The sequence below is a fragment of the Streptomyces sp. NPDC002669 genome (assembly GCF_042889165.1).
Taxonomy (GTDB): Bacteria; Actinomycetota; Actinomycetes; order Streptomycetales; family Streptomycetaceae; genus Streptomyces.
In genome coordinates, this window is record NZ_JBIAQQ010000009.1 from 136,174 (window position 1) to 240,706 (window position 104,533).

General features: G+C 72.2%; 90 protein-coding genes, 1 tRNA gene, 2 pseudogenes and 1 riboswitch (1 of these 94 cut by a window edge). Of the genes and pseudogenes, 63 read left to right on the forward strand and 30 right to left on the reverse strand.

Features of this window, described 5'->3' with window-relative positions; all coding sequences use genetic code 11:
• The 3 genes from ACFYW1_RS16560 to ACFYW1_RS16570 form a co-directional block, all read left to right on the forward strand.
• On the forward strand, positions 1-1,003 hold the final stretch of the coding sequence (locus tag ACFYW1_RS16560; protein WP_388992515.1) for an N-6 DNA methylase. It extends 1,127 nt beyond the left edge of the window; 1,003 of the gene's 2,130 nt are visible here — the last part of the coding sequence; its start codon lies off the left edge, out of view; its stop codon occupies positions 1,001-1,003.
• 119 nt (positions 1,004-1,122) lie between these two features.
• On the forward strand, positions 1,123-1,791 hold the full coding sequence (locus ACFYW1_RS16565; RefSeq protein ID WP_388992518.1) for a hypothetical protein: 669 nt from the start codon (positions 1,123-1,125) through the stop codon (positions 1,789-1,791).
• Positions 1,788-3,371: a protein kinase gene (locus ACFYW1_RS16570; protein WP_388992521.1), complete on the forward strand. Its 1,584-nt coding sequence runs from the start codon at positions 1,788-1,790 to the stop codon at positions 3,369-3,371. Before ACFYW1_RS16565 ends, ACFYW1_RS16570 begins: the two co-directional genes overlap by 4 nt.
• Before the next feature lie 33 nt (positions 3,372-3,404).
• Here the strand turns inward: ACFYW1_RS16570 and ACFYW1_RS16575 are convergent, their stop codons facing one another.
• Positions 3,405-6,080 (reverse strand): YfhO family protein, encoded by a 2,676-nt coding sequence (locus tag ACFYW1_RS16575; RefSeq protein WP_388992524.1) that lies wholly within the window; start codon positions 6,078-6,080, stop codon positions 3,405-3,407.
• A gap of 123 nt (positions 6,081-6,203) precedes the next feature.
• On the opposite strand from ACFYW1_RS16575, the gene ACFYW1_RS16580 reads away from it, so the two are divergent.
• The 13 genes from ACFYW1_RS16580 to ACFYW1_RS16640 all read left to right on the forward strand — a co-directional run bounded on the left by ACFYW1_RS16580 (position 6,204) and on the right by ACFYW1_RS16640 (position 20,552).
• On the forward strand, positions 6,204-7,166 hold the full coding sequence (locus tag ACFYW1_RS16580) for a glycosyltransferase family 2 protein (protein ID WP_388992527.1): 963 nt from the start codon (positions 6,204-6,206) through the stop codon (positions 7,164-7,166).
• Positions 7,163-7,552 carry a GtrA family protein gene (locus tag ACFYW1_RS16585; RefSeq protein WP_388992530.1) on the forward strand — a complete coding sequence of 130 codons (390 nt, stop codon included), beginning with the start codon at positions 7,163-7,165 and terminating at the stop codon, positions 7,550-7,552. The genes ACFYW1_RS16580 and ACFYW1_RS16585 overlap by 4 nt, the downstream gene beginning before the upstream one ends.
• A 157-nt stretch (positions 7,553-7,709) precedes the next feature.
• On the forward strand, positions 7,710-8,360 hold the full coding sequence (locus tag ACFYW1_RS16590) for a SurA N-terminal domain-containing protein (RefSeq protein WP_388992533.1): 651 nt from the start codon (positions 7,710-7,712) through the stop codon (positions 8,358-8,360).
• Between the two features lie 45 nt (positions 8,361-8,405).
• Entirely contained in the window at positions 8,406-9,380 is a 975-nt protein-coding gene (locus tag ACFYW1_RS16595; RefSeq protein ID WP_388992536.1) for a nucleoside triphosphate pyrophosphohydrolase, read from the forward strand.
• Between the two features lie 9 nt (positions 9,381-9,389).
• Positions 9,390-10,778: a cytochrome P450 gene (locus ACFYW1_RS16600; RefSeq protein WP_388992539.1), complete on the forward strand. Its 1,389-nt coding sequence runs from the start codon at positions 9,390-9,392 to the stop codon at positions 10,776-10,778.
• Between the two features lie 106 nt (positions 10,779-10,884).
• The gene (locus ACFYW1_RS16605) at positions 10,885-11,877 is read left to right on the forward strand and encodes a transglycosylase family protein (protein WP_388992542.1); all 993 of its coding nucleotides are present in this window, start codon (positions 10,885-10,887) and stop codon (positions 11,875-11,877) included.
• Positions 11,878-12,188: 311 nt separating this feature from the next.
• A riboswitch (cyclic di-AMP (ydaO/yuaA leader) is annotated at positions 12,189-12,360 on the forward strand.
• A gap of 3 nt (positions 12,361-12,363) precedes the next feature.
• Positions 12,364-13,134 carry a transglycosylase family protein gene (locus ACFYW1_RS16610; protein WP_388992545.1) on the forward strand — a complete coding sequence of 257 codons (771 nt, stop codon included), beginning with the start codon at positions 12,364-12,366 and terminating at the stop codon, positions 13,132-13,134.
• 322 nt (positions 13,135-13,456) lie between these two features.
• Complete coding sequence (eno, locus tag ACFYW1_RS16615) at positions 13,457-14,743, forward strand: phosphopyruvate hydratase (RefSeq protein WP_388992548.1); 1,287 nt, start codon at positions 13,457-13,459, stop codon at positions 14,741-14,743.
• A 134-nt stretch (positions 14,744-14,877) separates the two neighbouring features.
• On the forward strand, positions 14,878-15,357 hold the full coding sequence (locus ACFYW1_RS16620) for a septum formation initiator family protein (protein WP_388992551.1): 480 nt from the start codon (positions 14,878-14,880) through the stop codon (positions 15,355-15,357).
• A 59-nt stretch (positions 15,358-15,416) separates the two neighbouring features.
• On the forward strand, positions 15,417-15,950 hold the full coding sequence (locus ACFYW1_RS16625; RefSeq protein WP_388992553.1) for a DUF501 domain-containing protein: 534 nt from the start codon (positions 15,417-15,419) through the stop codon (positions 15,948-15,950).
• 182 nt (positions 15,951-16,132) lie between these two features.
• Positions 16,133-17,074: an exopolyphosphatase gene (locus ACFYW1_RS16630; protein ID WP_388992556.1), complete on the forward strand. Its 942-nt coding sequence runs from the start codon at positions 16,133-16,135 to the stop codon at positions 17,072-17,074.
• Positions 17,075-17,540: 466 nt separating this feature from the next.
• On the forward strand, positions 17,541-18,926 hold the full coding sequence (locus ACFYW1_RS16635) for an NAD(P)/FAD-dependent oxidoreductase (RefSeq protein WP_388992559.1): 1,386 nt from the start codon (positions 17,541-17,543) through the stop codon (positions 18,924-18,926).
• Between the two features lie 321 nt (positions 18,927-19,247).
• Positions 19,248-20,552, forward strand: coding sequence for a class I SAM-dependent methyltransferase (locus ACFYW1_RS16640; RefSeq protein WP_388992562.1), 1,305 nt, complete (start codon positions 19,248-19,250; stop codon positions 20,550-20,552).
• Positions 20,553-20,665: 113 nt separating this feature from the next.
• On the opposite strand, the gene ACFYW1_RS16645 is transcribed toward ACFYW1_RS16640, so the two are convergent.
• Both ACFYW1_RS16645 and ACFYW1_RS16650 read right to left on the reverse strand, forming a co-directional pair.
• Positions 20,666-23,194, reverse strand: coding sequence for an ABC transporter permease (locus ACFYW1_RS16645; RefSeq protein WP_388992565.1), 2,529 nt, complete (start codon positions 23,192-23,194; stop codon positions 20,666-20,668).
• 58 nt (positions 23,195-23,252) lie between these two features.
• Positions 23,253-24,023 carry an ABC transporter ATP-binding protein gene (locus ACFYW1_RS16650; RefSeq protein ID WP_148838321.1) on the reverse strand — a complete coding sequence of 257 codons (771 nt, stop codon included), beginning with the start codon at positions 24,021-24,023 and terminating at the stop codon, positions 23,253-23,255.
• A 504-nt stretch (positions 24,024-24,527) separates the two neighbouring features.
• Between ACFYW1_RS16650 and ACFYW1_RS16655 the strand changes: the two genes are divergently transcribed.
• The 6 genes from ACFYW1_RS16655 (at position 24,528) to ACFYW1_RS16680 (ending at position 30,078) form a co-directional block, all read left to right on the forward strand.
• Positions 24,528-24,613: transfer RNA gene (locus ACFYW1_RS16655), tRNA-Leu, on the forward strand.
• A gap of 362 nt (positions 24,614-24,975) precedes the next feature.
• Positions 24,976-27,066, forward strand: a complete 2,091-nt coding sequence (locus ACFYW1_RS16660; protein ID WP_388992568.1) for a SpoIIE family protein phosphatase — start codon at positions 24,976-24,978, stop codon at positions 27,064-27,066.
• A gap of 283 nt (positions 27,067-27,349) precedes the next feature.
• Positions 27,350-27,721, forward strand: coding sequence for an ATP-binding protein (locus ACFYW1_RS16665; RefSeq protein WP_388992757.1), 372 nt, complete (start codon positions 27,350-27,352; stop codon positions 27,719-27,721).
• Positions 27,722-27,986: 265 nt separating this feature from the next.
• Positions 27,987-28,328, forward strand: a complete 342-nt coding sequence (locus ACFYW1_RS16670) for an ArsR/SmtB family transcription factor (RefSeq protein ID WP_388992760.1) — start codon at positions 27,987-27,989, stop codon at positions 28,326-28,328.
• 345 nt (positions 28,329-28,673) lie between these two features.
• On the forward strand, positions 28,674-29,561 hold the full coding sequence (locus ACFYW1_RS16675) for a Bax inhibitor-1/YccA family protein (RefSeq protein ID WP_388992571.1): 888 nt from the start codon (positions 28,674-28,676) through the stop codon (positions 29,559-29,561).
• A gap of 199 nt (positions 29,562-29,760) precedes the next feature.
• Entirely contained in the window at positions 29,761-30,078 is a 318-nt protein-coding gene (locus ACFYW1_RS16680; RefSeq protein WP_388992574.1) for a hypothetical protein, read from the forward strand.
• A gap of 99 nt (positions 30,079-30,177) precedes the next feature.
• On the opposite strand, the gene ACFYW1_RS16685 is transcribed toward ACFYW1_RS16680, so the two are convergent.
• From ACFYW1_RS16685 to ACFYW1_RS16695, 3 genes are all read right to left on the reverse strand, one after another.
• Positions 30,178-31,011 (reverse strand): hypothetical protein, encoded by an 834-nt coding sequence (locus tag ACFYW1_RS16685; protein WP_388992763.1) that lies wholly within the window; start codon positions 31,009-31,011, stop codon positions 30,178-30,180.
• A 366-nt stretch (positions 31,012-31,377) separates the two neighbouring features.
• Positions 31,378-32,598, reverse strand: coding sequence for an acetyl-CoA C-acetyltransferase (locus ACFYW1_RS16690; protein ID WP_388992577.1), 1,221 nt, complete (start codon positions 32,596-32,598; stop codon positions 31,378-31,380).
• Between the two features lie 130 nt (positions 32,599-32,728).
• The gene (locus ACFYW1_RS16695; RefSeq protein WP_388992766.1) at positions 32,729-33,901 is read right to left on the reverse strand and encodes an SGNH/GDSL hydrolase family protein; all 1,173 of its coding nucleotides are present in this window, start codon (positions 33,899-33,901) and stop codon (positions 32,729-32,731) included.
• Positions 33,902-34,056: 155 nt separating this feature from the next.
• Between ACFYW1_RS16695 and ACFYW1_RS16700 the strand changes: the two genes are divergently transcribed.
• A complete protein-coding gene (locus tag ACFYW1_RS16700; RefSeq protein ID WP_388992580.1) occupies positions 34,057-35,463 on the forward strand; it encodes a cystathionine beta-synthase in 1,407 nt (468 codons plus the stop codon).
• A gap of 324 nt (positions 35,464-35,787) precedes the next feature.
• Here ACFYW1_RS16700 and ACFYW1_RS16705 read toward each other — a convergent pair whose 3' ends face one another.
• The gene (locus ACFYW1_RS16705) at positions 35,788-36,618 is read right to left on the reverse strand and encodes a helix-turn-helix transcriptional regulator (protein ID WP_388992583.1); all 831 of its coding nucleotides are present in this window, start codon (positions 36,616-36,618) and stop codon (positions 35,788-35,790) included.
• Between the two features lie 148 nt (positions 36,619-36,766).
• Here ACFYW1_RS16705 and ACFYW1_RS16710 point away from each other — a divergent pair, with 148 nt between their 5' ends.
• Positions 36,767-37,528 (forward strand): SDR family oxidoreductase, encoded by a 762-nt coding sequence (locus ACFYW1_RS16710; protein ID WP_388992586.1) that lies wholly within the window; start codon positions 36,767-36,769, stop codon positions 37,526-37,528.
• Positions 37,529-37,538: 10 nt separating this feature from the next.
• Here ACFYW1_RS16710 and ACFYW1_RS16715 read toward each other — a convergent pair whose 3' ends face one another.
• Positions 37,539-37,958 (reverse strand): hypothetical protein, encoded by a 420-nt coding sequence (locus ACFYW1_RS16715; protein WP_388992589.1) that lies wholly within the window; start codon positions 37,956-37,958, stop codon positions 37,539-37,541.
• A gap of 214 nt (positions 37,959-38,172) precedes the next feature.
• Here ACFYW1_RS16715 and ACFYW1_RS16720 point away from each other — a divergent pair, with 214 nt between their 5' ends.
• The 9 genes from ACFYW1_RS16720 to hutI all read left to right on the forward strand — a co-directional run bounded on the left by ACFYW1_RS16720 (position 38,173) and on the right by hutI (position 47,499).
• The gene (locus ACFYW1_RS16720) at positions 38,173-38,691 is read left to right on the forward strand and encodes a SigE family RNA polymerase sigma factor (protein ID WP_385604884.1); all 519 of its coding nucleotides are present in this window, start codon (positions 38,173-38,175) and stop codon (positions 38,689-38,691) included.
• Complete coding sequence (locus ACFYW1_RS16725; RefSeq protein WP_388992594.1) at positions 38,684-39,406, forward strand: hypothetical protein; 723 nt, start codon at positions 38,684-38,686, stop codon at positions 39,404-39,406. Before ACFYW1_RS16720 ends, ACFYW1_RS16725 begins: the two co-directional genes overlap by 8 nt.
• 146 nt (positions 39,407-39,552) lie before the next feature.
• Positions 39,553-40,398 carry a MurR/RpiR family transcriptional regulator gene (locus ACFYW1_RS16730; RefSeq protein ID WP_388992769.1) on the forward strand — a complete coding sequence of 282 codons (846 nt, stop codon included), beginning with the start codon at positions 39,553-39,555 and terminating at the stop codon, positions 40,396-40,398.
• Between the two features lie 74 nt (positions 40,399-40,472).
• A complete protein-coding gene (locus ACFYW1_RS16735) occupies positions 40,473-41,084 on the forward strand; it encodes a hypothetical protein (RefSeq protein WP_388992597.1) in 612 nt (203 codons plus the stop codon).
• A 175-nt stretch (positions 41,085-41,259) separates the two neighbouring features.
• Complete coding sequence (locus ACFYW1_RS16740; RefSeq protein WP_388992600.1) at positions 41,260-41,826, forward strand: hypothetical protein; 567 nt, start codon at positions 41,260-41,262, stop codon at positions 41,824-41,826.
• 123 nt (positions 41,827-41,949) lie between these two features.
• Positions 41,950-43,611, forward strand: coding sequence for a urocanate hydratase (hutU, locus tag ACFYW1_RS16745; protein ID WP_388992603.1), 1,662 nt, complete (start codon positions 41,950-41,952; stop codon positions 43,609-43,611).
• A gap of 2 nt (positions 43,612-43,613) precedes the next feature.
• Positions 43,614-44,867 (forward strand): allantoate amidohydrolase, encoded by a 1,254-nt coding sequence (locus ACFYW1_RS16750; RefSeq protein ID WP_388992772.1) that lies wholly within the window; start codon positions 43,614-43,616, stop codon positions 44,865-44,867.
• Positions 44,858-46,243: a formimidoylglutamate deiminase gene (locus ACFYW1_RS16755; protein WP_388992606.1), complete on the forward strand. Its 1,386-nt coding sequence runs from the start codon at positions 44,858-44,860 to the stop codon at positions 46,241-46,243. Before ACFYW1_RS16750 ends, ACFYW1_RS16755 begins: the two co-directional genes overlap by 10 nt.
• 83 nt (positions 46,244-46,326) lie before the next feature.
• Complete coding sequence (hutI, locus tag ACFYW1_RS16760; RefSeq protein WP_388992609.1) at positions 46,327-47,499, forward strand: imidazolonepropionase; 1,173 nt, start codon at positions 46,327-46,329, stop codon at positions 47,497-47,499.
• A gap of 152 nt (positions 47,500-47,651) precedes the next feature.
• Here the strand turns inward: hutI and ACFYW1_RS16765 are convergent, their stop codons facing one another.
• A complete protein-coding gene (locus ACFYW1_RS16765) occupies positions 47,652-48,668 on the reverse strand; it encodes an RNA polymerase sigma factor SigF (protein WP_388992775.1) in 1,017 nt (338 codons plus the stop codon).
• A 285-nt stretch (positions 48,669-48,953) separates the two neighbouring features.
• On the opposite strand from ACFYW1_RS16765, the gene ACFYW1_RS16770 reads away from it, so the two are divergent.
• The 6 genes from ACFYW1_RS16770 to ACFYW1_RS16795 all read left to right on the forward strand — a co-directional run bounded on the left by ACFYW1_RS16770 (position 48,954) and on the right by ACFYW1_RS16795 (position 54,692).
• Positions 48,954-49,322, forward strand: a complete 369-nt coding sequence (locus tag ACFYW1_RS16770) for an STAS domain-containing protein (protein ID WP_148838307.1) — start codon at positions 48,954-48,956, stop codon at positions 49,320-49,322.
• A gap of 212 nt (positions 49,323-49,534) precedes the next feature.
• A complete protein-coding gene (locus tag ACFYW1_RS16775) occupies positions 49,535-50,059 on the forward strand; it encodes an ATP-binding protein (protein WP_388992612.1) in 525 nt (174 codons plus the stop codon).
• Positions 50,060-50,264: 205 nt separating this feature from the next.
• Positions 50,265-50,969 carry a peptidase gene (locus ACFYW1_RS16780; RefSeq protein ID WP_388992615.1) on the forward strand — a complete coding sequence of 235 codons (705 nt, stop codon included), beginning with the start codon at positions 50,265-50,267 and terminating at the stop codon, positions 50,967-50,969.
• 161 nt (positions 50,970-51,130) lie between these two features.
• Positions 51,131-52,099: a hypothetical protein gene (locus tag ACFYW1_RS16785; protein WP_388992618.1), complete on the forward strand. Its 969-nt coding sequence runs from the start codon at positions 51,131-51,133 to the stop codon at positions 52,097-52,099.
• Positions 52,096-53,280 carry a hypothetical protein gene (locus ACFYW1_RS16790; RefSeq protein WP_388992621.1) on the forward strand — a complete coding sequence of 395 codons (1,185 nt, stop codon included), beginning with the start codon at positions 52,096-52,098 and terminating at the stop codon, positions 53,278-53,280. The genes ACFYW1_RS16785 and ACFYW1_RS16790 overlap by 4 nt, the downstream gene beginning before the upstream one ends.
• A gap of 35 nt (positions 53,281-53,315) precedes the next feature.
• On the forward strand, positions 53,316-54,692 hold the full coding sequence (locus tag ACFYW1_RS16795; RefSeq protein WP_388992778.1) for a hypothetical protein: 1,377 nt from the start codon (positions 53,316-53,318) through the stop codon (positions 54,690-54,692).
• A gap of 128 nt (positions 54,693-54,820) precedes the next feature.
• Here ACFYW1_RS16795 and ACFYW1_RS16800 read toward each other — a convergent pair whose 3' ends face one another.
• Complete coding sequence (locus ACFYW1_RS16800) at positions 54,821-56,311, reverse strand: peptide MFS transporter (protein ID WP_388992624.1); 1,491 nt, start codon at positions 56,309-56,311, stop codon at positions 54,821-54,823.
• A 493-nt stretch (positions 56,312-56,804) separates the two neighbouring features.
• Here ACFYW1_RS16800 and ACFYW1_RS16805 point away from each other — a divergent pair, with 493 nt between their 5' ends.
• Together ACFYW1_RS16805 and ACFYW1_RS16810 are read left to right on the forward strand one after the other, a co-directional pair.
• On the forward strand, positions 56,805-57,482 hold the full coding sequence (locus tag ACFYW1_RS16805; protein WP_388992627.1) for a response regulator transcription factor: 678 nt from the start codon (positions 56,805-56,807) through the stop codon (positions 57,480-57,482).
• A 51-nt stretch (positions 57,483-57,533) separates the two neighbouring features.
• Positions 57,534-58,799, forward strand: a complete 1,266-nt coding sequence (locus ACFYW1_RS16810) for an ATP-binding protein (protein ID WP_388992630.1) — start codon at positions 57,534-57,536, stop codon at positions 58,797-58,799.
• 45 nt (positions 58,800-58,844) lie between these two features.
• Here the strand turns inward: ACFYW1_RS16810 and ACFYW1_RS16815 are convergent, their stop codons facing one another.
• Entirely contained in the window at positions 58,845-59,447 is a 603-nt protein-coding gene (locus ACFYW1_RS16815) for a GtrA family protein (RefSeq protein ID WP_388992633.1), read from the reverse strand.
• A 177-nt stretch (positions 59,448-59,624) separates the two neighbouring features.
• On the opposite strand from ACFYW1_RS16815, the gene ACFYW1_RS16820 reads away from it, so the two are divergent.
• The 3 genes from ACFYW1_RS16820 to ACFYW1_RS16830 are packed head-to-tail and all read left to right on the forward strand — an operon-like array spanning position 59,625 to position 62,499.
• The gene (locus tag ACFYW1_RS16820; protein WP_388992636.1) at positions 59,625-60,764 is read left to right on the forward strand and encodes a 5-(carboxyamino)imidazole ribonucleotide synthase; all 1,140 of its coding nucleotides are present in this window, start codon (positions 59,625-59,627) and stop codon (positions 60,762-60,764) included.
• Entirely contained in the window at positions 60,761-61,300 is a 540-nt protein-coding gene (gene purE, locus ACFYW1_RS16825) for a 5-(carboxyamino)imidazole ribonucleotide mutase (protein WP_388992639.1), read from the forward strand. The genes ACFYW1_RS16820 and purE overlap by 4 nt, the downstream gene beginning before the upstream one ends.
• Positions 61,301-61,305: 5 nt before the next feature.
• Complete coding sequence (locus ACFYW1_RS16830) at positions 61,306-62,499, forward strand: dipeptidase (protein ID WP_388992643.1); 1,194 nt, start codon at positions 61,306-61,308, stop codon at positions 62,497-62,499.
• A gap of 83 nt (positions 62,500-62,582) precedes the next feature.
• Here the strand turns inward: ACFYW1_RS16830 and ACFYW1_RS16835 are convergent, their stop codons facing one another.
• A complete protein-coding gene (locus ACFYW1_RS16835) occupies positions 62,583-62,945 on the reverse strand; it encodes a VOC family protein (protein ID WP_388992646.1) in 363 nt (120 codons plus the stop codon).
• A 95-nt stretch (positions 62,946-63,040) separates the two neighbouring features.
• On the opposite strand from ACFYW1_RS16835, the gene ACFYW1_RS16840 reads away from it, so the two are divergent.
• Positions 63,041-63,550 carry a CGNR zinc finger domain-containing protein gene (locus tag ACFYW1_RS16840; RefSeq protein WP_388992649.1) on the forward strand — a complete coding sequence of 170 codons (510 nt, stop codon included), beginning with the start codon at positions 63,041-63,043 and terminating at the stop codon, positions 63,548-63,550.
• Positions 63,551-63,593: 43 nt separating this feature from the next.
• Here ACFYW1_RS16840 and ACFYW1_RS16845 read toward each other — a convergent pair whose 3' ends face one another.
• Positions 63,594-64,937, reverse strand: coding sequence for a UDP-glucose dehydrogenase family protein (locus tag ACFYW1_RS16845; RefSeq protein WP_388992652.1), 1,344 nt, complete (start codon positions 64,935-64,937; stop codon positions 63,594-63,596).
• A 199-nt stretch (positions 64,938-65,136) separates the two neighbouring features.
• Here ACFYW1_RS16845 and ACFYW1_RS16850 point away from each other — a divergent pair, with 199 nt between their 5' ends.
• Positions 65,137-66,294, forward strand: coding sequence for an acyl-CoA dehydrogenase (locus tag ACFYW1_RS16850; protein ID WP_388992655.1), 1,158 nt, complete (start codon positions 65,137-65,139; stop codon positions 66,292-66,294).
• On the opposite strand, the gene ACFYW1_RS16855 is transcribed toward ACFYW1_RS16850, so the two are convergent.
• The 6 genes and pseudogenes from ACFYW1_RS16855 to ACFYW1_RS16880 all read right to left on the reverse strand — a co-directional run bounded on the left by ACFYW1_RS16855 (position 66,240) and on the right by ACFYW1_RS16880 (position 69,235).
• Positions 66,240-66,452: a hypothetical protein gene (locus ACFYW1_RS16855; RefSeq protein WP_388992658.1), complete on the reverse strand. Its 213-nt coding sequence runs from the start codon at positions 66,450-66,452 to the stop codon at positions 66,240-66,242. The genes ACFYW1_RS16850 and ACFYW1_RS16855 overlap by 55 nt on opposite strands.
• Before the next feature lie 41 nt (positions 66,453-66,493).
• The gene (locus ACFYW1_RS16860) at positions 66,494-66,616 is read right to left on the reverse strand and encodes a DUF6879 family protein (RefSeq protein WP_388992661.1); all 123 of its coding nucleotides are present in this window, start codon (positions 66,614-66,616) and stop codon (positions 66,494-66,496) included.
• Between the two features lie 37 nt (positions 66,617-66,653).
• Positions 66,654-67,178 (reverse strand): annotated as a pseudogene (locus ACFYW1_RS16865) (DUF6879 family protein).
• A gap of 44 nt (positions 67,179-67,222) precedes the next feature.
• Complete coding sequence (locus tag ACFYW1_RS16870; protein ID WP_388992664.1) at positions 67,223-67,450, reverse strand: hypothetical protein; 228 nt, start codon at positions 67,448-67,450, stop codon at positions 67,223-67,225.
• A gap of 181 nt (positions 67,451-67,631) precedes the next feature.
• Positions 67,632-68,538, reverse strand: a pseudogene (locus ACFYW1_RS16875) (helix-turn-helix domain-containing protein).
• Positions 68,539-68,743: 205 nt separating this feature from the next.
• Complete coding sequence (locus tag ACFYW1_RS16880) at positions 68,744-69,235, reverse strand: ATP-binding protein (protein ID WP_388992667.1); 492 nt, start codon at positions 69,233-69,235, stop codon at positions 68,744-68,746.
• Positions 69,236-69,400: 165 nt separating this feature from the next.
• Between ACFYW1_RS16880 and ACFYW1_RS16885 the strand changes: the two genes are divergently transcribed.
• The gene (locus ACFYW1_RS16885) at positions 69,401-70,279 is read left to right on the forward strand and encodes a helix-turn-helix domain-containing protein (protein WP_388992670.1); all 879 of its coding nucleotides are present in this window, start codon (positions 69,401-69,403) and stop codon (positions 70,277-70,279) included.
• On the forward strand, positions 70,276-70,485 hold the full coding sequence (locus ACFYW1_RS16890) for a DUF397 domain-containing protein (RefSeq protein WP_388992673.1): 210 nt from the start codon (positions 70,276-70,278) through the stop codon (positions 70,483-70,485). Before ACFYW1_RS16885 ends, ACFYW1_RS16890 begins: the two co-directional genes overlap by 4 nt.
• A gap of 61 nt (positions 70,486-70,546) precedes the next feature.
• Here ACFYW1_RS16890 and ACFYW1_RS16895 read toward each other — a convergent pair whose 3' ends face one another.
• Entirely contained in the window at positions 70,547-71,290 is a 744-nt protein-coding gene (locus ACFYW1_RS16895) for an SMI1/KNR4 family protein (RefSeq protein WP_388992676.1), read from the reverse strand.
• A 106-nt stretch (positions 71,291-71,396) separates the two neighbouring features.
• On the opposite strand from ACFYW1_RS16895, the gene ACFYW1_RS16900 reads away from it, so the two are divergent.
• Positions 71,397-72,407 carry a DUF5954 family protein gene (locus ACFYW1_RS16900; RefSeq protein WP_388992679.1) on the forward strand — a complete coding sequence of 337 codons (1,011 nt, stop codon included), beginning with the start codon at positions 71,397-71,399 and terminating at the stop codon, positions 72,405-72,407.
• Positions 72,408-72,470: 63 nt separating this feature from the next.
• On the opposite strand, the gene ACFYW1_RS16905 is transcribed toward ACFYW1_RS16900, so the two are convergent.
• Entirely contained in the window at positions 72,471-73,781 is a 1,311-nt protein-coding gene (locus ACFYW1_RS16905; protein WP_388992682.1) for an LCP family protein, read from the reverse strand.
• 119 nt (positions 73,782-73,900) lie between these two features.
• Between ACFYW1_RS16905 and ACFYW1_RS16910 the strand changes: the two genes are divergently transcribed.
• Entirely contained in the window at positions 73,901-74,449 is a 549-nt protein-coding gene (locus ACFYW1_RS16910; RefSeq protein WP_388992685.1) for an acyl-CoA thioesterase, read from the forward strand.
• A gap of 60 nt (positions 74,450-74,509) precedes the next feature.
• Here ACFYW1_RS16910 and ACFYW1_RS16915 read toward each other — a convergent pair whose 3' ends face one another.
• The 5 genes from ACFYW1_RS16915 to ACFYW1_RS16935 form a co-directional block, all read right to left on the reverse strand.
• The gene (locus ACFYW1_RS16915; protein WP_388992781.1) at positions 74,510-75,943 is read right to left on the reverse strand and encodes an LCP family protein; all 1,434 of its coding nucleotides are present in this window, start codon (positions 75,941-75,943) and stop codon (positions 74,510-74,512) included.
• A 340-nt stretch (positions 75,944-76,283) separates the two neighbouring features.
• A complete protein-coding gene (locus tag ACFYW1_RS16920; protein WP_388992688.1) occupies positions 76,284-77,753 on the reverse strand; it encodes an LCP family protein in 1,470 nt (489 codons plus the stop codon).
• 247 nt (positions 77,754-78,000) lie between these two features.
• The gene (locus ACFYW1_RS16925; RefSeq protein ID WP_388992691.1) at positions 78,001-79,821 is read right to left on the reverse strand and encodes an LCP family protein; all 1,821 of its coding nucleotides are present in this window, start codon (positions 79,819-79,821) and stop codon (positions 78,001-78,003) included.
• A 223-nt stretch (positions 79,822-80,044) separates the two neighbouring features.
• Positions 80,045-81,334: an LCP family protein gene (locus ACFYW1_RS16930; protein ID WP_388992694.1), complete on the reverse strand. Its 1,290-nt coding sequence runs from the start codon at positions 81,332-81,334 to the stop codon at positions 80,045-80,047.
• A 181-nt stretch (positions 81,335-81,515) separates the two neighbouring features.
• On the reverse strand, positions 81,516-82,268 hold the full coding sequence (locus tag ACFYW1_RS16935; RefSeq protein WP_388992697.1) for a TIGR03089 family protein: 753 nt from the start codon (positions 82,266-82,268) through the stop codon (positions 81,516-81,518).
• 137 nt (positions 82,269-82,405) lie between these two features.
• Between ACFYW1_RS16935 and ACFYW1_RS16940 the strand changes: the two genes are divergently transcribed.
• From ACFYW1_RS16940 to ACFYW1_RS16950, 3 genes are all read left to right on the forward strand, one after another.
• Positions 82,406-83,974: a peptidoglycan recognition protein gene (locus ACFYW1_RS16940; RefSeq protein ID WP_388992700.1), complete on the forward strand. Its 1,569-nt coding sequence runs from the start codon at positions 82,406-82,408 to the stop codon at positions 83,972-83,974.
• Between the two features lie 119 nt (positions 83,975-84,093).
• Entirely contained in the window at positions 84,094-85,185 is a 1,092-nt protein-coding gene (locus ACFYW1_RS16945) for a sugar phosphate nucleotidyltransferase (protein ID WP_388992703.1), read from the forward strand.
• A 104-nt stretch (positions 85,186-85,289) separates the two neighbouring features.
• The gene (locus ACFYW1_RS16950; protein ID WP_388992705.1) at positions 85,290-86,366 is read left to right on the forward strand and encodes a DNA-3-methyladenine glycosylase 2 family protein; all 1,077 of its coding nucleotides are present in this window, start codon (positions 85,290-85,292) and stop codon (positions 86,364-86,366) included.
• A 102-nt stretch (positions 86,367-86,468) separates the two neighbouring features.
• On the opposite strand, the gene ACFYW1_RS16955 is transcribed toward ACFYW1_RS16950, so the two are convergent.
• From ACFYW1_RS16955 to ACFYW1_RS16965, 3 genes are all read right to left on the reverse strand, one after another.
• A complete protein-coding gene (locus tag ACFYW1_RS16955; RefSeq protein ID WP_388992708.1) occupies positions 86,469-87,833 on the reverse strand; it encodes a coenzyme F420-0:L-glutamate ligase in 1,365 nt (454 codons plus the stop codon).
• Entirely contained in the window at positions 87,830-88,786 is a 957-nt protein-coding gene (cofD, locus tag ACFYW1_RS16960) for a 2-phospho-L-lactate transferase (protein ID WP_388992711.1), read from the reverse strand. Before cofD ends, ACFYW1_RS16955 begins: the two co-directional genes overlap by 4 nt.
• Positions 88,787-88,905: 119 nt before the next feature.
• Entirely contained in the window at positions 88,906-89,406 is a 501-nt protein-coding gene (locus ACFYW1_RS16965; RefSeq protein ID WP_388992714.1) for a cysteine dioxygenase, read from the reverse strand.
• Positions 89,407-90,131: 725 nt separating this feature from the next.
• Between ACFYW1_RS16965 and ACFYW1_RS16970 the strand changes: the two genes are divergently transcribed.
• From ACFYW1_RS16970 to ACFYW1_RS16980, 3 genes are all read left to right on the forward strand, one after another.
• On the forward strand, positions 90,132-90,395 hold the full coding sequence (locus ACFYW1_RS16970) for a WhiB family transcriptional regulator (protein WP_030927001.1): 264 nt from the start codon (positions 90,132-90,134) through the stop codon (positions 90,393-90,395).
• Positions 90,396-90,996: 601 nt separating this feature from the next.
• Positions 90,997-94,881: a glycosyltransferase gene (locus ACFYW1_RS16975; protein WP_388992717.1), complete on the forward strand. Its 3,885-nt coding sequence runs from the start codon at positions 90,997-90,999 to the stop codon at positions 94,879-94,881.
• Positions 94,878-96,428: a DUF5719 family protein gene (locus tag ACFYW1_RS16980; protein ID WP_388992720.1), complete on the forward strand. Its 1,551-nt coding sequence runs from the start codon at positions 94,878-94,880 to the stop codon at positions 96,426-96,428. The genes ACFYW1_RS16975 and ACFYW1_RS16980 overlap by 4 nt, the downstream gene beginning before the upstream one ends.
• Positions 96,429-96,549: 121 nt before the next feature.
• Here ACFYW1_RS16980 and ACFYW1_RS16985 read toward each other — a convergent pair whose 3' ends face one another.
• Positions 96,550-96,996 (reverse strand): metallopeptidase family protein, encoded by a 447-nt coding sequence (locus tag ACFYW1_RS16985; RefSeq protein ID WP_388992784.1) that lies wholly within the window; start codon positions 96,994-96,996, stop codon positions 96,550-96,552.
• A gap of 322 nt (positions 96,997-97,318) precedes the next feature.
• On the opposite strand from ACFYW1_RS16985, the gene ACFYW1_RS16990 reads away from it, so the two are divergent.
• The 7 genes from ACFYW1_RS16990 to ACFYW1_RS17020 form a co-directional block, all read left to right on the forward strand.
• Positions 97,319-97,696, forward strand: a complete 378-nt coding sequence (locus ACFYW1_RS16990; protein ID WP_388992723.1) for a DUF3499 domain-containing protein — start codon at positions 97,319-97,321, stop codon at positions 97,694-97,696.
• Positions 97,697-97,911: 215 nt separating this feature from the next.
• The gene (locus ACFYW1_RS16995) at positions 97,912-99,294 is read left to right on the forward strand and encodes a phosphomannomutase/phosphoglucomutase (RefSeq protein WP_388992726.1); all 1,383 of its coding nucleotides are present in this window, start codon (positions 97,912-97,914) and stop codon (positions 99,292-99,294) included.
• Positions 99,295-99,419: 125 nt separating this feature from the next.
• A complete protein-coding gene (locus ACFYW1_RS17000; RefSeq protein ID WP_189528917.1) occupies positions 99,420-99,602 on the forward strand; it encodes a Trm112 family protein in 183 nt (60 codons plus the stop codon).
• Between the two features lie 119 nt (positions 99,603-99,721).
• The gene (locus ACFYW1_RS17005; protein WP_388992729.1) at positions 99,722-100,858 is read left to right on the forward strand and encodes an SIS domain-containing protein; all 1,137 of its coding nucleotides are present in this window, start codon (positions 99,722-99,724) and stop codon (positions 100,856-100,858) included.
• Between the two features lie 108 nt (positions 100,859-100,966).
• Complete coding sequence (manA, locus tag ACFYW1_RS17010; RefSeq protein ID WP_388992732.1) at positions 100,967-102,148, forward strand: mannose-6-phosphate isomerase, class I; 1,182 nt, start codon at positions 100,967-100,969, stop codon at positions 102,146-102,148.
• A gap of 91 nt (positions 102,149-102,239) precedes the next feature.
• Positions 102,240-103,226 carry a cation diffusion facilitator family transporter gene (locus tag ACFYW1_RS17015; protein WP_388992735.1) on the forward strand — a complete coding sequence of 329 codons (987 nt, stop codon included), beginning with the start codon at positions 102,240-102,242 and terminating at the stop codon, positions 103,224-103,226.
• Positions 103,227-103,580: 354 nt separating this feature from the next.
• Positions 103,581-104,533, forward strand: a 953-nt coding sequence (locus ACFYW1_RS17020) for an adenosylhomocysteinase (protein WP_388992739.1), incomplete at its 3' end; no start/stop codon positions are given.

The following is a 104,533-nucleotide window of genomic DNA, read 5'->3' on the forward strand; positions in this document are numbered from 1 at the left end:
CTGGGTGCTCCGCAGGCCCGGCAACGGCCTGCACCCCTCGCCCGAACTGCTGCTGGTCGACACCGCCGAGCCCGCCGAACCGGCCCCCGCCGGCGCGGTGTCCGCCGCCCCGTCCGGCGGTCGCGACCGGCTCGACTGGCAGGCGGTGCACCGCACCGTCCTCGACGCCTGGCAGTCGTTCGAGGGCACAGGCGGCACCGGCGGCACCGGCGGCCCGGACAGCACGGGCGCCGGCGCAGGCAGGGGGGCCGGAGCAGGCCGGGCCGTCCCGGTCATCGAACTCCTCGACGACGACGTGGACCTGGCCCCCGCCCGCCACCTGCCGCCCCCGGCCGCCGCGGGCGGCCCCGCCGAACTGGCCGGCGTACGACAGCGGCTGACCGAGACGCTCGGCCTCACCGGCACCCTCACCCCGCCGGCCGTGACCCTCTCCGCCCCGGCTCACTGGCCGCTCACCACCGTCGGCGAACTCGCCCGCGCGGGCGCCCTCCAGCTCCGTACCGGCGGCTCCGGCACCGGCCCGGCGCCCGTCCTCACGGAGCACGACGTCCTCGGCGCCACCGCCCCCTCGGGAAGCCTGCCCGCCGACGGCCCCCCGGAGGAGCCGGTCCTCGTCGAGGCCGGTGACGTCGTCGTTCCCGTGCTCGGTGGCGGCTCCGTCGCGCGCGTCGTCGACGGGGCGACCGCGGGCGCGGCGCTCGGCCGCAACCTCCAGCTGCTGCGCCCCGACCCGGCCGCGCTCGACCCGTGGTTCCTCGCCGGTTTCCTGCGCGGCACCGCCAACAACCGCCAGGCCAGCAGCTACGCCTCCACCGCCACCAGACTGGACGCCCGCCGCCTCCAGCTGCCCCGGCTGCCGCTGGCGGAACAGCGGCGCTACGGGGACCGGTTCCGGGCCCTGGCCGAGTTCGAGGACGCGCTCCGGCTGGCCGGCCGGCTCGGCGGGCAGCTGATCCAGGGCATGTACGACGGGCTGACGGACGGTACGGTCCGCCCGGAGTGATCCGAAGCACAACGGTTCGGTACCACCCGGGGCGGACCGTCGTTGTCGCCCCTTACGCTCGGATCTGCGCGCGCGAGTGCGTGCGCGGATCTTCAACGACCAGGTCTCCAGGAGCAGCCATGTACGCCCCGGGTCATCCGCCGCCGACGCCGCCGCGCCGGGTTCCCAGCAGGGCCTGGATCGTCTCGATGCGCGTGCTGTTCACCGTGCTCCCGGTGTGCTCGCTCGGGCTGCTCCTGTGGAGCCCGCTGCTCCGCCTCGCGATCGTGCGCCGCCGGGCCCTCGACTGGTGGCTGACCGGGGCCGGGTTCGTGTTCGTGTGCGTGCTCCTGCCGATCCTCGGCCGGGAGGGCAACGACGAGCCCACCACTGCCGACGGCATCCTCATCGCGCTGCTCCTGATGGTGACGGCGGGCGCGATCGCGTACTACTTCGTGGGGGACATCCGGCACCACGACCGGCTGACGAAGCAGTACCCCGCGACCGGGTACGCGGCGCCGGGGTACGCCTACGCGACCACGGTGCCGGCGGGGGCGCCGGGCCCGGCCCCCGCCCCGCTCCCCGCGCAGTCGCCGCCCCCGCTCGCCGCGCGGCAGCCGCAGCCGTACGGCCCGCTGCGGCCGACCGGGCAGGACCCGAGGATCCATCAGACCCCGGTGGTCCAGCCGTCCCCGCAGCCGCAGCCGGCCCCGACCCCGGCCCCCGCCCCCCACCCCCAGCGCATCGACCAGGTCCGTGCCGAGCTGGACGAACTGAGCGACTACCTCCGTAAGGAGGAGGGGCGGTGAGCGGACGCCTCATCGGCGGGCGGTACCAACTGGCGACCATCCTCGGCCAGGGCGGCATGGGCCAGGTCTGGACGGCCTACGACCAGCGCCTGGACCGCCGCGTCGCGGTGAAGCTGCTCCGCCCCGACCGGGTCACCGGGCCCGTCGCCGACGAGGCCGCGGACGAGCTGCGCCGCCGCTTCGTCCGCGAGTGCCGGGTCACCGCCCAGGTCGACCACCCGGGCCTGGTCACCGTCCACGACGCGGGCAGCGACGGCGAGGACCTGTTCCTCGTCATGCAGTACGTCGAGGGCGCGGACCTCGCCGACCACCTCGCCGAGCACGACCCGTACCCCTGGCAGTGGTCCGTCTCGGTCGCCGCCCAGCTCTGCGCCGTCCTGGGCGCCGTGCACGCGGTGCCGATCGTCCACCGCGACCTCAAGCCCCGCAACGTGATGGTCCGTCCGGACGGCACCGTCACCGTCCTCGACCTCGGCGTCGCCTCGGTCCTGGACACCGACACCACCCGCCTCACCCACACCGGTTCACCGATCGGCTCCCCGGCCTACATGGCCCCCGAACAGGCGATGGGCGGCGCCGTCGGCCCGTACACCGACCTGTACGCGCTCGGCGTGCTCCTCCACGAACTCCTCAGCGGCGACGTGCCGTTCGCGGGTTCCACCGCCCTCGGCGTGCTGCACCGCCACCTCTACGAGCCGCCCGTCCCGGTCCGCCGGATCAGGCCGGACATCCCCGAGCCCCTCGAAACGCTGGTGCTGCGGCTGCTGGCCAAGGACCCGCAGCACCGCCCGTCCGGCGCCCAGGAGGTGTACGAGCACCTCGCCCCGATGCTCCCCTCCTGGAACTCCGGCTCCGGGAACCCCGGCTCCTGGAACACCGGTTCCCGGGGGAACGGAGTTCCCGTCGGGCCGCTCGACCCGACCCGGCCCTTCCTGCGCCCGCACGCCCCGTGGCCCGACCGGGCCGCCGTCCCGCCCCCGCCACCGGCTCCGCCCGCCCCGGGGGCCGGCCGGGCCGATGTGGCCGCCGCCGTCGACGACGTCAAGAAGCTGCTCGGCGAGGGCCGCATCACCCAGGCCGTGGACATCCTCGGCTCGATCCTCCCGGTCGCGGCCGAACAGCACGGCGAGGACTCCGCCGTGGTCCGCATCCTGCGCAAGCAGTACGCGGCCACGCTGATGGACGACGGGCAATACCGCCGCGCCCTGCCCGAGCTGCGCCGCCTCGCCGACGACCGCGCGGCCGAGGCGGGCCCGGCCGACGCGCAGACGCTCCAGTTCCGCCACGACGCCGCCCAGTGCCTGGAGCAGCTCGGCGAACCGGCTGCCGCGCTCGCGGAGTACCGTGCGGTCCTCCCGTACTACGAGAACCAGTACGCCACGGGCGGCGACCCGGCCCGCGCCTTCGAGATCCGCAACCGCATCGGCCATCTGCTGCTCGCGGTCGGCGACCACACGACGGCGCGCTCCCAGCTCCAGGCACTGCTGTACGACACCGAGCGGGTCTACGGCCCCCACCACCCGCTGCCGGTGGAGATCCGCCGCCGACTGGACCGTCAGATGGAGGTCGGAGGCGGCTGACCCGGGGCACCGGCGACGCTCCACCCGCAGGCGTCAGGAGGCGGGCACGGCCTCCGGCCGCCCGGCGCGCGCCCCGGCACCGGCCTCCGCCTCCGCTCCCGTACCCCCGCCCGTCCCCGTACCTGCTCCCGTCCGCCGCCGGTACGCGAGCACCGCCCCGGTGGCCACGAGCACGGCGAGCGAACCCGCCCCCGCCGCCAGACCGGCCCGCAGGCCGGGAGGCCGGAACGCGCAGCTGACGGTGGTGCCGTCGGCGGGCACCGGGACGGCGACCAGGCCCAGATAACTGCCGGCCGGCCGCCCCTGGCAGCGCCAGCCCGCGATCCGGGGCGCGGCGAGCACCACCGTCCCCGAGGAACCGGCCGGCAGCTCGGCCCGGACGCCGTCCGCGGTGACGCGCACGGCGCTCGCGCCGGTGCGCCGCAGGCCCGCGACGGCGGAGGCCAGCCGGGTCCGGTCCAGGCAGCCGATCGCCCCGTGCGGCACGGTCCCCGCCCGCGTGGAGGCCAGCGCCACCCGCACCGCCCCGTCCCCGTCCACCATGCCCAGGCGCTGCACCGGGGCGCGCTTGGCCGGCGGCTTCCCCTTGAACCAGACCTCCTCCGGACCGTCGCCGGGCCGCGCGGAGTCGTGCCCTGCCATGCCGAGCCGCGCCGACCCGAACAGGCCGGGCGCCCACAGATACGCCTCCGTGCCCGCCGGACAGGTGGCGGTCAGCGTGTACGCGCCGCGCTCCACCCCGTAGTCGTCCGCGCCCCGGTCCGCCACCGCACCGCCGCCCGCCGCGCGCAGCGCCGTCCCCGGCACCGTGTAGACCCGCGAACCGAGCAGCTTCTCCTGGTTCCGGAACGGCGACCGGCCGTACGGCACCGGCGCCCCCGGCGGACGCACCGTCACCAGCGGCGGCACCGGGGCCCGTTCCACCGTCACCGGCCGGTGGTCCGGCGCGTTCCACGCCTGGTACGGGTCGCGCGGCCGGTGCACCCGCGCGCCGACCGAGAAGACCGCGTCCGTGACCGGGTTGTCGAGGCTCTGCACGGCCCGGCCGTTGGACGTCCAGCCCGCGCCGAGCGCCCGCATGGTGTCGGTCAGCACGGCGGGCGTGTGGCTGCTGTAGTACGCGCCGCCCTGGCCGCCCAGCAGCAGCGGATCGTTGGTGGTGGTCTGCTCCCGGCCCGGGTCCGTGCGGGTGCGCGGCCAGTCGTCGGCGCCCGCGACCACGTCCGCCTGCGCCCGCTGACGCTCGCCCCAGGGCGCGTAGTGGTCCAGCCGGTTCAGCCGCGCCCGGTCGACGAACGCGGTGGTCGCGGCGGCCTGCCCGGCCTGCGCGCCGATCAGCAGCACGGCGGCCGCCACCGTCCACCGCCGGCCGCGCCCGGCCAGGAGGAGCGCCCCGAGCGACGCCACCAGACCGACCGCGAACAGCGGATACGTCCACCGCGTGATCAGGGCGCTGAAACCGGCCCCGGCCGCGATCAGCGCCAGTACCGCGCACCCGCCCGCCAGCGCCCGCCGGTCGGGCAGGCCGTGCGCGACCGAGACCCAGGCGGCGATCACCACCAGCCCGGCCAGTACGAACGTCTGCCGGTACGGGCTGCCGTTGGGCGTGGCGAAGGCGTGCCACAGCAGGTGCGTGGGCTCCCACTGCAACGACAGCGCGACGCCCGCCGCCAGCCCCGTCCACGTCCACCGCTCGCGCCCCGGCACCGCCCGCCGGAAGGCCAGGGCGCACGCCAGGAGCAGGGTGCCGGTGCCGAGGAAGAGCGCCGGGGTGAAGAAGGTGTACGTGGCGGGCAGCAGCCGGGCGAGCACGTCGGACCAGCCGGCGGCCGCGAACGGCCGGTCCCAGCCGGGGTACGCGTGCTTCGTCCCCAGGTAGACGGGGACCAGGACGGGCGCCGAGAGCCCGACGCCCAGCCCGACCGTGCGGACCGCGCGCCCCAGCGCCCGGACCGCCGTCCGCCGGTCGTCCCGCTCGGTGAACAGCCGCGCCGCCAGTACCAGCGCCGCCCCGAGCGTCGCCATGTAGGCGGTGTAGAAGTTGGCCACCCACATCACCGCGACGAGCAGCGGCGCGGCGACGGGCCTCCTCCCCGTGCGCGCCCACTCGGCGGCCAGACAGAGGACGGGCAGCGCGATCAGGCCGTCCAGCCACATCGGGTTGTACGACGCCTCGGCGAGGGACCAGCCGCACAGCGCGTACGAACCGCCGAGCATCCCCGCCGCCCACCACCGCCCGCCGCGCAGCGTCAGCAGCAGCAGGGCCATGAGCGCCGCGGCCGACGCCGTCTTCAGGACCGTCACCACATAGACCGCGAGATCGATCCGGTCGCGCGGGAAGACGCCCACGAGCAGGGCGAACGGACTGGTCAGATAGGTGCCGAGGTCCGGCAGGAAGCTCGTCCCGTACCCGGACGACCAGTTGAGCAGCACTCCGCCGTCCGCGTCGCCGTGCAGCAGGTCCCACAGCCGGGCGTGGAACGGCACGAACTGGTTGCCCAGGTCGTTGACGCTCCGCGTGTGGTGCCCGAACGGGAAGACGCGCGCCAGGGCGTCGCCCGCGCAGACGGCGACGACCGCGAGCAGCGCGGCGAGCGAGCCGGCGCGCGGACGGGGACGGCCCGCGCGAAGACGCCCCGCACACCTGCGAAGACGCCCCGCGCGCAGCGGGAGGAGACCCGCGCGCGGACGGGGACGGGAGATCGGCATACGCGGGAATATGCCAGCTTCGGACGAGCAAATCCGTTACGGAACAAGGCAGTTCACGCAATGGACGTCCGTCGGTCATGCGGAGCGACGGGTTCCGACACATGTACCGGCTGGTGTACTTCTGTGCTGATCTCGCTGGTGGTGCCCTGCTTCGACGAGGAGGAGATCCTCGAACGCTTCCATGAGCGCGTCACGGAGGAGATGACCCGGCTGGGGCACGAGTTCCAGCTGGTGTACATCGACGACGGCAGCGCGGACCGGACCCTGGCGATCCTCCGGGAACTGGCCTCCGACCCGCGGGTCCGCTACGTCTCCTTCAGCCGGAACTTCGGCAAGGAGGCCGCCATGCTGGCCGGTCTCCGGCACGCCGAGGGCGACGTCGTCGTCATCATGGACGCCGACCTCCAGCACCCGCCCGAGCTGGTGGGCCGGATGCTCGACGAGCACGAGCGGGGCCACGACCAGGTGATCGCCCGCCGCACCCGCACGGGCGACCGCGTCACCCGCACCGTCACCGCCCGCGCCTACTACTGGCTGATCAACCGCCTGGTGGACGTGGAGCTGGTCGACGGCGTCGGGGACTTCCGGCTGCTGTCGCGCCGCACCGTCGACGCGGTGCTGGAGCTCACCGAGTACAACCGCTTCTCCAAGGGCCTCTTCGCCTGGGTGGGGTTCCGCACGACGACCTTCGGCTACGAGAACGCCGTCCGGGAGCAGGGACGCTCCGCCTGGACCTTCGGGAAGCTGCTCAACTACGGGCTCGACGGGCTGCTCTCCTTCAACAACAAGCCGCTGCGCGCGGCGCTCTACCTGGGCATGCTGCTGCTGTCCGTGGCCCTCGCCTACGCGACGTGGATCGTCGGTGTCGCGCTGGTGAAGGGGGTGGAGACGCCCGGATATGTCACGCTTCTCGTCGTGGTCACCGCGCTCGCCGGAGTCCAGATGGTGATGCTCGGAGTGGTCGGCGAGTACGTCGGCCGCATCTACTACGAGGTGAAGAGGCGCCCGCACTTCCTGGTCAAGGCCACGAACACCACGGCGGCGCCGCGACGGACACGGGAACCCCAGGAGTTCGTGCACCGATGACGGTCCCGGCACAGATGGCCCGGTTCGCCCTCGTGGGAGTGGTGAACACCGGCACGTACTACGGCTGCTACCTGCTGCTGCTGAACGGCCTGCCGTACATCGCCGCCCATGTGGGGGCGTTCCTGCTGAGCATGACGGGCTCCTTCTTCATGAATTCCCGGTTCACCTACCGGACCCGTCCCACCTGGCGGAAGTTCCTGCTCTTCCCGCTCACCAACGTCGCCAACTTCGTCATCACGACCGGCGGCGTCTATCTGCTGGTGGACCTCGCCGGGTTCGACGACCGGTACGCGCCGCTGGTCGCGGCGGTGGCGGCCATCCCGATCACCTTCGTCGTCTCGCGCACGATCATGCTGCGACCGGACCCGGGGAGGCCCGTGCCCTGACCCGCGCCGCCGGGCGCGGACGGCGCCGCGCGGGCCCACATCCCCAACTCCTTGCGAATCGTTGGTCGAATCGGTGGCCCCAGCCACCTCCACTGCCTAACATCGATCACCGCAAGGTCTTGTGCACTGATGCACAAAGTCTCCCCGGGAGGTTCCTTTGCACCGCCGCCGCCGCACCGCGCTCACCGTCTCCGCCGCCCTCCTCGCCGGCGCCCCACTCCTGACCGCCTGCGGCGGCGGGACCCACCCGGGCGCCGCCGCCGTCGTCGGCGGGGACCGGATCGAGGTGGCCGCGCTGCAGGGCCAGGTGGCGGCCGTGCGCAAGGCCCAGCGCGGCGCGCAGGACGCCTCCCAGCTCATCGACAAGTCCGGCCAGCTCAGCCGGGCCAAGCTGCACGGCATCATCTTCGACAAGGTCCTGGACCGGGCCGCGCAGGACGCCGGCGTCACCGTCAACCGCAACGAGATCCAGCAGCTGCGCAAGGCGGCGGCGGCCCAGTCCGGGGGAGAGGCCCGGCTGCGCACCGTGATGCTCCGGCAGAACTGGGTCGCCCCCGGCCAGATCGACGCCGTCTTCCGCGAGCAGGTCCAGCTGACGAAGCTGGCCGCCGCGCTCGGCGTCGACATCCAGCAGCCCGCCGGACAGCAGGTCGTCGGCGAGGCGCTCAGCAAGGCGTCGAAGGCGCTGCGGGTCGACGTCAACCCGCGCTACGGCACCTGGGACGACAAGCAGACCCAGCTCGCCGGCTACAAGGCCCCGTGGATCAGCCAGGTCACCAAGCCCGAAGGCGTGACGGCCGGGGCCTGACGGCCGGGGACCGGCGACCGGCCCGGCCGGAGGTAGATTCGAACGGTGAACGCTGAAGATCCCGGCCGTATCGTCCTGCTCACCGCCAGCCACCGCGTCGCGCCCGGGCTCCTGTCCTGGCCCGCCTGGCAGGCGCTGCACGCCGCGGACCGGGTGCTCTGCGCGGACCGGGAGCATCCGCAGCTGCCGTACCTGCGCGAGGCGGGCGTCGTCGTCGAGCACGCCGAGCCCGCCGCGCAGGAGCTCGTCGACGCCTGTGCGGGCGGCCGGAGCGTCGTCGTCCTCGCGGGCGGCGAGGGCTCCGGACCGCTGACCGACGGGCTCGCCCGGCTCGCGGGTTCGGGCCGGGTGCGGATGCCGGACCTGGAGCTGCTGCCCGGTTCGTACGACCTGCCGGGGGCCCGGTTCCTCGACCTGGTCCAGATCATGGACCGGATCCGGACCGAGTGCCCCTGGACCTCGCGCAAGACCCACGAGGGCCTCGCCAAGTACGCCATCGAGGAGGCGTACGAGCTGGTGGAGGCGATCGAGGACGGCGACCGCGACGAACTGCGCGAGGAGCTGGGGGACGTCCTCCTCCAGGTGGTCTTCCACGCGCGGATCGCCGAGGAAGGCCGCCCGGAGGACGGAGCGGAGCCGTTCTCCGTGGACGACGTGGCCGCGACCCTCGTCGAGAAGCTGATCCACCGCCACCCGCACGTCTTCGGCGACGAGACGGCCGAGACCCCGGAGGACGTGCACGCGCACTGGCTGCGGACCAAGGCCGTCGAGAAGCAGCGCGCGTCGGTCACCGACGGGGTGCCGCTCGGCCAGCCGGGGCTGGCGCTCGCGGCGAAACTGGCGAGCCGGGTCCGTACCGCCGGGCTCGACGTGACCCCGCCCACCGGCGAGGGCATCGGCTACGAGCTCCTCGCCCTCGCCGTACGGGCCGAGCGGGACGGCATCGACCCCGAGGCCGCGCTGCGGGCCGCGGGCCGCGCCTACCGGGACGCCATCAGGGCGGCGGAGGGCAACGGATAACGTCGGGGCGTGAACCACAGCCCCGCCGACCGCCCCGCCGATCAGCCCACGGACCGCCCTGCCGAGCAGTTTGCGGACCGTCCCGCGGCCCCGTCCGCCGAGGGCTGTCCCGCCGGCCGGTCCGGTGCCCGCCCCGCCACCGCGCCCGAGCTCTTCACCTGGGAGTTCGCCACCGACCCGTACCCGGCCTACGCCTGGCTGCGCGAGCACAGCCCCGTGCACCGGACCGCGCTGCCCAGCGGCGTCGAGGCATGGCTCGTCACCCGGTACGCGGACGCCCGGCAGGCGCTCGCCGACACCCGGCTCTCCAAGAATCCCGCGCACCACGCCGAACCGGCGCACGCCAAGGGGAAGACGGGCATCCCCGGGGAGCGCAAGGCGGAGCTGATGACGCATCTGCTGAACATCGACCCGCCCGACCACACCCGGCTGCGCCGCCTCGTCTCCAAGGCGTTCACCCCGCGCCGGGTCGCCGAGTTCGCGCCGCGGGTGCAGGAGCTGACGGACCGCCTCATCGACCGCTTCGCCGAGGAGGGGAGGGCGGACCTCATCCACGACTTCGCCTTCCCGCTCCCCATCTACGCGATCTGCGACCTGCTGGGCGTGCCGCCCGAGGACCAGGACGACTTCCGGGACTGGGCGGGCATGATGATCCGCCACGGCGGCGGCCCGCGCGGCGGGGTGGCCAGGTCGGTGAAGAAGATGCGCGGCTACCTCGCCGAGCTGATCCACCGCAAGCGCGAGAACCCGGGGGAGGACCTGATCTCGGGGCTGATCCGGGCCAGCGACCACGGCGAGCACCTCACCGAGAACGAGGCCGCGGCCATGGCCTTCATCCTGCTCTTCGCCGGGTTCGAGACGACGGTCAACCTCATCGGCAACGGCGTCCACTCCCTGCTGCGCGACCCGGAGCAGCGCGCCCTGCTCCAGCACTCCATCGAGACGGAGGAGGGCGCGCTGCTGGAGACCGGGATCGAGGAGCTGCTGCGGTACGACGGTCCGGTCGAGCTGGCGACCTGGCGGTTCGCCACCGAGCCGCTGACACTCGGCGGACAGGACATCGCGGCCGGGGACCCCGTGCTCGTGGTGCTCGCCGCCGCCGACCGCGACCCGGAACGCTTCTCGGAACCCGACACCCTGGACCTCGCGCGGCGTGACAATCAGCACCTCGGATACGGGCACGGCATCCACTACTGCCTGGGCGCGCCGCTCGCCCGGCTGGAGGGCCGGACCGCGCTCGCCACGCTGCTGAGACGCCTCCCCGACCTGCGGCTCGCGGTGGAATCCGGCGATCTGCGGTGGCGCGGCGGGCTCATCATGCGCGGACTGCGCACCCTTCCCGTGGAGTTCACGCCGGAGTCCGGACGGGCCGGAAGTGACTCCTCGTCAACTCTGTGACTTTTACGTGATCCGCGCTGCATCGACTTGTGACTCCCGTTCGAGTCCAGCTAGGTTCACCGTTCGACCCACCAGACACACGTCAGCTACACGGAAGGCAAACCCCATGGGCTCCGCGAACGGCAAACACCGTCGCCCCCGTCAGGCACCCGCCATCGTCGTCGCCGCGGGCGTGACCGGGTCCGCCATCGCCATCCCGCTGCTCGGCGCGTCCGGTGCGCACGCGGCCGACGCCACGACCTGGGACCGGGTGGCCGAGTGCGAGAGCGGCGGCACATGGAGCGCCGACTTCGGCAACGGCTCCTACGGCGGGCTCCAGCTCTCGCCGGAGACCTGGAAGGCGTACGGCGGCGAGTCGTACGCCGAGCGCGCCGACCTCGCCAGCCGGGCGCAGCAGATCGCCGTGGCCCAGAAGGTCCTGGAGGACCAGGGGCCGCAGGCGTGGCCCAGCTGCGCGGTCATCTCCGGCCTCGCGACGGACGGGACGCTGCCCGGCGTCGACCCGGGGACCACGCCCTCCGCCGACCCGGAGCAGGGCGGGGAGCCCGCCGGGGAGACGTCGAAGACTCCGGCCGACCCGGCGAGCGGCGCCACGGAGGGCGCGGACGGCGCGGGTGCCGTGGACGGCACGGACGGTGCCGACGAGCCGTCAGGGACGGTCACGCCGTCTCCGGACCCCTCGTCCGGCACCCCCACCGCACCGCCCTCGGAGGGCTCCGCCGAGGGCTCCACGAAGGCCCCGTCCGACACGCCCGGGGAGTCCCTCCCGTCCGGTTCACCTGAATCGTCCAGCGGTCAGGGCGGCAAGCACCGCGGCACCCCGGCCGTCGAGGACGGCCGCGGGACCGGCGCCGGCGAGGGCCGCGAGCCGGGCCGTCACGCCTCCCGGGGCGGCGACGGCGCGCGCGACACGGAAGCCCCGGCCGCCGGCGACCCGTACACCGTCCGCCCCGGCGACAACCTCTGGGCCATCGCCGACGCGCAGAAGGTCCCTGGTGGGTGGGCTGCGCTGTACGAGGCGAACAGGGACGAGGTCGGCTCCGACCCGGACCTCATCCTTCCCGGCCAGCGGCTCGACCTCGGTGTGACGGCCGAGTGAGAGCCGCGTGAGAGCGGCCTGACGACCGGCTGAAAAAGACCCCGGAACCGGGGCAGTTCAGGGACCTATGTCCACTTATGCGTAAGTGAGACATGGGTCTCTTTGCGTCAACTGGCGTGTCGCGCGCCGGGAAACCCTTCGCATCGGCCCCGACCTGCGGAAACAATAGATCCTCAGATGCAAGTAAGGGCTTATTGTCCGATGTGTCCATCTTTGAATGTGGGGGTTGCGTATGTTTACGGTCGGAACCGCTCGCACCGCGGGCCCCGTCGACCGTCACGCCGAATCCTGCCGTCGGTCGGAGGGAACAGACGCGTAAAGCGCCGTAGGCAGGAGCGGGGGACCCAGGTAGGCGCCGGCCCCGATCGTCGAAGGACGCATCAGGACCGGCTTGGGGTGAAGTCGCGTGCTAGGACGTGCGACCGGGCAACTCACTTGGCCCGAACCCGACAGCTCACCTCGTAGGCGTCGGTGAGGAGAAGTTCCATGCTGTTTTCCAGCAAGGGCAAGCACCGCCGCCCGTCCAAGGCCGTCCGCATCGCCACGCTCGCCGGTGTCACCGGTGCCGCCGTCGCCGTCCCCCTGATGGGTGCGACCGGCGCCTCCGCCGCCTCCGTCGCCACCTGGGACGCCGTCGCCCAGTGCGAGTCCGGTGGCAACTGGTCGATCAACACCGGCAACGGCTACTACGGTGGCCTGCAGTTCTCCCAGTCCAGCTGGGCCGCCGCCGGTGGTCTGCAGTACGCCCCCCGCGCCGACCTGGCCACCAAGGCCCAGCAGATCGCCACCGCCGAGCGCCTCCTCGACATGCAGGGCCCGGGTGCCTGGGCCTGCGCCGGCGCCGGCGGCCTGCGCAACGACGGCGTCGACCCGGGCGTCGACACCGGCTCCTCCGGCTCCACCGAGAAGTCCGGCTCCACGCAGCAGCAGAGCGCCCCGGCCGCCCCGAAGCAGCAGTCGCAGCCGACCCGCCAGGCCCAGCCGAAGCAGGAGCGCACCGAGGCCCCCGCCGCCTCCCGCTCCGAGCGCTCCGCGGCCCCGCGGGCCGAGGCCAGGAAGACCGTCACCACCCCGACCGGCAAGAAGGTCAAGAAGGGCGACGGCGAGTACAAGGTCGTCACCGGCGACTCGCTGAGCAAGATCGCCGCCGACCGGGGCGTCGAGGGCGGCTGGCAGAAGCTGTTCGAGCTGAACAAGGACATCGTCGAGAACGCCGACCTGATCTACCCGGGTCAGCAGCTGCACCTGACGAAGTAGCCGGGATCCTCTCCTCCCCGGTGGCCCCGGCCCGCGCGACCCTCCGTACGCGCGGGCCGGGGTTTCCGCCTTCCCGCCGCGCGGGCGGCCACCGGCCCCCGCGGCCCCTTCCGTCGGAGCCCTCCGGGAGGGTTTGTTCAACTCCTGTAGTTACTGACCGGTAAAAATCTGGCCTTTCCTCCCGCATTGTCCGCCCTCGGGTCCTTTTTCGTCCCAGGGGACGGGCGGTCGTCGGGCTGATCGGGCCCGGCCGGTTAGGCTCTTGTCGCAAGGCCAAAGCGACCCTGCACAACCAGCGTCATATCCCAGAAGGAGATGCCTCGTGCCGTCCATCGACGTCGTCGTAGCCCGGGAAATCCTCGACTCCCGCGGAAACCCCACGGTCGAGGTCGAGGTCGGCCTCGACGACGGCAGCACGGGCCGTGCTGCCGTTCCGTCCGGCGCCTCCACCGGTGCGTTCGAGGCCATCGAGCTCCGTGACGGCGACCCCAACCGCTACCAGGGCAAGGGCGTCGAGAAGGCCGTCCTCGCCGTGATCGAGCAGATCGGCCCGGAGCTCGTCGGCTACGACGCCACCGAGCAGCGGCTGATCGACCAGGCGATGTTCGACCTGGACGCCACGGAGAACAAGGGCTCGCTCGGCGCCAACGCCATCCTCGGCGTCTCGCTGGCCGTCGCCCACGCCGCGTCCGAGGCATCGGACCTGCCGCTGTTCCGCTACCTGGGCGGCCCGAACGCGCACCTGCTGCCCGTTCCGATGATGAACATCCTCAACGGCGGCTCGCACGCCGACTCCAACGTGGACATCCAGGAGTTCATGATCGCCCCGATCGGGGCGGAGTCCTTCTCCGAGGCCCTGCGCTGGGGCACCGAGGTCTACCACACGCTGAAGAAGGTCCTGAAGGCCAAGGGCCTGTCGACCGGTCTCGGCGACGAGGGCGGCTTCGCGCCGAACCTGGACTCGAACCGCGCCGCCCTCGACCTCATCCTCGAAGCCATCAAGGAAGCCGGCTACGTCCCGGGCAAGGACGTCGCGCTCGCGCTCGACGTCGCCGCGTCCGAGTTCTACAAGGACGGCAAGTACGAGTTCGAGGGCAAGTCCCGCTCGGCCGCCGAGATGACCGAGTACTACGAGGAGCTCGTCTCCGCGTACCCGCTGGTCTCCATCGAGGACCCGCTGTACGAGGACGACTGGGCCGGCTGGAAGGTCATCACCGACAAGCTCGGCTCCAAGGTCCAGCTCGTCGGCGACGACCTGTTCGTCACCAACCCCGAGCGCCTGGCCCGCGGCATCGAGGAGGGCTCCGCCAACGCCCTGCTCGTCAAGGTCAACCAGATCGGTTCGCTGACCGAGACCCTGGACGCCGTGGAGCTGGCCCAGCGCAACGGCTTCAAGTGCATGATGTCGCACCGCTCCGGCGAGACCGAGGACGTCACCATCGCCGACCTCGCCGTCGCCACCAACTGCGGCCAGATCAAGACCGGCGCCCCGGCCCGTTCCGAGCGCGTCGCCAAGTACAACCAGCTGCTGCGCATCGAGGAGATCCTCGACGACGCCGCGGTGTACGCGGGCCGCTCGGCGTTCCCCCGGTTCCGTTCCGCCGACTAGGACGTGCGCCGGAAGTAGCGTTGGCCGCCCCGTCGTGAGGACGGGGCCATGGCGTCCGTCCGTCCCCGTACTCGGTCCCGTACCGTGTGCGGGGACGGACGTGCGTATCGGGTGCGTATTGGGGAGGCGGAGAAATGGCCGCGAAGGACCGGGACCGGTTCTCCACCGCGACCCGGCTGCGGCTGCTCGGCGAGCAGACCGCCGCCCGCGTCTACCGGTCCCAGAACCGCCGCCAGGCCCGCCGCTCACGGCTCACCGGCCGGGCGGCGTTCCTCGCCCTCGTCGTCTGCTCCCTGGTGGTCGCGCTCGCGTACCCGATGCGCAGCTACGTCTCGCAGCGGGACGAGATCGCCGAACAGGAGCGACTGGCGGAGGAGGCGCGGGTCCGTACCGAGGAGCTGCGCGACGAGAAGGCGCGCCTCCAGGACGACGCGTACATCAGGCAGCTGGCCCGTACGCATCTGCACTACCTTCTTCCCGGGGAGACCGGTTACACGGTGATCGACCCCGACGCGGCCGAGGAACGCAACGGCCGGGCGGGCGAGTCCGGCGGGCCGTGGCACTCCAACCTCTGGGACGGCATCGACAGCGCCGACGGCGCCGACCGCGACTGACCCTCTCCACCCATCTGCAGAACCGCAGTTCGAGCAGCCCGATCAGAACCTAGGCAGGCATGGAAACGCCCCCTCCCCAGACCGAGTCCACCGCCCCCACCGAGGCGGACATCGCCGCGTTCCAGCAGCAGCTGGGCCGGCCGCCGCGCGGCCTGCGCGCGATCGCGCACCGCTGCCCGTGCGGCAACCCCGACGTGGTCGAGACGCAGCCCCGGCTGGAGGACGGCACGCCGTTCCCGACGACGTACTACCTGACGTGCCCGCGCGCCGCGTCCGCGATCGGCACGCTGGAGGCGAACGGGGTCATGAAGGAGATGACCGAGCGCCTCGCCACCGACCCCGAGCTGGCCGCCGCCTACCGGGCCGCCCACGAGGACTACATCGCCCGGCGCGACGCCATCGAGGTGCTGGAGGGCTTCCCGAGCGCGGGCGGCATGCCGGACCGCGTGAAGTGCCTGCACGTCCTGGTCGGGCACTCGCTGGCCGCGGGGCCGGGAGTGAACCCGCTGGGCGACGAGGCGATCGCGATGCTGCCGGAGTGGTGGCGCAAGGGGCCGTGCGTCTCGCCGTGCGGCGGGCCGGACGAGGACTGACCGGACCCCCTCCGGGGGCTCGGCCCCGGACCCCCGCTCCTCGATCGCCGAGGGGCTCGGTTTCGGGGCGCTGCCCCGGACCCCGCTCCTCGATCGCCGGAGGGGCTTGATCTGCTCCTCGGGCGTCGGAGGGGCCCGAACTGCTCCTCGTTCCTCGGAGGGGCTCGATCTGGGAGTACTTCATGACCCGCGTGGCCGCCATCGACTGCGGTACCAACTCCATCCGCCTGCTCGTCGCCGACGCCGACCCGGCCACCGGTGAACTCGTCGAACTCGACCGCCGGATGGAGATCGTCCGCCTCGGCCAGGGCGTCGACCGCACCGGGCGGCTCGCCCCCGAGGCCCTGGAGCGGACGTTCGCCGCCTGCCGCCGGTACGCGGAGGTGATCGAGGAGCACGGGGCGCGGAAGATCCGCTTCGTGGCCACCTCCGCCTCCCGCGACGCGGAGAACCGGGACGAGTTCGTCCGCGGCGTTCGGGAGATCCTGGGCGTCGACCCCGAGGTGATCAGCGGCGACCAGGAGGCGGAGTTCTCCTTCACCGGCGCCACCCGGGAACTCGCGGACCACGACCACCTGGCGAAGCCGTACCTCGTGGTGGACATCGGCGGCGGCTCCACCGAGTTCGTCGTCGGCGACGACCACGTCCGGGCCGCGCGCTCCGTGGACATCGGCTGCGTCCGGATGACCGAACGTCACCTGGTGCGGGACGGCGTCGTGGCCGACCCGCCGTCCGCCGGCCGGATCGACGCGATCCGGGCCGACATCGAGGCCGCCCTCGACCTCGCCGAGAAGAGCGTCCCGCTCGCCGGGACCGCCACCCTCGTCGGCCTCGCCGGGACGGTCACCACGGTCGCCGCGATCGCCCAGGGGCTCGACGCGTACGACTCGGAGGCGATCCACCACTCCCGGATCTCCTTCGACCAGGTGCAGGAGATCACCTCCCGGCTCCTCGCCTCCACCCACGCCGAACGGGCCGCGATCGGCGCGATGCACCCGGGACGCGTCGACGTGATCGCCGCCGGGGCGCTGATCCTGCTCGCCGTGATGAAGCGGACCGGGGCCGAGGAGGTCGTCGTCAGCGAGCACGACATCCTCGACGGCATCGGCTGGTCGATCGCGTAGGGGGCGCCGACCGGTCCGAGGCCCCTCGTCGGGGCCTCGGACCGGCGGGGCGGCGGAGGTGCTCATGCGCACTTCCGCCTGCACTTCTGAGGCTCCGTCGGGTGACCCGGGAGGGGTTCCGAAGGCCCGGCGCGACGAAGTTCGTGAACTTCTTCACAAGGAATTCGGCCCTTCGAAGGGTGCTTCCGGTCCGTATGGGCGTCCGAAGCCCCGGAGGAGGGCATTCCGCGTCGTCGGGAGAGCGTTTCCGGGGCGTCGCCAAGAGGCGTTCCGGAGGGGCGATCCGCCCCTCGTTTGGGGCCAAGGGCCAGCTCACAAGCGGTGAACAACGTTCGTGACCGCCTCGTGGTTCCCCCGAGGCCCCATGACCTGGGTCACGCGGGCGGCGAAGTGTAGCAGAGGGTTGCCCCAACCTTGTGAAGGGGCTCACGAGGGCTCCCCCGGAGGGGGGTGGATACTCGATGGCATGAGCACCACGGAGCGTCCCAGGATCCTCGTAGTAGGCGGTGGGTACGTAGGCCTGTACGCAGCTCGTCGCATTCTGAAGAAGATGCGATACGGAGAGGCGACCGTCACGGTCGTCGACCCGCGGTCGTACATGACGTACCAGCCCTTCCTCCCCGAAGCTGCCGCCGGCAGCATCTCGCCTCGGCATGTCGTCGTCCCGCTGCGACGCGTGCTGCCCAAGGCTGAGGTACTCACCGGTCGTGTCACGACCATCGATCAGGACCGCAAGGTCGCCACGGTCGCGCCGCTCGTCGGCGAGGCCTACGAGCTGCCCTTCGACTACCTGGTCATCGCGATGGGCGCGGTCTCCCGCACCTTCCCGATCCCCGGCCTCGCCGAACAGGGCATCGGCATGAAGGGCATCGAGGAGGCCATCGGCCTGCGCAACCACGTTCTCGAGCAGCTGGACAAGGCCGACTCGACGACCGATGAGGACGTCCGCCGCAAGGCGCTGACGTTCGTCTTCGTGGGCGGCGGCTTCGCCGGTGCGGAGACCATCGGCGAGGTCGAGGACATGGCCCGCGACGCGGCGAAGTACTACACGAACGTGAAGCGCGAGGACATGCGCTTCATCCTCGTCGACGCCGCCGACAAGATCCTTCCCGAGGTCGGCCCGAAGCTGGGCACCTGGGGCCGGGAGCACCTGGAGTCCCGTGGCGTCGAGGTCTTCCTCTCGACCTCCATGGACTCCTGCGTCGACGGTCACGTCGTTCTGAAGAACGGCCTGGAGGTCGACTCCAACACCATCGTGTGGACCGCCGGCGTGAAGCCGAACCCGGCGCTGGCCCGCTTCGGTCTGCCGCTCGGCCCCCGCGGCCACGTGGACTGCAACGAGAAGCTCCAGGTCAACGGCATGGACTACGTCTGGGCCGCGGGCGACAACGCCCAGGTCCCGGACATGGTCGGACGCCGGGCGGGCAACCCCAACGCCTGGTGCCCGCCCAACGCCCAGCACGCGCTGCGTCAGGCCAAGGTCCTCGGCGACAACGTCATCTCCGGGATGCGCGGCTTCCCGCAGGGCGAGTACAGCCACGCCAACAAGGGTGCCGTCGCCGGTCTGGGGCTGCACAAGGGCGTCGCGATGATCGTCATGGGCAAGATGAAGATCAAGCTCAAGGGCCGTCTCGCCTGGTACATGCACCGTGGTTACCACGGCATGGCGATGCCGACCTGGAACCGCAAGATCCGGGTCTTCGCCGACTGGACGCTCGGCATGTTCCTCAAGCGCGAGGTCGTCTCGCTCGGCGCCATGGAGACGCCGCGCGAGGAGTTCTACGAGGCCGCCAAGCCGGCCCCGGCACCGGCCGCCGCCAAGGCCGAGGGCGAGAAGGCCAAGGCCTCCTAGTCCGATCGCGGGCCCACTCGCCCGCGAAGCACACGCACGATCCCGAAGGGGCCGTCCGCCATCCGTGGTGCGGACGGCCCCTTCGGCGTATCCGGCCCCGCGCGACGCGACGCGGTACGGGGACCCGGTGGTCGCCGCAGCGGCGGATGCGTGCAACGTGCAGCTATTTTGCCCTTCCAATGCGCGGTAGCGGGATGGGGCGTGCTTCGCCGACTGTTGACGGGTATGCGGCTCGCCGCGGCGCCCCCGGTGCCCGGCGCGGCCGCGGCATGCCCGGGTGTGCCCGGGCACATCGGGAACACCACCACGGAGGTGTGTGCCATGGCAGACGCCGCGCTGCGGCTGACCGCTCTCGTCGAGGAGTTGCTGGGAGAAAGGCTGCCGGTCCGGATCCGGGCCTGGGACGGCAGCGAATCAGGACCGCCCGGTGCACCCGTGCTCGTCGTCCGCAGCCGCCGCGCGCTGCGCAGGCTGCTCTGGAAGCCGGGCGAACTGGGCCTGGCCCGCGCCTGGGTGGCGGGCGAGATCGACATCGAGGGCGACCTCTACGAGACCCTGGACCTCCTGGCCTCGCTGATCTGGGAACGTCCCGACACCGGCGGGAAGCGGATCCACCCGGCCCGCGACCCCCGGGTGCGGACCTTCGCCAAGGGGCTGCTGCGCCTGGCCGGTCCCTGGCTCCCGCCGCCCCCGCCGCCCGAGGAGGTGCGCCGCCGCGCCGGCGCCCTGCACACCAGGCGCCGCGACAAGGAGGCCATCAGCCACCACTACGACGTGGGCAACGACTTCTACGAACTGGTCCTCGGCCCGTCCATGGTCTACTCCTGCGCCTACTGGGAGGACGGCGGCGACCTGGAGGGCGCCCAGCGCGCCAAGCTGGACCTGGTCTGCCGCAAGCTCGCGCTGAAGGAGGGCGACCGCCTCCTGGACGTCGGCTGCGGCTGGGGCTCGATGGCCATCCACGCGGCCCGCGAGTACGGCGCCCGGGTCACCGGGGTGACGCTCTCCGCCGAACAGGCCGCCTACGCCAGGAAACGCGTCGCGGAGGAGGGCCTGGCCGACCGGGTGGAGATCCGGGTCCAGGACTACCGGGACGTCGGGGACGGCCCGTACGACGCCGTCTCGTCCATCGGCATGGCCGAGCACGTCGGCGCGGTCCGCTTCCGCGAGTACGCCGACGACCTCTACGCGCTCCTCAAGCCCGGCGGCCGGCTCCTCAACCACCAGATCGCCCGCCGCCCGGAGCGGAACGAGTCCACGTACCACGTGGACGACTTCATCGACGCCTACGTCTTCCCGGACGGCGAACTGGCCCCGGTCGGACGGACCGTGACGACCCTTGAGGAGGCCGGCTTCGAGGCCCGCGACGTGGAGTCGATCCGCGAGCACTACGCCCTGACCCTGCGCCGGTGGGTCGCCAACCTGGAGAAGCAGTGGGACCGCGCGGTCCGGATGACCTCGTACGGGCGGGCCAGGGTCTGGCGCCTCTACATGGCCGCCTCCGCGCTCTCCTTCGAGCACAACAAGATCGGCGTCAACCAGATCCTCGTGGTGCGTCCGGCGGAGGGCGGGTCCTCCCGCATGCCGCTGCGGGCCCGTGACTGGACGGCGTCCGCGACCGGCTGACCGCCCACGCGCCCCGCGGGCAGGGGCCGGGGGCCCCACGACGGAACGGGGGCCGGTACGCGCAGCACCGTGCTGCGCGTACCGGCCCCCGTTCCGTCGTGGGGCCCCGACCGCTACTCGGTCTTGATCGCCGTCAGCATGTTCAGCTTCGCGGCGCTGCGGGCCGGCCAGAGCGAGGCCAGCACGCCCACGGCTCCCGCCAGCACCAGGAAGACCGCGATCCGGTCCCACGGGATGACCAGCGCGTAGTCCGGGATGTCCGACGCCAGGGTCTGCCCGATCGCCCAGCCGAGGAACATGCCGAGCGCGACACCGACCACCGCGCCGAAGACCGAGATGACCACGGCCTCCAGCCGGATCATGCGCTTCACCCGGCGCCGGTCCAGGCCGATGGCCCGCAGCATGCCGATCTCCTGCTGGCGCTCGAAGACCGACATCGCCAGGGTGTTGACGACCCCGAGCACCGCGATGATCAGGGCCATCGCCAGCAGCCCGTACATGATGTTCATCGCGAGGTTGACCGAGCCGCCGAACATGTCGCGGATGTCCTGACGGTCCATGATGCTCATGGCCGGGTTGTCGCCCAGCGCGTCCACCACGGCCTGCTCGTTGGCGTCGGTCGCACCGCCGTCCATCTTCAGCCAGACCTCCCGGATGTTGGCCAGGCTGCCGTGCCGGTCGGCGATGTCCTTCGGGAGCAGGACCGGGGAGAGGAAGTCGTTCCCCTTGTAGACGGCGCCGACCTTCAGCTCGCCGTTCTTCTCGTCCTCGAACTTCACCGGCAGGGTGTCGCCGGTCTTCCAGCCGTTGGACTTCGCGGTCTTCTCGTCGACGGCGATCTCGCCCCTGCCGAGCGCGTCGAGCGAACCGGAGACGGCCTCGATCGCGAAGACCTGCTGCACGTCACCGGGGGTGACGGCGGACGCGGAGTGGTACTCGCCCTTCACCTCGATCGAGGTGGCCTGCTGCGGCGAGACCGCCGAGGCGCCCTTGGCCTTCTCCAGGGCGGCGAGTGCCGACTCGTCGAGCGGCCCTCCGCTCGCCATCGTCACCATGTAGTCGGCCCGGACGTTGTCCGTGGTCATCCGGTCGACCGCCTGGCCGAGGGTGACGCCGAGCACCGAGATGCCGGTGACCAGGGTGAGGCCGATCGCCAGTGCGGAGGCGGTGGCGCCGGTACGGCGCGGGTTGCGGACCGCGTTCTGCGCGGCCAGCTTGCCGGAGACCCCGAACAGCCGCTTCAGCAGCGGGCGGACCAGCGCGATCACCGGCCGCGACAGCAGCGGGATCAGCACGATGACACCGATCAGCGCGAGGAAGGCACCCGCGGCGATGAGGGTCCGTCCGGCCGAACCGGACTTGGCGGCGCCCGCCACGATCCCCGCCGAGCCCAGCAGGGTGAGCACCGCGCCGATCGAGTTGCGCAGGACCAGGGACTTGACGGTGGCCGTCGCGTGCACGCTGCTCATCGCCGCGACCGGCGGGATCTTGGCGGCCCGGCGGGCGGGCAGCCAGGCGGCCAGCACGGTGATCAGGATGCCGACGGCGAAGGCGGAGCCGATCGCGGTGGGCGAGACCACCAGCGGACCGGCCGGGATCTTCCCGCCGAACATGCCCATCACGGAGCGCAGCGCGGTGGCCAGGCCGAGACCGAGGGCGAAGCCGATGACCGAGGCGATCGCGCCGACCACGGCGGCCTCGATGAGTACCGAGCGCTTGACCTGGCGGCGGGAGGCGCCGACGGCGCGCATCAGGGCCAGCTCCTTGGTGCGCTGGGCCACCAGCATCGTGAAGGTGTTGGCGATCAGGAAGATGCCGACGAACAGGGCGATGCCGGCGAAGGCGAGCAGCATGGTGTTGATGGTGCTCAGACCGCTCTCGATCTGCTTGGCCTGCTCGTCCGCGAGGTCCTGGCCGGTCTTGGCCTCGGCGTCCTTGGGCAGCAGCGGCTTCACCGCGGACAGCAGCTTCTCGGCGGAGGCGCCGGAGGCGGCGGAGACGGTGGCCTCCCGGAACACGCCGGGCCTCAGGTACAGCTTCTGGGCGACCTCGGTGTCGAAGAGCACCAGGCTGCCGCCGGCGTTGACCGCGCCGTCCTCGGTGGTGAAGATGCCGGAGAGGACGTACTCCTTCACCGGGCCGTTCGTGGCGACCCGGACCCGGTCACCGACCTGGTACTCGCCCTTCTTCGCGGTCTCCTTGTCGAGCGCGATCCGGTCGGCCGAGGCCGGGCCCGTGCCCTTGACGAAGGTGTACGCGCTGTCCTTGCCGTCCTTGCCGGGGAAGTAGTTCCCGCCGGTGTTCGACCAGCCGTTGCCTATCAGCTTGCCGTCGGGGTCGGCGACCCCGGCGAAGCCGGAGACCCGGCCGGTGGCGGTGTCGACGCCGTCCAGGCGCTGGATCTTCTCCAGGGTGGCGGCGGTGATGCCGGGGACCTTGTCGTCCTGCTGGTCGGCGTAGGTGGTGACGGCGACGGCGACGTCGTCGTAACTCTTGGCCGACTGGTTGCGAAGGGCGTTGCCGAGGGTGTCGGTGAAGACCAGCGTGCCGGAGACGAAGGCCACGCCGAGCATCACGGCGAGGACGGTCATCAGCAGCCTGGCCTTGTGCGCGAGCACATTGCGCAGGGCGGTACGGAACATGTCTGTCAGTCCTGGGATGGGGAGGGGTTCCGGGCGAGGGCGTGGAGGAGGGCGGGGTTCAGCTGGTACGGCCCTTGGCGTCGAACGCCTTCATCCGGTCGAGGACCCCGTCCGCGGTGGGGTGCAGCATCTGGTCGACGATCCGGCCGTCCGCGAGGAAGATGACCCGGTCCGCGTAGGAGGCGGCGGCCGGGTCGTGGGTCACCATCACCACGGTCTGCCCCAGCTCGCGCACCGAGTTGCGCAGGAAGCCGAGGACCTCGGCGCCGGAGCGGGAGTCCAGGTTCCCGGTCGGCTCGTCACCGAAGATGATCTCCGGCTGCGAGGCCAGGGCGCGGGCCACCGCGACGCGCTGCTGCTGACCGCCGGAGAGCTCGGTGGGCCGGTGGGTCAGCCGGTCGGAGAGCCCCACCATGTCGATGACCCGGCGCACCCACTCGGCGTCGGGCTTGCGGCCCGCGATGTCCATGGGGAGCGTGATGTTCTCGTACGCCGTCAGCGTGGGGAGCAGGTTGAACGCCTGGAAGATGAAGCCGATCTTGTCCCGGCGGAGCTGGGTGAGCTGCTTGTCCTTGAGGGAGCCCAGCTCCGTGTCGCCGATCCGCACCGAACCGCTGCTGAAGCTGTCGAGACCGGCCACGCAGTGCATCAGCGTGGACTTGCCGGAGCCGGACGGGCCCATGATCGCGGTGAACTCGCCGCGGGGGAAGTCCACGGTGACCCCGTCCAGGGCGGTCACCCGGGTCTCGCCCTCTCCGTAGACCTTCGACAGATCCGTGGCGCGGGCGGCCACCGTGGTGACGCGGTGTGCGGTGGAAATGGTGGTCACGGGAATCTCCTGGTTCGGGGCTCCGGCCGAGGCATCGTCCGGGGGTGGATCGGAACCCTTCCATCGTCACCTCCGGTCCGCCGCCGGACGTCAGTCCCCGTGCCCGTTCCTGGGGCCGTCTTGAGTCGCACCGGGGGGCCGGCGGCCTCATCCTGCGGTATGACACCGACCCCGAGGCCACCCCTCCCGGGGACCACGGGGCCCGGCCCCGAGGACCATGGAGCCGCTTCTCCGCCCGGGGTTCCAGCCGGTGTTTTCCCCGGTCCCGCGGCCGTCCCGGCGGCGCCCCCGTCGCGCACCCGGCGGATGCGCCGTCCGGGTGCGGCGACTTTACGTCAATCCGGAATCACGCCCGGCGCGCCCGCTACCCCGCCCAGGCATGTGGCGATGTCGTTCGACGAGTGCTGACGCCCCCTCAAACGATCAATAAAATAAGACAACATCGCGCCACTGATCCGCTGTTCGGGGGAAGTCCCCGGCTAGGGTCAGGTGCCAACGCGCCAGGCCCGGATGGTGGAATGCAGACACGGCGAGCTTAAACCTCGCTGCCCCTCGGGGGCGTACCGGTTCGAGTCCGGTTCCGGGCACCACTACGCACACGGCGCAGGCGGACGCACCCGCCCTCCTCGGCCCCTACGGGCGGGCTACGGGAATTCTCCTCGTACGGCGCCTGCCCGGTCGGCGGCACATGAAACCCGTGGCCCATGAAACCTGTGGCCCATGAAACCTGTGGTGCACGAAACCCGCGGCGTGCGGGGCCCGCAGTGTGCGGTGCTCACGGTGCGTGACCTTCCTTGCCGTCCTTGCGCCCTCCGCCGCTTCCGCCGGGCGGTGGCTGAGCTGCCGGGGCGGGGGTGCGGGGGGACGATGGGAGGACGGCTGCGCGGGACGGGCGGGGCGCGGAGCCGCCCCGCTCCGGACGGCCGCCGGTGCGGGCAAGGAGGGCCGTTCGATGGTTGCGTCGGATGCGTGGCGGGCGGAGACCGGTGCGGAGGCGGAGCAGGCCGCCCCGTCGGCTCCGGGCGGCCTGCTGGACGTGCTGAGTGTGGCCGCGGTGGTGCTCGGCGCCGACGGGCGGATCGCGTTGTGGAGCCCGCAGGCCCAGGACCTGTTCGGGTGGAGCGCCGAGGAGGCGCTGGGACGGTACGCGGCCCCGCTGATGGTCGCGGAGGAGTACGTGGACCAAGTTGTGGAGCTGTTCGCGTCCGTCATGGCGGGGAAGGGCACCTGGGCCGGGGTCTTCCCCGTACGGCACAAGGACGGTTCCAGCCGCCGGCTGGAGTTCCGCAACATGCGGCTGCTGGACGAGCACGGCGACGCGTACGCGCTGGGCATCGTCTGCGAGGAGGCCACCCTGCGCGGCGTGGAGCGCGATCTGGCGCTCCACGCCCGGCTGGTGGCGCAGGCGCCCTTCGGACTGGCCGTGCTGGACCCCGAGCTGCGCCTCCTGCTGGTCAACCCGGCACTGGAACGGATCACCGGCCGGCCGGCCGCCGAACACCTGGGCCGGGGCCCCCGCGAACTGCTGCCGTTCCTGGACGGCGACGGGATCGAGTCCACCATGCGCCGGGTGCTGGCCACCGGCGTCTCCGTGCGCGACCGGTTCCTGACCGGCCGTTCCCCCGCCGACCCCGGCCACGAGAGCGCCTGGTCGATGTCGTGCTACCGGCTGGAGGACGCCGGCGGGCGCCTGATCGGCGCCACGATGATCATGGCGGACGTGACCGAGCAGCACCGGGCGTCCATCGAGGCCGCCGAGGCCCGGCGGCGGCTGGCGGTCATCGCCCGCGCCTCCGAGCGGGTCGGCACCGCCCTGGACCTGGAGCTCACCGCCCGCGAACTGGCGGAGGTGGTGGTGGACGAGCTGGCCGACATCGCGGCGGTCGACGTCCTCGACTCGGTCCTGGCCGCCTCCGAACCGGCCACCCCGCTCGACCGGGGCCCGCACGCCTTCCGGGCCCTGGCCGTGGCCGCCGGCCACGAGAGCCCCGCCGTGCTCGCCGCCGACCCGCCCGGGGAGACCGCCCTCTACGCGGCGGAGCGCCTGGTCACCCGCTGCGTGACCACCGGCCGCCCGGTCCTCGTGGCCGAGGTCACCGACCGGGACCTGCACCGCATCGCCCGCGACGAGAAGGCCGTCGAGCGGATGAAGGAGGCGGGCGTGCACACCTACCTGGCCGTACCGCTGATCGCCCGCGGCCAGGTCCTCGGCGTGCTCGACCTCGTACGCACCCGGGACCCGCGGCCGTTCGACGACGAGGACGTCGCGATGACCTGCGAGCTGGCCTCCCGCGCCGCCGTGTGCATCGACAACGCCCGCTGGTACCAGCACGTGCACGGCACCGCCCTGACCCTCCAGCGCCACCTGCTCCCGCACCGGCCCCCGCAGCCGTCCGGCCTGCGGATCGCCTACCGGTACCAGCCGGCGGAGGCGGACAGCGGGATCGGCGGCGACTGGTTCGACGCCATCCCCCTCCCGCAGGGCCGGACGGCCCTCGTCGTCGGCGACGTGATGGGCCACGGGATCAACGCCGCCGCCACGATGGGACAGCTGCGCACCGCGACCCGCGCCCTCGCCGGGCTCGAACTCGCCCCCGCCGAGGTGCTGCACCACCTGGACCGGGTCACCGCCGACCTGCACGAGATGACCGCCACCTGCGTCTACGCCGTCCTCGACCCGCACCGCCGCACGTATCGCGTCGCGCTGGCCGGCCACCCGCCGCCCGTCCTGCTCCGGCCCGGCCGCGCCCCCCGGCTGCTGGACCTGCCCACCGGGGCGCCGCTGGGTGTCGGCGGCGTCCCCTTCCGCACCGCGGCCCTGGACCTGCGGGCCGGGGACAGCCTCGTCCTCTACACCGACGGGCTGGTGGAGACCCGCGACGAGCCCATCGACGCCCGCCTGGGCTCCCTGCTGCGCCTGCTCGCCGAACCCTGCGACTCCCTGGAGGCGACCTGCGACCGGGTGCTGACCGTGCTGCGCCACCCCGGCCGCGACGACGACGTCGCCCTGCTCATCGCGCAGCTCACCCCAGACCGGGGCTGAGCGGCCCGGATCGCGCCGGGCACGGCTCCGGCATGAGCGAATTGCAAAATTATGCAATTAATTACATGCTGTGTTCGGTGTGTCGGCAAGTGCCCGCGGGCGTGCCGGTGTCCAGCGACGCCCCGGAGTCCCGGGGCCGAAGGGGGTCCGTGGTCATGCCGGTTCCGCTCCACCGGGCGAAGCCCGAGTTCTCCCGGCGGATGCCCGGCTCCCGGCAGGTGCACGGCTCGTGACGGAGCGGCTCGAAGCCCTGCCCCTGCGCCATGTGCTGACCCTGCCCGCGATGGGCGCCGCCGTCCGCACGGCGCGCGAGACCACCGAGCAGGTGCTGGTCGAGTGGGGCATCGGCCTGAACCACCCCGGCGTCGGCCCCGCCCTGCTGATCCTCAGCGAGCTGGTCGCCAACAGCGTCCGGCACGCGGCCGTGCTCTCCCCGAACGTGACCGTGCTCTACGCGGCGGGCCCGGACACGTTCGCGTTCGGCGTCCACGACCGCCACCCGTACCGGCCCGCCCTGCACGCACCGGCCGTCGGCGCGACCGGCGGCCTGGCCACGGTCGTCGAACTCACGCTGGCCCTCGGCGGCACGGCCGTCGTGCGCGAGGACGCGGACGGGCTGGGCAAGAGCATCTGGATCACCGTGCCCCTGCGATGAGGAACGGGCGGGCCGCCGCCCGGCAACGCGCCCGGCGTCCGGGAACGCCCGGGGCCCCGGCACCGGTTCCGCCGCACTTCATCCCGTACCTGCCACCAGAACATTACGAATTGTTAATGTCGGCAATTCGCGAGGCCCGCGCATCGGAGCGGGCACGCGAGGATGGCCCCATGGCGAAGAGTTTTGGGTGGACGCGATGCACGGGACACGTACGACCACGACGGACCGGCCGGACGGCCGGTACCGGGTGCGCGAGGCCGCTGCGATGAGTGCTCCGCTGTACCAACTGAAGGCCGAGTTCTTCAAGACGCTCGGTCACCCCGTGCGGATCCGGGTGCTGGAGCTCCTCAGCGAGCGGGAGCACGCGGTGTCCGAGATGCTGTCCGAGATCGGTGTCGAGCCGGCCCACCTCTCGCAGCAGCTGGCCGTGCTGCGGCGGGCGAACCTGGTGGTCACCCGCCGGGAGGGCTCGGGCGTGTACTACTCGCTGGCGAACGCGCAGGTGGCGGAGTTGCTGAGGGTCGCCAGGACCATCCTGTCGGGGGTCCTCGCCGGCCAGGCCGAGCTGCTGGCCGACCTGCGCGCGGCCGACCCGGACCGGAGCTAGGGCCTCTCGTTTGGATCATGCCGGGCTCGCGTGCCCCGGTGCGCACGCTCGCGGCGTTGTCGTCGGTCGCCGACGCTCCGCGTCGCCTCCCTCCTCCGCCTTGCGATCGCACGCACCGGACCCCGCTCACTGATCCGGCCTGATCCAAACGAAAGACCCTGGGGCGGGACCGGCGCCAGGACGGGAACGGTCCGGGGCCCGGATTCCGCCGGGTCCGGGGCCCGCCACGCGCACCACGGCCCGTTCATCGTTTCCGTAAAGATCCTCCCCAAGCACTAGTCTGATTCTTTTGCCTACCCATTACTCTTATGGGAAGGCCACGCAGGGTGGCCATGGAGGAGTGAGATGAGGAGCAGCAACCCGGTCTTCTCGCGACGGGGCTTCAGCCGCGACAACGGATACGCGGGCTTCAACGCGGCGCCGCAGGCCGGGGCCCCCGCAGCGGGCACCAACCCGTACGCGCAGGGCGCCGCCGCGAACCCGTACGCCACCAACCCCTACGCCCAGCCGGACGCCCAGTACGGCGCCCCGCAGGCGCCGACGCGCTCCGGCGCGATGACGATCGACGACGTCGTCACGCGGACCGCGATCACGCTCGGCACCGTGGTGCTCGGCGCCGCGGCCGCCTGGGCCCTGCTGCCGGTCGACGCGGCCAACCTCGGCAAGTCGTACGGCATCGCGATCGGTGCCGCGCTGGTGGCGTTCGTCCTGTCGCTCGTCCAGTCCTTCAAGCGCAAGCCCGTTCCGGCGCTGATCGTCTCGTACGCGGCCTTCGAGGGCGTCTTCCTCGGGGTGATCTCCAGCGCGGTCAGCACGTACATCGGACCGGGCGTCGTGGTGCAGGCGGTGATGGGCACCATGTGTGTCTTCGCCGGTGTGCTCATCGCGTACAAGATGCGCTGGATCCGCGTGACCCGCCGCTTCTACGGCTTCGTCATGGCGGCCGCCATGGGCTTCATGCTCCTGATGGTGGTCAACCTGCTGTTCACCGTCTTCAGCGGCGGTGACGGCCTGGGCTTCCGCAGCGGCGGCCTCGGCATCCTCTTCGGTGTCATCGGCATCATCCTCGGCGCCTGCTTCCTGGCGCTGGACTTCAAGCAGGTCGAGGACGGCATCGCGTTCGGCGCCCCGCGCGAGGAGTCCTGGCTGGCCGCCTTCGGCCTCACCATGACCCTGGTGTGGATCTACCTGGAGATGCTGCGTCTGCTCTCCATCCTGAGCGGCGACGACTGACCGTCGCGGCAACCGTGGTACCCGTACGACGGGAACGGCCCGCAGGCACTGTGCCTGCGGGCCGTTCCCGTTTCCTGTGCTTCTCGTGCTTCTCGCCGTGCTTCCCGGCCGCTCGTGCTGCTCGTGCTGCTCGTGTCGCTCGCGAGGGGAGGCGTCGGCTCGTTGGCGGGCGACCGGCGGGGGCGCGTAGGGTCGCGGGGTGCTCGATACGACCCCGCTGATCACCGCCGTGGACCGCTTCGCCGACCGGCTGCGCGCCGCCCCGCAGAGCCGTCTCCAGCGCGGAGCCGCCGCCGAGGCGCTCGCCGCGGCCAGGGAGCTCGCGCTGCGGGCGCAGAGGATCGAGGCGCCGGACCGGGAGCCCCGGACCATGCCGGACGCGGGGGCCTTCGCGGTCGGCGACCAGCTCGCCGTGGCGGGGCGCGATCTGGCGGTGGCACTGGAAACGGCCTCGTCGACCGAGCTCGACGAGGCCGTGCGATTCGTCATGGAAGCGGCTGAGCGGGCATTCGCCTAGCCGGTGGCCGCTGGTCGGAAACCGGTGACCGTGGAGGGCGGGACCGGGGGCGACCGGGCCGGTGGCCGACGGGAGCCGTTCTGCGCGTGTGCCGCGGTGTCAGAACGAGGCGATGACGCGGTCGGCGAGGATGTAGACGTTCTCCTTGCCGCAGGAGAACGTCAGCGCGTACGCGCCGGAGACACCGGAACCGCCCAGCAGAACCGGGTGCTCGCCCGCCAGGAGGGATTCGGACAGTCGTTCGGCCGTCTCACGGTGTCCCGGGGTCATGCAGAGCGTGGTGCCGTCGGCGAAGACGTAGACGTCGAGCGTGCCGAGCGGGCCGGGGCGCACGTCGGCGAGCTCCGTACGGCTGTCGGCGAGCTCTTCGAGGCGGTTGACGGTGCGCTCGTGATCGGTGACGACGGGGGTCTGCACCGGTACGAAGTCGGGGTGCGAGGGGTGGCGGCGACGGGCCGCGGCCAGCTCGGGGGAGTCCTCGGTGAACTCCGTGGCCCCGGTCAGCTCCGTCATGTCCGAGAGCCCGGTCAGCTCCGCCAGCTCCTCCAGGGCCTCGGTGGCGTCGAGGTCCATCGCGTCCAGCCCCGCGAAGTCCGACTGACGAGGCATGAAGAACGGTCCCTCCTCGCCCGTTCCGACCGGACCGCCCAGCAGAGACGGGGCGTCGGCGGCGTCACGGGCCTCCTGGGAGGCCCAGAAGGCGCGGGCCTCGGCGAGTTCGCGCTCGCGCTCCTCGGCGAGCGCGTCGGCGACGGCCGCGCGTATCTCGGCGACGGGGGTGGCGATGTCACCGCGGTTCTGCGCGGGCACGACGGTGCCGTGGGCGCGGGCTGCGGCCAGCTCCGTACGGAGGGCCGAGACCTGCTTGCGCAGCCCGTGAGCGGCGTGCAGAGCAGCAGCGCCCACCACCGTGGCAGCGGCGGTGGTCAGCAACAGGGCAAGAGGCATGGCGCTCACACATACTCCCGGTTTCAATCGATCCCCCGACTTCCTACCTCAGCTTGTCCCCTACCTGCGCCCTGTGTCAGTGCATTACGTCACGAATTGGACAGGTCTTTGGGCCCGGGGTTTAGCCCCGGGATGGGTGTGACCTGCGAGAATGACTCTCCCCCAGGAGATAGGTCACATCCTGGGGGAGATTCGGTCACGGTCGGGGCTCGGAAACAGCCACTTCGTGGTCCGGAGATCGGCCGAAAGCCATGCCCTCCGGCGACGGCCGGGTGCCGGGCCCACTAAGGCGGGCCCGGCACCCGGTTGACCCGACCCGACTCAGCTCAGCTCAGTTCAGCTCGGCTCAGTTCAGCTCAGCCGCTCGATGACCATGGCCATGCCCTGGCCGCCGCCCACGCACATGGTCTCCAGGCCGAACTGCTTGTCGTGGAACTGGAGGCTGTTGATCAGCGTGCCGGTGATCCGGGCGCCGGTCATGCCGAAGGGGTGGCCGACGGCGATGGCGCCGCCGTTGACGTTGACCTTCTCCAGCGGCAGGCCGAGGTCGCGGTAGGAGGGGATCACCTGGGCGGCGAACGCCTCGTTGATCTCGGCCAGGTCGATGTCGTCGATGGTCAGCCCCGCCCGCTTCAGCGCCTGCTTGCTGGCCTCCACCGGGCCGTACCCCATGATCTCGGGGGAGAGGCCCGAGACGCCGGTCGAGACGATCCGGGCCAGCGGGGTCAGGCCCAGCTCGCGCGCCTTGGTGTCGGACATGATCACGAGCGCGGCGGCACCGTCGTTGAGCGGGCAGCAGTTGCCCGCGGTGACCAGGCCGTCCGGGCGGAACACCGGCTTCAGGCCCTGGACGCCCTCCATGGTGACGCCCGCGCGCGGGCCGTCGTCCTTGGCGACGACCGTGCCGTCCGGGGTGGTGACCGGGGTGATCTCGCGCTCCCAGAAGCCGTTCTTGAGGGCTTCCTCGGCGAGGTTCTGCGAGCGGACGCCGAACTCGTCCATGTCCTGGCGGGTGATGCCCTTGAGCCGGGCGAGGTTCTCCGCGGTCTGCCCCATCGCGATGTACGCGTCCGGGACCAGGCCGTCCTCGCGCGGGTCGTGCCAGTCGGTGCCCTCCTGCTCGGCACGGGCCGCGGTGCGGGCCTCGGCGTCGGCGAACAGCGGGTTGTGCGTGTCCGGCCAGTTGTCGGAGTTGCCCTTCGGGAAGCGGGACACCATCTCGACACCGGCCGAGATGAAGACGTCGCCCTCGCCGGCCTTGATGGCGTGCAGCGCCATCCGGCTGGTCTGGAGGGAGGACGAGCAGTAGCGGGTGATCGTGCAGCCGGGCAGGTGGTCCATGCCCATCTGCACGGCGATGATCCGGCCCAGGTTGTTGCCCTGCTCGCCGCCCGGCAGACCGCAGCCGAGCATCAGGTCGTCGATGTCCTTCGGGTCCAGCTCGGGCACCTTCGCCAGCGCCGTCCGGATGATCGTGGCGGTCAGGTCGTCCGCGCGCAGGTCCTTCAGCGAACCCTTGAAGGCCCGGCCGATGGGGGAACGGGCGGCAGAGACGATCACGGCTTCGGGCATCACGCGGCTCCATGAGGGCTGGAAGGCGGGTTCTGGCAGGTACTGACTTGGAAGTTACCTGTACGTAAGGGCTGGGTCACCGGGCAGCGCATGTGATGCCGACCTCTTTTCTAAGCGACCGCTCAGTCGATCAATTGGCCGGGAGATTGCGCGGTTCTCCATACGGTTCCCCGCCCTTCTCCCCATCCTTCTTCCCGCTCTTCTTCTCGTGCGGTTCGCCGCCGGTCTCCCCGTCCGTTCCCCCGGTCGAGGTGCCGCTGTCCGCGCCACTGCCCGTGTCCTGCGGGGCGTTCTCGGTGCTCTCGGTGGCCTCTTCTTCCTCGTGCGTCTCCGGCTCGGGGTGGGGTTCCGTGCTCGCGGGCAGGCGCCGCCGCCTGCGCTGCTTGAGGAGTGCCCAGGGGGCCCGGGCCCCCGTGACCTCCGTACCGGCCTCCTTGGCCGCCTGGGAGGCCGCCTCGGCCACCGGCAGCATGTCCTCGCGCCGGGCCCCGTCCAGCCGCTCGGACTCCGGCCACAGCCCCAGCGCCGCGCAGAGCGTGGGCAGCACCGCCATCGCCGCCGTGGCGTAGCCCTCCGCCGACGGGTGGTAGTTGTCCGGCCCGAACAGCTCCCGGGGGTTCGCCTCGAACTCCGGCCCGAGCAGGTCGCCCAGCGACACCGTGCGCCCGCCCTGCTCCACCGAGCCGATCGTCTGGGCCGCCGCCAGCTGCCGGCTCACCCGCCGGGCCAGCCAGCGCAGCGGCTGGTAGACCGGCTCGATCGTGCCCAGATCGGGGCAGGTGCCGACCACGACCTCGGCACCCGCGGTGCGCAGCCTGCGCACCGCGGTGGTCAGACAGCGCACCGACTGGGTGGCCGGGATCCGGTGCGTGACGTCGTTCGCGCCGATCATGATCACGCACACGTCGGGGGTGCGGGAGGCGTCGGCGAGCAGCAGCGAGACCTGCCGTTCGAGATCGTCCGACCGGGCCCCCGGCTGGGCGACGTTGCGCAGGTCCACCGGCCGTTCGGAGACCGCCGCGAGCCCCGACGCGAGCAGCGCGCCCGGTGTCTGTCCGGCCCGGCGCACCCCCTGTCCGGCCGCCGTCGAATCCCCCAGCAACCCCAGTCGCAGCGGTTCCGCGGGCCCGGCGAACGCCACCCCGTACCGCCCGTCGGCGCTCGGCGGAACCGGTGCGATACCGCCGCCCACCTGCCGTTTCGCCAGCTGGACCTCCGCCAGCAGGACGCCCACCGCCGCCGCACCGAGCAACCCGATGCTGCCGCCGCCGTAGGCCGCGCCCGCCGCGATCCGCCGTGCCACCCTCGCTCTCGACACAGTCCGGTCCACCTCCTCGTCGCCGTACCGCCGTACATACAGCTAACTGCCCCGCGGTGACCGCCGCTCAATCGCTTCGCCCAATCCCGCCCCCGTACGCATACCCTTGCCGGACCATTACGGAGACCCCGGAGTAGACGGTGCAATTCCACGATTCGATGATCAGTCTCGTAGGCAATACCCCGCTGGTGAGGCTGCGCAATGTCACGGCCGGCATCCAGGCGACGGTCCTGGCCAAGGTCGAGTACTTCAACCCCGGCGGTTCGGTCAAGGACCGGATCGCCCTGCGCATGATCGAGGCGGCCGAGCAGAGCGGCGAGCTGAAGCCGGGCGGCACGATCGTCGAGCCGACCAGCGGCAACACGGGCGTCGGTCTGGCGATCGTCGCCCAGCAGAAGGGGTACAAGTGCATCTTCGTCTGCCCGGACAAGGTGTCCACGGACAAGATCAATGTGCTGCGCGCCTACGGGGCCGAGGTCGTCGTCTGCCCGACGGCCGTTGACCCCGAGCACCCCGACTCCTACTACAACGTCTCCGACCGGCTGGTCCGGGAGACGCCGGGAGCCTGGAAGCCGGACCAGTACTCGAACCCCAACAACCCGCGCTCGCACTACGAGACCACCGGCCCCGAGCTGTGGGAGCAGACGGACGGGAAGATCACCCACTTCGTCGCGGGCGTCGGCACGGGCGGCACGATCAGCGGCACCGGCCGCTACCTCAAGGAGGTCAGCGACGGTGCGGTGAAGGTGATCGGCGCGGACCCGGAGGGCTCGGTCTACTCCGGCGGCTCCGGGCGCCCGTACCTCGTCGAGGGCGTCGGCGAGGACTTCTGGCCGAGCGCCTACGACCGCACGGTCACGGACGAGATCGTCGCCGTGTCCGACAAGGACTCCTTCCAGATGACCCGCCGCCTGGCCAAGGAGGAGGGCCTGCTCGTCGGCGGCTCCTGCGGGATGGCCGTGGTCGGTGCGCTGGAGGTCGCCAAGCGGCTGGGCCCGGACGACGTGGTCGTCGTCCTGCTGCCGGACAGCGGACGCGGGTACCTGAGCAAGATCTTCAACGACGAGTGGATGGCGGACTACGGGTTCCTGGAGGACGCCGGTCCGTCGGCCCGGGTCGGGGACGTGCTCGCCCACAAGGAGGGCCCGATCCCGACGCTCGTCCACATGCACCCCGAGGAGACCGTCGGCGAGGCGATCGAGGTCCTGCGCGAGTACGGCGTCTCGCAGATGCCGATCGTGAAGCCGGGGGCCGGCCACCCGGACGTGATGGCCGCCGAGGTCGTCGGTTCCGTGGTGGAGCGGGAGCTGCTCAACGCGCTGTTCGCGCAGAGCGCCTCGCTCTCCGACCCGCTGGAGAAGCACATGTCGCCGCCGCTGCCGCAGGTCGGCTCCGGCGAACCGGTCGAGGACCTGATGGCGGCGCTCGGCGGCACGAACGCGGCGGACGCGGCGATCGTGCTGGTGGAGGGCAAGCCGAAGGGCGTCGTCAGCCGCCAGGACCTGCTGGCGTTCCTCGCCAAGAACGGACCGACCGGCAAGGCGTGACACGGGCCGGGCCTCGCGGGGCAGCGGGGCCGGGCTTCGCGAGAACGGTACGCGCGCGACATGTACGCGCAGCACCGGCTTAACACGCGTACGGCAGATTGAGGGGTGTCGGCGGGGGAGACCCGTCGGCACCCGATACGGCGACACCGGACTACGGAGCGGCTCCCGGACCTCCACCGTCGCCAGGACGCGTCGACCGGTACCGACCCGGGCCGCGTCCCTCGCGGGGACCGCCGTCGTCCCGCCCCCTGGGAGACCGGGGGTGCGGCGGTCCCCGCGACACACGGGTGCGCGGGGCGGCACGACCGTCCTCCCCGGCCCTCCTCAGCCGGTCCGCGCGGTCGTCCCGTCCGCCAGCAGGGCGATGCGCCGCGCCGTCTCGCTGCCGGGCTCCGGGGTGTAGACCACCAGGGACTGGTCGGGGTCGCCGGCCGCGCCGAGCGTCTCGTACGGGAGAACGAGCTCGCCCGCCACCGGGTGGTCGAGGCGCTTGACGCCGCAGGTCTTCGCCTTCACCCGGTGATCCGCCCACAGCCGGCGGAAATCCTCGCTCCTCAGGGACAGCTCACCCACCAGCGCGGCCAGTTTCCTGTCACCGGGACGCAGCCCTGCGTCCAGCCGCAGGTGCGCCACCGTCTCCGCCGCCACCGCCGCCCAGTCCGGGTACAGCTTCCGCGCCGCCGGTTCCAGGAACACCTGGCGCGGCATGTTGCGCTCGGCGGCGGACATCCGGGAGAAACCGACGAGGGCGTCCCCCAGCGCGTTCCAGGCCAGTACGTCCATCCGGCGGCCCAGCACGAACGCCGGGGCGGCCACGAGCGAGTCCAGCACCAGGCGCAGCCCGGGACGGACCCGCTGGGAGGCGGCCGGAGCGGAGGTGCGCGGCCTGGGGCGCGCCACGGTGCGCAGGTACGCGTGCTCCGTCTCGTCCAGCCCCAGTACCCGGGCTATCGAGTCGAGCACCGCGTCCGAGACGCTCGGGCCGCGTCCCTGCTCCAGCCGGACGTAGTAGTCGACGCTCACCCCCGCCAGCTGCGCCACCTCCTCGCGCCGGAGGCCGGGCACGCGCCGCCGCCCGTACGCCCGCAGCCCCACGTCCTCGGGCTGGATGAGGGCCCGGCGCGAGCGGAGGAAATCACCGAGGTCAGCGTCCATGGCTCCGATCGTAGGAGAAGCCCTCGTACCGAACCTGGTACTGGCAGACCCAGGAACAGCCTCACCCTGGGTGGCCGGGAGGCCGCCGCGCAGAGTGGGACCGGGCCCGGGGAGACGCTCCGGGCCCGGAGCGCACAAGGAGCACGACATGTCGTACGAGAGCCTCGCCGGCCGCACCGCCGTCGTCACCGGAGCCGCCAGCGGAATGGGCAGTGCGACCGCCCGGCTGCTCGCCGCACAGGGAGTCCGGGTCGCCCTGCTGGCCCGGCGCGCGGAGCGGCTGACGGAGCTGGCCGCCACGATCGCGGCGGCGGGCGGCAGGGCGCTCGCCGTCCCCACCGACGTCACCGACCAGGCGTCCGTCGACGCCGCGGCCGAGCTGGTGCACGACACGTTCGGCCGGGTGGACCTGGTGGTCAACGCGGCCGGGGTGATGCTGCCCAACCCGGTGGACGCCGGCCGGGCGGACGAGTGGCAGCGGATGATCGACACCAACGTGACCGGCGCCCTGCGGATCATCCGGGCCTTCACGGCCGACCTGGTGGCGGCCGCGGCCGAGGGCCGCACCGCGGACCTGGTGAACATCTCGTCCATCGGCGCGCACGTCACGTTCCCCGACTACGCGGTGTACGGGGCGACGAAGGCCGCGCTGACCCACCTGTCCACGTCGCTGCGCACCGAGTTCGGCCCCCGCGACGTGCGCGTCACCAACATCGAGCCGGGCCTCACCGACACGGAACTGGCCGACCACATCGACAACGCCGAGCTGAGCGGACAGCTCGACGGCATGTTCGAGGCCCTCGGGGCGTTGTCCGGGGACGAGATCGCCGACCTGATCGCCTACGCCACCAGCCGGGCGCGCCACATCAACCTGCGCCAGCTGATCGTGCAGCCCACCCGCCAGGCGTAGGGGCGCCCGCTCAGTCCTCCCAGTCGGAGGCCGGGCGCCCGGAGCGCCGGTGGAGGAACGGCCGGCCGCGGGCGGCGTGCACCACGTTGACCGCGACGATCCCGAGCCAGGCGACGACCAGGCCACCGGTGTGGGCCGTCTGCGCGCCGATCGCCGACAGCGGCACGGCCAGGACCAACGAGATGATCGCGAAGCCGTAGCGCTCCGCGAAGTCGCCCAGCGGATGCGAGGGGCGCGCGCCCCTGGCGAGGCTCACCCGCTGTTCGGCCAGGTGGCGCCGGACACGGAGGTCGAGCGTGGAGTCGAGCCGGTGCTCGACCTTCTCCAGGAAGGATTCGACGAGCGCGGAGTCGTACTCCGGGCCCAGCTCGCTACGGGCACGCAGGGCGGCGTCGAGCTCGTTCCTGAGCTCGGAGTCTCCGGCTTTCATGCCCCTCAGACTAGGAACCGCCGGCCCCGCGCGCAGTGGGGCTGTCCCCCCTCTTCCCCGGGGGGAACGCCTCACGGAGGGAGCCGGCGGGAGTCCCGGAAAGTCGTCCGTAACATTCGCCGCCGCCGGTGCGTGTACCTGGTGAGAACAGCGTCCGGGCGATGAACCGTCCCCGGGCTACGACAGTTTCCCGGGGACGGGCGGACGGAGGACGATGCTGACGGGGGCCGAGGATTTCGACGCGTTCTACACGGCCACGGCCAAGCGGCTGGTCGCCACCGTCTACGCGACGACCGGCGATCTGGCGGAGGCGGAGGACGCGGTGCAGGAGGCGTACGTACGGGCGTGGCAGCGCTGGGACCGCCTGGTGCGCGAGGGCGATCCGCTCCCCTGGGTGCGGACGGTGGCGGTGCGGCTGGCGATCAGCACCTGGCGCAGGACGCGCAACCGGGTGCGCGCGCACTTCCGGCACGGGCCGCCCGCGGACGTGCCGGGCCTCTCGGCGGACCGGGTGGCGCTGCTGGACGCCCTCGGCGAACTGACCGCCGAGCAACGCCGGGCCGTGGTCCTGCACCACCTGCTGGACCTCCCGGTGGAAGACGTGGCGCGTGAGACGGGTGTGTCGAACGGTGCGGTACGGACCCGGCTCCACCGGGCCCGCAAGGTGCTCGGCGAGCGGCTGGCCGACCCCCTTGCCACCGCCGGACGGGTGGGGAGTGCGGACCATGGCTGAGGTCGAGGAACTGCTGGACGGGGTCGCGGTGCGGCTGCCCGCCGCCGAGGAGATCCGGCGGCGGGGGCAGCGGCGCCGGACGCGCCGCAGGACGGGCGCGGCGGCACTGTGCGCGGTCGCGCTGGCGGCCGCCGGGGCGTGGGCCCTGCTGCCGGGCGGCACGGGCCGGCCGGACGACCGGGGCATCGTGGCCACCACGCCGGACAACCCGTTCCGCGAGGACGGTGCGGTCCGGACGCTGCCCGCGAAGGAGGTGCCGCTGTACGACACGTGGCACTGGAAGAAGAACGAGGGGCGGCACGTCGACTCCGACGCCCGCGGCGACCTCCTGAACCGGGCGGGACTCGGCACGTTCTGCCCGGCCGCCTCCACCGGGCCGAACCCGGGGGCGAACACGGTCGACCGGATCGGCTACACCGCGGAGTACCGGGGCGTGGGCAAGGCCGTGGCCCGGCAGTGCCTCGTCGAGTACGACGACGAGACCACGGCCCGGGACGAGTTGAGGACGGTGCTCGCCGGACTGGACGCGGACGGTCTGAGCCGTACGCCGGGTGCGGCGCAGGACGGAGGGGGAGGCGCACCGGAAGGCGTGGCGGGCCCGGAGGAGGTCACCGCCTGGTCCGGGAAGGTGCCGGGCGGGCATACGCTCCGGGTCTTCACACAGCGCTGGAAGTCCTGGGTCTCGGTGGTCGAGGTCCTGGACGGCGAGTCCTGAGCGCCGGGTCCCGGAACCCGGGGCCGGGAACGGTCCCGGACCCGGGTTCCGGTGACCCGGCTGCATATGGACATGCAGATGCCATGCTGGCTGAATGGATCTGTCGGCGCCGGATCATGGTGCGCCGGATCGACCGAGGGGACAGCATGAGCGGGAGCGGCCCGGCCGCGCGGTTGCAGCAGCTCTTCGAGGGGCGCCGGCTCACACCCACCCAGCGCCGGATCGCGCACTCGATGGTGCGCAGGGCCGGGGACGTGCCGTTCCTGTCGAGCGTGGAGCTGGCCGAACTCGCCGGGGTGAGCCAGCCGTCCGTCACCCGGTTCGCCGTGGCGCTCGGTTTCGACGGCTATCCGGCGCTCCGCAAGCACCTGCGGGAGGTCGCCCCCGCCGAATCCGCGCCGGGGGACGGGGACGACGCGTACAACGAGTACCAGCAGGCGGTGCTCGGCGAGATCGAGAACCTGCGGCACCTGGCCGAACTGCTCGCCGACCCGGGGCCCGTCGAGCGCGCGGGCAGGCTGCTGGCCGCCTCGCGCCCGCTGCCGGTGCTCGGGCTGCGGGCCGCCTCCTCCCAGGCGCGCGGCTTCGGGTACTTCGCGGCCAAGGTCCACCCCGACGTCCGGGTGCTCGACGAGGGCGGCAGCATGCTGGCCGACCGGATCGACGCCGCCCGGCGCGCGGGCGCCACCGCGCTGATCTGCTTCGCGCTGCCCCGGTACCCGAAGGAGGTCGTGGACGCCCTCGCGTACGCGCGGGAACAGGGGCTGACCGTCGTGTCCGTCGCGGACTCCGCCTTCGCGCCCGTCGCCGGGCACAGCGACCTGCTGATTCCGGCCGCCGTCGGCACCGGGCTCGCCTTCGACACCGCGTGCGCGCCCATGCTGCTGGGCCGGGTGCTGCTGGAGGCGATGTGCGACGCCCTGCCCGACGCGCAGGCGCGGCTGGAGGAGTTCGACGCGCGGGCGGCGGCGCGGGGGCTGTTCGTGGAGTGAGGCCGCCGCCGGACGGGTGCGCACCGGGGACGAGCCGGGTGCCGGGCATGGACCGGCTTGCGCACAATGGGGCGGTGTTGGAACTGCTGCCGGGGATCGGTGTGGAGCTGCCGGGCGGGGCCGGGACGCTCCGGTTCGGAACGGGGCCCGAGGAGGCCCTGGACCGGCTGGAGGCGGCCGCGCCCCGGACGTACCGGGGGTTGCAGTGCGGCTCGTTGACGCTCGCGGACTACTCCGAACCGCGCCACGCCCATGACGCCTGGTCCTTCGGCTACCTCCACCAGCCGCAGTGGAACGTCGTCGCCGAGTTCGACGGAGTTCGGCTGATCCTGGACGGCGGGGGACCGGACGCGGCGGACCGGCTCGCGCGGATCAGGATCACGGGGAGGCGGCCGGGGTCCGGCGCGCGGGGCCCGGGGGTGGTGTGGGACGGCGTCGACCTGTTCGGGCACCCCGCCGAGGAGGTGCTCGACGTGCTCCCGGAGCCGGTCCGGCCACCGGAGGCCCGGGGGTGGGTGGCCGTGCCGCGGCTCTCGCTCCGTCTGGACGGGCAGAACGTCCCGGCCGGTGAGCCGTGGCGGGAACTGGTCCTGGCGGGGGACGGCCACGGGGGCTGGGAGCGCTGCTGCCGGGGACGGTTCGGCTGTGTCGCGGGCGGAAACGGCATGGTCGGGATCATGCTCTGACGACCCCGTACCGGGTCCTGTCGTTCCGTACCGGCCCCGTGCTCCCTACGGGCCCGGCTCGTTCCGCGTCGGTCGCCCCGTCGTTTCTCAGGAACCGCTCATCTGCGGCCACTACCCTCCGGCCCCGACAGGACCGGCCGGAGGCCGGGGACGCCGTGGGAAGAGAGGTACGGACGTGGGGCGCGGAGCGCAGTCGTTGGCGAGGGTGGCCGTGATCGTACGGGCCGGGGCCGCGCCGCTGTGGTGGCCGGGGCTGCTGGCGGCGGCGATCGGTGCGCTGGTGCCGGGGCTCACCGGGCGCCGGATCGGGCTGCTGGCCGGGGCGGCCCTGTTCCTGGTCACCGCCGCCGCGGTGGCCCTGGTGCGCGGGCGGCGGTACGCGGCGCTGGCGGCGGATGCCACCCGCGCCGGGCGGTCCGACTTCCTCCAGGACCGGGCCGTGACCGTGCGCAACTGGCGGCGCGGGCACCGGTGGTGGCTGCTCGGGGCGTTCCTGGCCGCCGTCGCCAGTGCGTTCCTGCTGCCCGGCGCCGGCGGGCTGGTGCTGGCCGGGGCCGGGGCCGGACTGTGGATCAAGGCCGCCCGGATCGGCCGGGCCGAGCACCGGGGCGACGTCCTGTACTGGGTGCGGACCGACTGGACGGAGCGCGGGCGGCCCGCGGGCAAGCGGGTCGAGGGGTACCGGACCACCGGACCGATGGCGGGGGACGCCGCGTTCGGCGGGGCGCCGCGCCGGGGCTGAGCCCCCGCGCGGCCCGACCCGATCGGCCCCGCGTCCGGGCACACCGGCGCGGGGCTGTTGACTACGAGTATTCAGACCTTCAGGATGTGAATAGAAGACTTACAGTCGCGAGGAGGCGCCGCCATGTCAGGACCCCGCCCCGTACGGGCACCGCGCGGTACGGAACTGAGTGCCCTGGGATGGCAGCAGGAAGCCGCCCTGCGCATGCTGCAGAACAACCTCGACCCCGAGGTCGCCGAGCACCCCGACAAGCTCGTCGTCTACGGCGGCACCGGCAAGGCGGCCCGCGACTGGCGCTCCTTCGACGCGATGGTGCGCACGCTCAGGACCCTCAAGCAGGACGAGACCATGCTGGTCCAGTCCGGCCGCCCGGTCGGCGTCATGCAGACGCACGAGTGGGCGCCGCGGGTGCTGATCGCCAACTCCAACCTGGTGGGCGACTGGGCGAACTGGGAGGAGTTCCGCCGCCTGGAGCAGCTCGGACTCACCATGTACGGCCAGATGACCGCCGGTTCGTGGATCTACATCGGCACCCAGGGCATCCTCCAGGGCACCTACGAGACCTTCGCCGCCGTCGCCGCGAAGAAGTTCGGCGGGACGCTGGCCGGCACCATCACCCTGACCGCCGGACTCGGCGGCATGGGCGGCGCCCAGCCGCTCGCCGTGACCATGAACGACGGCGTCGCGATCTGCGTCGACTGCGACCCGCGCGCCATCGAGCGCCGCATCGAGCACCGCTACCTGGACGTGCGCGCCGACTCCCTGGAGCACGCCCTCCAGCTGGCCACCGAGGCCCGGGACGCCCGCCGCCCGCTCTCCATCGGGCTGCTGGGCAACGCGGCGGAGCTGCTGCCCCGGATGCTCGCCGAGGGGGCGCCGATCGACATCGTCACCGACCAGACCAGCGCGCACGACCCGCTCTCGTACCTCCCGCTCGGCGTCGACTTCGACGACATGGCCTCGTACGCCGCCGAGAAGCCCGCCGACTTCACGCAGCGCGCCCGGGAGTCGATGGCCAGGCACGTCGAGGCGATGGTCGGCTTCATGGACGCCGGGGCCGAGGTCTTCGACTACGGCAACTCGATCCGCGGCGAGGCGCAGCTGGCGGGCTACGACCGGGCCTTCGACTTCCCCGGCTTCGTGCCCGCCTACATCCGGCCGCTGTTCTGCGAGGGCAAGGGCCCGTTCCGCTGGGCCGCGCTGTCCGGCGAGGCGTCCGACATCCACAAGACGGACAAGGCGATCCTCGACCTCTTCCCGGAGAACGAGTCGCTGCACCGCTGGATCAGGATGGCCGGCGAACGCGTCCACTTCCAGGGCCTGCCCGCCCGGATCTGCTGGCTCGGCTACGGCGAGCGCGACCGGGCCGGCGAGCGCTTCAACGACATGGTGGCGAGCGGCGAACTGGCCGCCCCGCTGGCCATCGGCCGCGACCACCTGGACTGCGGCTCCGTGGCCTCCCCGTACCGGGAGACCGAGTCCATGCTCGACGGGTCCGACGCGATCGCCGACTGGCCGCTGCTGAACGCCATGGTCAACGTGGCGTCCGGGGCCTCCTGGGTCTCCCTCCACCACGGCGGCGGCGTCGGCATGGGACGGTCCATCCACGCCGGACAGGTGACGGTCGCCGACGGCACGCGGCTCGCGGGCGAGAAGATCCGCCGGGTGCTCACCAACGACCCGGGCATGGGCGTCATCCGGCACGTCGACGCCGGGTACGACATCGCGGAGTCGGTCGCCGCCGACAAGGGCGTACGGGTGCCGATGAAGGAGGACGGCCAGTGAGCCTGCCGACCGGCGGCGCGGGCTCCGGGGCGTCGTCGTTCCAGGAGATGTGGCGGGAGCTGCTGCCGGTCGGCCGGAACCGGGACAGCGGCGGCTACCGCCGCTACGCCTGGACCGGGGCCGACGCCGACTGCCGCGCCTGGTTCCGCGCCCAGGCCGAGGCACGCGGGCTCGCCTACGAGGTGGACCGCAACGGCAACCAGTGGGCCTGGCTCGGCGACCCGCTCGCCGGGGACGCCGTCGTCGCCGGATCGCACCTCGACTCCGTGCCCGACGGCGGCGCCTTCGACGGCCCGCTCGGGGTGGTCTCCTCCTTCGCCGCGCTCGACGAACTCCGCCACAGGGGAGTGGAGTTCACCCGGCCGCTGGCGATCGGCAACTTCGGCGACGAGGAGGGGGCCCGGTTCGGCCTCGCCTGCGTGGGCTCCCGGCTCGCCGCCGGACAGCTGACCACGGAGGCGGCCCACCGGCTCCGCGACGGCGACGGCGTCACCCTGCCGCAGGCCATGGAGGCGGCCGGATACGACCCCGAGGCCATCGGCCCGGACCCCGAACGGCTCGCCCGCATCGGCGCGTTCGTCGAACTCCACGTCGAGCAGGGCCGCGCCCTCGACCTCACCGGCGACCCGGTCGGCATCGCCTCCGCGATCTGGCCGCACGGCCGCTGGCGGTTCGACTTCCGCGGCGAGGCCAACCACGCGGGCACCACCCGCCTCGTCGACCGGCGCGATCCCATGCTCACGTACGCCGAGACCGTGCTGGCCGCCCGCCGCGAGGCCGAATTCGCCGGGGCCGTCGCCACGTTCGGCAAGATCTCCGTCGAACCGAACGGCGTCAACGCGATCCCGTCCCTCGTCCGGGGCTGGCTCGACTCCCGCGCCGCCGACCAGGCCGCCCTCGACACGGTGGTCACCGGCATCGAGCGGGCCGCCCGGGAACACGCCGAGCGGGCCGGGATCGACCTCGACGTCGTACGGGAGTCCTTCACGCCCGTCGTCGAGTTCGAGCACGCCCTGCGCGACGAGCTCGGCCGGATCCTCAAGGGCCGCGACGGCGACGGCCGGGCGGTCCCCGTCCTCGGCACCGGGGCCGGACACGACGCGGGTATTTTGTCCGCCTCGGTCCCCACCGCCATGCTGTTCGTGCGCAACCCCACCGGCGTCTCGCACTCCCCGGCCGAACACGCGACCGAGGACGACTGCGTGGCCGGAGTGATCGCACTCGCCGACGTACTGGAAGGTCTCGCGTGCAGCTGACAACGGAGCCGGCGGGCCGGTCCGCCACCGTGACGTACTGGCTGTCCCACGCCTGGCTCGGCACCCATGTCGAGCCGGGCGTCGCCCTGGACGTCTCCGACGGGGTCATCGCGGGCGTCCGCACCGGCGTCGCCACCCCGCCGCCGGGCGCCACCGTGCTGCGCGGGCTCACCGTCCCCGGCCTCGCCAACACCCACTCGCACGCCTTCCACCGCGCCCTGCGCTCCACCGTCCAGGTCGGCTCCGGCACCTTCTGGACCTGGCGCGAGACCATGTACCGGGTCGCCTCCCGGCTCACCCCCGACTCGTATCACGACCTCGCCCGCGCCGTGTACGCCGAGATGGCGCTGGCCGGCATCACCGCGGTCGGTGAATTCCACTACCTGCACCACGCGCCGGACGGCACCCCCTACGACAACCCGAACGCCATGGGCGAGGCCCTGATCGCGGCGGCGGCCGAGGCCGGCATCCGGATCACCCTGCTGGACACCGCCTACCTCTCCGCCGGATTCGGCGAGCGCCCCACCCGGTACCTGCCGCCGGACCGGTACCAACTGCGGTTCTCCGACACCACCGCGGAAGCCTGGGCCGAACGCGCCTCGCTCATCGAGGGCGGCGACCACGCCCTGATCGGCGCCGCCGTCCACTCCGTGCGCGCCGTGCCCGCCGATCAGCTCGCCACCGTGGCCGCCTGGGCCGAGGAACGGCGGGCGCCGCTCCACGTCCACCTCTCCGAGCAGACCGCCGAGAACGACGCCTGCCTCGCCGTCCACGGCCGCACGCCCACCCGGCTCCTCGCCGACCACGGCGTCCTCGGCCCGCGCACCACCGGCATCCACAACACCCACCTCACCGACGAGGACATCGCGCTGATCGGCTCCTCGGCGACCGGCACCTGCATGTGCCCCACCACGGAACGCGACCTCGCCGACGGGATCGGGCCGGCCGTCGCCCTCCAGCGGGCGGGCTCGCCGCTCTCCCTCGGCAGCGACAGCCACGCCGTGATCGACCTCTTCGAGGAGGCGCGCGCGATGGAACTCGACGAGCGCCTGCGCACCCGGACCCGGGGCCACTGGACGGCGGCGGCCCTGCTGCGCGCCGCGACCGCCGACGGCCACGCCGCGCTCGGCCGGCCGGAGGCGGGCGTCATCGAGCCCGGTGCCCCCGCCGACCTGGCGACCGTGGCCCTGGACTCCGTCAGAACAGCGGGGCCGGAGCCCCGGCTCGCCGCCGAAGCGGTCGTATTCGCCGCCTCCGCGGCCGATGTACGCCATACGGTCGTGGCGGGACGGCACATCGTCCGCGACGGCCGGCACACGCTGGTCGAGGACGTCCCCGCGGCGCTCGCCGCGACCATCGCGGCCCTGCACCGCTGAGAGCCCGGCGGGCGGCCCCCGACCGGACGGCCGCCCGCCGGACCCCGACACCCGCCCCCCGCCGCAAGGAGAGCAGCCCCCCGATGACGACGACCGCCATCACCAACATCGCGAGCCTGGTCACCAACGACCCCTCCCTCCGCTCGGATTCCCCCCTGGGCCTGGTCCGGGACGCGGCCGTCGTCATCGAGGGCGACCGGGTCGTCTGGGCCGGTGAATCAAGCAAAGCACCCGCCACCGACAACACCGTCGACGCGGGCGGCCGGGCGGCGATCCCCGGCTTCGTCGACTCCCACTCCCACCTCGTGTTCGCGGGCGACCGCACCGAGGAGTTCAACGCCCGGATGTCCGGCCGCGCCTACAGCGCGGGCGGCATCAGGACCACGGTCGCCGCGACCCGCGCCGCCACCGACGACGAACTCTCCGCCAACGTCGCCCGCTACCTCGCCGAGGCGCTGCGCCAGGGCACCACCACCATCGAGACCAAGTCCGGCTACGGCCTCACCGTCGAGGACGAGGCCCGCGCCCTGCGCATCGCCGCCCGGCACACCGAGGAGGTCACCTACCTCGGCGCCCACATCGTCTCCCCGGACTACGCCGACGACCCGGCCGGCTACGTCGAGCTGGTCACCGGTGCGATGCTCGACGCCTGCGCCCCGTACGCCCGTTGGGTCGACGTGTTCTGCGAGCGCGGCGCCTTCGACGGCGACCAGGCCCGTGCCGTCCTCACCGCGGGCCGGGCCCGGGGCCTGCACCCCCGCGTCCACGCCAACCAGCTCGGCCACGGCCCCGGCGTCCAGCTCGCCGTCGAACTCGACGCCGCGTCCGCCGACCACTGCACCCACCTCACCGACGCCGACGTGGACGCCCTGGCCCAGGGGAACACCGTCGCCACGCTGCTCCCGGGCGCCGAGTTCTCCACCCGCGCCGCCTGGCCGGACGCCCGTCGCCTCCTCGACGCGGGCGCCACCGTCGCGCTCTCGACGGACTGCAACCCGGGCTCGTCGTTCACGTCCTCGATGCCCTTCTGCATCGCCCTCGCCGTGCGCGACATGGGAATGACGCCGGACGAGGCGCTCTGGTCGGCCACCGCGGGCGGCGCGGCGGCCCTGCGCCGCACGGACATCGGCCGCATCGCCCCGGGCGCCCGCGCCGACCTGGTGCTCCTCGACGCGCCCAGCCACGTCCACCTCGCCTACCGGCCGGGCGTCCCGCTGGTCCACGCGGTCTGGCGGCAGGGCGAGCGCGTCCTCTGAGGGCGGGCCCGCACCGCCGCCCCCGGGAGCCCATCGGGCGTCCGCGCGCGGCCCGGTGACGGGGTGTCGGACACGACGGGGTGTCGGACACGCGGAAGGACCCGCTCCCGGAATTCGTGGGCCGGGACGGGTCCTTCACCGAGGGGCGGCGCTCACTCCTCCAGCGTCAGCCCCCTGCGGAGCTTGACCAGGGTGCGGGAGAGCAGCCGCGACACGTGCATCTGGGAGATGCCCAGCTCCTCGCCGATCTCCGACTGCGTCATGTTGGCGACGAACCGGAGCGAGAGGATCGTCCGGTCGCGCCGGGGCAGCGAGGCGATCAAAGGCTTCAGGGACTCGACGTACTCGATGCCCTCCAGCCCGTGGTCCTCGTAGCCGATGCGGTCCGCCAACGCGCCCTCGTGCTCGTCCTCCTCGGGCTTGGCGTCCAGCGAACTCGCGGTGTACGCGTTACTGGCCGCCATGCCCTCGACGACCTCGTCCTCGGTGATGCCGAGGCGGTCGGCGAGCTCGCCCACGGTGGGCGATCGGTCCAGTTGCTGGGCGAGCTCGTCGCCCGCCTTGGCCAGGTCGAGCCGCAGCTCCTGCAGCCGGCGCGGAACGCGCACGGACCAACTGGTGTCACGGAAGAAGCGCTTGATCTCGCCGATGATGGTCGGCATCGCGAACGTCGGGAACTCCACGCCCCGGCTGAGTTCGAACCGGTCGATCGCCTTGATCAGACCGATCGTGCCGACCTGGATGATGTCCTCCATCGGCTCGCTGCGGGAGCGGAACCGGGAGGCGGCGAACTTGACCAGGGCCAGGTTCAGTTCGACGAGCGTGTTGCGGACGTACGAGTACTCGTGGGTGCCCTCTTCGAGGGATTCGAGCCGCGCGAAGAGGGTCTTCGACAGTGCCCTGGCGTCCAGCGGCCCCACCTCGTCGTAGGGCGGGATCTCGGGAAGTCCTTCGAGGCCGTCGCCGTGGTCGGTGGCGACGGGGCGGCTGCCGGTGTCATCGAGGTGACCGGAGCCGGTGGTGCTGACAGCGGTACTGATGGTGCTGAGGGTGCTGCTGTTCCGCGGGCCGTTTCCGGCGTCCGCGGCAGGGGAGTCTGAGGGGGTCAGTCCTTGAGGACCTGCTGACGTCGCGTCGGGGGTACGCGGTCCGTCGAGCCGGGGTGACATGGTCTCCTCCATCGTTCTCGGCATATGGCTGCCGATGCCCATACGTGTTCCTGCGGTGAAGCGGCGCCTCCGAAGCCGGCCGTGTTTTTTTGGGGTCCCTCTACCCTTACCCGCTACGGACGGACAGTTACAAGCGCCAATTGATGCTATATGTCCGGTTTGTTGAGGTCTTCGGGTATCGTGTGGCGCACAGAGCGCGTACTGTTTCAAGGACGTCAGAGACAGCACATACGGATCTGCGCACGCGGGGACGCGGCCAGTGACGAACGGCGAAGAGGGACGGGCATGGACCGCGGGACGGTCGGCAGCGCGAACCGGGGTCGGCTTCAGGTCGAGGTCCGGACCGAGGGACGCAGCGAGGTCGTGACACCGGTGGGTGAGCTGGATCACCACACGGCGGACCTGTTGCGGGAACCCCTGGAACACGCGGTCGAGCAGGGACGGGCGCGCCTGGTGGTCGACTGCTCGCGCCTCGAATTCTGTGATTCCACCGGGCTCAATGTGCTGCTCGGTGCCCGCCTGAAGGCGGAAGCGGCCGGGGGAGGGGTCCATTTGGCCGGAATGCTGCCGGTGGTGGCGAGGGTCTTCGAGATCACCGGGGCCGAGGCGGTCTTCACCGTCCACGACTCCCTCGAAGCCGCTCTGGACGGGTGACCGCGCCGCGCGAGCGCGACCCGGGAACGCCGCCTGTTGCCCGTGTCACGCGATCGCGCGGATGAAGTGGGTGTTGTCACGATTCGGCCGGGCAGAAGACACCCGGCGGAGCCGCGGGCGACCGGTGAGCTCCCCATCTGTATCTGTACCTGAAACTGCGACTGTCACATTGTTTTGATGGCGACATGGTGAATCGGTGAGGTGAAGCGCTGATGAGCACCACCCGGCAGCATCCGCCGGGCGACCTCGGCCGCGAGCCGGAGGACGTCGGCGTGGACGCACACCTGGACGCGGGCGCCGGTGCCGCCCCCTCCTCCGGACCGGCCGAGTGGCAGTGGCACACCCTGTCGCTGCGCGACATCGGCGGCACCGTGCCGACGGCCCGCGACTTCGCCCGCCAGGCGCTCCACGAATGGGGCTGGCTCCCCGCCTCCAGCGCCGACGGCCGGGCCGCCGCCGAGGACGTCCTGCTGGTCGTCTCCGAACTGGTCACCAACGCCTGCCTGCACGCGGACGGCCCCGAGGAGATGCGCATCGCCTGCACGGCGAAGGTGCTGCGGGTGGAGGTCGTCGACTCGGGCGCGGGGCAACCCGCACCGCGCACCCCGCACCGGGCCGGCCGACCCGGCGGCCACGGCATGTTCATCGTGCAGCGGCTCTGCCTGGACTGGGGCGTCCTCCGGGTGCCCGGCAGACCCGGCAAGACGGTCTGGGCGGAGCTGGCCGCCCCCGCGTAGGGCGCCGCCCGTACGCACCACCCCTCAGGAGCGCGCCGGATCGGCGCGCTCTTTGTCTTCCCTCCTCAAGTTGCCGGGCGTACCTTGAGCGCCGATCTGATGTGTCGTCAGTAACATGCGTCGGCGCGCCCGCGCCCCGACGTGCGACGGCTCCCGAGGATTTCCGGTGACTTCCGGTGACTTCCGGCATGAGGGGAACTCAGAGGTGTCCTACCAGAAGCGAACAGCTCTCGCGCTGGCGTCCGCGCTGGCGGGCACGGTGGTGCTGATGACCGCGCCCGCCGCCCACGCCACGGTCGTGGACGTCGACTACAAGTGCAAGACCCCGATCGGCGACAAGAGCGCCGTGTCCCCCATCGACATCAAGAGCGTCAAGAGCGGCAGCGGCTACCGGCTCACGATGTCCTTCCAGAAGGGCGTCTCGTCCAGCCCCGTCGAACTGGGCAAGGGCGCGATGAACCCCAGCGCGGTGATCGAGGTGGGCGGCGCCGATCCGGGCCGGGTCCAGGTCTCCGGCCCGTCGAACTCCGCGGCGATACCCGCCAACACCCCCATCAAGATCAGCGACCTGTCGGGCACGTACACGCCGAAGAAGAGCGGCAAGGTCGACTTCACCGCCGGGGTGCTCACCATCAAGGCGCTGGGCACGACCACCACCTGCACCCCCGCCAACAACCCCGGCCCGTCGCTCCGGCTCGACGTGACGGCCGCCGGGGGCGGGGGCGCCGCGGCGACCGGCGGGAGCGGGAACGACGACCCGGCCGGCGGGCAGCTGCCGAAGACCGGTCCGCTCGACTCGGCCGTGGCGCTCGGCACGCTCGGCGGCACGGTGCTGCTGACCGGTGCGGCGGGGGTGCTGTGGCTGACCCGGCGGGGACAGCGGCAAGGAGCGGGGGCGGTGGGCCGCTAGGCGTTTCCGCAGGTACGCCCCATCCGGTACGCCCGCACCTGCGGTACGTCCGTGCCCGGCCCGACGTGCCCGGTACGTCCGTGCCCGGAGAGCCGTGGCCGGTACGTCCGGGCCCGCGGTCCATGACCCAGCCGTCGCCGTCACGCACCAGGGAGCCGCCCATGCCGCCGCCGACGACCGGCCGCGCCGTCCGACTCGCCCTCGCCGTACTGCTGTGCGCCCTCGCCGCGCCGCCGGCGGCGGCCGCCGCTCCCCGGACGCCGTCGCCCGCGAAGGACGCGGCGTGGACGGCGCGGCCCGCGGGGAGCGGTTCGGGCGGGGAGGCCGGCAGACCGTACTTCTACCTGGAGGGGGCGCCGGGCAGCGTTCTGCAGGACCGGCTCTCCGTCACCAACCCCGGTCCGTCCCCGGTCACCGTGCGCCTGCGCGGCACGGGCGGGCCCGGGGCGGCGAGTGCGCCCGGCACCGGCCCCGGGGCCTGGCTGCGGGCCGCCGCCACCGAGGTGACCGTGCCCGCCCGCACCCGCGCCGACGTGCCGTTCACCGTCACGGTCCCGGCCGGGGCGGTGCCCGGCGACCGCTCCGGCGCGATCGCCGTACGCGGCGGCGCCCGCTCGGTCGAGGTGGGCCTCCGACTGCGGATCGGCGGACCGGCCGTGGCCGCGCTCACCGTCGAGGACGTCACCGTGTCCGGCCGGACCATCCACTACACGCTGGTCAACCGGGGCAACACGGTCCTCGCCCCGGAAATCGCCGTCCGGGCCGACGGGCTGTTCGGGACGCTGCTGCGGCGCGAGGCCCGCGCCCTGCCGGTGCGCCTGCGGCCGGGACAGCGCCTCGGACTCACCGAGCCGTGGCGGGACACCCCCGCGCTGGACTCGACGACCGTCCGGCTGCGCGTCACCGCGGCGGGCGACGCGCACGGCGAGGCGACCGCCCACGCGGTCTTCGTCCCGTGGGTGCCGCTGACCGGCGGCGCACTGCTCCTCCTGGCCGCCGTCGCCATCGGCGCGTACGCGTACCGGCGCCCGGCTGGGCGGGGGAGGCCCAAGCCGGGCGACGACCGGTCCGCGCGGGACCAACAGCACTCCGGGACGAGGCATTCGGCGCAGGCGGGAGCGGAATCGTGACGGGACAGGCCGGACCGGCGGCATTCCGGAGAGACGGTCGGCGACGGACCGCGGCGCTGCTCGTCGTACTGCTGCCCGTGCTGCTGCCCGCCCTCCTGCTGCTCCCCGCGACCGGGGCCGGAGCGGTGGACACGACGGCGACGGCGGTGACGACGGCGGCGGACGCGAAGCCCGTGGTCACGCTCTCCGCCCGGCAGGCGGGCAAGGGCGGCGAGATCACCGTGAAGGGCCGCGGCTGGCGGCCGAACGCGCTGCTGATGATGCTGATCTGCGGCCGGTCCACGCCGGAGCGCGGGGTGATCGGCGGCACCAACTCCTGCGCCAACGCCGACGGCCGGGCCGTCACCACCGACGCGAAGGGCGGCTTCCGCAAGAAACTGCCGGTCGCCGAACCGCCCGTGCCCTGCCCCTGCGTGGTGCACGTCGCCACCGTCACCGGCGAACGGGCCGACGCCGACGCGGTGTTCGTCGTCGCGGGCCACCCGACCGCCCCGCTGCCGAAGGAGGGCCCGGGCGGCAGGCTCGCGGTGCTCGCCACCGCGCGACTGGAGGGCGACAGCGGCATCCTCACCTGGTTCGGGGCCCCGCCCGCCCGGCGCCTCGTCCTCACCGTGGGCAACCTCGGCTCCGCCCCGGTCGAGGACCCGGTCTTCGAGATCGGCACCGCGCACGGCGTCTTCGCGCCGCAGTGGGAGGAACGGCCGTGGCGCGGCACCATCGCCTCCGGCCGCAAGGCCCGGATCGAGCTGCCGGTCGAACTGGCCGCGGGCGCCCACGGGGACTACCAGATCTCGCTCAGGTACGGCGGCAAGGTGCTGGTCGAACAGCCGTGGGGGGTCGGCCGCCCCTGGGGGGTCACGCTCTTCTGGGTGCTGCTGTGCCTGGTGGTGCCGGCCGCCGTGTTCCGGATCGGCATGGCGGTCGTCGACAAGATGCGCCCCCGTTCCTCGCGCACTCCGGTCCGTGCCCCGGCCCGTTCCCCGCGCGCTCCGGCCCGCGCCGGGCGCCGCCGCCGGCCGCGTCCGGCCGCCGCGACCGCGGGGCGCCGCGCGCCGGGCCCCGCCACGAACCCCCCGGCCGGGTCCGCCGACGACCCGGCCGCCACCACGGCCGCGCTGCCGTGGTTCACCCCCGATTCCGCACCGTCAGGGAACAGACCGACGACGAAGGGACAGTCGTGAGTACGCAACGGAGGACGGTCGCGGCGGGAGTCGCGATGATGCTCGGCGGGGCGGGCCTGCTGCTGGCCGCCACCCCGGCCCAGGCCGCCGACATCTCGTACAGCACCGAGTGCATACCCCCGCCCATCTCCGGGCTGCCGCCCGTGCAGGGCACCACCGTGGTGCGGCTGACCGCGCCGGCCGAGGCCGAGGTCGGGGACACCGTCGAGGTGGTGTGGAAGACGGTGCAGGCCGCTTCCAAGAACCCCGACATGCTCGACCTGGGCAAGGACACGGTCAAGCCGACCGGCACGATCAAGCTGGGCGGCGCGGCCACGGGCACCCTGCGGATGGAAGGACCGCGGCAGAACCCGCCGATCCCGAAGAACAGCGACATGCTGCTGTCCGACATGAAGGGCACGCTGAAGCTGGAGAAGGCCGGTGAGATCACGCTGACGCCGGACGCGTACGACATCAACGTCTCCAAGCCGATCTCCACGGACACCAAGTGCAGTCCGAAGGAGACCGTGCAGCCGGGCGCGACCATCAAGGTCACCGACGGCGGCTCGACGACCACGGGCGGCACCAGCTCCGGCACGACGAGCGGTACGAGCAGTGGCACGACGAGCGGTACGAGCAGCGGCACCAGCTCCGGTTCCACCGCGGCGGGCGGTACGACCTCCGGCAGCACGTCGGCCTCCGGAGGCACCACGTCCGGCACCACGTCCGGTTCCACCTCCGGCACCACGTCCGGTTCCGGCGGGGGCGACGGGCAGACCGACTTCCCGGGCAAGGAGGTCTCCGCCAACTTCGCCTGCACGTCCCCCGGCCCGGCCGACATCGCCTCCAAGGTGACGATCAACGCCAAGAAGAGCGGCGGCAGCTACGCGCTCACGGTTAAGACGGCCAAGGGCGTGATGGACAGCCCGGCCGCCCTGCCGGCCGGTGCGCTCAAGCCGTCCATGGACGTCACCCTGGGCGGCGCCGACAAGGGCTCGGTGAAGGTCACCGGACCCGCCAACACCGAACCGCTGGAGCAGGGCAAGCCGGTCGACCTGCCCGACATGACCGGCACCTACAAGCCGGGCGCGTCCGGCACGTCCACGCTCAGCCCCGGCACCCTGACCATCGACGTCACCCTGGGCGCCTCGAAGATCAGCATCCCCTGCAAGATCAAGGGCACGGTGAGCCCGTCGCTGGAGCTCGACACCACCGCCCAGGAGGGCGGCGCGTCCGGCTCCGCCGCCTCGGGCTCGGCCGGGGCCACCGGTTCCGCGTCCGGCTCCGCGGCCTCCGGCGGCGGACTGGCCGACACCGGGGCCGGGGACCACGGCACCCTGCGCGCCCTCGGCCTGGTCGCGGGCACGGCGATCCTGCTCGGCGGCGCCGTGTTCACCTTCACCCCCTGGCGCAGGCTGCGCGGTACCGCCTGAGCCGTACCCGTACGGAACACCCGGGGCCGTCGCACCGGCGGCGCGGCGGCCCCGGAAAGCCCCGTGCCCGCGCCCTCCGGAGCATCCGGAGGGCGCGGGCACAGGGCGTGCGACGCGGGGGCGGTGCGTCAGCGCACGTCGCCCATGAGCTGGGTGACCTTCTTGCGGTACATCCAGATCGCGAATGCCGCGAGGACCGCGAGCGCCGCCTCCATGGCCACGATCCCCGTCCTGTTCAGGTCGAGACCCGCCAGCGACAGCAGGCTGGTGGTGCAGTCGCCCGCGGTGACCGCGAGGAACCAGACACCCATCATCTGGCTGCCGTACTTCGCCGGGGCCATCTTCGTGGTGACCGACAGGCCGACCGGGGAGAGGCAGAGCTCACCGACGGTCTGCAGGAAGTAGATCGACACCAGCCACATCGGGCTGACCTTGTCGCCGTCCGACGCGATGGTCAGCGGCATGATGAAGACGAAGAAGGAGACGCCGACCAGGAAGAGGCCCGAGCCGAACTTGACGACCGTGCTCGGCTCCTTGCCGCGCCGGTTCAGCGCCAGCCAGATCCAGGCGACGACCGGGGCCAGCGCCATGATGAAGACCGGGTTGATCGTCTGGTACCAGGAGGTCGGGAAGTTCAGGCCCAGCACGCTGTTGGTGGTGGAGGACTCACCGAAGAGCGACAGCGTGGAGCCGCCCTGGTCGTAGATCATCCAGAACACGGCGGCGGCGACGAAGAACCAGATGTAGCCGGACATCTTCGACTGCTCGGTCTTCGACAGGTCGCGGTCGCGCTTGATCCGGGCCAGCACCGCGATCGGGATGATCAGACCGGCGACGGTGATCGGGACGAGCGCCCAGTTCAGCGTGTAGACGTCGGTGGCGACGAGCACGCCGTAGAAGACGACGGCGACGATCAGCCAGATCAGGCCCTTGCGCAGGGTGGAGCGGCGCTCCTCGGCCGACAGCGGCTTCGGGACGACGCTGCTGCGCGCGCTGAGGTGGCGGGTACCGATGAGGAACTGGGCCAGACCCAGCGCCATGCCGACCGCCGCGAGGGCGAAGCCGAGGTGCCAGTTCACCTTCTCGCCGACGGTGCCGATGACCAGCGGCGCGGCGAAGGCACCGAGGTTGATGCCCATGTAGAAGACGGTGAAGCCGCCGTCGCGGCGCGGGTCCTCCGGGCCGTTGTAGAGGTGGCCGACCATCGTCGAGATGTTGGCCTTCAGCAGACCCGAGCCGAGCGCGACGAGCGCCAGACCGGCGAAGAAGGTGCCGGAACCGGGCAGCGCGAGCGTCAGGTGGCCCAGCATGATGACCGAGGCCGAGACGGTGACCGTCTTGCGCGGTCCCCACACCCGGTCGCCGAACCATCCGCCGGGCATGGCGAGCAGGTACACCATCGCCAGGTAGATGGAGTAGATCGAGGTGGCCGTGGCCGCGTTCATGTCCAGGCCGGAGCCGGACACCAGGTAGAGCGGAAGCAGGGCCCGCATGCCGTAGAAGCTGAAGCGCTCCCACATCTCGGTCATGAAGAGAGTGGCCAGGCCGCGGGGGTGGCCGAAGAAGGTCTTCTCGGATCCAGAAGTACTGGCCGGGTCCTTCGTCAGGCTGGACGCCATGGTCGATCCTTGTGTGCTCGGGACGCGACGCCTTGTGAGCGTGGTGCGCCCGGTGGGGGGAGGCCGGCACCGGCACGGACACGTCCCGCTCCCCGACGCCCCGGAGGAGATTTCGTCCCGACCGCCGTGCTCGTCGAGGAGCCGGCGGAGCGACGGGGACCGACCGTGCGGGGATCCACGCCCGGTACGCATCCTCGCGCTCCGGGCCCGGCCGCAGGTCATTCACTGACATTCACGACTGGCGGGTACCAGCCGGCAAAACAAAAGAGACCCTCGGCGCTAAAAGCTGCCCAAGGGTCCTTGAGTGGTGCAACAGGCGTCGAGCAACCATACGACATGACAGAGCCCGAAATGAACGGACTTGAGAGATGGATCACAGGTCGGGGTGGGGTCGTCTCCACGTATTCGAAGGTTTCCCTCCCCCTGTTTCGCAGACCCGCAGGGCTTTTGGATCACCTCCCGGCATCCGCCCCGCGCGGACTACCATCACTGCATGACCCGTGTACTGCTCGCCGAGGACGACGCGTCCATCTCGGAGCCGCTGGCCCGCGCACTGCGTCGGGAGGGTTACGAGGTCGAGGTCCGCGAGGACGGCCCGACCGCGCTCGACGCCGGCCTCCAGGGATCGATCGACCTGGTGGTGCTCGACCTGGGCCTGCCCGGGATGGACGGGCTCGAAGTGGCCCGCAGACTCCGCGCCGAGGGCCACGCCGTCCCGATCCTGGTGCTGACCGCGCGGGCCGACGAGGTGGACACCGTCGTCGGCCTGGACGCGGGCGCCGACGACTACGTCACCAAGCCGTTCCGGCTGGCCGAACTCCTGGCCCGGGTCCGGGCCCTGCTGCGCCGCGGCGCCACCGAGCCCGCCCCGCAGCCCGCGACGCACGGCGTCCGGATCGACGTCGAGTCGCACCGGGCCTGGATGGGCGACGAGGAACTCCAGCTCACCGCGAAGGAGTTCGACCTCCTCCGGGTCCTGGTGCGCGACGCCGGCCGGGTCGTCACCCGCGACCAGCTGATGCGCGAGGTCTGGGACACCACCTGGTGGTCGTCGACCAAGACCCTCGACATGCACATCTCCTGGCTCCGCAAGAAGCTCGGTGACGACGCCGCCAACCCGCGGTACATCGCGACCGTGCGGGGCGTCGGCTTCCGCTTCGAGAAGAGCTGACGTCCCGGGCAGCACCGGAACCCGGGGAAGAACCGACGAGCAGAAGCAACCATGCGCCGCAGACTGATCAACTCCACGCTCGCCGTGGTGCTCGTGGTGATCGCCGTCTTCGGCGTCTCCCTCGTCATCGTCGAGACCCGCACCATCAGCAACAGTGCCCAGGAGAGCGTCGACTCCGAGGCGCTGCGGCTGATCAGCGTCGTCGAGAGCCGGCTGGTGGAGGACGAGCGGCTCACCCCCGGCCTGCTCTCCCAGCAGATCGACAGCAAGCGCTACGCGCTGGTCAAGGTGCCGGGACGGCCCGCGATCGAGGTCGGCGAGCGCCCCGCCGGCAGTGTGATCCGCGGCACGGCCGAGGGGGAGCACGGCGAGCGGGTCACCGTCGAGGAGTCCAGCTCCGCGGTCACCCGCGAGGTCGGCCGCACCCTGATGATCATCGGCGCGGTGGCCCTGCTGGCCATCGTCTCCGCCGTGCTCCTGGCGGTGCGCCAGGCCAACAAGCTGACCCTGCCGCTGACCGACCTCGCCGAGACCGCCGAGCGCCTGGGCTCGGGCGACCCGAGGCCCCGCCACAAGCGGTACGGGGTGCCGGAGCTGGACCGGGTCGCCGACGTCCTGGACGCCTCCGCCGAACGGATCGCCCGGATGCTGACCGCGGAACGCCGGCTGGCCGCCGACGCCTCGCACCAGCTCCGCACGCCGCTGACCGCGCTCTCCATGCGGATCGAGGAGATCTCCGTCACCGACGACCCGGACACGGTGAAGGAGGAGGCGAACATCGCGCTCACCCAGGTCGAGCGGCTCACGGACGTGGTGGAGCGGCTGCTGACCAACGCCCGCGACCCGCGCACCGGCTCCGCCGTCGTCTTCGACCTCGACGAGGTGGTCAAGCAGCAGATCGAGGAGTGGCGTCCGGCCTACCGGAGCGCCGGCCGCGCCATCGTCTGCTCCGGCAAGCAGGGGCTGCGGGCCGTCGGCACCCCGGGCGCGGTCGCCCAGGTGCTGGCCGCGCTGATCGAGAACTCGCTGATGCACGGCGGCGGCACGGTCGCGCTGCGCACCCGGGTCACCGGCAACCAGGCGGTCATCGAGGTCACGGACGAGGGCCCCGGCGTTCCCGCCGGTCTCGGCGCCCGGATCTTCGAGCGCACGATCAGCGGCCGCAACTCCACCGGCATCGGCCTCGCCGTCGCCCGGGACCTCGCGGAGGCGGACGGCGGCCGTCTCGAACTGCTCCAGCAGCAGCCGCCGGTCTTCGCCCTGTTCCTCAGCCGGGTGGCCCGCAAGCGGGAGGAACCGGAACGCCCGGTGCGGTGACCGGCGGCCGGGAGCGCACCGGCCACCGGAACGTCCCGTACCGGCTCACCGGCGTACGGAATCCGCCTCGACCCGCGGCAGCCGCTCCGTGCGGCGCTGCTCCAGGAACCCGCCGGCGACCCGCACGGGCCCGTCGGAGGGGTCCGCGTCGGCGTCGGCCGGGGCGTCGGAGGCGGCATCGGCCGGGGACGGCTCTTCGGGACGGGGCCCGGCCTCGGGCAGCGCCTTGAAGACCCACGTCCGGTAGGACCAGAAGCGGAACATCGTCGCGATGCCGATCCCGAGGATCTTGAAGACATTGCTCTGGACCGGACTGTTCCAGCCGAAACCGTACGTCGCCGCGTACAGCACACCGGACTCGATCACCGCACCCACCGCGCTGAACAGCAGGAACAGCGTCAGCTCCCGGGTGCGCCCGCTCTTGTCGCGGTCCCGGTACGTCCAGTAGCGGAAGCCGAGGTAATTGCCGAAAACGGCGATCAGGGTCGCCAGCAGACCGGCCCGGACCGTCGGGATGTCCGTGTACCGCCAGAGCAGATTGGACGCCCCGATGTTGACCACCAGGCCGACCCCGCCGACCACGCCGAACTTGGCGACCTCCCGGCCCAGCAGCTCCAGCCGGGCCCGCAGTGCGCCCCGTTCGCTCATGGTGATCGCTCAGCCCGTCCGTCGGTTACGTCAACCCGGTCATGCTAACCAGCCCGTCCGCGGCCCGCTCCGGACGCGGTGTCCGGTGTGGCGATGCCGTGACGTGTCCGGGCGGCGGGCGGACCGGAGCGGAGGGCGTCGGCGGAGGGTCTCCGGGACGGCGGATACCCTGGAGGAGTGACGTTTCCGGTAGTCGGCATGGTCGGTGGCGGTCAGCTCGCCCGTATGACCCACGAGGCGGGCATCCCCCTCGGCATCAAGTTCAAGCTCCTCAGTGACACCCCCCAGGACTCGGCGGCCCAGGTGGTGAGCGAAGTCGTCGTCGGCGACTATCGCGACCTGGACACGCTGCGCGCCTTCGCGCACGGCTGCGACGTGATCACCTTCGATCACGAGCACGTACCGACCGAGCACCTGCGGGCCCTGGAGGCGGACGGCATTCCCGTGCGCCCGGGTCCCGACGCGCTGGTGCACGCCCAGGACAAGGGGGTGATGCGCGCGAAGCTCACCGAGATCGGCGCGCCCTGCCCCCGCCACCGCATCGTGGAGGACCCGGCCGACGTGGCCGCCTTCGCCGAGGAGACCGGCGGCTTCCCCGTCGTCCTCAAGACGGTCCGCGGCGGCTACGACGGCAAGGGCGTATGGGTGGTCCGCTCCGAGGCGGACGCGGCCGACCCCTTCCGGGCCGGTGTCGCGGTCCTCGCCGAGGAGAAGGTCGACTTCGTACGGGAGCTGGCGGCCAACATCGTCCGCTCGCCGCACGGCCAGGCCGTCGCCTACCCGGTCGTCGAGTCGATCCAGGTCGACGGCGTCTGCGACACGGTCATCGCCCCCGCCCCCGAGCTGGACGAGCACCTCGCCGGCGAGGCCCAGCAGCTCGCCCTGCGCATCGCCTCCGAACTGGGCGTCGTCGGCCACCTGGCCGTCGAGCTCTTCGAGACGCGCGACGGCCGCATCCTGGTCAACGAACTCGCGATGCGCCCGCACAACTCCGGGCACTGGACCCAGGACGGCGCGATCACCTCCCAGTTCGCCAACCACGTCCGGGCCGTGCTCGACCTGCCGCTCGGCGACCCCCGCCCGCGCGCCACCTGGACGGTCATGTCCAACGTCCTGGGCGGCGACTACCCGGACATGTACCAGGCGTACCTGCACTGCATGGCCCGCGACCCGCAGCTCAAGATCCACATGTACGGCAAGGACGTGAAGCCCGGCCGCAAGGTCGGACACGTCAACACCTACGGCGACGACCTGGCGGACGTGCGGGAGCGCGCCCGGCACGCGGCCGACTACCTGCGAGGAACGATCACCGAATGACCTCCCCCGCCACCGCCGCGCCCCTCGTCGGCATCGTCATGGGCTCGGACTCCGACTGGCCCGTCATGGAGGCCGCGGCCAAGGCCCTCGACGAGTTCGAGATCCCCTACGAGGTCGACGTCGTCTCCGCCCACCGCATGCCGCACGAGATGATCGCGTACGGCGAGCAGGCGGCGGAGCGCGGTCTGAAGGCGATCGTCGCGGGCGCGGGCGGCGCCGCCCACCTCCCCGGCATGCTCGCCTCCGTGACCCCGCTGCCGGTCATCGGCGTGCCGGTGCCGCTGAAGTACCTGGACGGCATGGACAGCCTGCTCTCCATCGTGCAGATGCCCGCCGGGGTGCCGGTCGCGACCGTCTCGGTCGGCGGCGCACGCAACGCGGGCCTGCTCGCCGCCCGCATCCTCGCCGCCCACGACGGCGAGCTGCTGGCCCGGATGCGGGAGTTCCAGCAGGAGCTGAACGACCAGGCGACGGAGAAGGGCAAGCGGCTCCGCAGCAAGGTCCAGGGTTCCGACTCCTTCGGCTTCGGGAAGTAGGGGCCGTGGAGCGGTTGGAACGGGCGAGGGAACTGCTCGCCGAGTACCCGGTCGTCGACGGGCACAACGACCTGCCGTGGGCGCTGCGCGAACAGGTCGGCTACGACCTCGACGCCCGCGACATGGCCGGCGACCAGTCGGCCCACCTGCACACCGACATACCCCGGCTGCGCGCCGGCGGCGTCGGCGCGCAGTTCTGGTCCGTCTACGTGCGCTCCGACATGGCGGGCGACGAAGCGGTCAGCGCCACCCTGGAACAGATCGACGTCGTCACCGAGCTCCTTGCCCGGTACCCCGCCGACCTGCGGCGCGCACTCACCGCCGACGACATGGAGACGGCCCGCGCCGAGGGCCGCATCGCCTCCCTGATGGGCGCCGAGGGCGGCCACTCCATCCACAACTCGCTGGGCACCCTGCGCGCCCTGCACGCGCTGGGCGTCCGGTACATGACGCTCACCCACAACGACAACATCGCGTGGGCGGACTCGGCGACCGACGAACCGGGCGTCGGCGGCCTCTCGCCCTTCGGCCACGAGGTCGTACGGGAGATGAACCGCACCGGCATGCTGGTCGACCTCTCCCACGTGGCGGCCACCACGATGCGCGACGCGCTGGACACCTCCACCGCGCCGGTGATCTTCTCGCACTCCTCCTCGCGCGCGATCTGCGACCACCCGCGCAACATTCCCGACGACGTCCTCGGCCGGCTCCCCGCCAACGGGGGCATCGCCATGGCGACCTTCGTGCCGAAGTTCGTCCTCCCGGAGGCCGTCGCCTGGACCCTGGCAGCGGACGAGAACATGCGCGCCCACGGCCTGCACCCCCTGGACACCACCGAGCGGGCCATGCGGATCCACGCCGAGTTCGAGGCGGGCCGCCCGCGCCCGGTCGCCACCGTGGCGACGATCGCCGACCACCTCGACCACATGCGCGAGGTCGCCGGCATCGACCACATCGGCATCGGCGGCGACTACGACGGCACGGCCTTCCTCCCGGACGGCCTCCAGGACGTCTCCGGCTACCCGAATCTGATCGCGGAGCTCCTCGGCCGCGGCTGGTCCGCCGCCGACCTCGCCAAGCTCACCTGGCGCAACGCGGTACGGGTGCTGCGCGAGGCCGAGGACGTGGCGCGCGAGCTGCGCACCCGCCGCGGCCCGTCGCACGCCACGATCGAGCAGCTGGACGGACCGGCCGCCTGACCGACCGGTCACGCACGACGGACGTGTGGGGTGCCCCTCCCGGAGGGGCACCCCACACGTGTTTTCCGACCGGGCCCGGAACCTCAGTTCCGGCACAGACAGAACGGGTGCCCGGCCGGGTCCGCGTACACCCGGAAGCTCCGCTCCCGGTCCGCCGCGTCCAGCACGGTGGCGCCCAGCGCGAGCACCTCCTTCTCCGCCGCGTCCAGGTCCGGCACGACCAGGTCCAGATGGAGCTGCTGCGAACCGTCCGGGGCCGGCCACTTCGGCGGTACGTGACCGGGCGCGGCCTGGAACGCGACGACCGTGCCCCCGGCCCCGGTCAGCTCCACCCAGTCGTCGCCGCCGCGCTCGATCTCCCCGCCGAGCAGCCCGGCGTAGAAACCGGCGAGTGCGGCGGGGTCGGGGCAGTCCAGGACGACGGCACCCAGCTTGGCGAGAGCCATGACGTGTTCCTCCTCAGAACGACGCGGTTACCCCTACATGGGTTCAACCGGTAACCGTTACTGCATGCTGCCGTATGACGGGTAACGTCGCAACCATGAGTGAGAAGGAATCCGCGCCCGGTGGACTCGCGCTGATCGAGGCGCTGGTCAACACACTGGACATCGAGACCGGCGCGGACCGCCTCGACACGGAGGACGGGCGCGCCGCGTTCGGCATCGCCGAGCAGGACGTCGGGGACGCCCGGGAACTGCGCGAGGCGCTGCGCACCGTCTGCCTCGCCCACGCCGGCCACCGCCCGCCGGACGCCGCCGCGCCCCTGCTGGACCGGCTGCTAGCCGGGGCGCCGCTGCGCGTCACCGTGGACGCGGCGGGCGCCGCGACCCTGCGTCCCGCCACCGAACCCGCCGGGCTGACCGCACGGATCGCGGCGGCCATCGCCACCGCGGCGGCCGACGGCACCTGGGCCCGGCTCAAGGCGTGCGAGGCGGAGGACTGCCGGTGGGCGTACTACGACCGCAGCCCGGCGGGGCGCCGCCGCTGGTGCTCCATGTCGGTGTGCGGCGCCCGCGCCAAGATGCGCACCTACCGCGCGAGGCGCGGCTAGGGCCTTTCGTTCGGATCGGGCCGGATGGATCGGGCCGGACGGATCAGGCCTTCGGACGCCCCATGGCCCGGTACGTCCAGCCGGCCCCGCGCCACAGCTCGCCGTCGAGCGCGTTGCGGCCGTCCAGGACGATCCGCCGGGCCGCGACCGCGCCGAGCTCCGCCGGGTCCAGCTCGCGGAACTCGCGCCACTCCGTCAGGTGCAGCACCACGTCCGCGCCGCGCACCGCCTCCAGCGCCGACTCCGCGTAGCCGAGGGTCGGGAAGAGCCGCCGGGCGTTGTTCATGCCCTTCGGGTCGAAGACGGTGACCTGACCGCCCTGGAGGTGGATCTGCCCGGCCACGTTCAGCGCGGGCGAGTCCCGTACGTCGTCCGAGTCCGGCTTGAACGTCGCGCCCAGCACCGCCACCCGCTTGCCCAGGAAGGAGTCGCCGCCCACGGCCTCACGGGCCAGCTCCACCATGTGGCCGCGGCGCCGCATGTTGATCGAGTCGACCTCGCGGAGGAAGGTCAGCGCCTGGTCCGCGCCCAGCTCACCGGCGCGCGCCATGAAGGCCCGGATGTCCTTCGGCAGACAGCCGCCGCCGAACCCGATCCCGGCCCGCAGGAACTTCGACCCGATCCGCTCGTCGTGCCCGATCGCCTCGGCCAGCTTCATCACGTCGCCGTCGGATGCCTCGCAGACCTCGGCCATGGCGTTGATGAACGAGATCTTCGTGGCCAGGAACGAATTGGCCGCGGTCTTCACCAGCTCGGCGGTCGGGAAGTCCGTCACGACGAGCGGCGACCCCTCGGCGATCGGCGTCGCGTACACCTCGCGCAGCAGCTTCTCGGCCCGCTCGCTCGCCACGCCGACGACGATCCGGTCCGGGTGCAGGGTGTCGTTCACGGCGAAGCCCTCGCGCAGGAACTCCGGGTTCCAGGCCAGCTCCGCGTCGGCGCCCGCCGGTGCCAGCTCCGTCAGCCGCGCCGAGAGCCGGGCCGCCGAGCCCACCGGGACGGTCGACTTCCCGACGACCAGCGCGGGCCGGGTCAGGTGCGGGGCCAGCGACTCGAACGCGCTGTCCACGTAGCTCATGTCGCAGGCGTACTCGCCGTGCTTCTGCGGAGTGTTCACGCAGACGAAGTGGACGTCGCCGAAGGCCGCGACCTCTTCCCACGAGGAGGTGAACCGCAGGCGCCCCGTGGACCCCTCGATGCCCTCGACGTGCCTGCGCAGCAGCTCCTCCAGGCCGGGCTCGTACATCGGCACCCGGCCGGCGCCCAGCATCTCGATCTTCTCGGGCACGACGTCGAGGCCGAGCACTTCGAAGCCCAGTTCCGCCATGGCCGCGGCGTGGGTGGCACCGAGGTAGCCGGTGCCGATCACAGTGATCCTGAGGGCCATGGAACGCTCCTGGGAGATGCGGACAGACGTGCGGTGAACGAGCATAGTCGTGCTCCTGGAGGCCCGGTTTCCGACCGGCTGCGAGGCTTCTGCCACCCCTGTCGTGAAGCTCACGCACGCATGGCATAGGTCATTGTGGGAGCCGGGATCTAAAATTGGGTTACTTAACGGTAGTTAGCGTCTTTGGGGAGTGAGCGTCTTGGCGGGTTCGACCGATTTCGACCTGTACCGTCCGGCCGAGGAGCACGAGATGCTCCGGGAGACGGTGCGGGCGCTCGCCGAGGCGAAGATCGCCCCGCACGCGGCCGCGGTCGACGAGGAGGCGCGCTTCCCGCAGGAGGCGCTCGACGCCCTGACCGCCGCCGACCTGCACGCGGTGCACGTGCCGGACCAGTACGGCGGCGCGGGCGCCGACGCCCTCGCCACGGTCATCGTGATCGAGGAGGTGGCGCGGGTCTGCGCGTCCTCCTCCCTGATCCCGGCCGTGAACAAGCTCGGCTCGCTCCCGGTGATCCTCTCCGGCTCCGAGGACCTGAAGAAGAAGTACCTGGGCCCGCTCGCCAAGGGCGACGGCATGTTCTCGTACTGCCTCTCCGAGCCCGACGCGGGTTCCGACGCGGCCGGCATGAAGACCCGCGCCGTGCGCGACGGCGACTTCTGGGTGCTCAACGGCGTGAAGCGCTGGATCACCAACGCGGGCGTCTCCGAGTACTACACGGTCATGGCCGTCACCGACCCGACCAAGCGCTCCAAGGGCATCTCGGCGTTCGTCGTCGAGAAGTCGGACGAGGGCGTCTCCTTCGGCGCCCCGGAGAAGAAGCTCGGCATCAAGGGCTCGCCGACCCGCGAGGTCTACTTCGACAACGTCCGCATCCCCGCCGACCGCATGATCGGCGAGGAGGGCACCGGCTTCGCCACCGCGATGAAGACCCTGGACCACACCCGCATCACCATCGCGGCCCAGGCCCTCGGCATCGCCCAGGGCGCCCTCGACTACGCCAAGGGCTACGTCCAGGAGCGCAAGCAGTTCGGCAAGCCGATCGGCGACTTCCAGGGCGTCCAGTTCATGCTCGCCGACATGGCCATGAAGCTGGAGGCGGCCCGCCAGCTCACCTACTCGGCCGCCGCCAAGTCCGAGCGCGTCGACGGCGACCTCACCTTCTTCGGCGCCGCGGCCAAGTGCTTCGCCTCCGACGTCGCGATGGAGATCACCACGGACGCGGTCCAGCTCCTCGGCGGCTACGGCTACACGCGGGACTACCCGGTGGAGCGGATGATGCGCGACGCCAAGATCACCCAGATTTATGAAGGCACGAACCAGGTCCAGCGGATCGTGATGGCGCGGAACCTGCCGTAACCCTCCGCGGGTCGATCCGACCGCCCGAAGAAGCCCCGGTCCCGCGGCCGGGGCTTCTCGGCGTGCCGATCCATGTCTGGGCCCTGGACCAGTTCGCGGATGATCTGAGTTCCGTCGGATCGGTATTTCAGATGCACGACTGTCGATTCGTCGAGCATCCAGAAGTCTTGTTCAGGGAGTCCGGGGTTCGGCTCGTTCGTCAGATCAGGTACCGGCTGTACGGCGTGAATGGTCGGCGCACGACCTTCGCCCGGGTCATTTTCCGCCCGGCCACCGTGTGACCTCTGACCGTCCACTGCCCCGGCTTCCTTGCGGATGCCATTCGCAGTGCCCGCAGCACGGCTCCGGGAATGCTCTGCTCACGCCCCGTGCCTGGCCCACCAATCGGTGAACGGTTCCGCGTGTGCGAGTGCCGCGTCACGGTACTGCGTGAATTCCGCTGTCCGTTCAGCCGGCAGAACTTCCGAGCCCAGGTACTTTCCGTGGCCGTCTTATTTCATCACTGCCACGGGCCCGGAATCGAAGAGCCAGAAGTCCGGAACGTTCCCCAAGGGATTGTTCTTTCCGGTGATGTCGAGGATGAAGAACTCTTCGCCCCCGGTCATGTTTTTCCGGTACCCCCACCCGAGCTCGAATCTGAGGTAGTCCGTGAGCGGGCGGGACAGGACGTGCACCCGGTAGACGCGCTTCCCGGTATCGGTGTGCGAGCGGAGTTCTTCGACCCAGTCCGTGTTGTAGTCGGCCGGCTGGGCCTCCCCGGCCAGGAACGCCCGGTAGGCGTCGACGCTCCCGGACCTGCTGTAGTCGTCCAAGGCTTCCAGCCGGAATGCCTCGTGCTCGAACGAGTCGAAGAGGCTGCCGAGAGTCTTGGGCGAAGTTGTCATGGATGGCCTTCCGGGGCAGGTCCGAGGGGCGTCGGCGCGCGGGGTCATCCCTCGGTGAAGACTTCGTCGGCGGTGGTGGCCGTGGCGGCGCGGTTGAGCCATTGGAGCAGGAGCCGGGAATCGCCGCAGCTGCCGATCCGCTCGCGGAGTTCGTCGGTGACGGCGATGCCGCGCGCCTGGAGAACCAGTAGAACGCTTTCCGCCAGGCCCTTTGCCCGGCTCTCGTCCCGGATTTCTTCCGACATGAAGGACTTGTAGAAAGAGAGGTCCACGGCCACCAGGTTCCTCCACTGTTGTGCGGCCGGGCGGTTGCCCAGGCCCTGTGCGGTGAGTTCGACGACGGGGGTGGCGATGGTTTCCGGTGCGTCCCGCAGTGCGCCCCGCGATGCGGTGCATTGCCTCGTGGGGCGAGCTGACCATGCAGGTCCGTTCGGGTCGTGGGCGGGGTTCCGGTCAGGCGGCCGTGAGTTGTTCGGTGCGGCAGTCGCGGCAGTGGCCGGGCTGGTGGGAGCGGAAGGCGCGGTCGCAGCCGTCGCAGTTCTGGAGCGGGGGGACGGCGGCCTCGGGGCGATCGGCGGGGGTGATGGTCCGGGGGGCTGGGAGTGGTGGGGGGAGGAGTGTGGTGATCCGGTGGCGCAGGAGTCTGGCCGGGTGCTTGAGGGGGCTGGGGAGGTCGGTGGTGAGGGCGTGGCGGATGGTTTCGGGGTGGGTCTCACGTTCGAGCCAGGTGGCCAGGCCGGGGGCGAGGGTGCGGACGTCGTGCTCGGAGAGGACGAGTTGGGGCGTGTGGCGGCGCAGGCCGGCCAGGAGCGTGGTGGCCCTGTGCAGCAGTTCCGGGGTGAGGTGTTGTGGCTGGGGGAGCGGGGGCGGTGGTGGCGTTGTGCGCGGGGTGGAGGCGGGAGCGGAGGGGGCGACGGGGGTGGTTGCCGGCAGCGGTGGGGGTGCGGGGGGGTTTGGGGGTGGCCGGGGGTGAGCGGTGAGGAGTTGGGGTTGTGGCGGGCTGGTTGTACGAGACGGTGCGGGTGACGACGCGGCCGTTGGCGAGGCGTAAGCGGCTGCGGTGGAGGTAGCCGTGGGCTTCGAGTTCGCGCAGGGCGGCGGCGATGCGGGTCTCGCTCTCGGGGAAGCGTTCGGCGAGGTGCTTGATGCCGATCCTGGCTCCGGCGGGGAGCGACTGGATGTGGGTGGCGAGGCCGATCGCGGTCAGGGAGAGGCCGCGGTGCTGGGCGAGGTGGTTGCCGATGATGGTGAAGCCCGCGGCATGGCGGGAGTTGACGTGGATGACGCCGGACGACGGGGTGGTGTCTCCGGGTACGGGGGACGGACCGCGCGGAGGCGCGGTAATCTGCGGGGTACCCATCGGGAAGCTCTCTTCTTCCTCGGTGGTCAGGCCCCCGGTTGAGACTGTGAATCTCGGTCGGGGGCCGTCGCATGTCTGGAGTTGTCGCGGCGAGCATAAGCAGACCAACCCACCCGAAATCCAGCTCAGTTGCTCCATGTCACCTGAGTGAGTGACGAGGGGTTGGGTTTGGTCGGGGAGGTTTTTTCCCAAGTCCTTTAAAGCTTTATGCGTCGTGGAACACGGGGACGTGGCTCACCGGGTCGTGGATTTCCGCGACCCGGTGGAGCGGTCGCGGTGCGAGGTCGAGTTCGGCCCAGACCGTCTTGCGCGGGACGGGTCCGGCGACGGTGCCCCAGCGGTCGGCGAGCGCCTCGACGATCAGCAGACCGCGCCCGGATTCCGCGTCGGCGGCGGGGACGGACGCGACGGGCAGTTGCTCGCCCCGGGTGTCGGTCACCTCGATCCGCAGGAGCCCGTCACGGTGGACGGCGAGACCGAGCCGGAAGTCCCGGTCCGGTACGCGGCCGTGGACGGCGGCGTTGGCGGCCAGCTCGGCGACGATGTGTGCGGTCGGCTCCACGGGCGGCCCCCAGTCGCTCAGGTGGGCCGCGGTCAGGAGACGGGCGAGCCTGGCGCCCCGGCGGGTGGGGGAGAGCAGCACCGTGAACTGCCGGACAGGAGCGGAACGTTCGGTTCGGGTGATGTGTTGGTTCACATCGCTCAGCGTGGCCGGGGCGTGCGTAGCGTGAACAGCGACAAGGCCCTTGCGTACGGCGATTGTCCCGCGCTTGTCCAGTGCTGTCCCGGCTGTCCGGGGTGACGTGCGGGAGACATCAGGGGTTGGGTCGGGAACGGCAGGCGCATCGGAAGTGGGGCACGGATGAGCGTGGATGAAGTGGGTGCGGAACGCGGCGGCTTCGAGGTGGACGAGCCGGGCTGGGACGTCGACCCGGACGACGAGTCGGGAGCGGCCGTGGTCGCGGCGGTGGGCCGTCAGATCAAGGCGTGGCGGGAGGCCGCGGGGATGCGGGCCGGCGAGTTCGGGGTCGCGATCGGGTACGGCGAGGACATGGTCTACAAGGTGGAGGGCGGCCGTCGCATTCCCCGGCCGGAACTCCTGGACAGGGCGGACGAGGTGCTCGGCGCGGGCGGGAAGATCGCCGCGATGAAGCAGGACGTGGCGGAGGTCCGGTACCCGAAGAAGATCCGGGATCTGGCGAAGCTGGAAGCCAAGGCCGTCGAGCTCGCGGCGTACGGCAACCACAACATCCACGGCCTGTTGCAGACCAAGGCGTACATGGGCGCGCTACTCGCTACGCGGAGGCCTGCGTACTCGCCGGATGAGCTTCAGCGGATGGTCGACGCGCGCCTGGCCCGGCGCTCCGTCTTCGCGCGGGAACCTGCTCCGGAGCTCAGTTTTGTCCAGGAAGAGGTGACGCTGCGACGCCCCATCGGGGGGACAATGGTGATGCGTGAACAGCTTGAACACCTTCTGGAGGTGGGGAAGTTGCGGAACGTTGAGATCCAGGTGATGCCGACGAGCTGTGGAGACCACCCCGGAACAGGTGGCCGGATCCAGGTGCTGAAGTTTGGCGACGGTTCGGCGGTGGGGCGCACCGACAACGAGTTCGGCGGCCGCCCCGTCTCCGATCCGAAACAGCTTCAAGTTCTCGAACTGCGGTATGGCATCATCCGGGCTCGGGCTCTCTCGCCAAGGGAGTCACTGGCCTTCATCGAGCAAGTGCTGGGAGAGACATGATCCGCAAGAGCTCTGCAAGGGACACTTCCGGGCTGGAGTGGTTCAAGAGCAGCTACAGCGACAGCAGCGATGGCAACGACTGCGTCGAAGTCGCCGCCGTCCCCGGCGCGGTGCATGTCCGGGATTCCAAGGACGTCCAGGGTCCTCGTCTGGCCTTCGGTTCCGATGCCTGGGCGGGCTTCGTCTCCTACGCCGCCGAGCGCTGATCCCGTACGCGGCCGGGCGTTGAGGTCGCTCGGCCGCCGGTCCTGCCGGGGCGGCCCCGGATCAGTCCTCCTCCTCGTCCTCCCCGTCGAAGCGGTCGAAGGCCGCCTCCGTGCGGGCGCGGAACATCGCGGTGCCGTGGTCGTCGCGGAGGATGATCTCGTCGTGGGCGTACCAGCGCGAGCCCCGTTGCTGACTGATCGGGTACTCCGGCAACGGCAGGCGCCGGAAAGTGGTGGCGATGTCCTCGGGAAGGCCGGTTTCGCCGTCGGAGGTCACCCACCCCATCAGGTCGTCGTCCGCGCACAGGGCCTCGGACAGGGCGATCTCGACGAACGCGACGCTGACCCGGCCCAGCCACTCCTGCCAGTCGTCGGCGGTGGGCCGGACGAGGTCGGCGCGTATCACCACCGGCGGGTCGTCCCGGCCGAGGTCCGTGACGCGGATGCCCCAGTAGGCGCAGGACTGGTTCTCGACCCGGAAGACCAGCACGCCCCGGTCCTCGTCCAGGAAGAGATCCTGGGGGGCGAGCAGAGTGTCCTGATTGTCGGTCAGGTCACTGTGCTTTCCCAGTAGTTGGTACGCCTCGCACAGTGCCGCTGGCAGGGGCCGGCCGAGCCGGGCCCGGGCCGCGTCGAGTTCGGCGGTGGTGCGGCCGTCGGCTTCGGTGAGGGGACGTCGGCTCCAGTCGCGGGCGAAGGAGCGGATGAACCGCCACGCCGCCCGCCTGTCGGGCCGTTCGCCGACGGCAGCGGTGAGCGCGTCGAGGTCGAGCATCAGGTTCGAGGGCGGTGGCTCCTTGGTCATGCGTTCGACTGTAGGCGCCGCCCCTGACAGGCCCCGTCGGCAAGGCTCCGCGCCTCCTTCCCGCATTCCCCGTACCGGCCGTCCGCGGCATCGGCACACTGGGTGCATGAGCGATTACCCAAAGGCGCCGCCGGATCACCTCGTCATCAATGTGCGGCACCGGGACGACCCGGTGTCCCTGGTCACCGAGGCGGACGCGTTCGTCGCATCCCGGACGTACAACAAGATCGTGGTCCGGGGGCCGCTCTTCGGTATCGCCGAGCAGCGCCGGGGCGAGCGGCCGCGGTGGCGGATGGTGACCGACATGGACACCGGCTATCCGCAGGACGCCCGCGACGAGTTGAACTCCCACCTCTGGTTCAAGGCCAAGGACGAGACGGACGACCCCCGCGAGCGGCGCGCCCTGCTGGACGCGGTGGCCCGGCTGGAGACCGAGCCGGTCGACGAACTGACCGTCGGTGACACGCGCTACCGCGTCGTGCGCGCCGACGAGTTCGCCCGGACCGGCGAGGGGCGCATGGAGCCGCCCAGACCCACGGACGTCGACTCGGAGGGCTGGGACGTCCAGACGCGCACGCCCTCGACCACCGAGGGCTTCGTCATCGACCACGCGGCGGCGGTGGGGCTGACGGAGGGGCTGGACCGGATGGGGCTGCTGCCGGTCGCGTACACCTCGGAGCGCTTCCCGCCCCAGGTGCTGGCGGATTCGCGGCGGGCGCTGCGGACCCACCCGGGCCTGGTGCTGCTCCCGGTCGTCTTCCGGGTGATGGAGCGCAAGGAGAATTCCTGGGCGATGGTGTCGGGGCAGCTCCCCACCCCGCAGGACGCGCGGCGGGAGCTGGTCGACCACCTGCAAACGATGCTGCCGCGGATCGAGAAGCTCGACGAGCGGGAGGCCGCCGTGTACGCGCGGGCGGCGGAGGCGTTCACCCGGCGGTTGCGGCCCAACGAGCTGACCGTACGGGGACGTTGCTTCGAGATCGCCCGGGTCGAGCGGATGATGCGCATCGGCCCCTCCGGCCCGGAGGGGCCGCGGCGCTCGGACATCAGCGACCAGGAACCCTCGAAGATCCATCCCACGATGGACGAGTGGGGCAACATCGAATTCGGTTCGTAGCGGACGGGGCGAACGGGGAGGGGCCCGGACGGCCGAAGCGTCCGGGCCCCTCGCGGGTCGCCGTCAGTTCCCGGTGACGGTGACCTTCTCGTCGTTCTTCAGCTGCTCCACCAGTTGCTTGACCTTGGCCTTGTCCCAGACCACGTAGCCGCCGACGATGCCCGAGATGGGGATGTTCATCGACGTGCCGTCGCCGCCCGTGACGTCCTTCATGGCGAAGAACATCTGGCTCAGGGACCACAGCGACATGTCCTTGTCGACGATCAGGGTGTCCAGGCCGGCGCCCATCGTCGGGTACAGCTTGAACGGGTTGAGGATCGTCGACGGGGTCGCCGCCTGGCTCGCCAGCGCCGCGAGGAACTTCTGCTGGTTCTTCGTACGGGCCAGGTCGGCCTCGGCGAAGGCGTACCGGGTGCGGACGAAGGCCAGCGCCTCCTCGCCGTTCAGCGTCTGCTTGCCCGCCTGGAAGTCGGCGCCGGACTTCTTGTCCTTGAACGCCTTGGGGATGTCCAGCTCCACGCCGCCGATCGCGTCCACGATCTTGGCGAAGCCGCCGAAGCCGATCTCGACGTAGTGGTCGATGTGCAGCCCGGTGTTGAACTCGATGGTGCGGACGAGGAGTTCGGGGCCGTCCATGGCGTACGTGGCGTTCAGCTTGGTGACACTGCCGCGGCCCGGGTAGAGCTTGCCGGACTCGGAGCCCTTGAACGAAGGGACCTCGACCTTCGAGTCACGGGGCAGGGAGATGAGGGTCGGCCCGTTCGATCCGTCGTGCAGGATCATCATCGAGTCGGTCCGCTTGCCGTCGACGGAGCCCGTGTGGAGCTTCTTCTTGTCCTCGGCCGTCATGCCCTCGCGGCTGTCGGAACCGACGATCAGGTAGTTGGTGCCGTCGCCGCCCTCGGGCCGCTCGATGACCTTGGAGAGGTCCACCTCGCGCTTGAGCTTGGAGTCGGCCCAGAAGTACGTGCCGATGGAGACCGCGAGCACCACGACCACCAGGGCCAGCGAGCCGATCTTGATCCGGCGGCGCCAGTCGGGCGGCGGGCCCTGGACGTGACCGCCGTCGTTCCGGCCGCCCCCGCCGTTGCCACCGGCACGTCGGCCGTTGCCGCCGCCGTAGACCTGTCCCGTGTTGTAACCGCTGTCGTACGTCGCGTCACCGCCGGGTCCGGCGGGAGCGTGCTGCGGGGGCTCCGGCCGGTGCTGCCGGGGTGCCGCGCCGCGCGGTGCGTTGCGCGGCTGCGGCGGCACGGAGGGCCGCTGGACATGCCGCATCACGCGGGCGCTCTCGGGCCGGTCGTTGTCGCTGCCCTGTCCGTAGCGATTTCCGCTGCGGTTGTCGTCGGTCCGCCCGTCGGGCCAGTCGCTCATACGGACCAGTGTGCAGGCCGGGGCCGTCCCCCTCACAGGGGGTACGGGAAATCGGGGCGGGCCTGTTGCCAAGCTGATGCATTGCAGCAGGACGCGGGACCCCGCATAAGGTGGACGGTATGACAGATCAGGCCACGCGCCCGGAGGGCGACATACAGGGCAAGCCGACCGCGGCTTCCCGGACCACCCTCAGCCACATCATGACCGGCAACGACACCAACCTGCTGGGCACGGTGCACGGTGGCGTGATCATGAAACTGGTCGACGACGCGGCCGGTGCCGTGGCCGGCCGGCACTCCGGCGGCCCCGCCGTCACCGCCTCGATGGACGAGATGGTCTTCCTGGAGCCGGTCCGCGTGGGTGATCTCGTTCACGTCCGCGCCCAGGTGAACTGGACCGGCCGCTCCTCCATGGAGGTCGGCGTCCGGGTCATGGCCGAGCGGTGGAACGAATCCACCCCCGCCCAGCAGGTCGGCAGCGCCTACCTGGTGTTCGCGGCGGTCGACGCGGAGGGCAGGCCCCGCCCCGTACCGCCGGTGATACCGGAGACCGAGCGTGACAAGCGGCGCTACCAGGAGGCGCAGATCCGCCGCACCCACCGCCTCGCCCGGCGCCGCGCGATCAAGGAGCTGCGGGAGAAGCGCGCGGCGGACGGCATCGACGACTGAGCGCCGGCGGCGCGCCTCCGGCCGGGCGGCATCGACGACCGGACCCCCGAGGGGGCGCGGTCACGGGCAGGCGACCTCGTCGCCCGTGACCGTGTCGAACTCGCCCCGGTCGGCCGCCTCGGCCCGCACCTTCCGGACCTTCTCGAAGTCCGTGCCCGCTGTAACCCGCAGCGTGGCGCCCTGGCCCGCCACCGCCCGCAGCTCGGCCCCGGGCAGGGCCTCGGCCAGGGACTTCGCGGACCGGTTCCAGCGCGGGTCGTAGGTGATCAGGGTGCGCTTCAGGTCGTGGGGGGTGCCCGGATCCGCGTGCGCGGCCGGGACCGGGGCCGGGTCGTTCGGGGCCGTGCCCAGATCGTCCGGGTCCGCGTTCAGCGGGGTCCGCGTGGTGTCGAAGCCGGTGGCGTGCAGCGCGTCGTCGAGCTTCCTGCCCAGGCCCTCCTTCGCGGTCCCGTTGTAGACCTGGACCCGGATGCGCTGCGGGTCGACGTCGACCTCCACGGCCTTCGGCCGGGCGGGGCGCTTCGGGGCGAGCGGCTCGTCCTCGCGCAGGGCCCGGAAGAGCTTCTCCGACTTCCGCTCGTCCCACTTGACCGTCGAGCCGATGCCCTTGACCGGGTAGGAGACGTTCCCCATCGGGACGGAGGCGAACTCGGACGAGGCGGGGGAGAAGCCGCGCATGGCCTGGCCCAGCTCCAGCATCTGTTCCGTGCCGAAGTCCTTGTCGGCCCGGACCGAGCTCAGCATCGTCGAGGCGACGTCCCGGAACTTCACCGGGTTCAGCAGCACCCCGCTGCCGGTCGCCCGCTCGATCAGCGAGGCGAGGAACTTCTGCTGGCGCTGCATCCGGCCCAGGTCGGCGGCCCCGTCGATGTGCCGGGAGCGCACGTACTGAAGGGCCTGCCCGCCGTTCAGCTCATGGGTGCCCGCGGCCAGGTCGAGACCGGTGTACGGGTCCTTCATCGGCCGGGTGGTGCAGATCTTCACCCCGCCCAGGGTGTCCACCGTCTTCATGAAGCTGGTGAAGTCGATCTCCAGGTAGTGGTCGATCTTGACGCCCGTCATGTGCTCGACGGTCCGCACGGTCAGACCCGGCCCGCCCTCGGCATAGGCCGCGTTCAGCTTCACCGGGTGGGCGGTGTGCTGCTCGCCGGTGGTCCGGTCGCGGTGCGCGGGGATCTCGGCGTAGCTGTCGCGGGGCAGCGAGACGACGCTCGCCCGCTCCTTGTCCGCCGACAGGTGCACCAGCATGATCGTGTCGGTGCAGTGGCAGGGCGCGCCGCCCAGCCGGTACCGCTCCTTCTCCTCCGGAGTGATCCGGTCGCGGCCGTCGGTGCCCACGAGCAGCAGGTTCATGCCGTTGCCCGCGCGGGGCCGGTTCTTCATGTCCTTGAACGGGTCGATCCGGTCGATCCCGGTCTCCAGATCGGTCACCACCGCGTGGCCGATGCCGCCGGCCCCCAGCACCAGCACGGAGAGACCGGTCACCATCCGCATGCCCCAGCGCGGGCGCTCGTCCTGTCTTCTGGAGCGGTGCCGCGGTGGAAGCGCGCGGGAACGCGGCGTGCGGGGGGAGCGGTGCGGCGTGGGCACGGGGGACACCTCCGCGGTGCGAGGGAAACCATTCGCACAGTAGGTCCATATGATCGGATGCCTGGTGCGTGACCCGGCGGGGCGCGCCCGTGTCCCCCGTTCGCGGTAACGCGACGGTCGAATGGCGACCCCCGGTGAGGTGCGAAGCCCGTGCCGGAACGCGCGGGGCCCGCGCCCGTGGCGGAACGCCGAAGGGGCCCTCCGAAGCTTCGGAGGGCCCCTTCGGCGCGTCGTCGTGCGCCCGTTACCAGGTGAAGCCCGGCTGGATGTCCATGCAGGCGCCCTCGTTGTCGCCGTTGAGCGCGCGTGCGCTCTCCGGGGTCTTCTCGTCGGCCTCGTCCGCCCGGTAGTCCCCGTTCTCGCGCCAGTCGGCCCCCACGGTCAGGGTGATGCCGGAGACGTCGGTCGACTTCTTCACCGCCGACATCGGGATGCCGAGCGCCTTGGCCACGGCCTGGGCGTTGCCCTCCATGTCCACGCTGGGGAAGAGGATCTTGGTGCGGGCCGCCGCCTCGGTGTTCTGGGCGTCGACCGTGGCCTGGTCGAAGCCCTTGTCGGCCAGCAACTGCTTGACCGCCGTGGCCCGGCCCTTGACCGGGTAGTCGAGCCCCACGCGCGTGCCGTTGCGGATGCTGACCGGGATCTCGGCAATCGGTGACGTGGGCTTCTGGACGGCCGGCTTCTTGCGCTTGGACGCCTTGCCGTCGAGCGGGATGTCGTCGCGGACCATCTGGAAGAGCTGGTCGGCGTCGCCGGCCTTGGGGAGCACCCGCCCGTCGAGCGCGCCCGTGCCGTAGACGTTCGGCATCGTCGTCATGGTGATGCGCTTGGTGGGGGCCTTCTTGAGCTCCTCCGCCAGGTCGTACAGCTTCTTGACGGTGTCGAGGCCCTTGTCGACCGTCAGCGCGTTGATCGCCGCGTCGGCCAGGTCCATCAGCTTGCCCGGGTCGGTGAGCTTGGTGCCCTTGCGCAGCTCACGGACCATCGAGTTCATGTACATGTGCTGGGCGTGCGTGCGGCCGAGGTCGGTGCCGTCCTCGAAGCCGTAGCGGGTGCGCAGCCACTGGAGGGCCTGCTCACCCTTGATCTTGGTGGTGCCCTTCTTCAGCTTCAGCCCGGAGCCCTTGCCGTCCCTGGTGCGGGAGTGGACGTTCTCCTTGACGCAGACCGGGACGCCGCCGACGGCGTCGGCCATCGAGACCACACCGGCGAAGTCGATCATCATGAAGTGGTCGATGGTGATGCCGGTCAGCTCGTACCAGGTGGCCACGCTGCATCCCGGACCGCCGCGGCCGAGCGTCTCGTTGGTCATCGCGAGACCGGTGGAGGCGGGGTAGACGCGCTTGGTCTTCGGGTCGGTGCACTTGGGGATCTTCAGCATCGTGTCGCGCGGCATGCTGATCACCGACATGTTGCTGCGGTCGGCGGACAGGTGCAGCAGCATCTGCACGTCGGCCAGCGGCGGCGCGCCGAAGGTGTCCTTGGCCCCGCCGAGCTTCTGGTTCTCCTTGGAGTCCCGCGCGTCCGAACCGATGAGCAGGATGTTCAGCGGGGTCTGACCGGCGGCGTTGGCCTTGTGGCCGGCCATCTTCCGGTCGCCGAGCGTCAGATCGGCCTTCTTGATGCTGCTGTTGAGGTGCTCGTAGTAGAGGTATCCGGCCCCCGCGCCGCCGATTATGAGCAGCGCGAGAACGGACGCGCTCCAGCGCAGCACCCGGTGTTTGCCCTTCTTGCCGCGGCGCTTCGGCCCCCCGCGCCGATGACCGCCCGACGAGGACGCCGACCGTCGGCCGCCTTCCGGATTCGCGTCCTGTTCCGACGCGCCTTCGCTCAGCCCGTCCTCCGGGTCGAGTTGACCGGTGTGGCGGACGCGTGATCGTGTCCCCTCCCCGGGCGTGCTGCTCCGTCCCACCGGGACCCCCCTGTTGCTCGGACTCGTGGTGTGGCGCGGTGACCCGGTGTCACTTGGCGCACTCTGCCTTGTCGGCGTTTGCCTGCTGGACGTCCGCCGGAACCTTGGTGGGTCCGGTGATGGGCGTGCCCGCGCTCTCGAAGTCGTCGCCGAGCGTCAGGACCATGGCCTGAAGCCCCTCGGCGTCCTCGGTGCCCTGCTTCATGGCCGAGCCGGGCAGGCCCATCATGGCGGCCAGGGCGCGGGCCTGGTCCGCCTGGTTCGGTGCGTACTCCAGCGTCGTCTTCGCGGCCTTCGCCGGGGCGTTGGCCTTGTTCGACGACTTGAGCACGCCCTTCTCGTTCTGCAGCCAGGCGACCGTCGTCTGCGCGGCACCGGGGACCTTGCCGCCGTTGTACACGTCCACGCGCACGTCGCCCGCCGCGGCCTTGGGGCCCTTGAGGAGCGCGTCCTGCTTGCTCTTCGCGGCCTTCTTCTGCGACTTCACCTCGGTCAGCGAGGTGTCGTTGCGCATCATGGCGAACAGCGGCTCGGCCTTCGCCTCGTTCAGGATGACGGTGGCCTTGACCTTCTCGTACGGGTTGTCGAGCACCGGCACCGTGGTGAAGGTGATGTTCTTGGTGTTGACCTTGCCGAGTTCCTGGGCCAGCGACGCCAGCTTCGCTCCCGTGCCGATGCCGGTGTCGACGGTGAGTGCCTTGGTCGCCGCGTCCGCCAGCTTGTACAGCTTGGTCGGGCTGGTCAGGGTGTCGTCCGACTGCATCTGCCGCATCATCGAGGCGATGAACTGCTGCTGGACCTTGATCCGGTCCAGGTCGCCGCGGTTGCCGAAGCTGTGCCGGGTCCGTACGAACGCCAGGGCGTCCTCGCCCTGGATGCGGTGCTCACCGGCCGGCAGGTTCAGGTGCGAGTCCGGGTCCTTGACCGGCTTGGCCAGGCAGATCTCGACGCCGCCGACCGCCGTGGACAGCTCCTTCACCGCGTTGAAGTCGACCATCATGAAGTGGTCGACCTTCAGGCCGGTGATCTGCTTGACCGTGTCCATGGTGCAGCCCGGGTCACGGCCCTCCTGGCCGAGGCTGTTGTTGAACCGGACGTTCCTGGTGCCCGGGATGACCTTCTCCGAGCCGTCCTCCTGCTTGCTCCTGCACTCCGGGATGTCGGTGATCAGGTCGCGCGGGATGCTCAGCGCCGTCGCGTTGGTGCGGTCCTCGGAGACGTGGAAGAGGATGTTGGTGTCGGCGTGGCCCACGCTGTTCTTGTCGCCGTAGCCCTCGTTGCCCTTGCCGGTGCGCTTGTCGGTCCCGATGACCAGGATGTTGACCGGGGCGTCGTTGTCGAAGACGTTCTTGTTGCCGGACCCGCCCACGTCGACCGTGCTCAGGTTGCCGTTGAAGTGCTGGTACAGCGCGTACCCGGCCGCCGACAGGCCGACGAGCACGAAGGCCATCGCGCCGCCGGTCCACAGCAGCACCTTCTTGCGGCGGCTCTTGGCGGCCTTGGGCGCCTTGCGGCTGCGGCGGCCGGCCGGCTCCGTTCCCGGCCCGTCGGACCCGGAACCGTCCTGGCCGCGTCGGCCGTTGGCCGAACGCCGGCCACGCTGGCCCGGCACCTCGTGGCGCGCGGCCGCCCCGTGGCCGTCCCGGGCCGCGGCACGGCGGCCGCCCCGGGGGGTGTCGCCGTGTTCCGGATCCCCGTCCCGGACCGGGCCCCGGCTATGGGGAACACGCGGCGCGGAAGTCGGGGAAGAGCTTGCCGAATCCCCTCCGGAATGATTCAGTCGCAGTTCGTAATCACCGGTCTGCGGGTTGAGTACCCACTGGTCCGCGGGATCGATTTCGTCCGCCCGCCCACGACTTTGCGCATCCACGGTCGCTTGAGTCCTCCGTCGGTGCCACGCCAGGCGCCTCCCCCGATCAGGCGCTCGTTCTTTCGCTCCAGAAGTGCGCGGCCTGGCGGCCGGAAGCACCGGATCGCGTCACACTATCGGCCCCGTTCGGTATCGAGCGACGAGCGTGACAAATTCCACGGTCCTTACAACTGGTCATACTGCCCATTACACGCCGATCACCGGCCTCTGCTTGGGAATTGCTTTACTGCTCGCACAGGTCCGCCGCCGCGTTGTTGCCCGAATAGGTCGGTGTGGGGCTCGGTCCGGAAGCCTCCGGAGAACCGGTCGGAGCATTCTTTTTCCGGCTGTTCTTCTCGTTTTCATCCCGGGAGCGGTCCGCGCCGTCCTGGTCCCGGTCCGCGCCGCCCCGGAGCTGGTCCGCCGGGACGACGACGACCGGATCGTCCCCGCGCAGTCGCTTGAAGAGCCGGTCCGCATCGGGTTGTACGAGTTCGTCCCGGTTCCGGTTGGCGGCGTACGGCTGCCGGGGCACGGTCAGGAACTGCACCTTGTCGGTCGGTACGTCGCGCATGCCGCGCACCAGCTCGTACAGGTCCTTGAGGCTGTCCAGGCCCGGGTCCGTGGTCAGCGCCTTGGTGGCCGCATCCAGGACCGGGTAGAGCCGAGTCGGGTTGAGCAGGACGCCGTTGCTCTGCACCTTGTTCACCAGCGCGCCCAGGAACTGCTGCTGGCGGTCCATCCGTTCGGTGTCGCTGCCGTTGCCGATCGACTTGCGGGCCCGTACGTAGCCCAGCGCCTGCTCGCCGTCGAGCGTCTGGCGCCCGGCGGGGAGCTTCAGATGGGCGTCGGCGTCGTCCACCGGCTTCTTGAGGCAGACCTCCACCCCGTCCACGGCGTCGACCATGTCCTTGAAGCCGTTGAAGTCGACGACCATGTGGTGGTCGATCCTGATGCCGGTCAGCTTCTCGACGGTGCGGACCGTGCAGGCGGTGCCGCCGAGCTCGAAGGCCCAGTTGAACTGGGCGAATTGCTTCTTCGTCGCTTTGCCGTCCGCAGTGTGACAGACCGGGACATCCACCATCAGATCGCGCGGCAGGGACATCGCGGTGGCGCTCTTCCGGTCCGCGGCCAGGTGCAACAGGATCGTGGTGTCCGAGCGCTGGCTGCCGCCGTCGTCACGGCCGTACGCGCGGTTCTCGCCGGCCCGGCTGTCGGAGCCGATGAGCAGGATGTTCTCCGCGTCGTGCACCACGGAGACGGGCCGCTCCCGCTCGTACGCCTTCAGCTCGGCCGCCGCGGAGACGTCCGTCCTGATGTTGCCGTCCAGCTTCCGGTACAGCCACCAGCCGACGCCCGCCGCGACCAGGACGAAGAACGAGGCGCCGAGCGCGGTCCAGCGCAGCCAGCGGCGTCGATGCCCGTCGGCGGGGGCCGGAGCGGTGCCGGCCTCGGCCCCCGACCCGCTCCCGTCCGCGGCCGAGTCGTCGGAGTCGTCCGGCGGTCCGGCACTTTCGCTCACGTCTGCGTCCATCCTTCACGTTCGGCGGCGCGCTGGGCCGCCGGTCGCAGGAGTAGACGGCTGAACCTCACGCTTGGTTGTGTCCCGGGTGGGCTGTAACGCCGATCATGTACCGGAGTTGGGGCGCAGCCCCGGGGACTCGGCCCGGTGTGGGCCGGATGGGTGGCCCAGGGGGCGGTCCTCGGGGCGCCCGTCATGCCGTTCTGTTGGTGACCCGCTCGCTCTCGACGCGCTTCGCCAGGGCGTCGGCGTCCAGTTGGTCCAGGTTCCGGCACAGGACCACGGAGCCCCCGACGGCCAACGGGGCGAACAGCCCCGCGCTCAGCCCCTCCCAGCTGTCGTACGCACCCCCGGTGAGCAGCCGCGATCCGGCGGTCAGGCCGAGTCCGGCGGCGTCCTCGCGGGCCCGGGCCACCAGTTGCGCCGACGTCAGCTCGACGCCGTCCACCGCCAGCGCGGGGGCGTCCGGGTCCACGGGGGCGAACGGGGCGAACCGGTCGCCCTGCCCCGGCACCTCGACCGCGTAGTCCGCGAAACCCTCCGGCGGCTGCGGGAACCTGCCGCCCAGCGGGCGCAGCGCCAGGGCGATCCGCTCGCCGGAGCAGGCGCGCGCGGCCTCCAGCGTGTCCGGGCCGCTGACGACGAGGTCGGCGGCGGCCGGGTCGCCCTGCACGTCGGCGACCACCCCGACCGAGGAGCAGGCGAGCAGCCAGACCGCGGACTGCCAGTGCGCGGGCAGCAGGAGCGCGAGCCGGTCGCCCGGCTCGGCGGCGAGGTCGCCCTGGAGGAGGTTGGCGGTCTTGGCCACCCAATTGGCGAAGGTGGCCACCGACAGTTCGACGCGTTCTCCGGTGGCGTCGTCGTAGAAAGTGACCAAGGGGCGGGCCGGGTCCGCGGCGAGCGCGGAACGCAGCAGGTCGGCAGGGGTGCGGTCGGTGGCGTTCATCCGCGCAAGAGTACGCGGCGACGGCGGACCGGACGGGGTGGAAGGGCGCCGGGGACACCGGTTCGGCAGACGGTCCGTCAATTGTGGAGGTATGTCCGGGTAGCCGGAGTTGAAGAATTATGTCCAATATCATTTGTATGCGTGCCTTCCTAGCATCTTCGATCGGTGTCACCTGCGCGGCCGTTCTCGCCCTGCCGTCGGCCGCGCCGGCGGGCGCCGCCCCCGACACCCGCACCGTCCCCGCCGCTCCCGCCGGGTCCGCGGCCTCCACCGACCTGCCGGGCTCGACGCAGTCCCTGCCGATGCGGCCGCTGCCGGCCGAGTCCGGCCGGGCCGCCGAGACCTCCGGCCAGGGGCTGACCGAACGTGAGGTCCGGCCCTTCTCCCTGGTCGGCGTCGTCTGGGACGACGTCGACACCGAACTCCACGGCACCGTCCAGGTCCGCACCCGCGCCGCCGGCACCGACCGCTGGTCGGACTGGCAGGACCTGGAGACGCACAACGCGGAGCACGCCGCCGACCCCGGTTCCGCCGAGCGCGACTCGGGCAGGGCCCGGGGCGCCACCGCCCCGCTCTGGGTCGGCGACTCCGACGGCGTCGCGGTCCGCGTGGTCCCGGACCCCCCGGACCCGCAGGACCGGACCGGGCACGTGGTGTCGCTGCCCGGCGGGCTGCGGCTCGAACTCGTTGACCCGGGCGAGGACCCGCGACCGCTCCCCGTGGGGGACGAGGCGGCCGGGGCGGGGGACGCCGCGGAGCCGGACGCCGGGGAGGCGGAGGGCACCGGCGACGCGGCCGGGGCCGAGCCCGTGACGGACGGCCAGGCCATGACGGGGGCCCAGCTCCTGGCGGACATCCGGGCCGAGGCGGACGCCCAGGTCCTGGCGGGCATGCAGGCCGCGACCGCCGCGACCGCCACCCTGCCCGCGACGGACACCGGGACGGAGGCCGGAGGAGGGGCAGAGACCGGGGCCACGGCGGAGACCGGAGCCAAGACGAGCGCGGCGGCCCTCGAACCGAACGTCCTTCCCGCCCTGAGCCGGGCGGAGACCGAGGCCCAGGCCGGGACGGAGAGCAAGACGGCGGCGGGCGCCCGCCCGTACATCGGACCCCGGCCGCGCATCATCACCCGCAAGGGCTGGGGCGCCGACGAGAAGCTCAGGGAACGCGCCTTCGCGTACACCAAGACCGTCAAGGCGGCCTTCGTCCACCACAGCGCCACGGGCAACAACTACACGTGCTCCCAGGCGCCCTCGGTCCTGCGCGGCATCTACCGCTACCACGTGAAGAGCAGTGGCTGGCGCGACTTCGGCTACAACTTCGCCGTCGACAAGTGCGGAAACATCTACGAAGGACGCGCGGGCGGCGTGACGAAGCCGGTCCTGGGAGCGCACACGCTCGGCTTCAACTCCAACAGCATGGGCATCGCGGTGCTCGGCACCTTCACCAAGTCGAACCCGCCCGCCGCGGCCGTCACCGCAGTCTCGAAGCTCACCGCCTGGAAGCTCGGCCTGTTCGGCGCCAACCCGAAGGGCAAGGTGACCCTGGTATCGGGCGGCGGCAACAAGTACAAGAAGGGCACGAAGGCCCGGCTCAACGTCATCTCCGGCCACCGGGACGGCTTCGCAACCGAATGCCCCGGAGCGCGTCTCTACAAGAAGCTCGGCTCGGCCAGGACCAGCTCCGCCCGCCTGCAGGGCCGCTGACCAAAAGCCCGCGGGACCGGCGCGGACCGCTGCGACTGCCGATCGGGCCGGCCGGACCGGTCTGCATACACTGGCCAGCCGAAACAGGCCAGGTCCCAGCAGGAAGCAGAGTCAGTGCCGTGACAGAGGCAAAAGAAGCGATCCTCCTGGTCGGTGGCAAGGGGACCCGGCTGCGCCCGCTCACGGTGCACACGCCCAAACCGATGGTTCCGGCGGCGGGCGTCCCGTTCCTCACGCACCAACTGGCCCGGGCCCGGGCCGCCGGTGTCGAGCACATCGTGCTCGCGACGTCGTACCTGGCGGAGGTCTTCGAGCCGTACTTCGGCGACGGCTCGTCGCTCGGCCTGCACATCGAGTACGTCACCGAACGCGAACCGCTCGGCACCGGCGGCGCGATACGCAACGTCGCGTCCCGGCTCGCGGCGGGGCCGGACGAACCGGTGCTCGTCTTCAACGGCGACATCCTCACCGGCCTCGACATCCGGACCCTGGTCGCCACGCACACGGACTCCGGCGCGGACGTCTCCCTGCACCTCACCCGGGTCGAGGACCCGCGCGCCTTCGGCCTCGTGCCGACGGACGGGAACGGCAGGGTCACCGCGTTCCTGGAGAAGCCGCAGACCCCCGAGGAGATCGTCACCGACCAGATCAACGCGGGGGCGTACATCTTCCGCCGGTCGGTCATCGACACCATCCCGGCCGGCCGCCCCGTCTCCGTCGAGCGCGAGACCTTTCCCGGACTGCTCGCCGCCGGCGCCCACCTCCAGGGCATGGTCGACTCCACGTACTGGCTGGACCTCGGCACCCCGCAGGCATTCGTGCGCGGCTCCGCCGATCTGGTCCTGGGCCGCGCCCCGTCGCCCGCGGTCCCCGGCCGGTGCGGCGACCGGCTCGTGCTGCCGACGGCCTCCGTCGCCGAAGACGCCAAGCTCGGCGGCGGCACGGTGGTCGGCGAACGCGCCCGGATCGGCGAAGGGGCCCGCATCGACGGCTCCGCGATCCTGGCCGACGCGGTCGTCGAACCGGGGGCGGTGATCACCGACTCGCTGGTCGGGGCCGGTGCCCGGATCGGCAGCCGTACGGTGCTCGCGGGCGCGGTCGTCGGGGACGGCGCCCGGGTCGGCGCCGACAACGAACTGCGCGACGGCGTACGCGTCTGGTGCGGGGCGGTCCTCCCGGACGCGTCGGTGCGCTTCTCGTCCGACGAGTAGACGGGCGCGGGGTTCTACGGGCAGGGGCTCCGCAGGCGCGCGGGCGGCGGGACCGGTGCGGCGCTTACCCTCGACAGGCAGCCCCGACGACCGAGGACCCCACCGTGGCAGGACGATTCGCCCCCCGCAACGCTCCCCGCACGGCCCTCCCGCACCCGGCTCCGGCATCGGTACCGGTACCGGCATCGGGACCGGCTTCCGTGCCGGCTCCGGCGTCGGCGTCGCCCTCGGTTTCCGTGCCGGCTTCGGACACCGGTGCGCTGACCCGGGAGTGGACCCCGCCCGGCCCGTTCGACCTGCGGCTCGTCGTCGGCCCGTTGCGCAGGGGGCCCGCCGATCCCACGTTCCGGATGACCCGGGACGGCACGGTCTGGCGGGCGAGCCGTACGCCCGCGGGGCCCGGCACCCTCCGCCTCGCCGCCCGGGGCGGCCGGATCGAGGCGTCGGCCTGGGGCCCCGGCGCGCCCTGGCTGCTGGACCGGCTCCCGACGCTGCTGGGCGCGACGGACGACCCGGACGCCTTCCGCCCCCGCCACCGCCTGCTCGCCCTGACCCGGCACAGCCGGCCCGGCCTGCGCCTGGTGCGCACCGGCCTGGTCATGGAGTCGCTGATCCCGTCGATCCTGGAACAGAAGGTCACCACGGACGAGGCGTACCGCGCCTGGCGCCTGCTGGTCCGGGGACACGGCACCCCGGCGCCCGGCCCCGCGGACCACGCCACCTTCGCCGGGCTCGGGCTGCACGTCATGCCGGACGCCCGCACCTGGTCCCTGATCCCGTCCTGGGAATGGCACCGGGCGGGCGTCGACGCCAAACGCTCGGCCACGATCCTGCGCGCGGTACGCGTGGCCCGCCGTCTGGAGGAGGCGTCGGCCATGGAACTCCCCGAGGCCACGGCCCGCCTGGAACTGATCCCCGGCATCGGCCCCTGGACCTCGGCCGAGACCCTCCAGCGCTCGAACGGCGCGGCGGACGCGGTCACGGTCGGCGACCTCCACCTCCCCGGCATCGTCGGCCACGCCCTGGCGGGCAACCGGGACGCCGACGACGAGGAGATGCTGAGGCTCCTGGCCCCGTACGAGGGGCAGCGCCACCGCGCCACCCGGCTCGTCCTGCTGTCGGGCCGCACCCCGCCCCGCCGCGCCCCGCGCAGGACCCGCGGCGACATCGCCCGCCTGTAGTGCCCGTCCCGCACGGCTGCGGCGCGGGCACCCGCCGTACGGGCCCGACACCGTCCGTCGTACCGACGCGAGGTCCGCCGTACCGGCCGGGAGCCCCCCGCCTCACCGCACCGTGACGAAGTCCTCCGCGTCCCGGGCCGCCCGGGCCGCCGGCGCGACCAGCGGGCGCCCCACCGCGACCGCTCCCAGCGGGTCCCACGACTCCGGCAGGTCCAGCACCTCGCGCACCACGTCCCGGCAGAACATCGTCGAGGACACCCACGCCGACCCCAGCCGCTCACCGGCCAGCGCCACCAGGAAGTTCTGGATGCCGGCCCCCGCGGCGACCACGAACATCTCGCGCTCCGCGCCGTCCCGCCGCTCGTCCCCGTACGTGTGGGAGCCGTCCATCACCAGGCACGGCACCACCAGGTACGGCGCCCGGCGCAGCACGTTGCCGCGCCGCACCCGCTTCGCGATCGACTCCTCGCTCTTCCCGTCGCGCCGCAGATCCGCGATCCACGCGTCCCGCATCGCGTCGAGCAGCCGGGTCCGGGCCTCCTCGGACTCCAGCAGGACGAACCGCCACGGCGTCGTGTGGTGCGGCGCGGGCGCCGTCACGGCGGCGGCCACGGCCCGCCGCACCGCCCCCGGGTCCACCGGGTCGTCGGTGAACTCGCGCACCGTGCGCCGCAGGGTCACCGCCTCCCGCACCGCCTCCGACGTACCGAGCCGGAACATGTCGTCGGCCGCGCCCCGCACCAGCGCCCGGGCGCCGCCCGCCGCGTCGCTCGGGTCCACCACGTGGCCGAGCCCCCGGACCACCGCGACCGGCAGCCCCGTGGCCTTGCCCTTGACCAGGTCACCGGCCGAGGCCAGCTCGTCGGCGGTGGCCACCACGGTCGCGCTCAGCGGATTGCCGTACGCGTCCGTGCCGCCGCGCAGATCGTCCAGGACCAGGACCCCGGCCGCCCCGATCGCCACATCGGTCAACCCGCTGCGCCAGGGGCGCCCGAAGGTGTCCGTGACGACGACGCCGACCTCGACGCCCAGGCTGTCCCGCAGCCCGTCCCGGATCGCCCGCGCCGAGGCGTCGGGGTCCTCGGGCAGCAACAGCACCGTCCCGGCGGGGGTGTTCGAGGCGTCGACCCCGGCCGCGGCCATGACCAGGCCCTGCCGGTTCTCCACGATGCGCAGCGTGCCGCGCCGCGCCACCACCCGCACCGTCTCGGCGTCGATCGCCGCCTCCCGGTCGGTGGCCTCGACGATCCGGCCCTCCGCCTTGGAGACGATCTTCGAGGTGACCAGCAGCACGTCGCCGTCGGCCAGCCCCGGTTCGGCCGCGGCGATCAGCTTCGCCAGGTCGTCCCCGGCCCGCACCTCGGGGATCCCGGGCAGCGCCCAGACCCGATAGGCAGGCGGAGAGGAAGGGGAAGAAGGGGAGTCGGGTCCGGGGGATTCGGCGCTTCCGGGGGAATCGGCGCTCACGCCCGTACCTCCTCGGCCAGCGTCAGCGCCTGCCGTGCCATCTCCGCCGTCGCGTCGACGTCGGTCATCATCAGCGGCACGGCGCGGCAGCGGATGCCCGCGGCCTCCACCTCGTCGACCGCCCCGGCGTCCACGGTGTCGACGAGCCACCCGTCGAGCAGCCCGGAACCGTAGTGCCGGGCCACGGCCGACGCCGTCGACTCCACGCCCACCGCGGCGAGCACCTTGTCCGCCATGCCGCGCACGGGCGCGTCCCCGACGATGGGGGAGAGGCCGACAACCGGCACCCCGGCCTCCGCGACGGCCTCCCGGATGCCGGGCACGGCGAGGATCGTCCCCACCGACACGACGGGGTTGGACGGCGGGAAGAGGATCACGTCGGCCTCGGCGATGGCCTCCAGCACGCCCGGCGCGGGCTTGGCCTGCTCGGCACCGACCGGCACGATCGCCTGCGCCTCGACCGAGGCGCGCAGCTTCACCCAGTACTCCTGGAAGTGGATCGCCCGGCGTTCGCCGTCGAGGTCGACCGCGACGTGCGTCTCGACCCGGTCGTCGGACATCGGCAGCAGCCGGACCCCGGGCTTCCAGCGTGCGCAGAGCGCCTCGGTGACGGCGCTCAGCGGGTAGCCCGCGCCCAGCATCTGCGTGCGGACGATGTGGGTCGCGAAGTCGCGGTCGCCGAGCCCGAACCACTCGGGCCCCACGCCGTACGCCGCGAGCTCCTCCTTGACGTGGAAGCTCTCGTCCGTACGCCCCCAGCCCTGTTCCTCGTTGATGCCACCGCCGAGGGTGTACATCACGGTGTCGAGGTCGGGGCAGACCTTCAGCCCGAACAGATGGATGTCGTCACCGGTGTTGCCGATCACCGTGATGTCCGCCCCGGGCGCGGCCTGCTTGAGGCCACGCAGGAAACGAGCACCGCCGATACCGCCGGCCAGAACCACAATGCGCATGCGAGACAGTCTGTCAGGCGAAGCCTGATCCTTCTCGGGGTGGTGGCGGGCGACGGGTGGGACTGTCGGGCGAAGCCTGATCCTTCTCGGGGTGGTGGCGAGACCCCCCGTGCGGGGTGTCAGGCGGGTACGACGTCCGTGGTCGCCGGGGAGCACTGCGCCGCGTGCATCGGCATCTCGGTCAGTCCGGGGTGGTAGACGTGCAGGCTGACGGCCGGTTCGAGCGAGTCGTTGACCACTTCGTGCACGTAGCCGGGGGCGAAGACCCGCTGTGCGCCGGGGTCCAGGGTCCGGTCGCCGCGTTCGGTGCGCTCGGTCAGCCGGCCCTCCAGGACGGTCAGCACGCCGGAGGACGGGCCGTGGTCGTGGCGGCCGCTGCCCTGGCCGGGCACCCAGCTGAGCAGCCAGACCTCGTAGCCGGGTCCCGTGTGCAGCCGGTGGTACCAGCGGGTGGTGGCGTCGTACCGGACGAGGGACTCCCACCGCGCGCGGTCGGCGGCGATGCGGCGGGCGAGCCCGACGAACTCGGCCACGGTGGCGGGGTGCTCGCGGGGCGGCTGGAGGAGGTGCTGGACTTCGAGGATGTCGCCGGCGATCTGGAGGTCGCTGTCGCTGTTCATGGATGAGGTGATTCCTCGGCATGGGGGTGCGGGTGCAGGGGTCGCGGAGACCGGAGAGCCGCGGTCGTACGGGACGGACGGCGTCCCGCGGAATGCTCTGCGGATCTGCGGAGGGGTTCCGCGCGGAAGAACTGGATCGAAGAAGCCGGATCAGAGCCGGCGCCCCGGGGGCATCAACAGCTGTGACAGCTGGAACAGCAACAGCGGGCCTGGACAGCGGTGCGGAACCCACGGACGTGGGTGGCGTACATCGCTGCGGTCGCTGGCATGCGGTCAAGGAGACCGGCTCGATGACGCCGCTGTCAACCCGGTGCCCGGTTTGGCGGCAATGTTTCACCCCATCCGGTCGGGCGGTCAGCAGAAAGGTTTATTCAGCCATGGTGGCGGAGATGTGCCGCACCAACCGTGGCCGTAAACGTCGTTGAAGGTCCGTGACCCGGCTGTGATCTTGGTCGCTTCGGTGATCGAATCCGAAACATGGAGATGGCTCCACTCGTCTCACCCAGTGAGAGGCGGGGCGTGATGAGACCCACGGCATATGTCAGTTTTTTGCTGATTTGCACACTTTCTGCATACGTTTGGTTCCGCAGAGTGAATACCGAGGCCAATAGCAGATCCTCGCTTGACTGGCCTGGAGATACACACTTGTAATTTCACTCGTGTCGTTCGGCCGCGATCAGTAACGGCTGCATCACGGGGACGCAAGAGACAGACGAGGGGCGCACATGACCGAGCTGTTCCAGCAACTGCTGGTCGAGGACGCGGACGAGGAACTCGGCTGGCAGGAGCGCGCACTGTGCGCCCAGACCGATCCCGAGTCCTTCTTCCCCGAGAAGGGCGGATCCACCCGCGAGGCCAAGAAGGTCTGCCTCGCCTGCGAAGTCCGGTCCGAATGCCTTGAATACGCCCTTTCCAACGACGAACGCTTCGGAATCTGGGGCGGTCTCTCGGAACGTGAGCGACGCCGCCTGAAGAAGGCCGCCGTCTGATCGCGGAACCCCGCGACGAGACGAGACGGAGCCCGCGCCGCGACGAAGCGGAACGGCGGGACGAGCGGAACGACGGGGCGGGTGGCCCGCCGTCCACCGCACACGGCCCGCCACAGCGGGCGGACCACCCCGCGGACGCACCGTCCGCGACAACGAACCCTGCGGACCACCGGACGCCCTGAGGCCCGGGCTCCGTGACTTCGCCCGGCTCCGGGCCCCGAACCGCGAACCGCGACCGGTCATGGCCCGTCGTCTGCACCTTGCCCGCAGGCGACGGGCCATCGCCGTGCCCGCCCGGCCTCCACCGCTCCTGGTCCGTGCCCGTCCGTGCCCGCCCGGCCCCCGCCGCTTCTGGTCCGTCATCGCCCGGCCGGCGTACCGCCGTCGGTGCGGGCCGGGAGCGCCTCGGGGCCGAGGCGGGCACCAGGGTCCGCAGCCCTCGCGTCGGCCCCCGTTCGAGCGCTCGGCGCCACCGTCGTTATCCGTACCGTTAGTGTGGGGCCCCGTCCGAGACGCGCCAACGCCCTGACGGAGCGCGCGTGTACACCGATGCAGCCCCCGGGGGATTTCCCCCGGATCCGGCCGGAGGGCCCGTACCTCGATGTCCGTGCACAGCCAATCGGCGGCGCCGTACGCGGCCGCCGCCGCCCCCGAGTTCCCCCGGCATGTCGTCACCGCCGTGCTCGTCTCCCACGACGGAGCGCGCTGGCTGCCCGACGCACTCGCCGGACTGCTCGGGCAGGAACGTCCCGTGCAGAACGTCGTCGCCGCCGACACCGGCAGCGCCGACGACTCCGCGCAACTGGTCACCGAGGCACTCGGCGCCGAACGCGTCCTGCACCTCGCGCGCCGTACGAGCTTCGGCACCGCCGTCGACGAGGCGGTCCGCACGGCCGGCGTCCTCTCCCCCGACGAGCTGCCGTACCTGAAGCGCCCCAGCGGCTGGGACCCCGTCAGCAGGACCTGGCGCGACGACGCGTACGAGATGCCGGAGCTGCCGCACGGCGAACCGGTGCAGTGGCTCTGGCTGCTCCACGACGACTGCGCCCCCGCCCCCGACGCCCTCGCCGAGATGCTGCGCGTCGTGGACACCGACCCGCACGCCGCGATCGTCGGCCCCAAGCTCCGCGGCTGGTACGACCGCAGGCAGCTGCTGGAGGTCGGCGTCTCCATCGCCAACAGCGGGCGCCGCTGGACCGGGCTCGACCGGCGCGAACAGGACCAGGGCCAGCACGACCAGGTCCGTACCGTGCTCTCCGTATCCACCGCGGGCATGCTGATCCGCCGTGACGTCTGGGAGGAGCTCGGCGGGTTCGACCGCAGGCTCCCCCTGATGCGTGACGACGTCGACCTGTGCTGGCGCGCGCACGTCGCGGGCCACCGGGTGCTCGTCGCCCCCGACGCCGTCCTCCGGCACGCCGAGGCGTCCGCCCGCGAACGCCGCCCCATCGACTGCGCGGGACGCTCCGTCGCCTCCCCGCACCACGTCGACAAGGCCGGTGCCGTCTACACGATGCTGGCCAACGCACGCGCCAAGGTCCTGCCCTGGGTGCTGCTCCGGCTCGTCGTCGGCACCCTGCTGCGCACCCTCGCCTACCTCGTCGGCAAGGTGCCCGGCCAGGCCCTCGACGAGGTCGCCGGACTCTTCGGCACCCTGCTGCGGCCGGGCAGGATCCTCGCGGCCCGGCGCGCCCGCGGCAAGGGCGCCGTCGACCAGGCCGAACTGCGCGGCCTCTTCCCGCCGCCCGGCGCCACCGTCCGCGCCACCGTCGAGCAGGTCGCCGGCAACTTCGGCAGCGGCTCCGACACCGACTCCGGCGGCTCCCGGCACGGCGCCGTGGAGTCCGGCCCCGGCGGCGACGACGCCGACTTCCTGGAGATCGAGCAGTTCGCGCGGCTGAAGCGGATCGGCCGCAAGCCGGGCCCGGTGCTCTTCGCCGTCCTGCTGCTCGTCTCGCTCGTCGCCTGCCGCGGCCTCCTCGGCGGCGGCTCGCTGACCGGCGGCGCCCTGCTGCCCGCCCCCGGCGACGTCTCCGACCTGTGGAGCAAGTACGCGGAGGGCTGGCACACGGTCGGCACCGGCGGCACCCAGACCGCACCGCCCTACCTCGCCGTGCTCTCGGCGCTGTCCGCGCTGTTCCTCGGCTCGACCGGCCTCGCGCTCACGCTCCTGCTGGTCTGTTCCGTCCCGCTCGCCGGACTCACCGCGTACTTCGCCTCCCGGCCGCTGCTCGAATCCAGGCTGCTGAGGGCCTGGGCGAGCGTCGCGTACGCCTTCCTGCCCGCCGCGACCGGCGCCCTGGCGACCGGCCGCCTCGGTACCGCCGTACTGGCCGTGTTCCTCCCGCCGATCGCCCGCGCCGCCGTCTCCGCGCACGGCATGCGCGCCTCCGGCGGCGCCCGGGGCAGCTGGCGCGCGACCTGGGCGTACACCCTGCTCATCACCTTCGTGATGGCGTTCACGCCCATCGTCTGGCCGCTCGCCGTCGTCCTCGGCATCGGTGTGCTCGTGCTGCGCCGCGACGACATCACCGCGTACGGCCTGCGCTTCCTCGCCGCGGTCGGCACCCCGCTGCTCGTGCTCGCGCCCTGGTCGCTCTCGCTGCTCACCAGCCCGTCCCGCTTCTTCGACGAGGCGGGCCTGGACATCGGTGCGGGCACCGCCTCCGCGCTCGACCTGCTCGCCATCAGCCCCGGCGGCCCCAAGGCCGCGGGCAGCGTGCTGCTGTTCGGCATCGTGCTCGCCGCCCTGGCCGCGCTGCTGCGCGGGGAGCGGCAGTTCGCGGTGCGCGCCGCCTGGACGGTCGCGCTCGTCGCGATGGTCTTCGCCGCACTGGCCAACGGCTCGGGCTGGGCCGGCCCCGCCACCCTCGTGTACGGCATCGCACTGATCGCCGCCGCGCTGGTCGGCGCGGACGGCGCCCGGGTGCGCGTCGCCGAGCTCAGCTTCGGCTGGCGGCAGCCCGTCGCCGCGCTGATCGCCCTCGCCGCGGGCCTCGCCCCGGCCGTGGCCGCCGTGAGCTGGATGATCGGCGGCGCCGGGGGCCCGCTGGAGCGCCGCGACCCGGTGCAGGTGCCCGCGTTCGTCGCGGAGGAGAGCACCACCCGCGACCAGCCGCGCACCCTGGTGCTCGGCGGCTCCTCGCCCTCCACCGTCTCGTACACCCTGGTACGCGGCTCCGGGGCGCGCCTCGGGGACGCCGAACTGACCGCCGCGGGGGGCAGCAACAGCCACCTCGACAAGGTCGTCGCCAACCTGGTCGCGGGCTCCGGCGCCGACCAGGGCAGCCAGCTCGGCGGCTTCGCGATCCGGTACGTACTGGTCCGCGACGGCGCCCCGAAGGAGATGAGCCGGGTCCTCGACGCGACCCCGGGGCTCAGCCGGCTGAGCCAGCTGGACGGCAGTGCGCTGTGGCGGGTGGAGCGCCAGGTCGCCCGGATCATGATCGTCCCGCCCGGCGCGGGCGGCGAGCAGCTGCCCGTGGGCTCCCTGCCCGTCGAGGCGCACACCAGGATCCCGGCGGGCGAGTCCGGCCGGGTGCTGCGGATCGCGGACGCCGCCGACTCCGGCTGGCAGGCCACGCTCGACGGCCGGCCGCTGACCCGCAAGACCGTCGACGGCTGGGCCCAGGGCTTCGAGCTGCCCGCCGAGGGCGGCACGCTGGACCTCACGTACGACACCCCGTTCACCCACACCGCCTGGATCTGGGCCCAGTGCACGCTGGCGCTCGTCCTGCTGGTCCTCGCCCTGCCGGGCCGTCGCCGCGAGATCGACGACGACCTGCCCGAGGAGGCCGTGGCGGCCCCCGCGGAACCGGTCACGGGCGAGGGGCGCCGGGCCCGCAGGCTGCGCGCGGCCGCCCAGGCCGAGGCCGAGCCGGACGCCGCCCCCGGCCAGGCGCCGCCCGCGCCGGGCGATTACGTCCCGTCCCCGCGGGCGGCGGAGTACGACCAGGCCCCCGCCCCCGACCAGGCCCCCGCCCCCGACCAGGCCCCCGCCCCCGACCAGGCCCCCGCCCCCGTTCCCGCACAGCAGCCGCAGCCGGAGCAGGACGACGACGGGCAGTACGCGGCGGTGCCGCAGCAGCAGTACGGCGAATGGGACGGGCAGCAGTACCAGGACACCGGCTACCAGCAGTACCCGGGCAACGGGTACGACGAGGGCCAGTACCCGAGCGGCCAGTACCAGACCGGTCAGTACCAGGAGGGCCAGTACCAGGACGGCGGATACGGCACGCAGGGCACGCACCAGGAGCCCGCCCCCGCCGACCCGTACGGGCAGAACTCCTACGATCCGTACGGCTACGCCCAGCAGCAACAGCAGCAGTACGACCCGCAGACCGGCACGTACGCGTCCCCGGCGCACTACGACCAGGGCGGCGGCGGCCACCCGGCCCCGTACGCCCCGCAGAACCCCGACGAGAACCCCGCCCCGGGCCAGAACCCGTGGCCGACCGGCAACGCATCGCGAGGCGAGTCCGAGTGAAGTCCACCAGCAGCCTGTCCCTCATCGCGGGCACCGTCGCCCTCGCCGCCGTCACCGGATTCGCCGTGCTCACCGCGCCCGGGGACGGGGACACCGAGCGGACGGCGACCGCCGCGCGACTGCCGGTGGAACGGTCCACCCTGCTCTGCCCGGCCCCCGGCCTCTCGGAGCTCTCGGAGACCACCTACACCTCCTTCACCCCGGCGTCCGACGGCGCGGGCGCGGCCGGCACGGCCGAACTGACACCGGCCGCGCCGTCCGAGATCACGGACGGCGAGGGCGAGGACAAGAGCGACAAGAAGGACAAGGAGAAGGGCGAGAAGAAGGGCGACAAGAAGGCGGACGCCGGGAAGCCGGTCGTCGCCCTCAAGGAGCCCGGCAAACCGGCCGTCGCCGAGGAGTCCGGCGCCGACACCCCGGCCCTGGTCGGCATCGCCACCGGCCGCCTGGCCCCCGGCTGGAGCGCCCAGCAGACCACCATGGTCGAGGCGGGCGAGGGACGCGGCCTGCTCGGCGTCAGCTGCACCGTCCCCGACACGGACTTCTGGTTCCCGGCCGCGAGCACCGCGAAGTCCCGCCAGGACTACGTCCACCTGACCAACCCGGACGACACCGCGGCCGTGGCCGACATCGAGCTCTACGGACCCGAGGGCTCCCTCAAGTCCGAGGTCGGCGAGGGCATCACGGTGCCCGCCCGGTCCAGCGTCCCGGTGCTCATCTCCACGCTCACCAGCGAGGCCGTCGACGACGTGACCGTCCACGTCACCACCCGCACCGGACGCGTCGGGGCCGTCGTCAGGGCCGCGGACGACAAGACCGGCAGCGACTGGCTGGCCGCCTCCACCGCCCCCACGGGCACCCTGGTCATGCCCGGCATCCCCGACGACGCCACCTCGGTGCGCCTCGTGGCCTTCGCGCCCGGCGACGACGACGCCGACCTGAAGGTGAAACTGCTCGGCAAGACCGGCGCGATCACCCCGGCCGGGAACGACGGACTGCACGTCAAGTCGCAGATGACCGCGAGCATCGACCTGAAGGACCTCACCAAGGGCGAGCCCGGATCCCTGCTGCTCACCCCGGAGAAGGACGGGAAGACCACCCCGGTCGTCGCCGCGCTGCGCGTGGTCCGCGGCTCCGGCGACAAGCAGGAGGTCGCCTACATCCCGGCGACGAGCCCGGTGGGCGCGCGGGCCACCGCGGCCGACAACCGCTCCGAGGGCTCGGTGCTCTCACTGACCGCCCCGGGGGCCGCCGCCACGGTGAAGGTCACCGCATCGGCGGGCAGCGGGGGCGGCGAAAAGGTCGTCAAGAAGTACACGGTCAAGGGCAGCACGACGCTCGCGGTCGTCCCGACCGCACCGTCCGGCCTCAAGGGCGGCTACGCCCTGACGGTGGAGACGGAGTCGGGCGGCCCGGTCCACGCCGCGCGCACCCTCACCGTCACGCAGGGCGGCATCAAGATGTTCACCGTGCAGACCCTGCCGGACGACGGCGGAACGGTCGAGGTGCCCGAGGCCGTCCAGGACCTCTCGGTCCTGCGGGACTAGCGAGTTCCCGGCCGGACAGGACTTTCGAAACCGTCCTGGAGGGGCCGGAACGGCCGGGTGGGAACGGTGGTGTGCGGGCGGCCGGGAACGGCCACCCGCACACCACCGTTCCCGTTCCCGCCTACTCCTGCCCGTAGCGCGGATCCACGGACTCCGGCGAGAGCCCGAGCAGGTCCGCGACCTGCTCCACCACGACCTCGTGCACCAGCAGGGCGCGCTCGTCGCGGTTCTTGGTGCGGATCTCCACCGGCCGCCGGTAGATGACGATCTGCGCGGGCCGGCCCTTCTCGGCGGACACCGCGTGCCCCAGCGGAACGGTCTCCTCCTGGGCCCCCGGCACGTCGAGCACCATGAAGTCGACGTCCGCCAGCTGCGGCCAGCGCCGCTCCAGCCGCTCCACCGAGTCCTGCACGAGATCGCGGAAGTTCTCCGCCCTGCTGACCGAGAGCGGCACCTGGGGCGGGGCGACGGGCCCGCGCATGCCGCGGCCGTGCCGGTCCCGGCGGCGCGGACGCGGCTCGGACGGGGAAGACGGCGGGGACGGCTGGGGCGGTACAGGACTGTCCATCACGGACGCAGGGTAACGCCCCGGAGGGCGGGTCGGCCGCCGCTCCCTGACGGGCCATCGGCATGTCCAATCCTGAACAATCCGGCCAACCGGGGGCTTGTTTCAGGCCCTGCTGCTGATCGCCGGACTCCTGTCGAATGACAACTTTTATGCCGAATGGTGACCGGAACCATTGCCGGTACGGGCCGTTCCCGACCCCTCCCGCGCAGGTCAGAAAGGTCGCCCGGAAGGCGGTTGTGCCGGACGTCACAGCGCGACACGGAGGGGTGACCCGGGGGAGAGTCGTCGCAGCCCGCTCAAGAGTGCGGTACCGTCCAACATCGTGAGCCCTGTACGTCGCTGTTCGCGCACCGCGTGCGGCCGCCCTGCCGTCGCGACACTGACGTACGTCTATGCCGACTCGACTGCGGTCCTCGGCCCGCTCGCCACCTACGCCGAGCCCCACTGCTACGACCTCTGTGCCGAGCACAGCGAACGGCTGACGGCACCGCGCGGCTGGGAAGTCGTCCGGCTCTCCGACCCCTCCGCGCCCTCCCGCCCCAGCGGCGACGACCTCGAAGCGCTCGCCAACGCCGTACGGGAAGCGGCCCGGCCGCACGACCGCGGGGCCGACGACGGCCGGGGCGGTCCGCAGACGGCCGACCCGATGGAGGTCGCGCGCCGCGGCCACCTCCGCGTGCTGCGCTCCCCGGACTCCTGACCCTCCACCGGCCCCGGCCGTCCGCCGGACCCCGGCCGCTGCCGGACTTCCGTGGTCCGCCGAAGCCCTGACCCCTGCCGGTCTCCCGCTCCTCCGCCGGCCCCCGGACCCCGCCGTCCTCCGGCTCCGCGCACGCGGCCGGAAGGCCCGACGGTCCGCCCGAGCCGCTGCCGGGTAGTTTGGGCGGTCCGCAGGAATCTCAGGAGGACCGGCCCGTGGCTGCTGATCTGTCGCAGATCGTGAAGGCGTACGACGTGCGCGGAGTGGTGCCCGACCAGTGGGACGAGTCGCTCGCCGAACTGTTCGGGGCGGCCTTCGTCGAGGTGACGGACGCGGACGCGATCGTGGTCGGACACGACATGCGGCCCTCCTCGCCCGGTCTCTCGGGAGCCTTCGCCCGCGGGGCCGCGGCGCGCGGCGCCGACGTCACGCTGATCGGCCTCTGCTCGACCGACCAGCTGTACTTCGCCTCGGGCAGCCTGGGCCTGCCCGGCGCGATGTTCACCGCCTCGCACAACCCGGCGCGGTACAACGGCATCAAGCTCTGCCGGGCGGGCGCCGCACCCGTGGGCCAGGACACCGGCCTCTCGGAGATCCGCGCCCTCGTCGAGAAGTGGGCCGAAAACGGCGCCCCCCGGCCGGCCGGGGCCCCGGGCACCGTCACCGGGCGCGAGACGCTCACCGACTACGCCGCCCACCTGCTGTCCCTGGTCGACCTCGGGTCGATCCGCCCGCTGAAGGTCGTCGTCGACGCGGGCAACGGGATGGGTGGCCACACCGTCCCCACCGTCTTCGCGGACCTGCCCGTCGACCTCGTACCGATGTACTTCGAACTCGACGGCACGTTCCCCAACCACGAGGCCAACCCCCTCGACCCGAAGAACCTCGTCGACCTCCGGGCCCGGGTCGTGGCCGAGGGCGCCGACCTCGGCCTCGCCTTCGACGGCGACGCCGACCGCTGCTTCGTCGTCGACGAGCGGGGCGAGGGCGTCTCCCCGTCCGCGATCACGGCCCTGGTGGCGGCCCGGGAACTCGCCCGCAACGGCGGCCGGGGCACCGTCATCCACAACCTGATCACGTCGCTCTCGGTCCCCGAGGTCGTCCGCGAGAACGGCGGCACCCCGGTCCGCACCCGAGTGGGCCACTCCTTCATCAAGGCGGAGATGGCCGAGCACGGCGCGATCTTCGGCGGCGAGCACTCCGCCCACTACTACTTCCGCGATTTCTGGAACGCCGACACCGGCATGCTGGCCGCGCTCCACGTGCTGGCCGCGCTGGGCGGGCAGCCGGGCCCCCTGTCGGAACTGGTCGCCCGGTACGACCGCTACGCCGGCTCCGGCGAGATCAACTCCACGGTCGCCGACCAGCGGGCCCGCACGGCAGCGGTACGCGCCTCCTTCGCGGACCGCGACGGGGTCACGACCGACGACCTGGACGGCCTGACCGTCACCGCACCGGACTGGTGGTTCAACCTCCGCGCCTCCAACACCGAACCCCTGATCCGCCTGAACGTGGAGGCCCGCGACGAGCGGACGATGGCAGCGGTCCGGGACGAGGTGCTGGCCCTGGTCCGCTCCCCGGAGACCTCCGCCGTTTAGCGCCGGTCCCTCCGGCGTACACCCCGGCTCCATCCACGCCCGCCCCGCCCCGCCCCGCCCCGCGCTCCCCGCCCTCCGGCGGTAGGCTGACGTGGCCCGATCCGTTGTCTGAAGGGACCCGCCCCATGCCGCTCGAAGCCGGCCTCCTGGAGATCCTCGCCTGCCCGGCCTGCCACTCTCCGCTCGACGACCGGTCGGCATCCGACACCCCCGAGCTGGTCTGCACCGGCGACGACTGCGGACTGGCCTACCCGGTACGGGACGGCATCCCCGTCCTCCTCGTCGACGAGGCCCGCCGCCCCGCGTAGACCGGAGCCGGGCCACGGCCCCGCCCGCAGCCCCGAGCGCCCGGCGTCCGGGCCCGCGACGCCGTCGCCCGCCGCCCCGCCCCGCACGGTGATCAGCATGTGATCGGAGGACCGTCCCCATGCTCGACGAGTCGCTGCTCGACGCCCCGGAATCCCTGGCCCGAGCCGACCGCCGCGGTCTGCTCCGCGGCGCCGCCGAGGCCGGGGCCCGGGTCCGCACCGCCGCCCGGCACGCCACCGAGGCCGGGATCGCCGAACTGAACCCGGAAGGCCGCCCCCGCGCCGTACTGGTCGCGGGCTTCGGCACCGCCGCGTCCGGCGTCGCCGACCTCGTCACCGCCCTGGTCGGCGCGTCCGCACCCGTCACGGCCATCCGCCCCACCGGGGTGGCCCCCGCCGCGGGCGCGCTGCGCTGGACGCTGCCCGGCTGGGCCGGCCCCGTGGACCTGCTGCTCATCGTCACGGCCGACGGCGCCGAGCCGGGCCTCGCCCTCCTCGCCGAACAGGCGTACCGCCGCGGTTGCAGCGTCGTCGCGGTCGCCCCCCACCGGTCGCCGCTGCGCGAGGCCGTCGACGGCGTGCGCGGCCTCCTCGTACCGATGGCCTCCGCCCCGCACGGCGAGTACGACGCCGAGACCTCGGCCGCCGGCCCCGGCACGCTCTGGGCGCTGTTCACCCCGCTGCTCGCACTGCTGGACCGGGTCGGCCTGATCACCGCCCCCACCGACGCGCTGCAGGGCGTCGCGGACCGGCTGGACCGCACCGCGGAACGCTGCGGCCCGGCCATCGCCACGTACAGCAACCCGGCCAAGACCCTCGCCGCCGAACTCGCCGACAGCCTGCCCCTGATCTGGACCGAGGGCGACGCGGCAGGCCCGGTCGGCCGCCGGTTCGCCGCCGTCCTGGCCGAGCTGTCCGGGCGCCCCGCCCTCGCCGCGGAACTGCCCGAGGCGCTCCCCGCGCACGGCGGGCTGCTGGCGGGCGCGTTCGCCGCGGGCGCCGACCCCGACGACTTCTTCCGCGACCGGGTCGACGAGCCGGAGCCGCTGCACGCCCGCGTCGTACTGCTCCGGGACCGCCCCGCGGGCGGCCTGAGCGCGGCCCCCGCCGCCCGTGAACTGGCCCTCGGCCACGACACCGCGATCAGCGAACTCGAACCGGACGAGGGCACCGACCTCGAATCCCTCGCCGAACTGCTCGCGGTCACCGACTTCGCCGCCGTGTACCTGGCCCTCGCGTCGGAGGCCCGCGCCTGACCGGGCCCGCGCCCCGTACCGCGGCGAGCCCGCGACCCCCGAACACCCGGCAGCACACACCGCGCCCCGATCCACCCGATCCACGCACCTCACAAGGACACGAATCCCATGGACCGGCTCTCCAACACCGTGCGCCCCTACGCCTGGGGCTCCACCACCGCCATACCCGGACTGCTCGGCGTCGCCCCCACCGGCGAACCCCAGGCCGAGATGTGGATGGGGGCCCACCCCGGCGCCCCCTCCCGCCTCACCCGGACCACCGGCACCGGGGAGGCCGGCCCCGAGCAGTCCCTCGCCGACGTCATCGCCGCCGACCCCGAGCGCGAACTGGGCCGGGCCTCCGTCGAGAAGTTCGGCCCCCGCCTGCCCTTCCTCCTCAAACTGCTCGCGGCGGGCGCCCCGCTCTCCCTCCAGGTCCACCCCGACCTCGAACAGGCCCGCAAGGGCTACGAGGACGAGGAGCGCCGGTCCGTTCCGATCGACGCCCCCCACCGCACCTACAAGGACGCCAACCACAAGCCCGAGCTGATCTGCGCGCTCACCCCCTTCACCGGCCTGTGCGGCTTCCGCGACCCCGCCGAGGCGGCCCGGACGATCGCGGCCCTCGACGTCGACGAGCTCAAGCCGTACGTCGACCTCCTCGGCGCCCATCCCGAGGAGGACGCCCTGCGCGAGGTCCTCACCGCGATCCTCGGCGCCGAGCCGGCGGAGATGGCCGAGACGGTGCACCGCGCGGCCGCCGCGGCCGAACGCCTCGGCGGCGCCCACGCCCCGTACGCCCGGATCGCCCACCACTTCCCCGGCGACCCCGGTGTCATCGCGGCGATGCTGCTGAACCCCGTGGAACTCAAGCCCGGCGAGGCCCTGTTCCTCGGCGCGGGCGTCCCGCACGCCTACCTCGACGGCCTCGGCGTCGAGATCATGGCCAACTCGGACAACGTGCTGCGCTGCGGCCTCACGCCCAAGCACATCGACGTGCCCGAACTCCTGCACGTCGTCCGCTTCGAGGCGACCGACCCCGGCATCCTGCGCCCCGAGGCCGCACCGTCCGGCGAGGAACCGTACGAGACGCCCGTGGACGAGTTCCGGCTCTCCCGCTTCGTCCTCCCGCCCGGCGCCGCTCCCGTCGACCTGGCCCGGGACGCCCCGCAGATCCTGCTCTGCACCCAGGGCGCCACGAAGGCGGGCGCGTTGGACCTCGCCCCCGGCGAATCCGTCTTCGTGCCCGCCGGGGAAGAGGTCGAAGTGTCCGGTACGGGAACCTTGTTCCGTGCCACAGTGGTGGTCTGACGCACCACCCGCATCGGCTACTGCAACAATGTCCGGCCGTACGGCGGCGGCGCCAAGGCCGCAGCAGCGAATGAAGGGACACCAGGCACCCATGAGTGCGTCAGGCGGAACCAAGGCGATCGTGGCGGCACTCGGCGCCAACCTGGCCATCGCGGTGGCCAAATTCGTGGCGTTCCTGTTCAGTGGCTCGTCGTCGATGCTCGCGGAGAGCGTCCACTCGGTCGCCGACTCCGGCAACCAGGGACTGCTGCTGCTCGGCGGCAAGAAGGCCCGGCGCGAGGCCACCCCGCAACACCCCTTCGGCTACGGCCGCGAGCGGTACATCTACGCCTTCCTCGTCTCCATCGTGCTGTTCTCCGTCGGTGGCATGTTCGCGCTGTACGAGGGCTACGAGAAGATCAAGCACCCGCACGAGATCGAGGCCTGGTACTGGCCGGTCGGGGTGCTCGTCTTCGCGATCGTCGCCGAGGGCTTCTCCTTCCGCACGGCCATCAAGGAGTCCAACGAGACCCGCGGATCGCTCTCCTGGAAGGAGTTCGTCCGCCGGGCCAAGGCCCCCGAGCTGCCCGTCGTCCTCCTGGAGGACCTCGGTGCGCTGGTCGGTCTGGTCCTTGCCCTCGGAGGCGTCGGCCTGTCCCTCGCGACCGGCGACGGCGTCTGGGACGGCATCGGCACCCTCTGCATCGGCGCCCTGCTGATCATCATCGCGATCGTGCTCGCCGCCGAGACGAAGTCGCTCCTGCTCGGCGAGGCCGCCGGGACCGACGAGGTCGAGAAGATCAAGAACGCGGTCGTCGACGGCGACACGGTCACCCGCGTCATCCACATGCGCACGCTCCACCTCGGCCCCGAGGAACTGCTCGTCGCGGCCAAGATCGCGGTGCAGCACGACGACACGGCCGTCGAGGTGGCCAACGCCATCAACGCCGCCGAGGCCCGCATCCGCGCCGCGGTCCCGATCGCCCGGGTCATCTACCTGGAGCCGGACATCTACAGCGAGGCAGCGGCAGCGGCCGGCATCAACCCCGCCAAGGCCCCCGGCGGCACCCCGGACACCCCGACGGAATCCGGCCACTGACCGAACCCGCCGCGACGGGCCGGTCCGTCCCGGCCGGCCGTCACCGCATCCGCCGCCCACCTGCCCATATGTCCTCCGGACACCCCCTCGCCCCGCTCTCCCACAGGCTTCCGCCATGTCCTCCCCGGCCCTCCCGGCTTCCGAGCGGGCTGGGAGGGACTGGGCCGATCGGTGTAGATTCGACGCCAGAGTCAGACGTCGCTGCTGATGGCGGTCGATCGGTCCCCATGTGCGGACCGGCCGAGGGAGAGAGGGCCTCCGACGGACTGCGCTGCGAGCACCGGGCATTCGTGTGCCCGTCGCCGCAGAGCCATCCGTGCCCCACCTCGACCCATTCACGAGGAGCAGCCCGTTATGACGACGGTCGCCAACCGACAGGACTTCAAGGTCGCCGACCTCTCCCTCGCGGCGTTCGGCCGCAAGGAGATCACCCTGGCCGAGCACGAGATGCCCGGTCTGATGTCGATCCGCAAGGAGTACGCCGCCGCGCAGCCGCTGGCCGGTGCCCGTATCACCGGTTCGCTGCACATGACCGTGCAGACGGCCGTGCTGATCGAGACCCTGGTCGCCCTCGGCGCCGAGGTCCGCTGGGCCTCCTGCAACATCTTCTCCACCCAGGACCACGCCGCAGCGGCCATCGCCGTCGGCCCGAACGGCACCCCCGAGGCCCCCGCGGGCGTCCCGGTCTTCGCCTGGAAGGGCGAGACGCTGGAGGAGTACTGGTGGTGCACGGAGCAGGCCCTGACCTGGCCGAACACGCCCACCGGCGGCCCGAACATGATCCTCGACGACGGTGGTGACGCCACCCTCCTCGTCCACAAGGGCGTCGAGTTCGAGAAGGCCGGCGCGGCCCCGGACCCGTCGACCGCGGACAGCGAGGAGTACGCCCACATCCTCACCCTGCTGAACCGCACCCTCGGCGAGTCCCCGCAGAAGTGGACCCGGCTGGCGTCGGAGATCCGTGGTGTCACGGAGGAGACGACGACGGGTGTGCACCGGCTGTACGAGATGCACCGTGACGGCACGCTGCTGTTCCCGGCGATCAACGTGAACGACGCGGTGACGAAGTCGAAGTTCGACAACAAGTACGGCTGCCGTCACTCGCTGATCGACGGCATCAACCGTGCCACCGACGTCCTGATCGGCGGCAAGACCGCCGTGGTGTGCGGTTACGGGGACGTGGGCAAGGGCTGTGCGGAGTCGCTGCGGGGCCAGGGTGCCCGGGTGATCGTGACGGAGATCGACCCGATCTGCGCGCTGCAGGCGGCGATGGACGGCTACCAGGTCGCCACCCTGGACGACGTGGT

Coding starts and splice junctions, on each gene's coding strand:
- ACFYW1_RS16565 (WP_388992518.1), top strand. CDS start 1,123: ATGTACGCCCCGGGTCATCCGCCGCCGACGCCGCCGCGCCGGGTTCCC.
- ACFYW1_RS16575 (WP_388992524.1), bottom strand. CDS start 6,080: ATGCCGATCTCCCGTCCCCGTCCGCGCGCGGGTCTCCTCCCGCTGCGC.
- ACFYW1_RS16585 (WP_388992530.1), top strand. CDS start 7,163: ATGACGGTCCCGGCACAGATGGCCCGGTTCGCCCTCGTGGGAGTGGTG.
- ACFYW1_RS16605 (WP_388992542.1), top strand. CDS start 10,885: ATGGGCTCCGCGAACGGCAAACACCGTCGCCCCCGTCAGGCACCCGCC.
- ACFYW1_RS16610 (WP_388992545.1), top strand. CDS start 12,364: ATGCTGTTTTCCAGCAAGGGCAAGCACCGCCGCCCGTCCAAGGCCGTC.
- ACFYW1_RS16620 (WP_388992551.1), top strand. CDS start 14,878: ATGGCCGCGAAGGACCGGGACCGGTTCTCCACCGCGACCCGGCTGCGG.
- ACFYW1_RS16625 (WP_388992553.1), top strand. CDS start 15,417: ATGGAAACGCCCCCTCCCCAGACCGAGTCCACCGCCCCCACCGAGGCG.
- ACFYW1_RS16630 (WP_388992556.1), top strand. CDS start 16,133: ATGACCCGCGTGGCCGCCATCGACTGCGGTACCAACTCCATCCGCCTG.
- ACFYW1_RS16635 (WP_388992559.1), top strand. CDS start 17,541: ATGAGCACCACGGAGCGTCCCAGGATCCTCGTAGTAGGCGGTGGGTAC.
- ACFYW1_RS16640 (WP_388992562.1), top strand. CDS start 19,248: ATGGCAGACGCCGCGCTGCGGCTGACCGCTCTCGTCGAGGAGTTGCTG.
- ACFYW1_RS16645 (WP_388992565.1), bottom strand. CDS start 23,194: ATGTTCCGTACCGCCCTGCGCAATGTGCTCGCGCACAAGGCCAGGCTG.
- ACFYW1_RS16660 (WP_388992568.1), top strand. CDS start 24,976: ATGGTTGCGTCGGATGCGTGGCGGGCGGAGACCGGTGCGGAGGCGGAG.
- ACFYW1_RS16665 (WP_388992757.1), top strand. CDS start 27,350: ATGGGCGCCGCCGTCCGCACGGCGCGCGAGACCACCGAGCAGGTGCTG.
- ACFYW1_RS16670 (WP_388992760.1), top strand. CDS start 27,987: ATGAGTGCTCCGCTGTACCAACTGAAGGCCGAGTTCTTCAAGACGCTC.
- ACFYW1_RS16675 (WP_388992571.1), top strand. CDS start 28,674: ATGAGGAGCAGCAACCCGGTCTTCTCGCGACGGGGCTTCAGCCGCGAC.
- ACFYW1_RS16690 (WP_388992577.1), bottom strand. CDS start 32,598: ATGCCCGAAGCCGTGATCGTCTCTGCCGCCCGTTCCCCCATCGGCCGG.
- ACFYW1_RS16705 (WP_388992583.1), bottom strand. CDS start 36,618: ATGGACGCTGACCTCGGTGATTTCCTCCGCTCGCGCCGGGCCCTCATC.
- ACFYW1_RS16710 (WP_388992586.1), top strand. CDS start 36,767: ATGTCGTACGAGAGCCTCGCCGGCCGCACCGCCGTCGTCACCGGAGCC.
- ACFYW1_RS16715 (WP_388992589.1), bottom strand. CDS start 37,958: ATGAAAGCCGGAGACTCCGAGCTCAGGAACGAGCTCGACGCCGCCCTG.
- ACFYW1_RS16720 (WP_385604884.1), top strand. CDS start 38,173: ATGCTGACGGGGGCCGAGGATTTCGACGCGTTCTACACGGCCACGGCC.
- ACFYW1_RS16725 (WP_388992594.1), top strand. CDS start 38,684: ATGGCTGAGGTCGAGGAACTGCTGGACGGGGTCGCGGTGCGGCTGCCC.
- ACFYW1_RS16730 (WP_388992769.1), top strand. CDS start 39,553: ATGAGCGGGAGCGGCCCGGCCGCGCGGTTGCAGCAGCTCTTCGAGGGG.
- hutU (WP_388992603.1), top strand. CDS start 41,950: ATGTCAGGACCCCGCCCCGTACGGGCACCGCGCGGTACGGAACTGAGT.
- hutI (WP_388992609.1), top strand. CDS start 46,327: ATGACGACGACCGCCATCACCAACATCGCGAGCCTGGTCACCAACGAC.
- ACFYW1_RS16765 (WP_388992775.1), bottom strand. CDS start 48,668: ATGTCACCCCGGCTCGACGGACCGCGTACCCCCGACGCGACGTCAGCA.
- ACFYW1_RS16770 (WP_148838307.1), top strand. CDS start 48,954: ATGGACCGCGGGACGGTCGGCAGCGCGAACCGGGGTCGGCTTCAGGTC.
- ACFYW1_RS16775 (WP_388992612.1), top strand. CDS start 49,535: ATGAGCACCACCCGGCAGCATCCGCCGGGCGACCTCGGCCGCGAGCCG.
- ACFYW1_RS16785 (WP_388992618.1), top strand. CDS start 51,131: ATGCCGCCGCCGACGACCGGCCGCGCCGTCCGACTCGCCCTCGCCGTA.
- ACFYW1_RS16795 (WP_388992778.1), top strand. CDS start 53,316: ATGATGCTCGGCGGGGCGGGCCTGCTGCTGGCCGCCACCCCGGCCCAG.
- ACFYW1_RS16800 (WP_388992624.1), bottom strand. CDS start 56,311: ATGGCGTCCAGCCTGACGAAGGACCCGGCCAGTACTTCTGGATCCGAG.
- ACFYW1_RS16805 (WP_388992627.1), top strand. CDS start 56,805: ATGACCCGTGTACTGCTCGCCGAGGACGACGCGTCCATCTCGGAGCCG.
- ACFYW1_RS16810 (WP_388992630.1), top strand. CDS start 57,534: ATGCGCCGCAGACTGATCAACTCCACGCTCGCCGTGGTGCTCGTGGTG.
- ACFYW1_RS16815 (WP_388992633.1), bottom strand. CDS start 59,447: ATGAGCGAACGGGGCGCACTGCGGGCCCGGCTGGAGCTGCTGGGCCGG.
- purE (WP_388992639.1), top strand. CDS start 60,761: ATGACCTCCCCCGCCACCGCCGCGCCCCTCGTCGGCATCGTCATGGGC.
- ACFYW1_RS16835 (WP_388992646.1), bottom strand. CDS start 62,945: ATGGCTCTCGCCAAGCTGGGTGCCGTCGTCCTGGACTGCCCCGACCCC.
- ACFYW1_RS16840 (WP_388992649.1), top strand. CDS start 63,041: ATGAGTGAGAAGGAATCCGCGCCCGGTGGACTCGCGCTGATCGAGGCG.
- ACFYW1_RS16845 (WP_388992652.1), bottom strand. CDS start 64,937: ATGGCCCTCAGGATCACTGTGATCGGCACCGGCTACCTCGGTGCCACC.
- ACFYW1_RS16855 (WP_388992658.1), bottom strand. CDS start 66,452: ATGCTCGACGAATCGACAGTCGTGCATCTGAAATACCGATCCGACGGA.
- ACFYW1_RS16860 (WP_388992661.1), bottom strand. CDS start 66,616: ATGGCATCCGCAAGGAAGCCGGGGCAGTGGACGGTCAGAGGTCACACG.
- ACFYW1_RS16885 (WP_388992670.1), top strand. CDS start 69,401: ATGAGCGTGGATGAAGTGGGTGCGGAACGCGGCGGCTTCGAGGTGGAC.
- ACFYW1_RS16890 (WP_388992673.1), top strand. CDS start 70,276: ATGATCCGCAAGAGCTCTGCAAGGGACACTTCCGGGCTGGAGTGGTTC.
- ACFYW1_RS16895 (WP_388992676.1), bottom strand. CDS start 71,290: ATGACCAAGGAGCCACCGCCCTCGAACCTGATGCTCGACCTCGACGCG.
- ACFYW1_RS16900 (WP_388992679.1), top strand. CDS start 71,397: ATGAGCGATTACCCAAAGGCGCCGCCGGATCACCTCGTCATCAATGTG.
- ACFYW1_RS16905 (WP_388992682.1), bottom strand. CDS start 73,781: ATGAGCGACTGGCCCGACGGGCGGACCGACGACAACCGCAGCGGAAAT.
- ACFYW1_RS16910 (WP_388992685.1), top strand. CDS start 73,901: ATGACAGATCAGGCCACGCGCCCGGAGGGCGACATACAGGGCAAGCCG.
- ACFYW1_RS16915 (WP_388992781.1), bottom strand. CDS start 75,943: ATGCGGATGGTGACCGGTCTCTCCGTGCTGGTGCTGGGGGCCGGCGGC.
- ACFYW1_RS16930 (WP_388992694.1), bottom strand. CDS start 81,334: ATGGACGCAGACGTGAGCGAAAGTGCCGGACCGCCGGACGACTCCGAC.
- ACFYW1_RS16935 (WP_388992697.1), bottom strand. CDS start 82,268: ATGAACGCCACCGACCGCACCCCTGCCGACCTGCTGCGTTCCGCGCTC.
- ACFYW1_RS16940 (WP_388992700.1), top strand. CDS start 82,406: ATGCGTGCCTTCCTAGCATCTTCGATCGGTGTCACCTGCGCGGCCGTT.
- cofD (WP_388992711.1), bottom strand. CDS start 88,786: ATGCGCATTGTGGTTCTGGCCGGCGGTATCGGCGGTGCTCGTTTCCTG.
- ACFYW1_RS16965 (WP_388992714.1), bottom strand. CDS start 89,406: ATGAACAGCGACAGCGACCTCCAGATCGCCGGCGACATCCTCGAAGTC.
- ACFYW1_RS16970 (WP_030927001.1), top strand. CDS start 90,132: ATGACCGAGCTGTTCCAGCAACTGCTGGTCGAGGACGCGGACGAGGAA.
- ACFYW1_RS16975 (WP_388992717.1), top strand. CDS start 90,997: ATGTCCGTGCACAGCCAATCGGCGGCGCCGTACGCGGCCGCCGCCGCC.
- ACFYW1_RS16985 (WP_388992784.1), bottom strand. CDS start 96,996: ATGGACAGTCCTGTACCGCCCCAGCCGTCCCCGCCGTCTTCCCCGTCC.
- ACFYW1_RS17000 (WP_189528917.1), top strand. CDS start 99,420: ATGCCGCTCGAAGCCGGCCTCCTGGAGATCCTCGCCTGCCCGGCCTGC.
- ACFYW1_RS17005 (WP_388992729.1), top strand. CDS start 99,722: ATGCTCGACGAGTCGCTGCTCGACGCCCCGGAATCCCTGGCCCGAGCC.
- manA (WP_388992732.1), top strand. CDS start 100,967: ATGGACCGGCTCTCCAACACCGTGCGCCCCTACGCCTGGGGCTCCACC.
- ACFYW1_RS17015 (WP_388992735.1), top strand. CDS start 102,240: ATGAGTGCGTCAGGCGGAACCAAGGCGATCGTGGCGGCACTCGGCGCC.